Origin of the sequence: Winogradskyella echinorum, assembly GCF_014297365.1 — a bacterium.
Classification (GTDB): Bacteria; Bacteroidota; Bacteroidia; order Flavobacteriales; family Flavobacteriaceae; genus Winogradskyella; species Winogradskyella echinorum.
On the sequence record NZ_JACOQD010000005.1, the window covers coordinates 1 to 115,343 of the forward strand.

The following is a 115,343-nucleotide window of genomic DNA, read 5'->3' on the forward strand; positions in this document are numbered from 1 at the left end:
AATAAACCCTTACTAGTTATCTAGTAAGGGTTTTTTTTGTTATATATAGTAAAATTATTTTTACTAAAAAGAGTCAATTTTATTATCTTGAAGTTTCATCTGTAAATGATTTATGAAGATAAACAAAGAACTTGATCTAGCCTGGAATTTTGTAAACAACACTAATAGAAATATCTTCTTAACTGGTAAAGCAGGGACAGGTAAAACTACTTTTTTACATAAATTAAAAGTACAATCTCAAAAGCGAATAGTAGTAGTCGCACCAACTGGTGTTGCTGCCATCAATGCTAAAGGCGTTACAATTCATTCTTTTTTTCAATTGCCTTTTGGGCCTATTTTGCCTGATACTGATTTAAACGCTTCCAATGGATTTAATAGAAAATTTAGTAAAACAAAAATTAATATAATAAAATCGCTAGACCTGTTAGTAATTGATGAAATTAGTATGGTAAGAGCAGATTTGTTAGATGGAATAGATAGAACATTAAAACGTTTTAAAGATAGAAATCTACCTTTTGGAGGCGTTCAATTATTAATGATAGGAGACCTTCAACAACTTTCACCAGTTGTAAAAGATAGTGAATGGCAATTACTAAGTTCATTTTATACAAATGCATTTTTCTTTAGTAGTAATTCGTACCAAAATTCTAATCCAATTACTGTTGAGCTAAAACATATTTATAGGCAAGAAAATCCAACATTTATAAATATACTAAATGAGGTCAGAAACAATAAACTTAGTAAATTTTCTGCTGAAGAATTGAATAAAAGGTATCAACCGAACTTTGTTCCAAATAAAGAAGATGGTTATATATCTTTAACTACTCATAATCACAAGGCTATTCAAACAAATAATTTAGAACTAGAAAAACTTAAAGGACAATCTAAAACATATAATGCCGTAATAGATGGGAAATTCCCTGAACATTCTTTCCCAAATAAAGAAAAGTTAAAATTGAAGGTTGGAGCTCAAGTAATGTTTATTAAAAATGATATCTCACCCGATAAGCGCTATTTCAATGGAAAAATAGGTAAAGTTATTTTATTAGAGGAAGACGAAGTCGTGGTAAATTGCCCTGATGATGATTTTAATATTATTACGAAACCAGAAACTTGGGAGAATATAAAATATACTGTAGATTCAGATACCAAAGCAATTTCTGAAGATAAAATAGGTAGTTACACACAAATACCACTTCGTCTAGCGTGGTCTATTACGATCCATAAAAGCCAAGGGTTAACATTTGAAAAAGCTATAATTGATGCTGAATCTGCATTTGCTCATGGCCAAACTTATGTGGCGCTTAGTCGTTGTAAATCTCTTGAAGGATTAGTTTTAAAAAGTAAAATCACTCCAAATCAAATTATTAGTGATAGTACTGTTGTTTCTTTTAATGAAAATGCAGAAGCAAATCAACCTAATGATGATATTTTACAAAAATCTAAGCGTAAATTTCAATTAGATTTAATTTCAGAAATTTTTAATTTTTATAAGTTTTTATATCCAACAAATCGAATATTAGATATTTATTACAAAAACAGAGGTAGTGTTGAAGGAAATATAGAAATGCTTGTCGTAGCAATTAAGGATTCTGTTGCTAATTTGCTCAAGGTTGGTAATTCTTTTAATCATCAGTTAAATTCAATAGGAGAATCTTCGGATTTACCGGAGTCTAATAATATTTTACAAGAAAGGTTCGTTAAAGCCATTAATTATTTTATTACACAAACTAAAGAAAAAATAAAGGGGTCTTTGAATGATTTAAGCTTTACCACTGATAATAAAGCCATTGAAAAAGATTTAACTAAACAACTTGATGCTCTAGATGAATTATTAGCGGCGAAGCTACTATACTTTGAAGGTTTAAAAAATGGTTTTAGTGTAGAGCAGTTTTTAGAGTTAAGAGCAAAGTCTATTTTTATAACAAAGGATAAGCCAAAAACACAGCGTAAATCGGTTATTGATGGTACTACTAATGTTGAACTCTTTGAATTATTGAGAGAACTTAGAAATAAAATTGCCAAGCGAGAAGATTTAGTACACTTTCAAATATTTACCCAAAAATCTTTATATTCCATGTGTGAATTGCTACCAACTTCTAAACAAGAATTAAAAGCAGTTCACGGAATGGGCAAAACTCGTATTGAAAAATACGGAACTGAAATAATACAGGTAATTAAGAGCTATTGTGATGAAAATGACATCGAAGTTTCAAACCATAATGCAATTATTGAAGAATCTAAAACAAAACGACAAAAAGGGGACACAAAGAAAATATCTTTAGAATTATTTAAATCAGGAAAATCAATAGATCAAATAGCTATAGAAAGAGAGTTAAATACTAATACAATCTTTGGGCATTTAGCTAGTTTTATATCTTCAGGTGAAGTTAAAATTACCGACTTAATGTCTGAAGCAAACTATTTAGAATTGAAGAAAATTATTCCAACAAAAACTTTTGAAAACATATCAGATTTAAAACATCAAATTGATGATAAATATACATATGGTGAATTGAGATTGGTAATAAACGATCTCTCAAAAAAATAAAAAGGCTTCAGAATATTAGTTTGAAGCCTTTTTAATATATTAAAATGAGTTATCCTCTTATGAGTCCTCTAGAAATTACAATTTTCTGAATTTCAGAAGTTCCTTCGTAAATCTGAGTAATTTTAGCATCCCGCATTAAGCGCTCAACATGATACTCTTTTACAAATCCATTTCCTCCATGTATTTGAACTGCTTCTACAGTATGTTCCATAGCAACTTTACTAGCATATAGTTTGGCCATAGCACTAGACATATCATAATTGTTACCTTGATCTTTATCCCAAGCTGCTTTCATTACCAACATTCTTGCAGCTTCAATTTCAGTGTACATATCTGCTAATTTAAAAGCAATGGCTTGATGATTGCATATTTCGGTTCCGAAGGCTTTACGTTCTTTAGAATATTTTAATGCTAATTCATAAGCACCAGAGGCTATTCCTAGAGCTTGGGCAGCAATACCAATGCGTCCACCAGAAAGAGTTTTCATAGCGAATCTAAAGCCAAAACCGTCATCACCAATTCTATTTTCTTTAGGTACTTTTACATCATTAAATTGAAGTGTGTGCGTGTCGCTACCTCGTATACCTAATTTATCTTCCTTAGGGCCAATATCAAAACCAGGTGTTCCTTTTTCTACAATAAATGCATTAATGCCGTGAGATCCTTTATGCTTGTCAGTTTGAGCAATGACTAGGTATATTTCTGCTCGTCCACCATTAGTAATCCAGTTTTTTGTACCGTTCAAAATATAATGGTCTCCTTTATCAATGGCTGTAGTTTTTTGTGATGTTGCATCACTTCCTGCCTCAGGCTCACTCAAACAAAACGCACCAATACACTCACCAGTTGCCAGTTTTGTTAGATATTTTTCTTTCTGCTTTTCGTTTCCGTACGCTTCAAGACCATAACAAACCAGAGAGTTATTTACAGATACCATAACCGAAGCTGAAGCGTCAATTTTTGATAATTCTTCCATGATAAGTACATAAGAAATAGCATCCATACCACTTCCACCATATTTTGGGTCTACCATAATTCCCATAAAACCTAGGTCTCCCATTTTACGAACTAGTTCGTCTGGAAAGGTTTGAGCATTATCACGTTCAATAACACCTGGAAGTAATTCAGTTTGTGCAAAATCGCGAGCTGCATCGCGAATCATCATATGCTCTTCTGTTAAGTTAAAGTCCATAAAATTTTATAATTATTGATTTCTTAAAAAATTCATGCAAAGATAACTTTTTCTTGTGGTATTTTCAATAAGTAATGTTATTTTTACTAATATGATAATATCCACTTACAATGTTATTGCAGTAATGTCTGGTACCTCTTTAGATGGTATTGATATTGCTTACGTTACCTATGTTTATGATAATAATTGGAGTTTTAAAATTCATCAATCTAATACTATAAATTATTCAAACGATTGGAAATCCATTTTAAGTAATTTAGTAAATAAATCGATGGAAGAATTAAAATCTATTGATAACGATTATTCAACATATTTAGGACATGTAATTTTAAAATTCATTAATGAGCATAATATTAAAATAATTGATTTTATCGCTTCACATGGTCATACAGCACTGCACCAACCTGATGCTGGCTTAACATATCAAATAGGGAATCAACAAGTCATAGCTAATATTTTAAATGAAAAGGTTATCTGCGATTTTAGAGTTCAAGATGTTCAAAAAGGTGGTCAAGGTGCACCTTTAGTACCTATTGGAGATCGATTGTTATTTCATGAATATGATAGCTGCCTAAATTTAGGTGGCTTTGCCAATATTTCATTTGAAAGTAATTTTGAACGAATTGCCTTTGATATTTGCCCTGTTAATATTGTTTTAAATCATTTTGTTTCGAACTTAGGATTAGAATATGATGATAAAGGTCAATTAGCATCAAAAGGATCAATTAATGAAGAATTATTAAGACAGTTAAATATTTTAGAGTTTTATAAAGAATTACCACCAAAATCTTTAGGATTAGAATGGGTAGACGTAAATATTTTTCCTTTAATAAAATCTTTTAATCTTGATATTGAAGACGTTCTAAGAACTTTTATAGAGCATATTGCAATTCAAATTTCTATAACTTTAAATAATATTAAAGGGAAACAAGTATTAATAACAGGTGGTGGTGTTTATAATGATTTCCTTATTACTAGAATAAAGCATTTTTCGAACTCACATGTCGTTTTACCAGATAACGAAATAATAGAATTTAAAGAGGCCTTAATATTTGGTTTGCTTGGAGTATTGAGAGAAAGAGGTGAATATAACTGCCTTAAAAGTGTAACTGGAGCCAAAGAAAATCATTCGTCAGGAAAAATATTATTTCCAAATACTTAAAATTAATATTTAATTCACTTTATACGCATTAGAGTTTTTTATATTTGTTATCACTAACTAAATGATATAAATTGATAAAAGAATTACTGCAGAAGTACGAAAATAAATCTCCCGAAATTGTTTTTCATTGGAATGATTCAGAAACAGATGCTGAAGGCTGGACTGTAATAAATTCATTAAGAGGTGGAGCCGCTGGTGGAGGTACAAGAATGCGAAAAGGACTTGATAGAAATGAAGTTTTATCTCTTGCTAAAACTATGGAAGTAAAGTTTACAGTTTCTGGTCCTAAAATTGGTGGAGCAAAATCTGGAATTAATTTTGATCCACAAGATCCAAGAAAAAAAGGTGTATTAGAACGCTGGTATGCTGCGGTATCTCCTTTGCTTAAAAGCTATTATGGAACTGGTGGTGACTTAAATGTTGATGAGATACATGAAGTTATTCCAATAACGGAGGAGAGCGGAGTTTGGCATCCTCAAGAGGGTGTTTTTGAAGGACACTTTAAACCTACGCAGGCAGATAAAATAAATAGAATTGGTCAGCTTAGACATGGAGTAATTAAGGTTATTGAAAATCCTAAATATTCTCCAGATGTTACAAAAAAATATACTGTAGCCGATATGATTACAGGTTATGGTGTTGCCATTGCTGCTAAGCATTTTTACGATCTTAATGAAGATTCTATAAAAGGTAAGCGTGTTGTTGTACAAGGTTTTGGAAACGTTGGTGCAGCGGCAGCTTTTTATTTTGCACAAATGGGTGCAAAGGTTGTTGGTATTATAGATCGTGTTGGCGGTTTAATTAATGCTGAAGGCTTCTCTTTTAAAGAAATAACTGACTTATACCTTAATAAAAACGGGAATACACTGGTTGCAGAAAACTTAATATCGTTTAATGAGATTAATGAAAAAATATGGTCTTTGCAAACCGAAGTTTTTGCACCTTGCGCAGCATCTAGATTAATAACTCAAAATCAGATAGATCAAATGATTGATACTGGTTTAGAGGTTATTACATGTGGTGCAAATGTACCTTTTGCTGATAAAGAAATATTTTTTGGACCAATAATGGAGCACACTGATCAAAAAGTGAGTTTAATACCAGATTTTATTTCAAATTGTGGAATGGCAAGAGTTTTTGCCTATTTTATGGAGCGTAAAGTACAAATGACCGATGAAGCCATTTTCAAAGACACTTCAAAAGTTATTAGAAAGGCCTTAAAAGAAGTTCAAAAAAATAATCCAACAAAAATTGGTGTAAGCGAAACTGCTTTCGAAATTGCACTAAGACAACTAATATAAATATCCCTTAATATGGAAACAGTAATAATCCTAGTATTCGTTTTTGGCTATTTAGCCATTACATTAGAACATAACATTAAAATAGATAAACTAATTCCGGCTTTGGTAATGATGGCCATAAGTTGGGCATTGATTTCTTTAGGTATTGATGATTTTGGGCAGTGGTTCGATTCAGCAAAACATAGTTTAATGGATAATTTTGGTTTGCTTCCGCATGAAGAAAAAATGCATCTAATGGAAGAAACCTTATTACACCATTTAGGTAAAACAGCTGAAATTTTAGTGTTCTTATTAGGTGCAATGACAATTGTAGAAATCATTGATTATTTTGATGGTTTTTCAACTATTAAAAATGCGGTGAATTTCAATAGTAGAAAAAAACTATTATGGATGTTTTCTATACTAGCTTTTGTATTATCAGCTATCATAGATAACCTTACGGCAACAATTGTGCTAATATCTATTTTGCAAAAAATTGTTAAAGATAGAAGTATTAGAATTTGGTATGCTGGTTTAATAATAATTGCTGCCAATGCTGGTGGTGCATGGTCTCCAATTGGTGACGTGACAACAACAATGCTTTGGATTGGCGATAAAGTTTCAACAGGCAAATTATTTATGTATCTGTTTATCCCTTCATTATTATGTATGGTAGTACCAACGTTTATAGCTTCTTTGCTTCAGCCTTTTAAAGGAACTTTAGAATTGCAGTCAGATGACGACAAACCAAAAAACAAATTCAGTTCTACAATGTTATTTCTAGGATTGGGAGCTATAGTTTTTGTACCAATATTTAAAGTTATTACGCATCTACCACCTTATGTAGGTATGATGCTTTCATTGGGTGTTGTTGCAATTTTTGCTGAGATTTATAGTAATTCTAAATTTGCGATTTCTACTGTGACTTCAGACGAACATACTGATCATGCAAGCCATAGTCCAGTTCATTCTTCATTATCTAAAATAGAATTACCAAGTATATTATTCTTTTTAGGAATTTTAATGGCCGTAGCCGCTTTAGAATCTTTAGGTATTTTGTTTGGTTTTGCTGGTTCACTTCAAGAATCTATGCCAATGTTAGGAACAGAATTTCATCACGAAGGAGTGTCAGATTTAGTGGTATTATTATTGGGTGTTGGTTCTGCAGTTATAGATAATGTTCCATTAGTAGCGGCTAGTTTAGGTATGTTTTCAGAACCATTAGATAACGAACTTTGGCATTTTATTGCATATTCTGCAGGTACTGGTGGAAGTATGTTAATAATTGGTTCGGCCGCTGGTGTAGTAGCTATGGGAATGGAAAAAATAGATTTCTTTTGGTATTTAAAGAAAATATCATGGTTAGCATTCGTAGGCTTTATTGCGGGTGCAGCAGCATTTATGGTAACAAGAAGTATCTTTTAATATACTTAAGTAAAAAACTTAACGTTATAACAACAACAAATTAAAATTTTAAAAACTATAGTATGATATCATTAAGTACTATTCAAGATAGCGCAGAAGTGTTAACTGAGGGTGAGCAAGTAGAAAAAACACTTTCGATTATTGAATTAATTACAAGTGGTGGAACCGCCGGAATGGTTATTATCTTCATTCTATTTCTACTTCTTATTGTGGCTACATACATATATTTTGAGCGTATTTTCGCTATAAAAGCAGCTTCAAAGGTTGATTCTAATTTTATGAATCAGATTAAGGACCATGTTAGTAATGGTAAAATTGATTCTGCTCAAATGCTATGTGCGCAACAAAATTCACCTGTTTCTAGATTAATAGCAAAAGGTATAACTAGGATAGGTAAACCTTTAGAAGATATTAACTCTGCTATTGAAAATGCAGGTAGATTAGAGATTTATGGCTTAGAAAAAAACGTTAGTGTTTTAGCAACTATATCTGGTGTTGCTCCTATGATTGGTTTCTTAGGTACAGTAGTAGGTATGATACTCTCTATTTTCGAATTGGCTAATGCAGGCGGAACCATACAAATGGATGTGCTAGCAAGTGGTTTATATACAGCGATGACAACTACCGTTGGTGGTCTTGTTGTTGGTATTATAGCTTATGTTGCTTATAACCATATTGTTGTTAAGACTAACAAAGTTGTGCACTCAATGGAAGCCAATTCAGTTGAATTTTTAGATCATTTAAATGAACCTATCTAATTATGAATATTAGAGGACGAAATAAAGTAACACCAGAATTCAATTTCGCGTCAATGACCGATATTGTATTCTTGTTATTAATCTTTTTTATGATAGCATCTACCTTGGTTACAACAAATGCTATTGATATAATTTTACCTACCGCAAGCGGAAAAACGGAGAATAAAAAGACAACAGCTGTTAGTATTAAGGCTGACTTAACCTATTACATAGATCAAAAACGAGTTGGTGAAAGTGTATTAGAATCGCAATTAATTTCTGCCATGGCAACACAAGAATCTCCAACAATTGTATTGAGAGCTGAGAAATCAGTACCTGTTGAAAATGTGGTTAAGGTAATGGACATCGCAAATCGAAATAAATTCAAAGTTATTTTAGCTGTGAAACCAAACTAAACGGCATTGTTTTTGAAACTGTACTAACATAAGTATATTAAAGTGAGATATTTAGAGACCAAACACGAACGTAATTCTGCAAGAATCACCGCATTAATAGCACTGATTCTACTCTTACTTTTGTTTGTAGTAGGTCCTCAATATTTAGATCCACCCGAAGAATATGGTATTGCTGTTAATTTTGGAACTACTGATTTTGGAAGTGGTAATAAACCGTTAAGCGAACCAAGAAAAGCAGTTAAAGAAGAAGTTATAGAAGAATCTCAGCCAGAAGAAACAAAGGTAGAACCTACAGAAGCCACATCAAAAGCTGAAGAAGTTATTACACAAGAATCAGCAGAGTCTATTGCAATAAAAAAGCAAAAAGCGGCAGAAGCTAAAGCTAAGGCAGAAGCCGAACGAGCAGAACGTCTAAAAAGAGAAGCTGAAGAAAAAAAACGTAGAGAAGACGAAGAAAAAAGAAAAAAATTAGATGCTCTTATTGGTGGAGTAAAAGATGCTGAAGGTAAAGATGATGGAGGAGAAGGACCAGACGATATAGGTGGGAATAAAGGCCAAAGAGATGGCGACCCGTACGCACCTAGTTATTTTGGTGGCTCTGGACCTGGAAAAGGTGGAATAGGATATGGATTAGGCGGTAGAGGTAGACCATCAAAAAAAATATATAAGCAAGAATGCAACGAATATGGTTTAGTCGTTGTAAAAATTGAAGTTAATAGACAGGGTAAAGTAATAAAAGCTGAACCAGGAATTAGAGGTACAACTAATACACATCCATGTTTATTAGAACCTGCAAAGAAAATTGCTTTATCTCATAAATGGCCTGCTGATAATGATGCACCTGCGAGACAAGTAGGATTTGTTAGTATTAATTTTGATGTCGGTCAATAACTCATGAATTATCAAGATACAGTCAATTGGATGTTCCAACAACTGCCAATGTATCAGAATAAAGGTAAGTCTGCCTTTAAAAAGGATTTAACTAATACGCTGAAACTTTCTCAGCATCTAAGAGAACCACATACGCGATTTAAAACTATTCATGTTGCTGGCACAAATGGTAAAGGTTCTACGAGCCATATGTTGGCTTCCATACTTCAAGAAGCGGGTTATAAAGTAGGTTTATACACCTCTCCACATTTAAAGGATTTTAGAGAGCGCATACGAATTAACGGTAAAGTGGTTAGTAAACAATTTGTCATTGGTTTTATTAAACGTAATAAAGTGTTTTTAGTATCAAATAAATTGTCTTTTTTTGAAATGACCGTTGGTATGGCTTTCGATTATTTTGCAAAACGAAAGGTTGATATAGCTGTTATTGAGGTTGGTCTTGGCGGACGTTTAGATTCTACAAATATTATTACTCCAGAATTGTCTATAATAACTAATATAGGATTAGATCATACGCAGTTTTTAGGAGATACCTTGGATAAAATATCAGCGGAAAAAGCAGGAATTATTAAAGCAAATATTCCCGTAGTTATTGGTGAAACCCAGTCAGAAACTAAAGAGGTGTTTAAGACTAAGGCGAAGGAAACCGACTCTAAATTATACTTTGCAGATCAATTAATTAATGATGTCTTAGAAAGTGATTTAAAAGGATCTTATCAATTAAAAAATATAAAAACAGTAATTCAGTCTGTTAATGTGTTAAAACAATCTGACTTTAAAATTTCTGATTTTCAATTAAAACAAGGGCTTCTTTATGTTTCAAAAAACACCGGTTTAAAAGGGCGTTGGCAAGTCTTAAGTTTAGAACCAAAAATTGTATGCGATACTGCTCATAACAAAGAGGGTTTAACCTATGTAATGCAACAGTTGCAGTTTGAAACATTCAGTAAACTTCATATTGTTTTTGGGGTGGTTAATGATAAAGATTTAAACTCAATTATTAATTTGCTACCAAAAACGGCAACCTATTATTTTAGTAAACCAAATGTACAACGTGGTTTAGATGTTAAAATATTAAAAGCAACTTTTGCTGAAAATAATTTAATAGGTGAAGCTTATAATAGTGTAGAAGAGGCTTTAGATAATGCAAAAAAAGCTGCCAATAAGGAAGATTTAATTTATGTTGGAGGCAGCACTTTTGTTGTCGCAGAAGCTATTTAATTGGCATATTTGCTGTAATAAATTCGGTATAGGTTGTCAAGGCTAATTTTCCTCAATTTTATGTTATCTGTTGTTTTAATATGTTCTTTAGAAATTAATCTTTTTTTGAATTTATTGAGCGAATCAATTGGAGTTATATTTATTGTTGATACAGAAGCATCATCAATTTTATCTACTTTATAGACGTCAGAAATAACCATGTCTTCTTTAAAATTTGAAAGGTTAGATGTTATAAATTTGGTTCCGCTATAAAAGAGTAACGAATCTGAAGGATTTAATGATATATAGATTGTTTTGGCTTGTGGAATATAAATTGATTCATCTACGCCTTTTATCATCTTAAAGACAATTAAATCAGAATTAGTTTTGTTAGCTATTTGCACATTTGTATTGTTAGATACAGTTGTGTCGTTTGCTATGAGATTAAATGTTTTTGGAAAAGGGTTAGAAAAGGGTTGTACTTCTATTTCATTTGTTGAAACTTCGGTTTTTTTAGCCTTTTTAGTTATTCTTTTTAAGGAGTAATAAAACCGAATTCGGTTGTCGTAAGTAGTTCTCTTCTTTTTTGTGTCATAGTTTTCTGTTTGAAATGATTTTTCTTCGACATCAGACTTCTGAAGACTATTAAAAGCAACTGTAGAAAGAATAATTACAAAGGTTGTAATTCCTATTATAGAAATTAGGTCTTGATAACGTTTATAAGAAGATTTACTTGTACTTGGTTTTATTTCTGAAGCATACTTATAGGCATATTCTTTGGCGTTTTCAGCATTATTATCTATAACTAACTTAGTTGCAACATCATCTATTTGACTTTTTCTAAAAGCTACTTGGGCTTGAGAAACATATCTAAATAATGGGTCATTAGAGTAGTCATCAAACTGGTCACTAATAGTAGTTATACTATCATAAAGATTTATGAGTTTTTCTTTAAAGTGAGGTTCATATAGGTTAAGAATCTCGTAAAAAAGATAACTTTTTATGTACTTGATTTCTTCGTCAGGATTATTAATTTGATTTTGATTTAAGTACCTAACGCCATAATCAACTTTATTATGTAGTAAGCCAATGATATCTTTTTCGCAGTTTTTAGAAAATAAATCTGATTGACTAAGGATATTAAATAAGAGTTTTAATTCGTTTTTTTCAATTAACTGGTTTATTAAATTAGGAAGAATAGGCCTTATATATAATTCTAAAAAGAGTTTAAAACCACTTATGTAGTCTATATATTCTAAATTGAGTTCAATTTGGTTTTTTTTTAAAGCCTCAAATCTTTTAAATAGTATGTTTTTTAACCAAATGTTTTTTTCTATAGTTAGATGGTATGATCTGGACACTGAGTCTTCTATACCTCGAATAATGGATGTTTTATATTGCGTGTCTTGCTCGCTTAATTGATTAATGATTTCTTTTAATTTATATGGTGATAAATTAATGAATTCCTCAAAACCTAGATTAAGTTCATCTATATAGGAGTAATATTTCAATAGAGTTCTGTTTGTTACTAATATATTAAAATTGCTGAAAACCCATTAAAATATAGAAGCTTTTGTGGTCTAAAAAATGAAGGATTTTTGCAGTTGAAGAAATAATTAATTTTTTTATAAAAAATCTTTTGAGATTTTAAAAACTAGTCTATATTTGCAGTCCTAATAATTAGGGCGCGTAGCTCAGTTGGTTCAGAGCACTTGGTTTACACCCAAGGGGTCAGGGGTTCGAATCCCTTCGCGCCCACATCAATTAAAAATCCGATTTGAAATTTCAAATCGGATTTTTTTATTTTTAAAAATAGCCTAACTATAATATAGGCCCTTCTTATAATGTAAAATAAATGGTTTTATGTAGTAGTAGGTTTCATTGTTATATTAAATCTAAAATCCGCTCTAAAGCCATTCCTCGCGAACCTTTAATTAAAAGTGTAGCATTTGTAGGCTGAATTGCTTTTAATTCGACCTTTAATTCTTCAAAATTTCTAAAAGTCTTAGTTTTTGTTTGTGTTTTAGTATTATAGAAATTTTCACCAATGAAATATATATGGCTTTCAAAATTATTCTCAACAAAATTTATAATCGCTTGATGTTCAGTTTTTGCTTCACTACCCAATTCAAACATATCACCTAGAAACAGGTATTTTTTTTCAGCATCTAATTGTTTAAAATTCCTAAGTGCCGCCAACATACTTGTTGGGTTAGCATTATAAGCGTCGAGTATAATTTTATTAGACCCTTTTTCTATAATTTCAGAACGATTATTATCTGGCCTGTAATTTTCAATGGCCACTTTTATATTTTCTGGAGATACTTTAAAATGACTACCAATGGCAACGGCAACAGCAATATTATTATAATTGTAATCTCCTATAAGTTGACTATTAATTTCAACATTATTAAAATTTAATGTTACAAAAGGGTTTGCTTTTATAAATGTTATGTTATAGTCGTTATCTAAATTTTTACCAAAAGTGATAGTTTTAGAATAAGTACCGATTTGTCTTATTTGTTTGTCATCATCTGTATTGATAAATACCGTCTTATTGTTTTTTCTTAGAAAATCATATAACTCAGATTTTCCCTTAAGAATCCCTTCAATACTTCCAAAGCCTTCTAAATGTGCTTTACCAAAATTTGTAATTAAGCCATAGTCTGGTTGTGCTATTTTACTTAAAAATGCAATCTCATTTAAGTGGTTAGCTCCCATTTCTACAATTCCAAAATCTAAATCTTTAGTAAAATGTAAAAGGGTTAAAGGCACACCAATATGATTGTTTAAATTCCCTATTGTAGCTTTAACTTTATATTGAGAAGATAATACAGAGTAGATAAGCTCTTTTGTAGTTGTTTTTCCATTACTTCCTGTTAAAGAAATAATAGGAATACCTATGCTAATCCTATGGAATGTAGCTAATTGTTGCAGTGTTGTTAGGACATCTTCAACTAAAATACAATTCTCATTAATTATAGCACTTTTATCATCTACAACACAATATTTAGCTCCACCTTCAAATGCCTTTGATACAAATTTATTACCATCAAAATTTTCACCTTTTAATGCAAAGTGCATGCAGTCTTTCGGTAGTTTTCTTGTGTCCGTTGAAACCGAATAATTCTCTTTAAATTTTTTATATAATGATTCTATTTCCATAGGCTTAAAAATAAAAAAGTCCTGATAATTTTATCAGGACTTTTCTAAATATTATTTAACGTTAATTAATTACGCTTTTTTCCACCTTTTTGTGTCTTAGAACCTACTCTAGATACAGCACATCTAAATCCGATGTAGTCTGTAGCCATATCTTGTGGGAAATAACGACGTTGCGCTGGGTCAATCCAGTATGCTCTGTCTCTCCATGAGCCACCTTTAATTACTCTAACATCATCGTTAATTAAAGACGTTCTATTATTAGATTTATCGTATTCTCTAATCAATTTACCTTCTGCAGAATCTACTTCTACTTTATGCTTAGGTGAGTTATACATTTTACCTGTATTGTTCTTGTTTTTTTCACCTTCGTCAAAACTTTCTCTGTAATAACGTGAAGAACGTTTATCACCATCTCTAAAGTTTCTGTTATCACTTTGACTGAAGTTTGTTCTTAAATAAGTTTCTTCTTCGTCAATTGCAACTCTCGAAATTTCACCTGGTAAGTCTCTAGCAACGATTTTACCATTACTTAAAGTATCGTAAACGATTTCATCTACAGTTACAATTTTTACACTACCATCTTCATTAATTGCATTTTTAGTATAAACGTTACCTCTATAGTAGTTAAAATCATTAAACTCATCATCTACAATAGGTCTGTAAACATCAGCAACCCATTCTGCAACGTTACCAGCCATGTCATATAAACCGTAGTCATTTGGTTGGTAAGATTTAACTTCGGCAGTAATATCAGCGCCATCATCAGACCATCCTGCGATTCCACCGTAATCACCTTTACCTTGCTTAAAGTTAGCTAATTGATCTCCACGATTAACACGTTTGCCAGATCTTGTATATTGACCATCCCATGGGTATTTTTTACGACCTCTATATACATTATAGCTACGTAATTCACTCATTCCTAAAGCAGCATATTCCCATTCTGCTTCAGTTGGTAGTCTAAATTTTACAGGAATTAAACCTGTTTCTCTATTTGCATATTGATTAATAGGATTACCTTCAGCATCTGTTTGTTGTTTACGTTTTCCGCCAGATAATACTTCTTCATTTCCTCCATAAGTTTGAGTCGGAGCAGCAATATAAGTATCAGTACTAAATGTACTTTCAGCATTTACATCTGTATATTGAGCATCTCTTTTTATGTAACCAGCTTCTTGTAAAGCCATTTCAGCTACGCGGTCTGTTCTCCAGTTAGCATATTCTACAGCCTGTATCCAACTAACACCAACTACAGGATAATTTGCATAACCAGGGTGACGTAAGTAGTTTTCGGTCATCATTTCATTATAACCAAGTCTATTTCTCCATACCAAAGTATCAGGTAATGCTCCTTTATATATTAAGGTATAATTTGGGTCATCTGGTGGGTAAACATTTTTTAAATAATCTAAGTAGATTAAATAATTTAAGTTGGTTACCTCGCTTTCATCCATGTAAAAGGATTGTACATGCTGTTGATTTGGAGTATTGTTCCAATCGTGCATAGGGTCATCTTGTACTTTACCCATTGTAAACGTTCCACCTTCAATAAAAGCAGTTCCCGGAGGGGTTTCTTGCTCTTTAAATTGAGTATTGTACTGAAAACCACCTTTTTTGTCGTTGATTTTCCATCCTGTGGCACTGTCCACGTTGCCAGAATTAGAAGAACGCTTACAGCTAACTATTGAGGCGCAAAGCGTTATTGCTAATAAAAATTTTAGGTTTGAGACATTTTTCATATCCATAAGTTTAAGTAAGCTCGTTAAATTTTAGAGTCGCAATATAACAATTAAAGGTAAACTGACAACTTTTTTTTGTATTAAAATGCAAAAAAATGTGCATTTCATCCCTTTTTTTGAACATCACAACGGATTTTTGGCCAATTATCGGTGTATTTTGCACTTTAATAACGGACGTAAAAATAAATTATTGTTGTATTTTTGAAATAAAAATTGTTAACTCATAATAACCTACAGTTACAGGCGTTATTTTACTGTAATTTATATAATTTCAGGTTAGTGATATAATTATATAGATTCACTTGCAACAAAAATTCTAAATGAATTAATGAAAAATTGCTATTCTATTGCTTTTCTTCTTTTGTCCTTCGTCTGTTTTGGACAACAAAAACAGTTTAATATTAATTGGATTGATGTTAAATCACTTGAAACAGATAATGGTACAATAGAAATTCCTGCGTTTGATGCAGAGCATCTAAATTATGATGAGTCTAATGGATTAATGTATTATGCTCAATGGAAAACTAATGGAAATGTAATTGACGAAAACTCTGTGACCATATCTAATATAAGTTATGAAACAATTAGTGCTTCAGATTTAAAAGATCTAAACCCTAATTTTATACCCAAATCACCTAAATATAACATCTACAATACTAATGCTAGAGGAAACCGTTCTGGATATTTTGAAATTACTCCTATTATTAATGATAGAGGTTCTTATAAAAAGATAACATCGTTTACAATTCAGTATGATAAATTATTGAGCAGAAATACAAATAGTGCTAAAGATGCTAATGAGATTACAAATTCAGTATTAAGTACAGGAAACTGGTACCGTTTTTATATCGATAAGTCTGGGATATTTAAATTATCTAAGAGCTTTTTAAGTAGTTTAGGTGTTAACACAAATTCTGTGGATCCAAGAACTATTAAAATTTATGGTAATGGAGGAAGAATGTTACCTTATGCAAATTCTGCCAATTACCCTTTTGATGTAGTTGAAAATGCTATAAAGTTCGTTGGTGAAGAAGATGGAGATTTTAATAATAATGATTATATAATTTTTTACGGCGAAGGGCCAACAACTTATAGTGAAGAAAGTGAAACTAACATAAACTTATATACAGATAAAACATATTACTATGTAAATGTAAGTCCAGGAAACGGAAAGCGTATTCAGTCTATGCCAACGATAGATGCAGATGCAGATATACAAGTCAGTTCGTTTCAAGATTATCAGTTTTATGAAGTTGATGAAACAAACTTGGCTAAAATAGGCCGTCGATGGTTTGGAGATAATTTTGATATTGAGAATCAACGCGAATATGAATTCGATTTTCCAAATTTAGTAACTACTGAACCTGTAGATTTTAAAATTAGTGTTGGCGCTGTATCAGAAGCAACAACAAGTATGTCAATTACTATTAATGGTAATGCAGTTTCTAATTTAACTTTTGGTCAAATTTCTACATCTTTATTGGCTGCAGGCAATACTTATAATAGTTCTGTTAATATAAACTCCGATGCTATTTCTGTACTGTTAGAATATAATAATAATGGAAACCCTTCTAGTAAAGCCTACTTAGATTATATAAATATTGAGGCAACAAGAAATTTAATTTATGAAGGTGATCAGCTAACCTTTAAAAATAGAAGCGTAATTTCAACTCCAGGAATTGCTGAATATACATTAACAAATGCTTCAAATGTTAATGAAATATGGGATATTACAGATCGCTTTAATGTAACTAATGTCTTAAACGTAGATAACCAAAGCAGTTTTTCTTTTAAAGCTCAATCGGGTGAAGAGCGTTTGTATTTAGCTTTTTCTAATTCAAATACTTATCAGCCAAAAAAGGATTCTAGGTCATCGGTTGCTAATCAAAATTTAAAAGGCACAATCTTTACCAATGATCAAGGAGAGTTTCAGGATATAGATTACATCATTTTAGCACCGTCTCAATTTTTATCACAGGCAGAACGCTTAGCTCAGATAAATAGAGATTATAATAACTTAAACGTAAAAGTAGTCGATCTGCAAACAATATATAATGAATTTAGCACTGGAAGTCAAGACATAGCAGCACTGAGAAATTTTATAAAGTATGTTTACGATAATGCTAGTATACCAAGTAAACGGTTAAAATACCTATGCTTGTTTGGTGATGGTTCTTATGATTATAAAGATCGCTTACGTAATAATACAAATTTGGTACCTTCTTGGTATTCAATAAATAGTTTTAGTCTTACAAGTTCATTTGTCTCAGATGATTTTTATGCTATGCTAGATATTAATGAAGGTTCAATGAACAATGGCGATAGAATGGATATTGCAGTTGGTAGAATATTAGCAGAAGATGTTCAGCGTGCTAAAGAAATGGTAGATAAAATTAGTGCTTATTATCAGCCCGAAGCTTATGGAAGTTGGAGAAATAATATCTTGCTTATTTCAGATGATGTGGATGAAGAATGGGAGGAAACGTTACAAGTAACTACAGATGGTTTGGGCACTACGTTAGCTGTAGAAAAACCTTTTCTTAATTCAGTTAAAATTCATTCAGATGCGTTTGAGCAAGAGGCTTCTGCAGCAGGTGATAGATATCCAAAAGTAAATGAAGCAATTAAAGATGCTATTGAAGTTGGAGCCTTGGTTGTTAATTATTTTGGTCATGGTGGCGAGGAAGGCATTGCCAAAGAACGAATTTTTGACAAGTTCGATGCACAAGAAATAAATAATATCTGCAAATACAATCTGTTTATTACAGTGACTTGCGAATACACCAAATTCGATGATCCGCAAAGAGACACCGCTGGTGAGTTTACGTATTGGAATACAACAGGAGGAGCCATAAGTTTAATTACAACCACAAGACAAATATTTGTTAATGTTGGAAAAGACTTTAATACAGAGCTAGATGATTATCTATTTGCTTTTGGTTCTAATGAGTATCCCTCAATGGCAGAAGCCTTACGATTAACTAAAATCGATAATAATATTGCTGGTTCAACGCAAAAACGATTGGTGTTTTTTATTGGTGATCCTGCAATGAAATTATCAATAGCTCAACCTAATGTTAGACTTACTAGGGTCAATGATGTAGATATTACCCAACAAATAGACACACTAAAAGCTCTAAGCTATACCAAACTCGCAGGAGAAGTAGTAGATGCCAACGGAAATCTTTTGTCTAATTACACAGGTACGCTTACAGCAACCGTTTATGATAAAGATATAGAACGAGAAACCTTAGCTAATGATGGTACATACAACTGTACAGTTCCTTCTGGGCCAGGTAATCCATGTCCTCCAGCTAATAGAGTGCCAATAAAGTTAGAATTTACAACCTTAGGTGAAATTCTTTTTAGAGGACAAGCAAGTATTGAAAATGGTCAGTTTGAGTTTGATTTTATTGTACCAAGAGATATTGTTATTCCGGTTGGTAATGGTAAAATAAGTTTTTATGCCCAAACTAGCGATTCACAATCCAATCATGCTGGAGCAAATTTCGATGTTAAAATAGGTGGAATTAATGAAAATGCACCAGAAGATAATATTGGTCCTGTGATTAATTTATTTATGAATGACGAAAACTTTGTGTCTGGTGGTATTACAAACGAATCTCCTAATCTACTTGTAAAATTACAAGACGATAATGGTATAAATACAGCTAGTGGAATTGGACACGATATTACAGCAATAATTGATGGTGATGAAACCAATCCAATTGTATTAAATGATTATTACCAAGCTAATGTAGATGATTATACTAATGGTAAGGTAACTTATCCGTTTAGAGATTTAGAACCAGGATTACATACGTTAACGGTAAAAGCTTGGGATGTTTATAATAACTCGTCTACGGCCGAAATACAATTCGTAGTGTATGATAAGGACGAAGAATTGGTAATTAATAATGTTTTAAATTACCCAAACCCATTTGTAAACTACACGGAGTTTTGGTTTAATCACAATAGTGTAGAGCCTTTGGACGTTTCAGTACAGATATTTACAGTTTCTGGTAAATTAGTAAGAACCTTAAATGGACAAACATCTGGTGGAAGTAAAGCTGTAAGCTCATTATCTAAAGACATTATTTGGGATGGAAGAGATGATTTTGGTGATAAAATAGGAAAAGGAGTGTATGTCTATAAACTAAAAGTGAAATCTAACCGTTTAAATAAACAAGTTGAAAAAATTCAAAAACTTGTCATTCTTTAAAATGATATAAATTTTTTGTTTTTTAGTAAAAAGAAGAAGTTTAAAATCTCTTTTTAAATAATAAATTATATTTGCTAACGAATTAGTGCTAATTTATTAGTATTAATAACTAAAAATGAACATGAAGAAATACGCAATAACCCTTATCGCATTTGCAACCATTGGCCTAACTTTTGGGCAGGAAACAGTAGTAATACCTAAAGCTACAGATAGTAGAGTTATAACAACAGGAGTTCCGTTTATGTTAATTGCACCAGATGCTAGATCTGCAGCAATGGGAGATATGGGTGTCGCTACCTCAGTAGATGGTTTCTCTCAACAATGGAATCCGGCTAAATATGCATTTTCTGAAGCAAAATCTGGTGCAAGTCTTAGTTACACGCCATACTTAAGTAAGTTGGTGAATGATATTTCTATTGGCTACGTAACTTATTTTAATAGATTAAATGAATATAGTGCAGTATCTGCAAGTTTTAAATACTTCAGTTTAGGTGAGATTACATTAACACAAAGTGAAGACGATCCAGGTACTAATGTAAAACCTAATGAATTTACTGCAGATGTTGCATATTCGCTTCGTTTAGCGGATCAGTTTTCAATGGCTATTGCCATGCGTTATATGAGATCAGACCTTAGAATTCAACAATTACCAAATTCTAATGCACAAGCTGCAAGTACCTTTGGGGCAGATATTACAGGTTATTATCAAAGTGAAGAAGAAGCATACAACGATTTTAATGGAAGATGGAGAGCAGGTTTTGCTATTCAAAATTTAGGACCAAAATTTAAGTACGATGATGGAGGAAGAGAAAATTTTCAACCTACTACTTTGAGATTAGGAGCAGGTTTCGATTTCATTTTTGATGAGTACAGTAAGTTAGGCGTAACAGCTGAGGTAGCCAAATTATTAGTGCCAACACCTCCAATTTTAGGAGATGAATATGAATACACGGATAATAATGGAAATGGAGTCTATGACGAAGATGAAGATGATTTAGCAAGTGATCCTATCAATAGAGATGTTATAATAGATGGTCAAGATCCTGATGTAAGTTTTATAAGTGGAGTCTTTCAATCTTTTGGTGATGCGCCAGGTGGATTTAGAGAAGAGCTAAAAGAGTTTACGTGGGCTTTAGGTGCAGAATATACATATCAAGAAAATTTCGCTTTTAGGGCTGGTTATTTTAATGAGGCAGAAGAAAAAGGTGCGAGAAAGTTTTTCGCTCTTGGTGCAGGTTTCAAATACACAACAATTAATATTGATTTATCATATTTATTCTCTGCATCTAAGGTGCAAAGTCCGTTGGAAAATACATTACGTTTTTCACTAACTTTTAATTTTGGTGATGGCGAATATGATGAATATTAAAATATAGCTTTAACCAAGATTTGAAAACTATTGTTTTGTTAAAAGCAATAGTTTTTTTGTCTCAAATAGATACTAATTTATGGATGAAATTACTATTTCAACAACTTTACAAGTCTATGACAATATAAATGAGTTACCTAAGGATATTCAAAGCCTTATGGATTCTGCTATTGAGGCAAGGAACAATGCATACGCTCCCTATTCAAACTTTAATGTAGGTGCAGCATTACTGCTAGATAATGACGAAGTTGTTATTGGTAGTAATCAAGAAAATGCTTCATATCCTTCTGGTTTATGTGCAGAACGTACTGCAATCTATTATGCTGGAGCCAAGTATTCTAAAGCTAAAATTTTAAAAATGGCAATTTCGGCTTCTTCTCAAAATCAAGTAACAGATAAACCAATTCCACCATGCGGAGCATGCAGACAGTCAATTGCCGAATACGAGATTAAACAAGACCAGCCTATTGAAATTTATTTTATGGGAGCAAAAGGAAAAGTTGTGAAATCAAAATCCTTATCAAACTTACTGCCTTTACTTTTTGATAATTCAGTATTATAGGGATTTCGTTGCAATAAACTCAATAATTGCTTTATTTTTTACGATATACTCTTTCTTCATTATTTTCTAAAGTGTTATTTTTGTTATTAGCTTTGTCTCAATTTTAAATTGAGATTTATAAGTTTACTCTAAATAAAATTAAGTAGTGTTTTTAAATAACAAATAGATTAAATGCAAAAAATAACTAAAGAGGTTTACCTTAAGTGGTACGAGGACATGTTGTTCTGGCGTAAGTTTGAAGACAAACTTGCAGCAGTTTATATTCAGCAAAAAGTTAGAGGATTTCTTCACTTATACAATGGACAAGAAGCTGTTTTAGCTGGTGCATTGCATGCTATGGATTTAACTAAAGACAAAATGATAACAGCTTATCGTAATCATGTTCAGCCAATTGGTATGGGAGTAGATCCAAAACGCGTAATGGCAGAATTATATGGAAAAGCAACAGGTACTTCTCAAGGTCTTGGTGGTTCTATGCATATATTTTCTAAAGAGCATCGTTTTTATGGTGGGCATGGAATTGTTGGTGGTCAAATACCTTTAGGAGCTGGTATTGCCTTTGGTGATAAGTATCATGGTGTAGATGGTGTTACTATTTGTTGTTTTGGTGATGGTGCAGCAAGACAAGGATCTTTACACGAAACATTTAACCTTGCAATGCTTTGGAATTTACCAGTAGTATTCGTTTGTGAAAATAACGGTTATGCTATGGGAACAAGTGTAGAGCGTACAGCTAATCATACAGATATTTGGAAACTAGGTTTAGGGTATGAAATGCCATCTGGACCAGTTGATGGAATGAATCCTATTAAAGTTGCAGAAGCTTTTGATGAAGCAATTACACGTGCAAGAAAAGGTGGAGGACCATCATTCTTAGAAGTAAAGACGTATCGTTATAGAGGACACTCAATGTCTGATGCGCAACACTACAGAACAAAAGATGAAGTAGAAGAATACAAAAAAATAGACCCTATTACGCAAGTAAAGGATATTATTCTTGAAAAGAAATATGCTACAGAAGCAGATTTAAAAGCTATTGATAAAGCGGTTAAAGCTAGAGTTTCTGAATGCGAAAAATTTGCAGAAGAATCACCTTATCCAGATACAAATGTGATGTATGATGTAGTATATGAGCAAGAAGATTACCCATTTATAGACCACAAAATTAAATAAGCTATGGCAGAAGTAATTAATATGCCGCGTTTAAGCGATACAATGGAAGAAGGAACTGTAGCTTCCTGGTTAAAAAAAGTTGGCGACAAAGTTGAAGAAGGAGATATTTTAGCTGAAATAGAAACCGATAAAGCAACAATGGAATTCGAATCTTTTAACGAAGGAACATTGCTTCATATTGGTATTCAAGAAGGCGAAACAGCAAAAGTGGATACACTTTTGGCTATTATTGGTGAAGAAGGAGAGGATATTTCAGGTTTATTAAATGGAAGTGCTAAAGTTGAAAAATCAGACGCAATTCCCGAAGGGGAAGATGTAAACGCTGATGTTTCTGATGTGAATTTCGATTCTAAAGATGATTCTGATTCAGTGACTGAAGTCGAACTCCCAGAAGGTGTTGTAGTTGTAACAATGCCACGACTTAGTGATACTATGGAAGAAGGGACTGTTGCTACATGGTTAAAGAAAGTTGGAGAAGAAGTAGAAGAAGGTGATATTTTAGCTGAAATTGAAACTGATAAAGCAACAATGGAGTTTGAATCTTTTCAATCTGGTACATTATTACATATTGGTCTAGATGAAGGTGATACAGCAAAAGTTGACGCATTATTAGCTATAATTGGTCCAAAAGGAACTGATGTGTCTAATGTTGCTAAAAACTTTAAAGCTGCAGGTGGTGAGGCTAAAAAAGAAGCTGCTCCAGCTCCTAAAAAAGAAGCTCCAAAAACTGAGACTAAAAAAATAGAAACAAAGAAGGAAGCACCTAAGGTTTCGAATTCAACTTCTACATCAAACGGAAGAATTTTCGCATCACCTTTAGCTAAGAAAATGGCTGATGAAAAAGGAATCAACTTATCGCAAGTTAGTGGTTCTGGTGAAAACGGAAGAATTGTAAAGAAGGATATAGAAAATTATACTCCATCTTCTCAATCTGCTTCACATGGTAAGTTTGTCCCTTCTGGTCAAGAAGATTTTGATGAAGTGACAAATTCAAATATGCGTAAAGCAATTGCTAAGAACTTAGCAAAATCTAAATTTAGCGCACCGCATTATTATTTAAATGTAGAATTTGATATGGAAAACGCTATTGCTTTTAGAAAGCAATACAACTCTGTTCCAGATATTAAAATTTCATATAATGATATTGTAGTGAAGGCTTGTGCATTAGCACTAAAGCAACATCCACAAGTAAATTCGCAATGGTTTGATGATAGAATGCAATTAAATAATCACGTTCATATTGGTGTTGCAGTTGCAGTGCCAGACGGATTATTAGTGCCTGTGGTTAAATTTGCAAACGAACAAAGTTTACCTCAAATTGGTGCTGCTGTAAGAGAGTTTGCAGGTAAAGCAAGAAATAAAAAACTAGCTTTAGACGAGATGGAAGGAAGTACTTTTACGGTGTCTAATTTAGGTATGTTTGGTATCGATAGTTTTACGTCAATAATTAATCAACCGAATTCAGCAATTTTATCTGTTGGAAATATTGTTGAAAAACCAGTTGTTAAAGACGGTCAAATTGTTGTTGGAAATACAATGAAATTATGTTTAGCATGCGATCATAGAACTGTAGATGGTGCAACAGGTGCTCAATTCCTTCAAACTTTAAAAGGGTATATTGAGAATCCTGTAACAATGTTAGTATAATAATTCGACATTCTGAACTAGTTTTAGAATCCATAATAAATTATCCTGTTTCTCCCGATAACTATCGAGTTTGAAACAGGATTTTTTTATCTTTAAACTCAAAATTAAAGCGTTATGAAAAAAATACTTTCAGTAGTAATTATTGCATTTATATTATCTTGTTCTATAAAGCAAAAAGCGGCAGATGGAAAGCCTGGAGAAGATGGTGGAAAACAGTTAGTAGAAAAGCAAGAAGTAAACTTGCAATCTACAAACAGAACAATTGTAGAAGCCATAACTGAAGAAGCTATTAAAAAGAGTATGGAGTATTTAGCCTCAGACGAGTTAGGTGGTCGTGCGACAGGAAGTGAAGGTATTGAAAAAGCAGCAGTTTTTATTGAAGACTATTTTAAGGCAAATAATATTAAACCCTATTTTGAAACTTATCGAGATCACTTTGAATTTAAAAATAGAAGAAGTTCTAATCCAGATGAAGTTATAAAAGGATTTAATGTCATTGGTTTTATTGAGGGTAACGACCCAAAACTAAAAAATGAATTCATCATTTTAGGAGGTCATTACGATCATATTGGAATGGGAAAAGAAGTAAACGGAGATAAAATAGCCAATGGAGCAAACGATGATGCATCTGGTACAATTGCAGCAATGGAGTTTGGAAAGTATTTTGCTAAATCTAAAACAAACAAGCGAAGTATTTTAATAACGTTGTATTCTGCAGAAGAAATGGGATTAAAAGGATCTGGACATTTAGCTGAGCGTTTAAAATCTCAAGGTTTAGATGCTTACACTATGATTAATTTTGAAATGATTGGAGTGCCAAGAGCAGCTGATAAATCTATGGCATATATGAGTGGATATAAGCGTTCTAATTTTGCTGAAACCTTAAATAAATATGCAGGTAAAGAAGTTGTAGGTTTCTTTTCTAAAGCTAAGGAGATGAATTTATTTATGCGTTCAGATAATTTTCCATTTTATAAAGAGCTTAATATACCAGCGCATGCCATTTCAACTTTCGACTTTACAAATTTTGATTACTACCATCATGTAGATGATGAAGCAAGCCAAATGGATTATAAGCACATGGCAAATTTTATGAATAGTATGATTCCGGCATTAGAAGGAATGATGAATGCACCAACTAAAGAAGTGGTATTAAACGATGAGTAAAAATATAATTATTACTGGAACCAGTAGAGGAATTGGATTTGAGCTGGTTCATTTATTTGCCAATCAAGGTTATAATGTTTTAGCATTATCAAGAAATGCACAGCCTGTAAATAATCTTCATTTTGAGAATATAACTTCGTTAGCATTTGACTTATGTAAAAAAGAAGATTATGTAAAGGTTACTGATTTTATTAAAACAGAATGGCAACACGTAGATATTCTTATAAATAATGCAGGTACATTATTAAATAAACCATTTGCAGAAACCACTTTTCAAGATTTTGAGCAGGTTTATAGAACTAATGTATTTGGTGTTTCAGAAATGACAAGAATTGTTTTACCATTTATGAAACAAAACAGCCATGTAGTTACTGTTAGTAGCATGGGTGGTATTCAAGGGAGTATGAAGTTTCCAGGACTTTCTGCATACAGCTCAAGTAAAGGAGCAGTTATAACACTTACAGAATTGTTAGCCGAAGAATACAAAGAAACTGGTCCACAATTTAACGTGTTAGCATTAGGAGCAGTGCAGACGGAAATGTTGGCTGAGGCATTTCCAGATTATAAAGCACCAACAACGGCTATGGAAATGGCAACATATATATACGATTTTGCTCTTACAGGTAATAAATATTACAACGGTAAAGCGCTTCAGGTTTCTAATTCAACTCCTTAGATGTCTAAATATAAATGTGTAATTTTTGATTGTGATGGTGTCCTAGTAGATAGTGAACCTATAGGAAATCAAGTTATGGTTGAAATGGCTAATGAATTCGGAGCGAATATAAATCTAGACTATGCCTATAAAAATTTTAAGGGAAATTCAATTCAAAATTGTGTAGCTGAAATTTCTAATTTAGTAGATGCTGATGTTTCTTCAAATTTCATTGATGAATATAGAAAACGTTCGTATGAAAGGTTTAAAAATGAAATAAAACCAATTAAAGGTGTTAAAAATGTCATTGACAATTTAGATATACCTTTTTGTGTTGCATCAAGTGGACCAGAAACCAAAATAAAACTCAATTTAGAGCTTACAGGATTACTGCCTTATTTTAAAAACAACATATTTAGTTGTTACACTATTCAAAAATGGAAACCAGATCCGGCTGTATTTTTATGGGCTGCTGAGACTATGGGTTTCAATCCTGAAGAATGTTTAGTGATTGAAGATAGTCCAATTGGAGTTGAAGCAGGCATAAACGGAGGTTTTGATGTTTTCGGATTTACTGCTCACGATTATAAAAATGAATTAGTAAAAAAGACGAACACGGTTTTTAATAATATGGACTGTTTACTTAATCTCGTCCAAAATTGATTATGACTGAAAGTAAACTTTTAGATTATATCCCAAACGAAGCAATTCCTCAAATTGAGATGTTATTAACTACTGATAATTTAGTAGTTAAAATAAAAAACGAGCGTAAAACAAAGCATGGTGATTATAGACAGTTGCCTAGTGGAAACCATCAGATTACTATAAATTCTAATCTTAATCCGTATCGGTTTTTAATTACATTGATTCACGAAATTGCGCATTTTGAAGCTTATAATCTATATGGACGATTTATAAAACCACATGGAAAGGAATGGAAACAAACCTTTCAGCATTTAATGTTACCTTTTTTACGCCCAGAAATTTTCCCAATAGAATTGTTGCCTTTATTAGCAAAACATTTTAAAAACCCAAAAGCATCTAGCGATACAGATACGCAACTCGCCTTAGCCTTAAAGCGATTCGACGAAAGTAACGATAAGACCTTTGTTTTTGAAGTACCTTTGGGGCAAGCCTTTAAACTTTACAACGATAGAGTTTTTAAAAAAGGAAATAAACGAAGAAAACGCTTTGAATGTGTTGAGGTTAAAACGGGTAAACTATATTTATTCAACCCAAATGCTGAAGTAGAAATATTAGAAGAATGAAAAACAAAAATTATTACGCCATATTAATGGCAGGTGGAGTTGGCTCACGTTTTTGGCCAGTGAGTACGCAAGAATTTCCAAAGCAATTTCACGATATGTTGGGAACAGGTGATACATTGATTCAAAAGACATTTAATAGATTAGCGAATCTTATACCAGAGGAGAACATTTTTATATTAACAAATGAACGATATAATGACTTGGTTTTAGAGCAATTGCCTAATGTAACCAAACGCCAGGTTGTATTAGAACCAGCCATGCGAAATACGGCTCCTTGTATTTTATATGCATCATTAAAAATTAAGAAAGAGAACGAAGATGCTGTAATGATTGTAGCTCCAAGCGATCATTGGATAGAAGATGAACAATCATTTTCTAACAATGTGCAAACAGCTTTTGAGTATTGTGAGTCTAATGATGCGTTAATGACATTAGGTATTACACCAACCTTTCCAAATACGGGCTATGGTTATATAGAATATGATAAATCTTCAACTAAAGAGATAAAACCAGTTAATCAATTTAGAGAAAAGCCAGATTATGAAACGGCTAAATCATTTATTGACCAAGGAAATTTCTTATGGAATGCTGGTATTTTTATGTGGTGTGTTAAATCAGTGATTTCAGCCTTTAAAAGTAATCAACCTGAATTATTTGAATTATTTGAAAGTGGCTATAGTGCCTATAATACTGAGTTTGAAGATGATTTTATAAGAGATAATTATGCAAAGGCAGAAAACATTTCTGTGGACTATGCCTTAATGGAAAAAAGCGATAATGTGTTTGTGATTCCTGCTACTTTTGATTGGAATGATTTAGGAACCTGGGGAAGCTTATATGACAAACTTCCAAAAGATGGACACAATAATGCTATTTTAAATGCAAAATCTTTAGCCGAAAATGCCGAAGGAAATATTATTAGAGCTAATAAAGGTAAGCTCGTAGTTATAGATGGGCTTAACGATTATATTATTGTTGATAAAGATGACACTTTACTTATATACCCTAAAGGAAAAGAACAAAATATAAAACAAGTATTACAACGCGTTAAAAAGAAGTTTGGAGATAAATAATTATTAAGTTAGAGTGACTTAAGCAATTTATTTTTGTCTTATCTTGGTAGTGTAAAGTTAATTAGTACTAAATGGAAGAAAGTAAGTTCAATTTTTCAGAGGATGAAAATTCTCAAATGACCAATGAAATGAATAAGGAGAATGCTGTCAATGAAAAGAAGGAGGCAGTTAAAAAAGATGCCAAAGGGCTTTTTGCTAGTATTTCAAATTTTTTAAGCGAACTTTTAGATTTTAGAGACGATACAGATAGAGATGCTACCATAACTGCTATAAAGGCAGATATACCGTTTAAGGGAGCAACTGCATGGATTTTGGTTTGTTCTATTTTTGTGGCTTCCATTGGTCTAAATGCAAATTCCACGGCTGTGGTAATTGGAGCCATGTTAATTTCACCATTAATGGGTCCTATTTTAGGAGTAGGAATGTCAATTGCAATTAATGATATTGATACTTTAAAGAAATCTTTAATCAACTTAGCAACTATGATTGTGCTGAGTTTATTAACAGCCTTTTTGTTTTTTAAGTTCTTCCCCACAGGCGATACAGCAGCACCCGAAATATTAGCTCGTACTGCACCAGATGTAAGAGACGTGTTAATTGCCTTTTTTGGTGGTGCCGCGTTAATTATAGCACGTACCAAAAAAGGAACAATTGCTTCCGTAATTTTTGGTGTAGCAATTGCAACCGCATTAATGCCTCCATTATGTGCAGCAGGTTATGGATTAGCGCATAATTGGGATTTCTTTATTGGTGCTATGTATTTGTTTACTATCAATACTATTTTTATTGCTTTAGCTACATTCTTAGTATTAAAGGTTCTACGTTTCCCAATGTTGAAATATGCAAATTCTAAAAAACGTAAACGAATTGCTCAATTTGCGTCTTTAGTTGCAATTTTAGTGATGGCACCAGCTATTTGGACCTTTGTTAATTTTATTAGACAAAGTGGATTAGATGCTGACTATGATAGGTTTTTAAAAACTGAGATTCGCTCTAATAACGAATTATGGTTTCAAAATGCGATACCTCACTGGGAAGACAAAGAGATTATTCTATATTTTAATGGTGAAATAACAGATGCTACTGTGACTGATTTAAATAATGAGATTAAAAATTATGAAAAAATCAAAGATTTTAAACTTGTTATTAAAGGAAATAAATTTAGAAGTATAGATAAAATATCTGATGCCTACGATAGAGCTATTGCAGAATTAGATAAAAAAGATAATATTATTTCTGGTTTGCAAAAAGAAATTACCGAATTGCAAGAAAATATTTTGGGGCTTAATCAGCAAATTGAATCTCAAAACGCTTCAAAAAATAATGATATAGCTTTTTCTAGTTTAGCTAAAGATGCTAAAATAAGGTTCGATGATTTAGATTATTTTGGTTATGCAAAAATGTTAGAATCGAAAGATTTTATTAAAATAGACACATTAACCTTGGCTAATATTAAATGGAAAGGTACCGTTAGCGATAGTTTAGCTTTGGTGAAAGAAGGAGAATTATTGCAATGGTTAAAACAAGAATTGAAAACAGAAAAAATAAGTATTAAGAGAAACTAATTATTGATTCTCTTCCAAATACATTTTACGAACTTTCTTAAATAATTCTGAGGAATAAACAAAGTTGGTTACAGCTTCATTATCGGTTCTAAATATAGTTTCTTTAGAACCTTCCCATGCTTTTAAACCATCTTTTAAGAAAACAATTTTTTCTCCAATTTCCATTACAGAATTCATATCATGAGAGTTGATAACTGTTGTAATATTAAATTCGTCTGTAATTTCTTGAATTAAATTATCTATAACAATAGCTGTTTTTGGATCTAACCCAGAATTTGGCTCATCACAAAATAAGTATTTAGGATTGTTTACAATTGCTCTAGCAATGGCAACACGTTTTTGCATTCCTCCAGAAGCTTCACTAGGCATTTTTTTGTGAGCATTTTCAAGGTTAACGCGGTTTAAAACAACATTAACTCTATCTTCCATTTCACTTTTACTTTGCTTGGTAAACATGCGTAACGGAAACATCACATTTTCAGCAATAGTCATAGAATCAAATAAAGCACTGCCTTGAAATACCATTCCTATTTCTGCACGTAATTCTCGTTTCTCATCAGCACTTAAGGCACTAAAAATCTTTCCATCATAAGAAATAGACCCTTCTTCATATTCAAATAAACCTAATAAACATTTTAAAAAAACCGTTTTACCAGAACCACTTTGACCAATAATGAGATTCGTCTTTCCTTTTTCAAAAGAAGTTGTAATCCCTTTAAGAATATGGGCTTCACCAAACGATTTGTGTAAGTCTTTAACCTCTATCATTAGCCTAAGAGTAAACTGGTTAGTAAAAAGTTTAATAAAATAATAACCACACTAGTCCACACAAAAGAAGTCGTACTAGCCTTACCTACTTCTAAAGCGCCACCTTTCATAAAATAGCCATAAAAGGAAGGAATAGTTGCTAATATAAAAGCAAATACCATGGTCTTTATAAAAGCATAGGCCATATGAAATGGAATAAAGTCGTTTTGAACACCTTCTATATAATCTTCTAAAGTACCATAACCACCATATACACAAGCAGCTAAACCTCCTAGTATACCTAGGAACATAGCAATTGATATAATAAAAGGGTAAAGCGTTAGTGCAATAAATTTTGGAAACACTAGGTAATTAATGGCATTAATTCCCATAACTTCTAATGCGTCAATTTGCTCTGTAACACGCATGGTGCCAATACTCGATGTAATAAACGAGCCAACTTTACCTGCCATAATGATGGATATAAATGTTGGTGCGAATTCTAAAATTATGGATTGACGTGTTGCAAAACCAACTAGATATTTTGGAATGAGAGGATTATTGATATTTAAAGATGTTTGTATAGCAACAACGCCTCCAACAAAAAAGGCTATAAAAGCAACAATACCCAATGACCCAATGATAAGGTCATCAATATCTTTAAGGATTAAAGTTTTCATCACAGACCATTTAGTAGGCTTGCGAAAAATGTCTTTAATCATTATAAAGTAAGCGCCAATATTATGAAGGTACTTCATGTAAGAATTTCTTAATGCTAAAGTATAAAAAATGATTAGTTTAATAACGTTAATTTAAATTTAGATGTTTTAAAATCTGTATTTTTGAAATTGAATTGTAAGACAACTTAAGTAATGAAAAAAATAGTCGCATTAATCGTATTAATATTAGCATACTCATCTTGTGGTTCTCAGCAAAATGTTGTAGAAGAAAAAAATGTAGAGTATAAAACCGAAATACCATCTATTAAAACAAATTCTAAACCTAAGTTAGTTGTAGGTATAGTTGTAGATCAGATGCGCTATGATTACTTAACTCGTTTTGAGTCTAAATATGGAGAAGGCGGTTTTAAACGAATGATGAATGAAGGCTTTAATTGTAAAAACAATCATTTTAATTATGTGCCAACTTACACAGGTCCTGGACATGCATCAGTTTATACTGGTACTACACCAAAATATCATGGAATAATTTCTAACAATTGGTATGATAAAGAAACTAAAGAAACTGTGTATTGTGCTCAAGATGATTCAGTTGAATCTGTTGGTACTACTAGCAAAGCTGGTAAAATGTCACCAAACAGAATGTTAACCACAAGTTTTGCAGATGAAAACAGGTTATTTACTCAAATGAGAGGAAAAAGTATTGGAATTGCTATAAAAGATAGAGGTGCCATTTTACCAGCAGGTCATGCTGCCAACGCTGCTTATTGGTTTCATGGTATGGATGAAGGAGTTTGGATTACGAGTACGTTTTATAGAAACGATTTGCCACAATGGGTAAAAGATTTTAATAGTTCTGATATAGCAGAATCATATTTTAAAGTTTGGGATACATATATGCCAATTGAGACTTACATAGAAAGTGGTAATGATTTAAATAATTTTGAACGTGGTTTTAAAGGGAAAGAAAGCGCAACATTTCCGTATGATTTAGCAGCATTAAAATCGGAGAATAATGGTTTTGATATTCTTAAAGCGACAGCTTATGGAAATAGTTTAACTCTTGATTTTGCTTTAGCAGCCATAAAAGGTGAAGCTTTAGGCCAAGATAATGAAACCGATGTTTTAACAGTTAGTTTTTCTAGTACGGATTATGTAGGTCATAATTTTGGTGTAAATTCAAAAGAAATTGAAGATACTTATATACGATTAGACAAAGATTTAGAACGTCTTTTTAATTATTTAGATGCTAACGTCGGAGAAAATGAATATACCGTTTTTCTAACGGCAGATCATGGAGCTGTCGACGTGCCTGCATATTTGGAATCTGTTAAGATACCTGCAGGTTATTTAGATTATAATGATAGAAAAGAGCGATTTACTAACTTCCTAAAATCTAGTTATGGTACTAAGGATATTGTAGAAAATGTGAGTAACAATCAAATATTTTTTAATAAACTTAAGTTGAAAGAATTAGGTTTAAACATTCATGATGTAGAACAAGCATTGGTTGACGAACAAATTAATTATCCAAATATTGCTAAAGTCTATACAGCTACAGCGATGAATAGCACTAATTTTACTTCGGGTATTGAGGCTTTATTGCAAAATGGATTTAACCAAAAACGTTCTGGCGATGTTATTATAGTAGATGATATTGCGCATATTGCCTATAGTAGAACAGGTTCCACACATGGCAGTGGATTAAGCTATGATACGCATGTGCCTTTGTTATTTTTTGGCAAAGGAATTAAGCATGGTGAAACATTAGATAAAACAGTGATTCCAGATATTGCACCGACAATGTCTGCACTTTTAGGAATTAGTTTTCCTAATGGTACTACTGGTAAACCTTTAGGGTTTGTAATGGACTAACTTATTTTTTTTAAGATCCCTTTCCAGCGTAAATCTCTTATAAATTTACCTTCATTTTTGGAAACTAGAAATTCAGTTTTATTTAATTTAGCTTTAAAATAACCATTCATATAATCTCTAAATAACTTAAAGCTTCCTTTTTTATAAGCTAATTTTAAAGCAGAAATTAAAGTAATCCAAAAGCCATAACGCATTTTATACATAGCCTCTCCTTGTAAATATTTTGAAGCTTTGTTATAAGATTTTCCTGTGGGTTTTAGATGTTTAACGTGAAGCGTTTCATCTGTAAGTATTTGCCAGCCATGATATTTTGCTAAAAGCTCATCAACCGTATCCCAACCCATAGAAGGCTTTAATTGGCCGATTTGTTCAAAACATTCTTTTCTGTAAGCTTTCAAAGCTCCTCTAATATGATCTTTGTTGGTAAGGTTTTCTAAAACCCAATCATTGTTTTTTTCGATGAAACAAAATCCTGAAGCCATACCAAGCTTAGGATGAGCATTAAAATGATTTGCAATTTGTTCTAGGTAATTTTCTGGAAAAATGAGATCTGCGTCAAACTTGCATATGATGTCATAATCGCCATCCAAAGATGCGAAACCTTTATTAAAGGCATTAATGATTTTTGAACCAGGTAAATGAGCATCAGAAGATTTAGTATTTAAAACAGAAATCCAATTGTATTTAGAGGCATAAGTTTCTGCAAGTTGATGCGTGTTATCCGTTGAGTTATCATTAACCACAACTACTTTTTTGGGTAGCAATTTTTGCTTTACCAAAGACTCTAAGGTTTTGCCAATAAAGTCTTCTTCGTTGTGTGCAGGTATGATAATATAAAATTCCAAATTTTAATATCTAAATTCCAAAACCCAAAGCTAACGAAACCCATTTGGAATTTGATATTTAGTTTTTGAAATTTTTTACTCTTTCTGCATATACAATATAATATCTCGGTGTAAATTGTCTAAGTAATGGTCTAATACCAAACTTTTTTACAGGATTAGTCCATTTTTGTCTGTCCATTATTTGCCACCCGGTTTTTTCTAATAACCAATCGAGTTGCCAATCTTCAAACTCATGGTAATGTCTATCCCATTTATCTGTTTTGCTTCTGTAAGCTGAAGCAAACCATAATCGCATAGGAATACTTATAACTAGTTTTTCTGCTTTTATAGACTTTAAAACTTCATAAGGAGACAGGAGATGTTCAAAAATTTCGAAAGCCGTAATAACCTCAGCCGAAGAGTTTTTGATTGTAGAATGGTCTTCGTCTAAATCTTCTCCTGTTGTATTTTCAACAGAATACCCTTCAGAAATCATTATATCTGAAAATGGATTTTTAACTCCTAAATCTAAAATAGATTCGGTTGTACCTATATGCTTTCTTAAGAACTCTAAAGTATGCTTAAATCGCTTATTCGGAAAGGTTTTTTCGTACATGTTTATTTTCTAAGATGTAGAAAGTCTATTGGATTAATGCTGGTAAACTATAGCATTAATATTCATACCAGCTCCTACACTTGCAAAAATAATAATATCTCCTTTATTAATCTGTTGATTTTCTAACTCGCCTTTTAAAATCATGTCATATAACGTAGGTACTGTAGCTACACTAGAATTTCCAAGGGTGTTAATTGTCATTGGCATTACTCCATCTGGCATTTTCATGCCGTGTAGTTTGTAAAAACGTTTTACAATGGCTTCGTCCATTTTTTCGTTAGCCTGATGTATCAATATCTTTTTTACATCTTTAATTGAAACACCACTTTTTTCTAAGCAAGTTTTTAATGCTAATGGAACATTAGTTAATGCAAATTCGTAAATCTTACGACCATACATTTTTATATAACGACGTTTGTCTGTAATTTCAGGATGATTTGTTTCTCCGAAATAAATAAAATGTGCTTCATCTAAAGTGAAGGTTGCGGTTTCATGGGTTAGAATGCCACCTTCTTCATCAGTTTCTTCAATGATAACTGCGCCAGCACCATCGCTGTAAATCATAGAATCGCGATCGTGTTTATCAATGACACGAGATAAAGTTTCTGTGCCAATAACCAAACAGCGCTTTGCTAAGCCAGCAGTTATAAAAGCATTTGCTTGTATAACACCTTCTATCCAACCAGGACAGCCAAAAAGTAAATCGTATCCGACACATTTTGGATTCTCAATTTTTAATAAATGCTTAACTCGAGAAGCAATACTGGGTACTGTATCACTTTGTTCTGTATTATGTTTTACATCACCATAGTTGTGAGCAACTATGATATAATCAATACTTTCTTTATCAATCTTGGCATCTTCAATTGCTTTTTGAGCAGCAAAAAATGCAATATCAGAATTTAGTAATTCGTCTTTAATATAACGTCGTTCTTGTATGCCAGTTATGGCTTTAAATTTTTCTACTATAACTTCGTTAGTACTATTTATTGAAGATCCATCAGCATTTAAAAATTCATGATTATAAAAATCTTCATTTTTTTCAATAATACTTGGTATATAACTTCCTGTTCCTGTTATTCTAATCGCCATAGTTATTTTATATCAATTCTAGTATTGCTAAACTAATTAATAATATATAGTTTTTCTCTATTTATTGTTTTAAAAGCCTCATTTTTTGTGAATTCTTAAAAATCATTATCGAAAATTAAGAAAACAAAAAAAAAGTGTTCAAATAGAACACTTTTGTAAATTATCCGTTGAAATATTTAGGCATCAACATAATCTTCCATTGGTGCGCAACTACACATTAAATTTCGGTCGCCATAAGCATCATCTACACGTCTTACACTTGGCCAAAATTTATTATCTCTTACATAGTCTAACGGAAATGCTGCTGCTTCTCTAGTATATGGTAATAACCATTCATCAGAAGTTAACATTTCCATTGTGTGAGGCGCATTTTTTAATACATTGTTAGGTTCGTCTTTAGTTGCATCATCAATCTCTTTTCTAATAGAGATCATAGCATCACAAAAACGGTCCATTTCTGCCTTGTTTTCACTTTCAGTTGGCTCTATCATCATTGTTCCTGCAACTGGGAAAGATACTGTAGGTGCATGAAATCCGTAATCCATTAAACGTTTAGCTATATCAGTAACTTCAATACCATTGGCTTTAAAATCACGACAATCAATAATCATTTCATGTGCAGCTCTCCCGTTTTCTCCTGTGTATAATGTTGGGTAATAACCTTCTAAACGCTCTTTAATATAGTTAGCATTTAAAATAGCAGTTTTTGTAGCTTGTTTTAAACCTTTAGCTCCTAACATTTTAATATATCCATAAGATATAATACATGCTAAGGACGACCCAAATGGTGCCGCAGATATTGCTGTAATGGCTTGGTGTCCACCAGTTTTTACAATTGGGTTACCTGGTAAAAATGGTACCAATTGTTCTGCGACGCAAATTGGTCCAACGCCAGGTCCACCACCTCCATGAGGAATAGCAAAAGTTTTGTGTAAGTTAAGGTGGCAAACATCTGCACCAATATTTCCAGGATTTGTTAATCCAACTTGTGCATTCATGTTGGCACCATCCATATACACTTGCCCTCCATTATCGTGTATAATTTGAGTAATCTCTCTAATAGCAGATTCATATACTCCATGGGTAGAAGGATAGGTAACCATTAATGCAGATAAATTATCTTTATGTAGTTCTGCTTTTTCTCTTAAATCATCAACATCAATATTTCCATTTTCAGATGCTTTAGTAACTACTACTTTCATTCCAGCCATTACAGCACTTGCAGGATTTGTACCATGAGCAGAAGATGGAATTAAACAGATATTTCTGTGGTGATCTCCGCGAGATTCGTGATAAGCTTTTATAACCATAAGGCCAGCAAATTCACCTTGCGCACCAGAATTTGGTTGTAATGATGTAGCTGCAAAACCAGTAATTTCTGTTAACTGATTTTCTAAAGCGTTTAACATTAATTTGTATCCAATTGGTTGGTCTTCTGGAACAAATGGATGCATATTTCCCCAACTGCTCCAACTTAGTGGTAACATTTCTGCAGCAGCATTTAATTTCATGGTACAAGATCCTAACGAAATCATTGAATGATTTAATGCCAAATCTTTTCGTTCTAAACGTTTGATATAACGCATTAATTCAGTTTCAGAATGATAAGAATTAAAAACATCAAAGGTTAAAAAATCCGTTGTTCTTTTTAACTGTTCAGGAATGGTATCTTGTGTTGAAATAGATTCAATTTTTTTAGTTGAGCTACCTGTAGCTTTTTCAAAAATTGAAACAATTTCATTTAAGTCTGTAATGGTTGTTGTTTCGTTAATTGAAATAGTAACTGTATTGGTGTCTGGATAGTGAAAATTAACTTCACTTTTCTCGGCTTCGTATTTTACTTTTACGGCATCTGCTTTTATTTGAAGCGTATCAAAATAATGCGTATTAGTTTGCTCTAAACCTAGACTTTCAAGAGCATTAGCAAGAGTAGAAGTAGAGTTTTGTACTTTATTAGCAATAAATGAGAGACCTTTAGGACCATGATATACCGCATACATGCCAGCCATAACGGCTAGTAAAACTTGTGCTGTACAAATGTTAGAAGTTGCTTTGTCTCTTTTAATATGTTGCTCTCTTGTTTGTAAAGCCATACGTAAAGCTCTGTTGCCATTTGCATCTTTAGTAACACCAATTATACGGCCAGGCACATCGCGCTTATAAGCTTCTTTTGTGGCAAAATATGCAGCGTGTGGTCCACCATAACCCATCGGAATTCCAAAACGTTGTGTTGTACCAAGAACTACGTCTGCACCAAATTTTCCTGGTGCTTCTAAAGATACTAAGCTTAATATATCTGCTGCTACAGCAACTTTTATTCGAGATGCATTCGCTTTTTCAATAAAGCCTTTTATATCTGTTATTTGACCATTCTTACCAGGATATTGTAGTAATGCTCCAAAGAATTCTTCAGATAAATTAAATTCCGCCTCATTACCAATTACTAGTTCAATTCCAATAGGATTGGCTCTAGTTTCTAGCAGAGAAATTGTTTGAGGTAAAACTAAATCTGAAACAAAAAATTTATTAACTCCTGCTTTCTTTTGGTCTCGTTCTCTAACTGCAAATAATAAGCTCATTGCTTCTGCTGCTGCTGTACTTTCATCTAATAATGAAGCGTTAGCAATTTCCATACCTGTTAAATCAATAACCAAAGTTTGAAAATTTAATAAAGCTTCTAAACGTCCTTGTGCAATCTCTGCTTGGTATGGTGTATATGCAGTATACCAACCTGGATTTTCTAAAATATTACGCTGAATTACAGCAGGTAAATTAGATGGATGGTACCCTAAACCTATGTAAGATTTATAAACTTTATTAAGTTTTGAAAGCTCATAGATATGACTTAAATACTCTTGTTCGCTCATAGCTGTATCTAAATCTAAATCGTTTTTAAGCCTAATGTCATTAGGTACAGTTTCTGAAACTAATTGTTCTATACTAGTAACACCAATAGTGTTTAACATGGCTTTTTGTTCTTGAGAATTTGGGCCTATATGTCTAAGTGCAAAAGAGGTCGTATCCATTGAAAAAATGTAATTGATTTTTGTTTTGCAAAAATACGTATTTAGCCAAGCTTTTTAGTTAAGGAAAACTAAAGTTTTTAACCATAATAGATGGTTATTAACACATTGTGTATTTTTGTTTAATGGTGATTTTAAAAAGGATATTTAATTTCTATTTAAACAGTAGTATTCACGTAGCAATAGGTGTGTATGCCTTAACCTGGATAACCTTGCTGCAATTTGGGGTTGAATATGATAAAAACAGTCTTAATTTTGTGTTTTTTGCAACCATCACTGGCTATAATTTTGTAAAGTATTTTGGTATTGCAAAGTTTCATCATAGAAGTTTGGCGGGTTGGCTAAGGGCTATTCAAATATTTTCATTTTTAGCTTTTATAGCCTTATGTTATTATGCTTCTAAGTTAGAAGTTAATACACTCGTTTTAATAGCAATATTAGGATTGATTACCTTTTTATATGCAATTCCTTTATTGCCTAAAAAGTATTTTATAGATGATCATAAAAATTTAAGAGAAATTAGTGGTCTTAAAATTTATGTAATTGCTTTAGTATGGAGTTTTACAACAGTTATTCTACCATTAGTAAATAATGAAGTTTCTTTAGATTTTGATGTTGTAATTACAAGTGTTCAACGTTTTATTTATGTACTAGTTTTAATGTTTCCTTTTGAAATTAGGGATTTAAACTACGATAACTTAAAACTATCTACCATACCTCAAAAAATAGGAGTTAAAAAAACAAAAATTATTGGCGTTTTTTTGCTTATGATATTTATGATGTTAGAATTTTTTAAAGACGAATTAACGAGTAACGCAGTAATTGTAACATTAATAATAGTTTTTATAACACTATTATTTATAGTTTTTTCTAATAAAAATCAATCGAAGTATTATAGTGCCTTTTGGGTAGAAAGTTTGCCAATAATTTGGCTCGGAATATTACTTATGCTTAGCTAATTCTTGTTCAAATTCTTTTTGAATTTTTTCTTTTTCAATACGGTTTAAGCAATCAACTTCTGCTTTGTTTAAGGCATCCGTAAGTTTATTGTTGTTTTTAGAATAAGCTTTAGTGAATCGACACCACATTAAACGAATACCAAGCTTTATTCTTTCCCAGCCAGTAGACTCACCATATTGCCTTTTATCGCATATATGTTTTGCTTCTTCACAACTAATAAATAAAAACCTTTTTTTCATCTTAATTAAAACCAATTTTTTTCCATGCAATCTGCAAGAGCTGTTCGTGCTCTATGTATAATTACCCAAAGGTTAGACGCAGTGATATCTAATTCATTACAAATAGTTTCTGTATCATAACCCAAAATAGTTTTCATTTTAAAAACCTCTGCTTGTTTTTCAGGAAGCTTCCCAATACAATCATGTATAGCATCACCTAATTCTGAGTTTTCTAAGGTGTCTTCTGCTGTTTTATCAAATGGGTCTGCTACACGTTCCTCTAACCAATCTCCTTCAGCATCTGTATCGCTATTGTAGTTTATTCTAACTTCGGCTTTACCTTTATTAGAATTTATTTTACGATAATGGTCAATAATTTTTCGCTTTAAAATTGAAATTAACCACGTACGCTCACTAGCTTCTCCTTTAAAATTAGCCATGGATTTTAGTCCGGCTAAAAAGGTTTCAGATACTAAGTCTTGCGCAATCTCTCTACTACTAACACGAGTTATCGTATAGTTAAAGAGATAATCAGAATATAGTTTTATCCAATTATTAGGATCTAGTTGATGCTTAGGCATTTTTCAATTTCATTGCGAAATCAAAAATAACGTAAATTTTTATTATGCGAAACTATGTTTTGCTTTAGTTGATAGAAGTTTGTGTTGCAAAATACCTTTTTCTACAGATACAGCAGAACCATCAACAACACAAGTATTTAGATATTTTGCGTTTTCAAATTTTTTGGGAAGCATAAAGATTATATTTTTATTAATCTCAGTTAAAGCACCTTTATAAAGCTTCCATGGTTTGTGGTAGATTTTATATTGAAATGTTTTTGTGTTAGATCTTTTTACAAAAGCAATGTATCTATCTACTATAAATTCGTTTAATGAATTTTTAGTTAAAGCTTTGGTTGTTTTACTAGTTAAGGCTTTTATATCTATATTTTTATATGAATATTTTATACTTTTTTTACTCTGAGTAATTCTTTTATTGCGTTTTACATTTCTAAAGAAAAAAGGTTCGTTGTACAATGTATTAGCAATTAGAGCTATAATGGGTTTCGGAGCAAATTCTTTAATAAAAACAACACCTTTAGCTCCATTAATTTTTGATTTAGCATAAAACCGAAAATTAATTTGTCCAAATTTTTGATGAAAAGGAATTTTAAATCCAAAGAACTTCACTTTTGAAAACGTAAAAGCAACTACACTCATTAAAGCTTTGCCTTTATACAAATCTAATTCAGTGTTATTAGGTAAATAAGCTTCTAGGATCTTTTTGTCTACCTCAAAGGTTGAAATAATTAAATCCTCCCAATTACCTGTCATGAAGATGCTTTTATGATTGTTTGTTGCTGTTTTCATAATTAAGATTATTTAAATTATTCAAGATCCAAACGAAGTAAATAGCAATAGACATAGGAATTATTATTAATCCTAACCACCAAAAATCATTTAATTTTATTTCTATATGCCATCCAATTCCATATACAATAACAACTAGCCAGTAAATTAGTATTTGCTTTTTGTTATGGTTTTCGAATCTATTCCATAAAAATGTAATACCTATGGCGCTTAGTAGTTGAATTGCACCAAGAACAATTTGAGCATATAAACCAAATATTATTGTTAGGTACAGAACCAAAGTTATGATTAGGACGATTTTGTTGAATTTGTATAAATTTTTCATAATCTAAATGTTTTAAACTTTCAGAAAATATTGAAAGTTTGTTATAAAAAAATATAACCTACTTCATCAGTTTAAAAACAGACTTTGTTAACCAGTTTTGTTTTTGGTCTACGAGTTTGTTCATTAAGGTATCTAAGTCGTTTGTAATGGCCTTTAATGCTTTTGTTTGCTTAATCAGTTCTTTTGTTTTTTCTGTGCCATCATCTTTAATAGTTGAGACCTCCTCTAACACTTTAATGACCGGTTTTATTTCTCTTCGACTTCTTTCTTTTGCAACAATTTTTGCTAGTTCTTGAACATCTTTTTCGGTAGTAAAAAACTCTTTTCGTTCACCAGAAACTAAAACTTTGGTAACAATTCCCCAATCCATAAGTTGTCTTAAATTCATGCTCGTATTACCACGAGAGATTTTAAGATCTTCCATAATGTCTTCCATAGACAAAGGCTTGGTAGAAATAAAAAGCAATGCTTGTATTTGTGCCATGGCTTTGTTAATGCCCCAAAGTGACCCCAAACTTCCCCAAGTACTAATAAACTTTTCTTTTGCATCTAAGTATTCCATATAGCAAATATACAATAATTTTTAAACTTTCAATAATTATTGAAAGTTTATTTTATAAGGCAATTCATAATATGGTGCAATAAGATTAGAAATTATGATGGTATTGAGTTTTGTCATTCCGCACTTGATGCGGAATCTATTAATAATATAGATTCCTGTCTTCGCAGAATTGACAATCTGATTTCTATTTCAACAACCCAGCACGTCTAAGTAAAGCCTCAGGTTTTGGTTCTTGGCCTCTAAACTTTTTATATAAAGTCATTGGGTTTTCTGTACCACCTTGAGATAAGACATAAGTTTTAAACTTATCGGCAACCGTTTTATTAAAAATACCTTCTTCTTTAAAGTACTCAAAAGCATCAGCATCTAAAACTTCTGCCCATTTGTAACTGTAATAACCAGAAGAGTATCCACCCTGAAAAATATGAGCAAAAGAAGTACTCATGCAATTTTCGGCAACATCAGGATATAAGCTGGTATCTCCAAATGCTTTCACTTCATGGGCTTTTACGTTTTTAATATTTGAAGGATCTACACCATGCCAAGACATATCTAATAAGCCAAAACTTAGTTGACGCATAGTTTGCATGCCTTCTTGAAAGGTAGAAGAGGCTTTTATCTTTTCAATAAGTTCCATAGGAATAACTTCTCCAGTTTCGTAATGTGTAGCAAAGAGCTTAAGTGTTTCTTCTTCGTAACACCAGTTTTCTAAAATCTGACTTGGTAACTCAACAAAATCCCAATACACACTTGTGCCAGATAAACTCGGGTAGGTTGTATTGGCTAACATACCATGCAAAGCATGGCCAAACTCATGAAAGAGCGTAGTTACTTCATTAAACGTTAGTAATGACGGTTTGCTTTTTGTTGGTTTCGTAAAATTACAGACTATAGAAACATGTGGACGATGATTATGTCCATTTTTTACCATTTGCGGTTTGTAAGAGGTCATCCAAGCTCCATTACGTTTGCCTGCTCTTGGGAAAAAGTCTGCGTAGAAAATAGAAACTAAATGGCCATCTGCATCCGTTACTTTGTAGGTTAAAACATCTTCATGGTACTTATCTATACTATCAATTTCTTCAAATTGCAATCCGAATAATTTTTCTGCAACTATAAAAGCACCATTTATAACGTTTTCTAATTTAAAATAGGGTTTTAACTGTTCGTCATTTAAACTGAATAATTTTTGTTTTAGCTTTTCAGAATAATAACTTGAGTCCCACTTTTGTAATTGGTCTATGTTATCTAAATCTTTAGCAAAATTTTCAAGAGTTTTAAATTCTTCTTCAGCTGCTGGTTTTGCTTTTTCAAGTAATTCGTTTAAAAATGAGTTTACTTTTTCTGGCGTTTCTGCCATGCGCTCTTCTAAAACGAAGTGCGCATGTGTTTTGTAACCTAATAATTGAGCACGCTCAAAACGCAATTGCGCTATTTTTAAAACAATGTTTTGATTGTCTAAATCATCATTATTAAATCCTTTACTTCCAAAAGCTTTAGATAATTTTTCGCGTAACGCTCTATTGTCCGCATAAGTCATAAAAGGAATATAACTTGGGTAATCTAAGGTAATTAACCAACCATCTTTTCCTTTGCTTTCTGCTAACTGTTTCGCTGCTTCTTTTGCGCCATCTGGCAAACCTGCGAGATCAGATTCATTGGTAAGGTGCAATTCAAACTTGTTAGTTTCTGCTAAAATATGTTCTCCAAACTTTAGTTTTAGTTGGCTAGACTCCTTATCAATAGCTCTTAATCGTTCCTTTTTATCTTCAGACAAATTAGCTCCATTTCTAGAAAACCCTTTGTATTTTTTATCGAGAAGCGTTTCTTGTTCAGTAGTTAAGTTTAAGCTTGCTTTAGAATCGTAAACCGCTTTTACACGTTTAAATAAATCTTCATTCAACGTAATATCATTACTAAATTCTGATAATAGTGGTGATACTTCCTGTGCAATTTTCTGAATCTCATCATTGGTTTCAGCAGAATTTAGATTAAAGAAAATACTAGAGATACGGTCTAATTCTTCCCCAGAATAATCTAGTGCTTCAATGGTGTTTTCAAAATTTGGAGTATCAGTATTATTTACAATTTCATCAATTTCGGCTTTAGCTTTATCAATAGCTAATTTAAAAGCAGGTAGATAATCTTCTTCTTTTATTTCTGAAAAAGGTGCTGTATTGTATGATGTATTAAAGGGTTTATTTAAGATTGTCATTATTTCTTAATGTTTTGATAGTGAAAGTTATATCCGATATTAAATAGGTGAGGGCTGCTACAAAAATAAGAGGTCCTAATATAATAACTATTAGATTACCTGATGATGTTGGGTTTTCAATTACGGTAAAAAATACCCAAGACGAAGTAAAAAGTAAAAAAACACAAAGCGGATAAGTAAAAAGTTTTAGAATTAATTCTTTAAGCATTTACTTTAAATCTTTAGCAGAATCATAAACCTTAGCCTTTAAACCTTCTTTGTAGACCATAATTTTATCTAAAATACATTGGTCACTACTTCCTAAAATTTGAGCTGCTAAAATACCAGCATTCTTAGCACCGTTTAGAGCAACAGTTGCAACAGGTACTCCTCCTGGCATTTGTAAAATAGAAAGTATAGAATCCCAACCATCTATAGAATTAGAGGATTTTACGGGCACTCCAATAACTGGTAATGGAGATAAAGATGCTACCATGCCCGGTAAATGTGCAGCTCCACCAGCGCCAGCAATAATTACTTTAATACCTCTAGTATGGGCATTTTTACTGTAATCGAATAACTTTTCTGGAGTTCTGTGTGCTGATACAATATCAACCTCAATTTCTATATCAAAACCTTTTAAAATATCAATAGCGTCTTGCATTACTGGCAAATCGCTTTTACTTCCCATTATAACTCCTACTTTACTCATTATTTATTCGCTTATAACTTCTATTGTACGTTTAACTTTTTCTGCAATTTCTCTAGCTACTGCTATATCTTTATTCACAATAGTAACATGTCCCATTTTTCGGAAAGGTCTGGTTTGTTTCTTTCCATAAATATGAGGTGTCACGCCTTCCATTGCCATAATTTTTTCTATGTTTTTATAAAGGACGTTACCCGTATAATCTTCTGCACCAACTAAATTTACCATAACTCCAGCAACTTTACTTTCGGTATTACCAAGTGGTAATCCTAAGATGCATCTTAGTTGTTGTTCAAATTGCGAGGTGTAACTTGCTTCTATACTATAATGGCCAGAGTTATGAGGTCTTGGTGCAACTTCATTTACTAAAATTTCATCATCCTCTGTCTGAAACATTTCAACTGCTAATAAACCAACATGCTTAAATGCAGCAGCAGTTTTTAAAGCAACGAGCTCCGCTTTTTTTGCAATGGCATCTGGTATTCTAGCGGGACAAATAACATATTCAACTTGGTTTGCTTCTGGATGAAACTCCATCTCCACAACAGGATACGTTTTTAAATCACCTTTTTCATTTCTTGCAACTATTACTGCCAATTCATTTTTAAAAGGAATTAAATCTTCTGCAATACATTCTACATTCGGTAAATCTATTAAATCGGTGTAACGTCTTACCACTTTTACACCTGTACCATCATAACCAAATCTCGCACTTTTCCATACAAATGGATAGCTTAATCCACCATTGTCAACAGCATCTTGAATTTCTGATGGGTGCGCAAATCTCGAAAAATCTGCCGTTGGAATATTATGATCTCTATAAAATAATTTTTGAGTGGCTTTATTTTGAATAGTTCTCAAAGTCTTAGATGAAGGAAACACTTTTACACCTTCATCCTCGAGCGTTTCTAAAGCATCTACATTAACATTTTCAATTTCAAAAGTTAAGACATCTACTTGTTTTCCAAAGTTAACAACAGTATCATAATCTAGTAAATCGCCAACAGTAAATTCGTTGCAGGCTAAGCGCGATGGTGCTTCTGGGCTTGGGTCAATAACACAAGTGTAGATATCATATTTTCGAGTGTCGTATAACATCATCTTGCCAAGCTGACCACCACCAAGAATACCAAGTTTAAAATCTGAAGAGAAATAATTCATGTTCACTTTCCACAGAAGTGGAAATCTTTTAAAGATTCAACATTAATTTACTGCAAAAATACGTTATAAAATGCGAACTCTTATAAATTGAAATTCAAAAAAATCGGTATTCCACAATCTATTGATTATCTTTGCATTTCTAAAATAATAAGATAGTGATAAAGCTTCACGATTTATACTTTAAACCCTTCATTTCAGAACAAGAGATAGACCAAGCTGTGCAACAAATGGTAGATGCCATTTCTAATGATTTGGGTGATGAGATGCCTGTTTTTGTTGGTATTTTAAATGGCTCTTTTATGTTGGTTAGTGATTTTGTTAAAAAGTATCCTAAACCTTGTGAAGTTACTTTTATAAAATTAGCTTCTTATGAAGGTGTTAAGTCAACAGAAGATATTCAGCGACTTATTGGTTTAACCCAAGATCTTACAGGTAGAACAGTTGTTATTTTAGAAGATATCATAGATTCAGGTAAAACCCTTGAAGAGGTTCATCGTATTTTTAAAAATGAAAACGTTAAGGAACTCATTATTGCGACCTTGTTTTATAAGCCTGAAGCTTATGACAAAGATTTTAAACTTCATTACATAGGTATGGAAATTCCTAATAAATTTATTGTAGGCTATGGTTTAGACTACGATGGTTTAGGAAGAGACTTACCAGACGTATATCAATTAAAAACAACACAACACATGACTAATTTAGTGCTATTTGGTCCTCCAGGTGCTGGTAAAGGAACACAAGCTAACTATTTAAAAGAAAAATACGATTTAGTACACATTTCTACAGGAGATGTTTTTAGGTATAATATTAAAAATGAAACGGCTTTAGGCATGCTAGCTAAGTCTTTTATGGACAAAGGTGAGTTAGTGCCAGATCAGGTAACTATTGATATGCTTAATAAAGAGGTCGAAAAAAATGCCGGAGCTAACGGTTTTATTTTTGATGGTTTCCCTAGAACTAATGCACAAGCAAAGGCACTAGATGAATTAATGGATAGCAAAGATTCGCAAATTAATGCGATGGTTGCATTAGAAGTTGATGATGAGGTGTTAGTACAGCGTTTATTAGAACGCGGAAAAACTAGTGGTAGAGCGGATGATGCTGACGAAAGTATTATTAGAAATAGAATAAAAGAGTACTATTCTAAAACTGCTATTTTAAAAGATTACTATACGGATCAAAATAAATATTTTGGAGTTGATGGTGTAGGTAGTATTGAAGATATTACAGTTCGATTGAGTACTGTGATTGATAAACTGTAATTTGTCATTCCTGCGAAGGCAGGAATCTATTTTTCTTATTAATTAAAAAGATTCCCACTTTCGTGGGAAATGAATATGACTGAAGGAAATTTTGTCGATTACGTAAAAATGCACGTCTCTTCTGGTAACGGAGGAAAAGGATCTACACATTTAAATCGTGAAAAATATAATGCAAAAGGCGGACCAGATGGAGGTGATGGCGGTCGTGGTGGTCATGTTATTTTAAGAGGGAATTCTAATCTTTGGACTTTAATCCACTTAAAGTTTAAACGCCATATTAGGGCTGGCCATGGTGAACATGGAAGTTCTGGCAGAAGTACAGGTGCTGATGGATCTGATGAATATTTAGAAGTGCCATTAGGTACAGTTGTTAGAGATTCTGAAACTAACGACATCTTATTTGAAATTACTGAAGATGGTGAAGAAAAGATAGTAGCCGAAGGCGGAAAAGGTGGACGTGGTAACTGGCATTTTAAGAGTTCTATAAACCAAACTCCACGTTATGCGCAACCAGGTATTCCTTTAGAGGAGCGACATATTACACTTGAGTTAAAAATATTAGCAGATGTTGGTTTAGTAGGCTTTCCTAATGCCGGAAAATCAACACTTCTTTCAGTATTAACTTCAGCAAAACCCAAAATTGCAGATTACGAGTTTACCACGCTAAAACCTAATTTAGGCATTGTAGAATATCGCGATTATAAATCGTTTGTAATGGCTGATATTCCTGGAATTATTGAAGGTGCTGCAGAAGGGAAAGGCCTTGGTTATTACTTTTTAAGACATATAGAGCGAAACTCCATTTTGTTATTTTTAATTCCAGCTGATGCTAAAGATATTGTAGAACAATACGAAATCTTGTTAGACGAATTAAGACGTTACAATCCTGAGATGTTAGATAAAGAACGTTTTGTATGTATCTCAAAATCCGATATGTTAGATGACGAACTTAAATCTGAAATATCATCTATTTTAGATAAGGATTTAGATGCTAATTATATGTTTATTTCTTCAGTTGCTCAACAAGGGCTTACAGAATTAAAAGATAAGCTTTGGACGATGTTGAATGATTAAGTTATAAGCTTTAAAAGCTTATTTGTATCTTTAAACTAAAAAGCGATATGAAATTCCTCAAATTTTTATTGATAGCAGTTTTATTTACATCCTGTGGATCAACTTATGTTAACTACGACTACGAAAAATCTACGGATTTTACGCAATACAAAACCTACAATTATTTCGATGATATGGTAACTGGTTTAAGCAAGTTTGATAGTGTTCGTATCATAAGTACAATTGATTCTAAACTTTCTACAATGGGTCTTAATCGATCTAATACACCAGATTTTTATATCGATATACAAAGTAAAGAACTGATGAACCGAAACAGTCCTAATATAGGAGTTGGAGTAGGTGGAGGCGGAGGCAGAGGCTTTGGAGGCGTTTCCGTGGGAGTACCTTTAAATAGTAACAAATACTCAAGGGAAATTACTATTGATTTTGTAGATAAAAGCCAAAACGAAAAATTGTTTTGGCAAGCCGTAAGTGAGAGTACTTACAAAGGAAATGCTTCAGTTGAAAAACGTGAAGCCACTTTAGCTAAATTAGTTGAAAAAATATTTGCTGGTTATCCGCCGAAGAAGTAGTGTTGTCATTCCTGCGAAGGCAGGAATCCATTTTGGATTATAGATTCCTGCCTACGCAGGAATGAAAAAATAGACGTTAATCTCCTGTTAATCTTAGGGGTAATAATTGATTAGGGTTTTATATTTAGGAAACTAAAATCTTCAATCAAATGAAATCAAAAACGTTTTTAATTCTCGCAGTTGTACTCCTAAGTACATCAATATCTTTTTCACAATCCGAAATAAAACCACCAAAAGGTTATTCAAATGACATAGGAAATATGATTTCTATGCTCGATAATTTAAAACGTCGTGTTGAACGTCATGTCACAAATTTAGATCAAGAAGGCACTGATTTTCTATTAGATGAAAACGCTAATAGTCCTGGTGCTATAATATATCATTTGGCTGCCACAGAAGCCTACTATCAAGTTTATACTTTTGAAGGCAGAAGTTTTAATGCTGAAGAAAGAGCTAAATGGGAAATGGCTTTAAATCTTGGTGACGAAGCCAGAAAAGAATTTAAAAATAAACCTATAAAATTTTATATGGATATTTATGATGAAGTAAGAGCTAAGACCAAAAAACTTTTAAAGACCAAAGATGACGATTGGTTTAAAAAGAAAGTTGGTAATATGACTAACCATTGGGCTTGGTTTCATGTTATGGAGCATCAAGCCAATCATATGGGGCAATTGGCTTTAATTACAAAACGTATGTAACAAAAAAAGAGGCTTAATTAAGCCTCTTTTTTTGTTTATAAATTAATTTCTAATTCAATAATGCTTTATACTTATCCTTATAGCCAAAAAGAACAGCTATATTAAGAATTAGTAAAACAGCAGCTCCTCCAATTCCGCCAGGATCTAAAACTGCATGAAATAAGAAAGCATTAACGGAAATACTCATTAAAATAAGTGCTAATAATGCACCATATTTGTTAAAAATAAGTGCTAAACCAGCAACTATCTCAACAATACCTACAAGTATTAATGTCTTAGAACTTGATAGTGCTCCAAAGTAAGCCACAGCATCACCTGTGAGTTCTGGCATTGGCATAAAATCACCAAATTTGTTCACTCCAAAAACAAGTACAAAGATTCCAAGTAAAATTCTTAGAACCATAAAAACTTTTGAATTCATAATTTTAATATTTAGTTAGTTAGTAATTTCAATTTACAAAAATTTGTATTTATTGAGCTTTTGTCGTTATAATTTTATGTTACTAACAACAGGCTTTTAAGTCAATAAAACTTTGTATTTATCTCTATAACTAATTAATACAATTATGTTAAGTGCTAAAAGTATCGCAGTCCTAGCAATACCACTAGGATTTAAAACAACATGAAATAAAAATGCATTAACAGAAATACTCATTAAGATTAATGTTGCTAAAGCACCATACTTATTTAAAATTAATGCTAATCCAGAAACAATTAAAGTAATTCCTACTAGTGGCATAGCTTTAGCGTTCGACAAAGCGTTAAAATAATTTGCAGCTTCACCAGTAAGTTCTGTTAGCGGTAAAAAATCAGAGAATTTATTTATTCCAAAAACTATGCATAAGATGCCAAGCACAATTCTTAGATACATAAATACTATTGGACTCATTTATGAGTGAATAAAATTAGAAGTTGAAAAATACAATATTAATTATGATGTATTAGACGGTTTTAAAACTTTAACTAACAAATACAATTTATAATAACGTATTAGTCAACCCTTACTCTAATACCTTCGCTATGGCTACTAAACTCTGGTGCATACATAGATTGTATAGTGCTAATGCCATTACTCATATCTCCAGCATTATTAACTCTTATATCATACTCAAACACATAAACACCTTTTGGTAAATAGTCTATAAAGAAATTGGTTGCAGCATCTTTAGTACTTTCATAATAACCTAAACCATCTTGCCATTTGTAACTAGATAATACGTTTATTGGTTCAAAACCTGCAGCACGCATATCTTTAATATGTACAAATTCCATGTTTCTATCTGTTCTTAATTCTATTCTCACTCTTACTAAGTCACCAACATTAAGTTTAGTATCCGAAGTAATTTCTGAAATCTCTTCACCTTTATCTGTATTTGTTTTTAAGAAGAGTTTTTTGCTCAATTTCAATGGAGTCTCTGCTAAAGTGATTTTATCTAGGTCTTCAAAGTATTGCCAGTAAATACCGCCAAACCCTATAACATCTGAATTATTTTTAATTTCAACTTTTGATGATAAATTATTGAACTCATTTTTATCTAATTCGATTTTTTTATAATTTGATTTTACTTTATTCGTAGATAATTTATTAGTATTGGTTTTATAATTAATTGTTACTTGATTCTTGTTTTTAAATTGTTTTTCTTGCCCTAAAAGCAAAGCATATATAGCATCAGTTGTAGCTTTAGTTGTTTTCCAACTATTAGTTCTTTTTTTGGCAAGTAGCCATTTCTTTAATTCATATATACTACTTGAGTCTGAAGTTAGATTTACAAAGGTTTCAATTAATAAAGCATGAGTTTCAATTTGAGACTCATTCCAGTAAAATCCATTTATGTTTTCTTTCCAGTACATCCCCAAATCATTATTTTTTACAGCAGAAGCTTTTAAGTTTTTTATGATTTTTTGAGCGATTTTCTTGTTTTTAAAAGAATAACAAACATTAGCATATAATGCTTTTTCATAAAGTTTTAATGTCACCCAATTTGTATCGTATAACTCAATGAATTTATTTATTTTATTTAATTGATTTTCTTCTAAAGTTATTTTTTCGATGTAAAAACTCCTCGCATATAAGTAATGAATAATTTCACTATTGTTTATAGAATCCTCTTCGTTTAGAACTTTTTCTATTTTATTAAAATAGATATTATCTAAATAATTAACAGCTTTTATTATAAAACTATCTAAGTAATTGTTTTCTGCCCTAATTGCTCCAACTTTAATAAGGTGACCATAAGATGCAACGATATGTCTTGTAATAAATTGGTTGGGATTTCCGTCGCTAAACCATGAGAATGCTCCATTATTGTGTTGCAGTTCATCTAATTTTGAAATGAGTTGAAGTTCTTGATCTTCTAATTTTTCTGAATTGAGTAATGATTTTAATGACTCTGATTTTGCTATATTTTTTTGTTTTTTTTCTTCTAATAGTTCTAATAAATCATTTTTAAGCTTTGGGTTGTTTTCTAAAAGATACTTGCCCAAAGTGTTAGCGTAGAATTTTGAAAACGTTTGTTCTGCGCAGTCAAATGGATAATCAATAAGATATGGTAACGATTGAACTGCTGACCAAATAGGATTTGTGGTGTACTCTATTACTAATTTTTGGTTTTGTAATGTTTTTGAAGTATTTGATGCCAGTTTTTCTATGTTAAATTCCTTTTTAGTATTTGCATTAACAGCAATGGGTAGAGTTTCTGTAACCAATATTTTCTTTTTTAGAACTTCTAAAATCCCTTCTTCACCATCAGAAAAAGTGTCAGCCGAAGCAATAATTTTATATCTAATTCTGTCGACATTTTCAGGAATATCAATAAGCCAATCTACAATTTTTGTTTCATTGCTATTAATTATAAATGTTCTCTTTGAGTTAAGCTGTAATTCTGTATTTGTGTCCGCATCAAATAGTTGTAGATATGCGTAACCAGAAACAGTTTTATTGGCTTGAGAAGTTACTTTTGATACCAATTTAATTTTATCTCCTTCTCTTAAAAATCTTGGAAAATTGGGTGTAACAATTAAGTCTTTTGTTGTAGTTATTGCTAGGTTTAAGTAACCAAATTCACTATTCTTAGTGTGGGCTAATAGTTGAAGCTTCCATGTTGTTAGCGCTTCTGGTGCGTTAAAACTAAATTCAAATTCATTATTAGAATCTGTTGTGATATTTGGTAAAAAGAAAGCAGTCTCTTTAAGATCTTTACGTGTTTCAATGGCTTCAATAGCTTTTCCAGATAAAACAACAACAGTTGGTCCATCTTTTAAATCTTTAAGTTCGCTTCCATATTTTGAGGTTACAAGTACAACTCCATTTGCACCACGACTACCATATATAGCTGTAGCAGTAGCATCTTTTAAGACTGTAATTCCTGCTATGTCATTTGGGTTTAACTGTGCGTATGTTTTTTCATCAACAGGAATACCATCAATTACAAATAGTGTTTTTTTATTGTGTTGTGCGCTGGCAATACCTCTAATTATTATGTTCTTAGATTCAATATTCTCACTTTTTATAACTGTAACACCAGCAGCTTGACCAATTATTGCATCTAAAAAACTATTATTTGGAATAAAATAAGTTGATGAGGTTTTTACTGCAATACCCGAAAACGCTTTTTTCGTTGAGGTACCATAACCTACAACAACCACTTCATCTAAGTTACTATCGTCCTCTAGCGCAACATAAATAGATGAGTTACCATTATATGTAACCTCTGAAGATTCCATACCTACATAGCTAAAAACCAAAGTTTCCCCTTCATTAACATTTAAAGAATAATAACCATCAAAGTCAGTTTGTGCGCCTCTAGTTGTACCTTTTACAATCACTGATACACCAGGAAGTGGTAAGCCATCACTAGCAGTAATAACTGTGCCATTGACATTGCCTTTAGGTAATTTTTTTAAGTTTTGTTGAACTTTAAGTCGTTCTATATAACGTTTGTTAGTGTATTCAAAGTTTTTAAAATCTAAACCAAATGAATTGAGTTGAATATATCTGCTCTTAATTGCTGTATATTGATAAAAAACATGATTAGTACTCTTAAAGCGCATGTTAGATATTAGAACTTCTGGTCTAGAATTATAATAATTGTCGTAAGTTTCAAAATATAAATCCCAATCCTTGCTATATGTATAAGAATCTATGTCTTCATTATCAAAGAATGTGTCTAGAGAACTATCGTACATAGATGCTAAAACTTCAACATCTGTATTTTTATGGTCTATTTTGAATTTCCAGGTTTCTGTTTCGTTTGGTGTAAGTCGATTTCTAAAAGATAGTGTTTCAATATTAAACTGGTTATTATTAATTGAAATTGAATTTTCAAACGTTTCGTGGTAGATTTTTCCGTATCTATTTGTTCTAATCATAATTTGAATAGTACCAGATAAAATTCCTTTTTTTGGAATTTTAATAAATGGTTGCTCATCTATATTTATAACCTTATTATAAATCTCTTTTTTTCTATGATAGGCTCTTATAGTTACAAAAGTATTTTTGTAAACGGAATTTAATTTAAAGTTTATAAAATCTTTGGAATAGAATTTATCTAAAGTATATGTAAATAATTTTTCTTTATCGTATTGATCTTTATCTGTGTTTTTAAAATTAAAATGATTGCTTATTTCTTTTGTTTCATTTGTACCAACAACTCGAGCTTCTCCTTTTATTATATAACGCCCAGATTCCCAGTTTAAAGTATTAACTTTTAGCTCTTCTTTTATATTTACATTGAATTTGTTTGTGTAAACTAATTCATCCTCGTCAGACTTATAATCATCATTATTATACTTTAAATAAGAAAAATAAAAGTTAAATGTATCTTTTGGTATCATCTGATATTCTGGTATATTCCAAGATCGACTAAACAAAGCACGTCTATTTTTTGTTTTATAAATTGTAAATTCTCCTTCACAAGGTGTATAACCATCATTGAGGTTAAGAGCATTTAATGTAAATGTAGTTTCTTTTTGTGGCCCTCGATGGGCATCATTGTTAATTCTTAAATTGAGATTGTAATTACCAATATTTACTTCTTTGTTTTTGGTTTGGGTTTCTCCATTTATATCTGTAACAGAAACATTTATACTATAATTATGATAAAAATTGTGCTGTTTATTTAGGTCTTTTTTGCTGTAGTTTGTTGGAAATGTTATAATGAAATTTCCAGTTTCATCAGTTAATGTTTCCCCTGTAATATTTATTTTGTCATTTCCATAACCATAACGTTCTATCACATATTTAACTTTGGCATTTATAATTTTGGTTTTAAAAAATGATTTAGCTTCACCGCTGATAGATACTGAATCTCCAAGCTTATAATTTTTAGTTACAGGATTAAAAAGAACTTCAAAACGAGGTCTTTTATATTCTTCTACATAGAAGGTTTTTTCTGTATATTCAAAATCGTCATAGTTATCCCAAACTGGGTGATCCTCTTCTTCGTAATCATAATCTTCATCTACTTCAATATAAAATTCACCTGTCACAACATCTTTAGGTAAGGTATAACTCCCGTAGGCTGTACCAAAGTCGTTAACCTTTAATCTATATTCTTTTAAGTCATTTCCGTTAGCATCAGATAACACAACAGAGCAATATACATTAGTTAAAGCACTACTTTTTCCTTGTTTATTTTGGTATAAATAAACTTTAAAATTTACAGTTTGTCCTGGTCTATAGATCTGTCTATCTAAAATAACGTGAGAATAGATGTTCCAATCACTTTCGGGTACATTGCCATAAAGGCGAAGAGAATTAGTTATTAAAGTATCGTTCTTATAAGTTACTGTAGTAGTTAAGTTATATTGATTAGATTCATTCTGTAATTCGTAGGCAAAGCCATTAGTATTAGTTTTCTTTTTTATATGATATTTTAAATCTTTAGAGACAATATTAATTTTTGCTCCTTTAATTGGTTGACCTGTTTCTCTGTTTGTTACCTGAAACTCATGACTTGTTGGACCATCTTTATAATTGATAAAAAGGTTAGTTCTTGTTGTAGAATGGTAAGCAAAATTTTTCTTAGAAGTAATTTCTTTTGAGTTAGAAAGGACGATAATATAGTTGCCATTTTCTAACTTAGGAATTAATATTTCTGCGGTATGTTTTTTATAATCCTTCTTATCTATTAATTGGTAAGCTTGCGTTTTATGAGGCTTTATGTTTTTTATATATGAGAAAACGACAGAATCATTTTCATGAAAACCTTTTTTTATTTTTGAATGTGGTATTTTATAAGCTTTTAAATAAATTGAATCAGTATTGGTGTATTCCACTAAGGCTAGTGCAGGTTTGTTTGTTGTGGATACGGATTCAATTTGGAATTTTAAAAATTTACTATCTAAACTATTGTTCAATGCTACACACTTGGATGCACCTAAAGAATTAGGGTATTCTTTAATAGCTTTCTTACAAGTATTATATGCTAGTATTCTATACGGAATTGTATCATTTTTGTTAAAATAATTATTAGAAGTTTCGTACATATAATTAGCAGAATGGTAATACAATATACTTACATCTTCTATAGTCTTAAAGGCGTTGATTTGAGATTGAATAGCAGTTGATAACATATCTGAACTATCAATTTTTGTCATTGTTTTTAATGGATTTAGAAAGTAAATTCTGTTTTTATATGTGTCGAATAATGCTTGGAAATTTTCTTCTTTCAAATGAAATCTTTCTAAATCTTGATACAATTGTAAAGCGTTTAAATCTGAGGGAATGTCACTTTTTGGCAAATCCACTTTTATAAATTCTCGTGTATTTGCGCTAAAACTTGAAGCTTCTGAAGTATAATGCCTTAGATTTTGAGGCATCCAGTTTTTATTATAAAAGTTAATAGCATCATTAACAAACAAATCGTAAAGTGTAGGTCTATACTTTAAACTATTGGCTTCTCCTTCTATAATAGAAAAATAATCCTCAATATTAATTGTTTTTAACTCAGCAGTTTGTTTTAATGAGTTTTTAAAATGTAGTTCAATCTGATTGATATAGAATTCGCGATTCCAAGTGTGTATGTTATCAGTGTCAATACCCAGTTTTGGGTGTTGGTCAATTCTATATTTGTTTTTCTCATAAGAGCTTATAAGAAATTTTGCATATAGGTTTTCTAAAAAAGCTTGTGAAGGAAATGTGGTTTTTTCTATGATTTTTTCAAAGCGCTCTATAAGCTGGTTTTGGCTATCTTTTTTAACAAGCAAATCAAATTTAGTTTTATAAATAAAGCTTTTTACAATGTTAGGATGATTGTTAACTTTTAAGCTTTTTTTATAAATTTTGTCTGTAAGCTTTATTGCTTTTTCTAAATCTCCTTCTAATTCTTTAGCTTCAACTTGTTTCCAAAGTTTGTCAAAATTTTGAGCATTAATAGAACATATTACTAAGAAGAATACAATAAATAAGAGTTGAATTTTTTTCATGTTGGTTAGTTTAATAACGTAAAAGGACAACTAATTGTGTAATTCTACTACACATAATTAGTCATCCTAGTCTTTTTATAAGTAAACTATACTTTTTAATTAGTCAACCCTAACTCTAAGACCTTCACTATGGCTACTAAACTCTGGTGCGTACATAGATTGTATTGTGCTAATGCCATTACTCATATCACCAGCGTTGTTTACTCTTACATCATATTCAAACACATAAACACCTTTTGGTAAATAGTCTATAAAGAAATTGGTTGCAGCATCTTTAGTACTTTCATAATAACCTAAATCATCTTGCCATTTGTAACTAGATAATACATTTATTGGTTCAAAACCTGCAGCACGCATATCTTTAAGATGTACAAATTCCATGTTTCTATCTGTTCTTAATTCTATTCTCACTCTTACTAAGTCACCAACATTTAGTTTAGTATCCGAAGTAATTTCTGAAATCTCTTCACCTTTATCTGTATTTGTTTTTAAGAAGAGTTTTTTGCCCAATTTTAATGGAGTCTCTGCTGAAGTGATTTTATCTAAATCTTCAAAGTATTGCCAGTACATAGCTCCCCAAGCTATACCATCTCCTTTTTTAGTTATAGTAACATCGGCTTGTTCTTTTTTAATTTCAGATCCTGTCCAAGAAGTTTTGTAATAGCCAGTTCCAGCTTCTACTTTTATATCATCTAGTTTTTCAGGTGAAACAGTCTCGTTTCCAACTTTTACATCAATCATGTCTGTAACACTTAGCCAATCGCTACCTTGTAATAATAGAGCATAAACCGCTTCAGTGGTAGCTTTTGTGGTTTTCCATCGGTTGGTTTGCTTATTTTTTAGTAACCAAATTTTTAGATTGTCAATGTCATTGAGATTCTTTGCGTCGCTCTGAATGACAGTTCCTACTTCCGAAAATGCTTCAATTAATAAAGCTTGTGTTTCTATAGGTGCTTGGTACCAATACCATGAGTTGGTGTTGGCTTTCCAGTACATTCCTAATTCATCTGAAGAAATGCTATTCTCTTTTAGTGACTTTAAGATTTTTCCAGCAGTTTGATCGTCATCCATTCTGTGCATACTCAAAGCCATTAATCCTTTGGCATAAAGTGAACGTTTTAGCCAATACTTTTGAATCTGACTTTGGTAATAATCCATAATTTTTTGAACTTCATTCGAAGGCTTGTTTTCTGTATAAAAACTACGCACATACAAATAATGCAATTGCATATAAGACAAATGGTCTTTACTTAAATCTACATCTTTATTGTACTTTTTTAAGTCTTTATATTCTTGAACGAATTCACGATCTAAATAACCTAAAGCGCTATGAACCATAGCATTTTGGTCACTGAGGGAAGTCGAAGTGACATTAAGTTGTTTAAGGTGACCAAATCCTGCAATAATATGTTGTGTGATGTAACGATTTGCATAACCTCCATTAAACCAAGGCCAAGCACCAGAAGGTAATTGGTTTTGTTTTAGTTTACGTTTTGCTGACTGTAACTCGTTATACATTTTATTTAAATCGAATAATAATCCAATGCGTTTTTTCTGTTCTGTTTCAGATTGTGCGTCACGTAACCAAGGCGTTTCTTGAATTAATAACGATTTTAACTCTTGGTTTTTCTCTAAGTTGCTCAATAAAGCATCAGTCGATTTCCATTGATTAAAAACCGCTTCAATTTTTGGGTTCGATTTTACTATGTGTTGCGCTAATGCATTAGAATAGTAACGTGCAAAGGTTTGCTCATTACAATCGTAAGGATATTCCATTAAGTACGGCAACGCCTGAACTGCATACCAAGCCGGATTTGACGTCATTTCTAAAGTCAACTTGTGGTGTTTTAGTGTGGTCGAAGTCTGATTTTTCAACTTATCTAAAGTAAACGTCTTTGTTTCGTTAGAACGAATCCACATTGGCATCGTTTCCGTAACTAGCATCCTATTAGATAACACAGGTAATGCGTTTTGTTCTCCATCGCTAAAATCTCCTGCTTTTGCTATGATTTTATATTGAACCGCTTGAATACCTTCAGGGATTTCTAAATACCATGAAACTTCCGTATTACCTTTTGCTGAAACAGTGAAATTCCCTTCTAAATCACCATTAAAGTAGTACTTGTTCAATTGCTTTGTTATATCTTTTCCTGTGAAAGCATCTATTAATACTAATTGAGCAGCACCAGATAATTCGTTCTCTGTGAGATTTGAAATCTTAGTGCTGATTCTAATTTCATCTCCTTCGCGTAAAAATCGAGGTGCATTTGGTATTACCATCAACTCTTTTTGAGTCACAGTTTCTAATTGCGTTACTGCACTTTCTAAAGTTTTAGTGTGTGCTAATAATTGCAGTTTCCACTTAGTTAAAGCTTCTGGAGCTGTAAAGTTGAAACTAACATTGCCTTCTGCATCTGTTTGCAATTGTGGAAAAAAGAAGGCTGTTTCGTTTAGGTTTTTTCGGATTAGAACTTCTTCTTTCGCTGGAATATCATATTGAAACATATTTGATGTGCCAGTTTCTACTTTTTTATTCGGTTCAATTTTAGCCTTATCAGATAAGTTTAAAAGACCATTTGCGTCACCTTCCAAAGATCCTCCAGCAGGAGCTTCTTCTTCTAATTCCATAGAGTCTTCAACCATCATAGCAGCTTCAGGCGCACTGTTATTATACATTGCTGTTTTTCTAAATCTTCTTTGCATATAGTTATTCCCAAAATAAAACCCAAACCAATTCAATTGGTCATAACCTTGATGCGGATAACCTATAGGTGTATTAAAGTGATTAAATAATCTAAAACTAGTATTCCCAAAACTCTGTCTAGCATTTTTATTCACTCTAGCGTAATAGATAGGATTGTTAATTGGACTGAAATACCAGTTATGTCCTCTAAATTCATCTAAAGACGCATCGTACATGCTAGCTAAAAGTTCAGCAGAGACTTTATCTCCTTTAGGACCTTTAATTTTAAAACTCCAAGTTTCGTCTTGTCCTGGTTGTAACTTATCTCTAAAGGTTTTGGTCTCTATCTCTAAATCGGTTTTAGGATAAGGGACATTTACTCTAAAACTTCTCGAGGTATAATCGTTGAAGGCAGCAAAACTACAATGCACTTCAAAGCCTCCTAAATCGCCTTTTAATACAGGAATAACAATGGTTTGCTTAGAATCGTTAAGTGTTACTAACTGTGTTAAGATGATTTTGTGGTCTTTTTCTACTTCAACAGTTAAAGTTATATTTTTTGCAGCAGAACCAAGTGTTAACTTAGCAATGTCTCCTGTTTTATAACTGGCCTTGTCTAAAGAAGCTTCAAATAATTGGTGATCTGCAACGGTTTTATCTTTTTCACTAAATAAGGAAGTGAATTTTTCGTCTTTAACCTTTTGCCCAAACTTATCTTGGCTTTCTGCGACGATGATATATTTACCAGAATTCCATTTTTTTAACTTTTTTAAAGTGATGGTTTTCTCTTTTTCTGTATCAAAATTAGTACTAAAGACTTCATCTCCTTTTTCCCAATTGGCAAGTAAACCTTCGTTATTATATGGATCGTGAGGAAATAGCTTTTTAAATTCTTCCTTACTTAATACTTGATAATCTGGAGCATTCCAAGGTCTTGGTCTTAAAACCGTATTAGGAGCTTCTAACTTATAAATCTTTAGTGTTCCCTTAGCAGGCACAAACTCACCATTTAGGTTTTGTGATATTAAAGACAATTCGATTTCCTTTTTGGTTTTATCTATCAATTGTGGAGTTACCACTTGAAGCGTCATAGCATGATAACCTACGTTAACCGTTGTGGTTGTTGTCCTTGTTTCTCCATTAATATCTGTAATGTCTGCTGTTACTTCATAACTAAATACAGGAAGATTATCTTTAGAGACACTTTCGTCTGGTATGGCTTTAAATATCAACTCAAACTCACCTTTAGCGTTTGTTTTAGTTTCACCATATGTAATTTCTTGTGGTTCAGAATTAAAGTAAGGACGTCTCCAATAATACCAACTTGGGTATTGTACTTGGCGTTTTACACGGTACACTACTTTGGCATCTGTAATATTGCTGCCAGCAAAAGCAACAGCTATTCCGTTTACTGTAATACTGTCGTTAACTTTATAAGTTTCAGTAATAGGTTGAAATTCTGGTTTAAATTTTGGGCGCTTGTATTCTTCAACAGAAATATACGCGTAAGTAGAATTTCCACAGAACATATCTATAGTGTAATTACCCGTTAAGCCATCGTTTGGTAATATAAACTCTCCATGTACAGAACCAAATTCATTGGTTTTAAGAAGTAGTTCGTTTACCACTTCACCATTTACATTCTTCAATCTTATTTTGGTAGTTTCGTTTGCATTAACTTTCGTTTTTCCATCCTTAGATTTGGTGGCTATACCTTTAAAATAAACCGTTTGTCCTGGTCTGTATATACTGCGATCTGTAAAGAGGAAATTACCATATTGAGTGTCATTACTCTTCTGCTCGTCGTATCGTCTATTAAAATAATAATCTCCAAAGAAGGCGTTATCATTCTTATGGCTTATGGTGATTTTTACATTTCTATAGTAGTTTTTGTCCTTAGCAAATTGAAACTTACCATAACGGTCTGTAGTAAACTTTTTTGAAAAGGTTTTATTACGATTGTTTTTATAAGTCACATTTACCTTAGCATCAATAATAGGTTTTCCGTTATTTCTGTTAATTAATTGATAGTCATTATTTTTATTACCATTGCTCTCAATTAATGCCATATCAGTGACTTGAATAAGCGATGTAGCAAACGTGTTATTATGTAAGTCTGCCTTCACTAGATATAATCCATTCTCAAGATTAGGTAAGACAATCTCTGTGTTATGATTTTGAAAATCTAACTCTGTTTTTAAATTTGAAACAAATCTTTTATAGGTTTTAAGTTTATTTAAAAAACTTAAGCGCTCATCAGTTTTATAGATATCATTATATTTTTCTAATTGCTTTTGAGTGATTTTGTAAATATTAAAGTCAATTACAGTGAGGTTTTTATAATTTACTAAAACTCTTGAAGGAGTATTAATAGGAATAAATTCTTCGGTTTGAATATTAATACTTGGTAACTTTATTTGCTCTAGCAAGGCTAAACATTTTTTTCCTCCATAACTATCAGGAAATCTTGAAAATGCTAAGTCACAGAGCTCAACAGCTTCTTTAAGTTTCCAACGATACTTTTCATTTTCGTCTCCTTGTTTAGAATTGCTGTTGTAGCGATTACCTTGTTGTTGGTAAACTGTTGCAATTTCAAAATTGTATAGAGCAGCAAGTGGTGAAGTTTTTAAAGATTCAGCTTTTCCTTTTAAGGTGTTAAGCAATAAATCTTCTTTATTTTGAAATGTAGCATGCTGTGCTACAAATTTTAAACGTTCAATATCTACATCTACAAATGCTTTTGAAGCTTGGTCTTTACGATGAAATTTCAGTAAATTCTGATAAATTTTTAAAGCATGTAGCTGCAAGGACGTTGAGTCTTTAGAGGTTAAATCTACATTGATAAAACGTTCGCTATCGGCAATAAATTCCTCATTATCAATTAAGAATTTATAAGCAGGTTGCGTAATGCTATTTTCATCTGTTTTGTAGAATGCTAATGCATTATGGTTTAATAAATCGTATAAAGATGGGCGAAGCTCCTTAGAGTTTTCAGCTTCTGTAATAAGCATTTTATAATTACTCAAAGGCTCTAATTGTAATAGAATGCCATTTTCTAGAGAACGTTGATAATGGACATGGATTTCATTAAAAAGGGTTTCTAAATCCCATGTTCTAAAGTCAACATCATCTACTTTAGTTTCTGTTTTTGTTCTATTGTAAAATTTATATCTGTTTTGCTGGTAGTATTGCCAATACATGGTTGCCAGCATATTTTCTAGCAAATGTTTAGTAACAACTTCACTGGTTTCAATTTCGGCTTTAAAAAGATTAACAATATTTAATTGTGCATCCTCTTCTAGCGTAAGCATGTATTTGCTTTTGAAGAGTAAAGCTTTAACTTGTTGTTGTTTATCTTTTTTACTGATAGCAGATTTATAAATTTCCTCAACTAAATCCGAAGCACTTTTAGTCAATCCTTCGTTTTCAAGTTTAGTGACCGCTTTCCATTGACTTTCAAAGTCATTCTGAGCGTTAGAAAAAGAAGCAAAACAAATTAACATAAGTATGGTTATATAATTTTTCATCGTAATATTATTTTTTTCAAAATACATTCAAAAGGTATTCCAAAAACAGTAATAAATAGTGAACGCACTATTTGAATGAGTGAAGTTAAGCAATTTGTGAGTGAAACGGAACGTTATTAAATTAAGATTTTACGACTAAAACATTAATTGTATTTTTGCTTTAAATCAGTATTCTATGTATAAATTTCTTTGGATAGTATTAATATCTTCAATTTGTTTTTCTCAAGCTTCTAAAGAGAAAGCAGAAAGCTTTATTGCTCAAAAGAAATATACGAAAGCTCAAAATGAAATACAAACCTTCCTAGATTTAAATCCTGAAGACAAAGAGGCGATTGAATTGTTAGGTGATGCCTATGGTCACCAAAAAAAATGGGATGCTGCTATTGAGCAATACGAAAAGCTTAAAGATAAAGAGCCTAAAAATGCCAACTATCAATATAAATATGGTGGAGCTTTAGGGATGAAAGCATTAAGTGTTAGTAAAATTAAGGCTTTAGGAATCATTGGAGATGTGAAAAAGGCGTTTTTAAAAGCCGCAGAATTAGATCCAAATCATATAGATGCGCGTTGGGCTTTAGTTGAGCTGTATGTATCGTTACCAGGAATCGTAGGTGGTAGCAATTCTAAAGCATTAAAATATGCTAACGAATTGCAGAATCTGTCTAAGGTAGATGGTTACCTAGCTAAAGGCTATGTTTACGAATATGATGACGAACCCGAATTAGCAGAAAAGTATTATAAGCTCGCTATTAAAGTCGGTGGCTCAGTGACATGTTACGAAAAACTAACCACATTTTACGAAAAGCAAAATCAACCAGAAAAAGCTATTAGCAATTTAGAAGAAGGACAGAAGAAATTGCAACGCAATGCCATGCACTATCAAATTGGAAAAGTATGTGCAGATTATAATATTCAATTAAGTAAAGGAGAAAAATGTCTTAAAGCTTATTTGTCTAATCACTCTGCTAAGGATGGTGTGCCAAAAGAATGGGCTTATTACCGATTAGCACAGATTTATAAGCATAAAGGAAACAAAACTGAAGCTTTAAAATGGATAGATAAAGCTATTTTGGGACTTCCTAAGATTAAAGCCTTTAAAGACGAAAAAACAGCTATTTCTAAGCTGTAACCTAACATTATTCAATTTTATTTTTTAAAGTATCCCTTAATAGAGGGTATTAAATAATTGTTAAAATCTCAAAATTAATAGTAATACTATTATATTTGCAATCAAATATTTTTTTAATGATTAATTTACTTTCAAATTTAAAGATTCAAGTTCCTGATAAAATATACATTAAGGATCCTGAATCGTCGGATTTAGGCAAACGTATTATTGAGCACAGTATTCTATTAATAGACGAAATAGGCTTTGACGGTTTTACCTTTAAAAAATTGGGATTTAAGATTGGATCGAATGAAAGTTCTATTTATCGCTATTTTGAAAGTAAGCATAAACTGCTTTTATATCTTACTTCTTGGTATTGGGCTTGGATAGAATATCAAATGGTATTTGCTACTTTTAATATGGCTGATAAAAAAGAACAATTATTAAAAGCCATAGAAGTCGTAACTCGCACAATTAAACAAGATGTTACATTTAATCATATTGATGAGATTGTTTTGAATCGGATAATTATAAACGAAAATTCTAAATCATATCTCACTAAAGAAGTCGATAGTGAAAACAAAGAGGGCTATTTTGTTGTATACAAGCGCTTAGTTAAACGCTTAAGCGAAATGATTTCTAATAATAATCCAGACTATAAGTTTTCATTGACCTTAGCGAGTACAATTATAGATGGGTCTCTTCATCAGCACTATTTAACAAATCATTTTTCATCACTTACAAATTGTGATGCTAATGCAACACCAACAGATTTTTTTAAAGAATTGACTATTAAAATCATAACATAAAATGGCTAACAAAAAAATAGTGATGTCTCCTTGGCAAAGATTAGTAGGACTTTTAAAATTGGAAAAAAGGGATGTTTTGCAGGTTATCTATTATGCCATTTTTTCTGGTTTTTTGGCCCTAACATTACCATTAGGAATACAAGCAATAATTAATTTAATACAAGGAGCACAAGTAAGTACGTCTTGGGTTGTACTTGTTATACTTGTTACAGTAGGTGTGGCATTTGTTGGCATATTACAATTAATGCAAATGCGAATAATAGAAACTATTCAACAGCGAATTTTCACAAGAGCTTCGTTTGAGTTTACCTATCGTTTTCCTAAATTAAAAATGAACGAATTGCGTAACAACTATCCACCAGAATTGGCAAATAGATTCTTCGATACGCTAAATATTCAAAAAGGTTTAGCTAAGATTTTAGTAGATATACCAGCCGCAATTTTACAAATTGTTTTCGCATTAATTCTACTATCGTTTTATCATCCATTTTTTATAGCTTTTGGATTCTTACTGCTCATTCTTATTTATATCGTGTTCAAGTTTACGGCGAAAAAAGGTATGGAAACAAGTCTAAAGGAGTCTAAGCACAAGTATAAAGTAGCACATTGGATACAAGAAGTGGCTAGAGCAGTAGTGAGTTTTAAGTTATCTGGAAAAACAAGTTTGGCGTTAAATAAAAATGACGAATTAGTGAATGATTATTTAGTAGCAAGAGAAAGTCACTTTAGAATACTAGTAATTCAGTTTATACAAATGATTGGCTTTAAGGTATTTGTTACGGCTGGTCTTTTATTAATTGGTGGTTTATTAGTTTTAAATCAAGAAATGAATATTGGTCAGTTTGTAGCTGCTGAGATTATTATCTTATTGGTAATTGCTTCCGTTGAAAAACTGATTCTTGGTTTAGAATCCTTTTACGATGTACTGACTTCTTTGGAGAAAATGGGGCAAATTGTAGATAAAGAAATAGAAATGCAAGAAGGTGATAAACCAGAATTTAAAGATGATTTTAATATCGAATTAGATAAGGTTACTTATAATGTTCCGGATCGCGAAGCTCCAATTCTTAATAATATTTCATTGCGTATTAAGCCAAAGAGCCGTTTGCTGATAAAAGGTGAAAGTGGTTCTGGTAAATCGAGCTTATTACGTCTTATTGCAGGAGTATTAGAGCCAACAAAAGGTAAAGTCTTTGTAGATAAATTTAGATTAAGTAATATTAATTTAAATCATTATAGATCACAATTAGGTTTGTCTTTAGCGGACGAAACACCATTTGAAGGCACTATTAGAGAGAATATTACGTTTGGAAATTCTGAAATTTCAGATGAGCAATTAATGTGGGCAATAGAAAATGTAAAATTAGACCAGTTTGTAAAAGAAAGTCCACAAGGTTTAAACACCGTTTTATATCCAGAAGGCAAGCAAATCTCATTTACAATTGCGAAGAAAATTGTACTTGCAAGAGCAATAGTAAATATGCCTAAGATTTTAATTTTAGAAGATCCATTAGAGTATTTTGAGCCAAAAGAAGTCAATGAAATAATTGCTTTCTTAACTAATAATGCTAATCCTTGGGCATTGATTGTTGTAAGTATGAGTAACGATTGGTCGCCTAGTTGTACTCAAGTTGTAACGCTTAAAGAAGGTGAAATTATTTAAAGAAACGTACTATGTTAAATATATCAAATAATCAGCTTAATAAGTCTGTAGACATTACAACGACCAAATCCGGAAAACGAGTATTTCATGGCAGATATTACAAATATTTTAATCGGTTTTTAGCGGCATTTACAATCATTGGTTTTATTATTTTGTTTTTGCCTTGGACGCAGACGATAACTGGTAGAGGACAAGTAACTACATTAACACCAGATCAGCGACCACAAACTATTCAATCGCCAATTCCAGGTCGAATTGAAACATGGTTTGTACGCGAAGGTGATTTTGTTGCAAAAGGAGATACTATTATTAAAATCTCAGAAGTTAAAAGTGAGTATTTCGACCCTAACTTAGTTAAACGGACAGCGCAGCAACGCGATGCTAAAGCACAGTCGGTTGGCTCTTATGAGGAAAAGGTAAAAGCCCTAAATAGACAAATTAGTGCATTAACTAATGAGCGAAGTCTTAAGTTAGAGCAAGCAAAAAATAAACTATTGCAGTCTAAACTGAAAGTACAAAGTGATAGTATAGATTTTGAAGCAGCCAAGACCAATAAGCAAATTGCACAACGCCAATTTGATAGAACGGTTGCCTTGCAAGAAGAAGGATTTAAAGCGACAAGAGATGTAGAGGATAAGCGGTTGAAGCTTCAAGAGACAGAGGCCAAATTAATTTCTCAAGAAAATAAATTATTAGCAAGTAAAAACGACGTGCTTAATGCGCAATTCGAAATTTCTAGAGTAAATGCAGAGTATTCAGATAAAATATCAAAGGCACAAAGCGATAAATTTACGGCACAGTCGAGCCAATTTGATACGGAAGCTCAAGTTTCAAAATTAAATAGTGAGTATTCAAATTATAAAATGCGAAACGATCTAATGTTTGTTACAGCTCCATATGATGGTTATATTAACAAGGCAATTAGAGGTGGTGTTGGTCAGACATTTAAAGAAGGGGAAGCACTTGTTGGTATTATGCCGGCAAAAGTTGATTTAGCTGTCGAGACCTTTGTTGAGCCTATCGATTTACCATTATTACATATTGGAGAGAAAGTACGAGTACAGTTCGATGGTTGGCCTGCAATTGTTTTTCAAGGTTGGCCTAATGCATCTTACGGAACCTATGGTGCTAAGGTGGTAGCTGTAGAGAATTTTATTAGTGATAATGGAAAATTTAGAGTGCTTTTGGCGCCAGATGAAGAAGATTATAAATGGCCAAAAGATATAAGAGCAGGTTCTGGCGCATTTACTATGGCTTTGCTAGAAGATGTCCCAATTTGGTTTGAATTATGGAGAAAACTTAATGGGTTTCCGCCAAATTATTACCAGCCAAATGATGCTACAAAAACAAAAACTAAAAAGATTATTTAATGATGAAGCTAAAATTTGCCATTCTTATTTTTGGTTTCAGTTGTATAGGGTTTTCGCAGTCTAACGACTTGTCTAACGTACTTCGTTTTGATGAGTATTTGGCTTATGTAAAGAAATTTCATCCTATTGTTAAGCAAGCTCAATTAGTAATTGATGAAAGTCAGGCAAAACTTTTAAAATCTCGTGGTGCTTTTGATCCTAAAATAGAAGTCGATCATGACAGGAAGAAGTTTAAAAGCACAGAATATTTTGATAGACTTAACGGAACGTTTAAAATTCCAACATGGTACGGAGTTGAGTTAAAGGCAACCTTCGAAGAAAATACAGGAGACTTTTTAAATCCTGAAGCTTTTGTGCCAGAAGATGGATTGTACAGTGCAGGTATTGCTATGTCTTTAGGTCAAGGTTTAGTAATTAATAATAGAATGGCAGCCTTAAAACAAGCTAAACTGTATAGAGAACAAGCCAAAGCAGATCGTGATATTTATGTAAATAATATTTTATTTGATGCCTCTTTAGTATATTTTAATTGGTTAAAAGCTTATAACGAACTCAAATTATTTCAAGACATTTTAGTAAATGCAGAACAACGTTTTGCAGGTGTAAAAAAGGGAGTCGAAGTTGGTGAAAATGCTCAAATCGATGAAACTGAAGCACGAATTGCCGTTAATAATAGAAAACTGAGGTTAGAGCAATCGAAAGTAAATTTAATAAAGGCGGCTTTAGAGTTGTCTAATTATTTATGGCTAGAGAATAATGTACCAGTAGAATTGCAACCAAACATTATTCCAGATGTAAATACAGAACCTATAGTTGATTCCGCTTTCAATATCAATCAATTGAGAAGTGATGAAGTGCTATTAGATGCACACCCTAAACTATTGTCGTTAGGTTATAAACTTGAGGGTTTAGAGGTTGATGCCAAATTAAAGGCAAATAAATTATTGCCTAAAATTGACGTACAATACAATTTTTTATCTCAAACACCAGATATTGCGAGGACATTTAATACTGCGGCATATAAAGGTGGATTTAATTTAAGTTTCCCCATATTTTTAAGAAAAGAACGAGGTGATTTGAAATTAGCAAGACTAAAAAAGCAAGACACAGAGTTTGAAATAGATGCAACACGTGTTAGCCTTAATAATAAGATTAATGCCCTAAAGCAAGAGCTAGAATCTTATGTAGTTCAAAATGAAATTACAACGCAAATGGTATTAGATTACGAACGTATGTTGCAGGCAGAAGAACGTAAATTTGAATTAGGTGAAAGTTCTTTATTCTTAGTTAACTCGCGTGAGTCTAAATTAATAGATGGTCAATTAAAGGCTATAGAAATTGAGAATAAGTTTTTTAGCACTAAGGCGAAGTTGTTTAATAGTTTAGCTGTAAATCCTGAATTATAAATAGTATTTTTACGCTAATTATTTAAGGATTTTATGAACGTACATTTTATTGCTATTGGAGGTGCAGCAATGCACAATTTAGCCATAGCACTTCACAATAAAGGATATATAGTAACAGGAAGCGACGATACTATTTTTGATCCTTCTAAATCGAGATTAGATGCTAAAGGCTTATTACCAGAATCTTTTGGTTGGTATCCTGAGAAAATTACATCAGATTTAGATGCTATTGTTTTAGGTATGCATGCTAAAGCTGATAATCCTGAATTGCTAAAAGCCCAAGAACTTGGTCTTAAAATCTACAGTTATCCTGAATTTTTATACGAGCAATCCAAAAATAAAACACGTGTGGTTATTGGAGGCAGTCATGGAAAAACAACGATTACGTCCATGATATTACATGTAATGCATTATCACGATAGAGATGTAGACTTTATGGTTGGCGCACAGCTTGAAGGTTTTGATGTGATGGTTAAACTCACAGAAGACAATGACTTTATGGTGTTGGAAGGTGATGAATATTTGAGTTCACCAATAGATAGACGACCAAAATTTCATTTGTATAAACCTAATATTGCTTTGTTAAGTGGTATTGCTTGGGATCATATTAATGTGTTTCCAACCTATGAAAATTACGTGGAGCAGTTTAGCATTTTTGTAGATTCTATTGTTACAGGAGGAAGCATTAATTATAACGAAGAAGATGAAGAAGTTAAGCGTGTCGTAGAAGCATCGGAAAACCAAATACGTAAGATTGCATATCGCACTCCAGAATATACAGTTGAAGATGGTGAAACACTTTTAGAAACTCCAGAAGGTCCAATGCCAATTGAAGTATTCGGAGCTCACAACTTAAATAACTTAGCTGGAGCCAAATGGATTTGCCAGCACATGGGTATTGATGAAGACGATTTCTACGAAGCCATTTCTACCTTTAAAGGAGCAAGCAAACGTTTAGAGAAAATCGCTGAGTCTAATAACAGCATCGCTTACAAAGATTTTGCACACTCACCAAGTAAAGTAGAAGCGACAACCAAAGCTTTAAAGGAACAATATAGCGATAGAACGTTAGTCGCTTGTTTAGAATTACATACGTATAGTAGTCTTAATGCCGAATTTCTAAAAGAATATAAAGGTGCTTTAGATGCTGCAGATGTTGCTGTGGTTTTTTACTCACCACATGCTGTAGAAATTAAAAAACTAGAAGAAGTTACAGAACAGCAAATTGCCAATGCCTTTGAGCGCGATGATTTAATCATCTACACCAATCCAGATGATTTTAAAAACTTCTTATTCTCTCAGAGTTTTGAAAATAAATCTTTACTCTTGATGAGTTCTGGTAATTATGGTGGTTTAGATTTTGATGAGGTGACAAAACTGTTTTAAAGATTTGTCATCCTGAACTTGTTTCAGGATCTCATTTTTACATGGACTTTTTATATATAGTAACAAAAAGTTAATATTTTATACTTATATGTTATAAACCATCAAGTATGAAGTTCAATCGTCGTTTTTATGATTCAGATATAAGCTTCAAGTCAATTTCAAAAAAGAAACTTGTTTTGTCAATTTTACTTGGCTTGGTTTCTGCTATTTTTATATATAGTTTTTTTTATGTGTTAAGGGAAGCTATAAGGCTTATGTCTTTAGGATTAGATTATCTACCAAAAATAATTTCTGAAGGTGATCGTAACTTATACAATCTTTTTTGTGCAGCTATTTCTTTTATTTTTGGAAATTCAATTGCTATTAGTTCTCTATTTAGTCGACCACAAAACACATTATCAAGAAGAAATGTTAAAAGAGGAAGAATATTAAATGATCAAATATTTTTAGGGTTTAATTTTATGTATTGGTTTACAAAAATTTGGATTCTGGTTTCTATATTTTCTATGGGATTTATGGATTTACCATACTTGTCATATCTCTTTTTACCTTCAATTTTATTAATTATAGTATTGTATTTAGAATCATGGAAAACATTGATTCTTATTATGAGAAAAAATAGATGGAAAATACAAGTAGTTCACTTACTTGCTTTTGTAATTCTAACTTTCACCCTTAGTAGAATCGATATTGTAGATTATAAATCAATCGATAAGTCGTTGTTAAATAACTCATTAATCATTGATATTCCCTCTAGTTTATACAAAAATGACAACTATAAATCTTATAACTTTAATAACCTTGTTTTTAAGATGGAGGTTGTATCCAATGATACGGTTGGTCTCTATAATTATGCAAATCAAACGATAGAGTTATATGAAGTGTATGGCTATATTAGAGAATGGAAAACAGAACTCTATTTCGGTGAGAAATCAAAATTTTCACCAAAATTAAGGGCGAATAAGGATTTACCTATTAAATATATAAAGCAATTTGAATTAGAGCTCTTAGAGTTAAATCAACGTAATGTTATATATGAAATATCTAATGATGATGAGCTGACTTCTAGGTTTTATAATAATCAATTAATGCATAGGATTTCACCCTCTTTAAAAGATGAGCTTCCGGGAACAGCTAGGCCACCTATGCCTCCTCCCATTGAAGATTTTGAATTAGATAAAGAACTCAAGTTTATGGATACACTGAGGGTGCATATTTCTAGTAAGGTAGAAATTGGTGGTCTTGTAGTGCCATTAAAAATGCTTTCAAAAAAGCTAAAAAATCATATTAACAAGTCAACCATTATTGAATACATTTATACTGAAAATGTAACCTATCAGGACTATATCAATGTTTTGTCAGCGCATAAAAAGGCAGTTTGGGAATTAAGAGCTACTGAAAATTTTGATGAAATAGATTCATTGATTCGTCGAAATCAATTTAGTAGAGATGAGAAACTAAATAATGAAAGAGATAGAATAAAAGAAAAGTATCCATTGTATATTACAGAAAGATTTGAGTAAGTCCTTGTAATTATGATGGTTTGGATTTTGATGAAGTGAAAAGATCGTTTTAAGATAGTTAACATATTAGTTTAAGCAATGATTTTCTAATAAAGAAATGCCTCGTTTTTGCCCTAATTCAGAAAGTTTTTTCCAATTAACACATGCCAATTCTAAACTACCTGTTTCATAATATATAGCAGCTATGTTATAGAGTGCATCAATATTCACTGAGTCAAGATTGTAGCTTTTTGTAAAGAAGTTTATTGCTTTTTCAAAATCATTTTTTTGATATGCTTTTAGCCCTTTATTAAAGAATTTTTTTGCATCTCGAATATCATAAATGTCATCTCCATATATTTCATCAAGCTTTTTATAAGAATTTGTAAAAAAGACTATTGTAATTCCACGGAAAGTTTTTGTTTTTTCATCTCGAAATACAAAAGGAAGTTTTATAGTTTCTAGGTCTTTGAATCTTTCTAAATTCCAAAGGCTAAATGATTCATTCAAAACGGAAATTACTCGCTTAATTTTTGTTGAATCGTTAGTGTCGGAAGTATAAATTGAAGATTCTATTTTTTTGTTTTTAATATCAATTATAATAGTTCCTTTTGCTTTAAAGTTACTGTGCTTTTCCTTAAAGGCATTATTTAATTGAAGTGTTAAGCTAGATTTCAACGTTGGTGTATAATATGGCTTTGCTACTTGATCTGTACTACCATTTTGTTGATTCTTAAATTCTTCAAATTTATTTTGTTCTCTAATAAAATAGAACCGCTTTATTTTATCGTCTTCGAGGTTATCAATATTTTCAGTAATTATTAATGTGTCGTTTTTAATTTTTTCGATAAAGTAACCTGCGAATTCTGAAGTTTTAATATAATTATCATTTAAAGAAAAGTTAATACATGAATTTTCTTTTTTGAATAATGGGTTATTGTTGGTGCAAAGCTGATTTTTTTTAATAAGAAAATTTACATAAGAAGAGTCCTTATAGAATCTATCGATCAAACTACTACTGTCTTTCATTTCAATTTTGAACTTAACCCAATCTCCATTTAACTCGTTAATATTAATTTCTTGTGAATAGCTTTTTAAAGTAATTAATATTACTAGCAGATAAATAATTCTTCTCATTATTTTAAAAACTTCCAATGGTGTTAATGCAATATGTTTAATGATAAATCTAAAGATAAGTAAGTTCGCTAAAATTTTCTAAATATCAAACCTACTCATTCTCAACCTTATCAATCATCTGCTTAAAAAGATCTAGCAAGAAAATAAGTTTCCCAGCGTCTCCTGCCGCTAAAAATTTTTGGTTTTCAACTTTAACACCATACCAATCTTGTCGGTTAATTTCGTTAAGAATCCATTTTATTTCTAAATTGGCTATGGATGTTTTTGAGATGTCTATTTCTACTTCCCAACCTGGAGTGGCCAAATTGGTAATTTGTATCACTTCATTTTTTTCCCAATCGCCATCGCAATTTTCCTTAAACCAATTTTGTATCCAGTCTAAAATTTCCATTTGTGTTTAGTATTTAAAAGTATGTCTGGTTGAGTCCTTCGACTGCGCTCAGCAGAACTATCGAGAACCATTTTAGTTTTAAAGCTGTTCTCGATACATTTATTAATTCTTCGTTTCACCACCGAATCAATAAACACTCGAACTGACGTGATAGCTTAGATTTAGTGATTCCTAAATCTTAGAAACAAAATCCGCAAACACTGCCTTATGCTTTTCCAAATCCATATCTGGCGACAATGCCACACGTGCAATATAATCTTTATCGCCTTCTTTTGTGGTGCCTTGTGTTGAGGTTGCAGGTATGGTCCAATAACAGCCTTTTAACTGACCGTAACTAACACAGTATTTACTTTCGTTAGGGATTTCGGTAATCATTAAATTGATTAATCGATGATTTAATGCACGTTTGTAGGTTTCTTTTTCTTCAGGAGTGTTTCCTTTGGTTGGAAGGTCTAATGAAAACACAGAAGGAGTAAAACCTTGTGCTGCCAATTCCTCCGAAACGAAATTGATTTTCGCTTCTGGTAAGGTGTCTTGAATAAAGTTTACAAACTCACGTGTGTTTTTATACGCATCCGCAATTCTTTGATTCATAGATGGTAATTGCTTTGACAAAATCTCATATTGAAGTGCAGTCGCCTCATTATCGCAAAGCGTAAGATGTAAGTCTATTTTGTTCATTATGGCATCTACTTTTGCATTTCCAACGACATAACCTGCTGTACATTTTCCACCACTAGGAAACTTAGAACCACTCGCATATGAAATGGCCCTCATAGTCGATAAAATTTCACCTTCTCCTAAAAACTGCACATTAGGACAAAAGGTTTGGTCTAATATAAACACAGGATCTACCGCAATGCTACCAGATGCCGTTTTACGCTCTAGGCTCAAGGCTTCTTTCAATTTTTGAAGATCAGGAACTTCTACTCTTGGATTAGTTGGTATTTCAGCAATGATGTAAGGAATAGCATCGTCTTGAGCAATTTTATTTAATACAGTATGGAGACTTTGCACCATGTCATTATCACCATCAACAGGTAAATCGACTACTTCTACGTTTGCTAAGCATGCAGCAACACGTCTGGCTTGGTCATTGGTGCCACCATAGCAATTTGGTGGTACTACAAATTTAATTGGTTTGCCTTTATGATTTTCTAATGAATAGTCAATTAAACCCATCATAATGGCATACTGAATTGATAAACCACTAGAACCAACTAATGGTTGAGATGTTGTGCCATTAATGTTTTTTATTAAGCTTAATACAGCTGCTTTATTTGTTTCGATATCGCTATTTTGAACCTTAATTGACGTATGCTCTGTTAACGCTTTTAAGGCTACCAAACAATTAGAAGGAGTCATAGCAATAGTTTCTCGACGTCTCACATGTTGAATATCTGAAATATAAGCGTCGTTTTGCTCACCATTAACAATTAAGATACTACCCAAATGTGCGTGAAGATGTATATGAAAGTCAATATTGGCATTACTTTCAATATGTGAAATATCGTTTTGCTGTGAAATATAAATAGTACTGCCATTAAATTCTAAAATGGCAGTTGGGCTATCAACTTTAACCAAATCAAAATTATAACCATATACCTTCTTGATGATATCTGCATCGAAAAATTGAGGTAATTCTTCTGAGTATAGAATTTGTGTTTTTTTGTTTTCTAATAAGTTGCTTCGTAAAATAGATAAGATAGGTGCCGTTTGTGACCCAAAACTAATCACTTGCTCTGGTTTAAAACCATGCAAATTGGCAATGGCCCATTCTAAAATACAAGATAATGGGTGTCCTAAACGAATATAATCGTATGCGGTTGGTAATTCACCTAATGCTTCTGAATTAAAATTGTCTTCTTTAAATAAGATTTCAAACTCATCCAAAAACTGTGTTTTGGCTAATTTTTCATTGTAAATATCTAAACGATGCGTAGTTAGGTTCAACCAATCTATTGGCATGTTTTCTAATACGGCTTTTGTGTATTTAAGGATGTTATGATTTTGCATGAATCTGTCTTACTAATAGTGTGTAAAGATACATTAGTTAGGTTTTTGTTGAAAATCTTACAAGACGTTTTATTATATATAATTTAATGGAAATTGATATAGAAATTTTTAGAGGAAATGGTTAATTTCTACAAGCACATTCATGATGCTCATTGAGGTATGCAATAGTTTCTAAGCATAGTTCTTTTAACACTTGAATATTAATATCAGATAGTTTTTTAACGTAAATACATGCTTTACCCATTTTAAATTTACCCAAATCTTCTAGTAAACGATTGCTTTTATCTGTGTTAGAAAATATGTAAAGTGAAAACTGTGCTTTACGAGGTGAGAAACCTAATAGTGGGGCATCACCTTCGTGTCCACTCTTGTATTTGTAGTGATAGCGTCCAAAACCTATAATTGTTGGTCCCCACATTCTTGGTTCAAAACCCGACCATTCTCGCATTAAATCAATTAATTGATAACTATCCACTTTCTTTTGTTCATTATCAACATAAGACTCTATAAAATCATTTACGCTTACTTCAGTTTCGGTTGTTTTATTCTTTGCCATATGAGATAGTTAAGATTTTAAATGCTTCTTGAAAAAAGCAATAGTGCGTTCCCAAGATAAATTGGCGGCTTCTTTATCGTAACGTGGAGTTGTGTTATTATGAAAGCCATGATTGACTTCTGGATAAATATAAGCCTGATGTTCAATATTGTTTTCTTTGAGTATTTTTTCAAAAGCTGGCCAACCTGCATTAACTCTAGTGTCGAGTTCCCCGTATTGGAGTAGAAGAGGAGCTTTTATTTTTACTGCATCTTCGGCTTCTGGTTGTCTTCCGTAATAAGGAACTGCTGCACCTAAGTCTGGTAGACGAACTGCCATCATGTTAGAAATCCAACCACCAAAACAAAAGCCAACTACACCAACGTTACCATCACAATTTTTGTGATTTTTAAGATAATTGTACGCGGCAATAAAATCTTCGAGCATTTCATTTCTATCGCGCTTTTTTTGCATGGTTCTACCATCATCATCATTTCCAGGGTAACCTCCTAATGGACTTAAAGCATCTGGTGCTAAAGAAATAAAATTTTCTTTTGCTGTGCGTCTTCCTACATCTTCTATATAAGGATTAAGGCCTCTATTTTCATGAACTACAATAACGCCAGGTAATTTTTCTTTGTTATCCTTTGGTTGCGATAACAAACCTTTTATAGTACCTCCTCCTTTTGGAGATTCATAAGTAATATAATCTGAATCTAATGTTGGATCGTTAGGTTTAACTAATAAAGTGTCTACATAATTTGGGGACATAAAACTCAATAATGAAGATACTGTTAAACCACCAATAGCATATAACCCTAATTTTTCTACAAATTGTTTTCTATTGAGTTTGTTATGGGCATAATCGTCGTATAGATCAAAAACTTCTTGATTGATGTCTTCTTTTTTTAAATCTTTCATGATGTTGTATTTTGATAGAAATCAGAGTAATAAGATACGAATTTTAAAAGACCTTATCTAAAAACTGTTTTATACTCTCTTGATTTGCCCTCAGTAACTCCTCGCGAGCTAACCTTTTATCCTTTGGGTTTTTGTCTTGTGATAATTTAAACTTGCCTTCCCATTCAGTTATAGAAATTTCGAACATTTCAATATAATTAAGGTTAGCATCCAATCTTGGGTTATTAGATTCTAAAACATAGTTGTGGTCTGGTGCTTCTAAAAACTCAGTCATTGTAATTAGAGATTGTTTTAGAGCAGCCTTGCTTTCAATGGCTTTTACCTTTCCTTTTAAGTGAACTTTAATATAATTCCAAGTTGGCAATTGGGTTGTAGAATAAACCGTTGGAGATATATAGCACTGTGGACCTCCAAATAAGATAGTGACATCGTTATTGTTTTTTAATAACTCTGTTTGCGGATTGTAAATATCTATGTGTCCTATAAGTTTTTCATCTTCATATATCAAAGGCAAATGAGTTACTAAGGGAAGCTTATCTTTTACAGAAATTACGGTTGCTAATGGGTAGGTTTTTATAACTTCAATTATGTGATTGATGTCATTGTCTTGATGATGTTTTGGTGGGTAATTCATGCAAATGTATACTGATTATTTACTAACGTTTAAAAAATTTCTTTGATTAGTGATTCATCAATAGAAAATTATAAATGGTAGCTGAGCGTAGTCGAAGCTAGACTCCAAACTGTCTAAAGTGATGATCTAAATGCTTGTATTGCATTTGTCCCCATTGTTGTTTTGTAAAATACCCAAATGCAGGATGTGGTTTCCACTCGTCTCTTTCTTTATGAGAATAGGTTTCGTCAATTAAGGCTTTTAGTGTTGCTACTTCTGTATTAAAATCTTTGTCTTCTTTTGTTTTTAAAAACTTTGCCGTAGGTAGTCCTTTGCCCCATTTTTTATCATTGTATAATGATTTTTTAAAGAATAATTTAGCAAACCAGTTAGGTTTCATGCCATAATCATTTTTTCCTAAAATAATATTAAAAGGTCCTTGGCAATGCCATGTCATTTGGCCAACATTCATTTTTCCCCAATTGGCTTGAGAGTTTTCGTTTAGATTTTCAATACGCTTTTTTATTTCGTTATAAGCGTTTTCTTCAAAAATAGATTTCATTTTATTGATTTTTAATTGACGCTTAAATTTACAATTTTTATCTTTAGTGCATGGTAGATAAACCAACTTCATTTTCTATAAAAAACTGGTCCCAAGACGATCAACCTAGAGAGAAATTAAGAGACAAAGGCAGAGCTGCCTTAAGCGATGCAGAACTAATTGCAATTTTAATAGGTTCTGGTAACAGAGACGAGAGTGCAGTAGCTTTATGCAAGCGTATTTTTGCAAGTGTAGATAATAACTTAAATGCCTTAGGTAAACTATCTATTAAGCAATTAATGGCTTTTAAAGGAATTGGAGAAGCAAAGGCAATTACTATTGCAGCTGCATTAGAATTAGGAAGGAGAAGGCGTGTTGAAGAGGCACTACAATTAGAGAAAATTGAATCGAGCCGATCTGTTTTCAATCTTATGCAACCAATTTTAGGCGATTTACCTCACGAAGAGTTTTGGATTTTATATCTCAATAATTCAAACAAAGTCATACACAAAAGCCAATTAAGTAAAGGCGGAATTACAGGAACTTTAGTAGATGTGCGTTTGGTGCTTAAAAATGCTTTAGAAGTTGGTGCAACGGCTTTAATACTTTGTCATAATCATCCATCAGGTACATTAAAACCAAGCCAAGCAGATAGAGATATTACTAAGAAACTAAAAGCAGCTGCAGAAAGTTTAGATATAAAAGTACTAGACCATCTTATTGTAACAGAGAAAGCGTATTTTAGTTTTGCAGATGACAACCTTCTATGAAGGTGATGTTCTATTTTCAATTTATAAATTTCAAAAAAAATCAAATACAGAATCAATATTGGAATTTTAATTATTGCCATTGGAATTTGTTATTTTTAATCTTTGGAACCTCCTTCGTTTATGCTATTAGTTTATACTCATAAAATTACACCACGATTAACCTACACGTTTAAACATATTTGTAAACGCATTTTAGGTTTAGAGGTTAGTTTTACGTCTAAGATTGAAGATTTTATTGCGCATGATAGCCTTAAAATGTCTTATACAAAGCAACCGTTGAGTAATGAGCTGTTTGTGAGAAGTAATGAATTATTGTTTGAAGTTGGTTTATCAGATATAGATATTAGCGTTCAACAATGGGACAATACCAAAGGTTTTTTTGCAACAGGTGAACGCAGTGATTTACCTTTCGATATTTTTGCAGCATCTTTTTATTTATTAAGCCGTTATGAAGAGTACTTGCCACATGTCAATGATGATTTTGGTAGGTTTATGGCTGCAGAAAGTTTAGCTTATAATCACCGATTTTTAAATCAACCAGTTATAGATATTTGGGCATATAAACTTAAAGATGTTTTACAAAAGCGTTTTCCAGATTTTACGTTTAATGAACGTCAATATAAAATACAGCCAGTAATCGATGTACCAATGGCTTACTATTTTAGACAAAAAGGATTGCTTAGAACTATTGGAGGAGCGCTAAATGATGTTAGACGTTTTAAATTAAGACAACTTTACCAACGTTTTTCAGTCTTAATGGGTTTTGAGCGAGATCCTTACGATACCTTTAAATGGATTATAACAAAGCAAAAACAGTGCAATTTTAAATTTATGGTATTGTTTTTAATAGGTGATTACTCCACCTATGATAAAAACATAAACACCAATAAAAAACAGTTTGTGTCATTAATAAAATCGGTTGCAGATTATTGCGATGTTGGTATTAAAGCATCGTATTTTGCACTAGAGGATATTTCTATTTTAAAAAAGGAGAAACTAAAAATGGAGGCGATTACAAATACCGATTTAAAGGCTGTGCGCCATTCGTTTTCAAAATTAAATTTACCAGAATCTTATAGGAATTTAGTTGAATTAGAGATTAATCAAGATTTTACAATGGGTTATATAGATACATTGGGTTTTAGAGCAGGTACCTGTACACCATTTCAGTTTTACGATCTTGATTACGAAGTGCAAACTCCACTGCAAATAAATCCATATCATTGTTTAGACTTTGCCCTTTTAAAATATCAATCTCAATTAGATAAAACCGAGCATTTGCAAAAACTTATAAGCGAAATAAAAGCCGTTAACGGAACCTTTACTCCTGTGTTTCATAATTACACATTTAGTAACTCAAACAAATGGATAGGCTTTAGACCACTTTTTAATTTAATTCTAGAATCCACAGAATGAGTCAACATATAAAACATGTATTTTTCGATTTAGACCATACCTTATGGGACTTTGATAAAAATTCTGGATTAACTTTTGAAAAGATTTTTAAACTCAATAATATTGATATTAAGCTCAATGACTTTTTACCTGTTTATGAACCTATAAATCTAAATTATTGGAAATTATACAGAGAAGAAAAAGTGACTAAATCAGCGTTACGATACGGAAGACTAAAAGAGGCATTCGATGAAATTGGAGTGCGTGTTGAAGATCAGTTAATAAACCTGTTGTCTGTAGCTTATATTGAGCATTTAACGTCATTTAATTATTTGTTTGATAATACTGTTGAAGTATTAAATTACCTCAATAATAAGTATCAATTGCATATTATTACTAATGGATTTGAAGAAGCACAAGAGCGAAAATTAAAGACGTCTAACATTTGGGATTATTTTAAAACAATTACAAACTCTGAAATGGTTGGAGTAAAAAAACCTAACCCTAAGATATTTAACTTTGCTTTAAATATGGCTAATGCAAAGGTTGAAGAAAGTATAATGATTGGTGATAGCCTTGAAGCAGATATTGAAGGCGCTCATAATATAGGCATGGATACGATACATTTTGATTATAAAGATCAATATAATAGTCATAATTTTAAAAGAATCACTAATTTAAAGGCCCTAGAAAAACATCTATAAATAATCTAGATATGCTAAAAAAAATAGTTTTCTCAGTTTCATTTGTTCTCATAAGTGTTTGTGGAGCAGCTCAAAAAGATATTAATAACTACAAGTACATTATTGTACCTAAGACATTCGATTTTTTAAAGAGTGAAGATCAATACCAATTAAACTCTTTAACCAAATTTTTATTTAACAAATATGGTTATGAAGCTTATTTTGCGGGTGATGATTTGCCTGATGATTTAAAAAAAGATAGATGTCTAGCTTTAACCTCAGAGGTTTTAAAACCAAAAGGAGGATTGTTTAAAACAAAGCTAGAGATTGTACTTAATGACTGTTATGGTACAGCTGTTATGACCTCTCAAGTTGGTGAATCGCGATTAAAAGAATTTGATAAAGCCTATAATCAGGCATTAAGAAATGCTTTTGAGACCTATAAAAAATTAGACTACAAATATGTGTCTAATCAAGAGGTTTCTGTTGAAACAAAAGTTGCAGAAAACATAAAAGAGAAAAGCGATATTGATACTAAAGAGAAAGAATCTTTAAGCGAAAAAGCTGAAATAATAACTGTAACTGAAAACAAGTCTAATGATCTTGAAAGTAAAGAAAATCATTCAATAATGTATTATGCTCAAGCGATAGAGAATGGTTTTCAATTGGTAGATTCTCAACCCAAAATTGTTATGATTTTGTTGGAAACAACAGCTGAAAATATATTTATTGTAAAAGGCAAAAATGCTATTGTATATAAAGAAGATGGGTTTTGGTATTTCTCAGAAAATAATGGAAAACTAAAGGAAAAGAAATTAATGAATATTAAGTTCTAACTGGATAGGTGTTTGATTAGTAGCGTGTTTCGGGCAAATTCAATAAGCTAAAACAAATGCCAAAAAAATCTAAATGAATCTTCTTAACATTCACTTTCCAAAGCAATTAGTTATACAAATTATTGTGTGTTTTACTTTATTTCAAAAACCTAATTCTTTCTTCGTTATCAGGATCCGATAAAAAGTACCACAATTGATAATTATTTTTTAGTTTATAAATTTCTAAATTTTTAGTTGTTTGGGTATCATCAAAAGTTAGCTTGATTTTTTTTGTATCGTATTGTTCAATAATTTCCCACTTTCCAAACGAAATACCACTGTTGATTTCTCCTTCAAATAAATTTTGGAGATTATTTATTTCGAATTGATTATCAGAATTTAAGCTCAAAACAATACTATCATTTTTAATTCCAGATAGGAATTTATATGAAAACTTATCCATTTTCCACTTTCCAACAATATTATTTGATTTTACTTCTACATTTTTTCTTTGAATATTTACATCAATTGGTCCCGTAAAATGACAAGATGCAAATCCTAGAATTAATATTGAAAACATCCAATACGGTCTTTTCATTTCAAGTTATGAGTTTAAATGTGCGTTACACGCAATAATTAATATCCATATTTTTCTTTCCAAAGAGATTTTAAATAATTGCGCTGAGATTGTTCTCTGGCGTTATTTCCTGGATCATAAAGTTTTGTGTTTACTATTTCGTCTGGTAAGAACTCTTGCTCGGCAAAGTTGTTTTCATAACTATGAGAGTATTTATATTTGTCACCATAACCAAGTTCTTTCATTAATTTTGTGGGCGCGTTTCTAATAGATAATGGCACAGATAAATCACCAGTTTCCTTAACTAAGTATTGCGCTTTATTTATTGCTTCATAAGCAGCGTTACTTTTTGGAGAACTTGCTAAATAAGTAGCACATTGGCTAAGAATAATTCGAGATTCTGGATTTCCAATTACAGAAACTGCCTGAAACGTATTATTAGCTATAACCAATGCCGTTGGGTTAGCATTGCCAATATCTTCGCTAGCCAAAATAAGTAAACGCCTAGCAATAAACTTTACATCTTCACCGCCTTCAATCATGCGTGCTAAATAATAAACTGCTGCATTAGGATCACTACCACGAATCGATTTTATAAATGCCGAAATAATATCGTAATGCTGTTCGCCAGTTTTATCGTAACGTGCTGCTTTACTTTGCACTTGTTTAGTGACCAATTCGTTAGTGATGATAATAGGTTCAGTTTCAAACGAAGTAACTAGTAATTCAAAAATATTCAAAAGTTTTCTAGCATCTCCACCAGAAAAACGCAATAGAGCTTCAGTTTCCTTTAATTCAATTTTTAGTTTAGAAATGATATTGTCTTCCTTCATTGCACGTTGTAATAAAGCTTCTAAATCAGCTTTACTAAATGCATTTAAAGTATAAACTTGGCAACGAGAGAGTAGCGCAGAAATTACTTCGAAACTTGGATTTTCGGTAGTAGCACCAATTAAAGTAACCCAACCTTTTTCTACTGCTTCTAATAATGAATCTTGTTGCGATTTACTAAAGCGGTGAATCTCATCAATAAATAAAATCGGATTTTTTGTGGTAAACATTCCACCACTTTTTTTCGCTTTATCTATTACCTCTCTAATATCTTTAACTCCCGAGTTAATAGCACTGAGCTTAAAAAAAGGACGTTCAGATTCGTTAGCAATAATATTTGCTAAGGTCGTTTTGCCGATACCTGGCGGTCCCCAAAGTATCAGCGAAGGAATTACTCCACTTTTTATTTGCTGATACAACATGCCTTCCTTGCCTACTAAATGTTGTTGGCTTAGGTAATCGTTTAATGTTTTTGGACGTAATCGTTCAGCTAATGGAATATTCATATTTCAAAATTACAAAATGAGACTGAGAGTTTTAAGGATTACGAAACACTTCTGACAATATTTCATACAATTAACTTTTGGTTATAAATTTGACGTAAACAATAGCATGTCTACACAGCAATTTAAATATTCTAATAGTGTCATTCTTTACCCTTTGATGCTCTTATTTTTAGAATGGTTGGTTTTTTGGTACCAAGTCCGTGTAGATTATGGTATTAAAGCATTTGGTATTAGACCTCAAAAACTAGAAGGGCTTTTAGGAATTTTTACAAGTCCTTTTTTGCATGGAGATATCAATCACCTTTACAATAATTCTATTCCCCTTTTTGTTTTGTCTTTGGCCTTGTTTTATTTCTACAAAAAGATTGCATGGAAGGTTATTTTATATGGTATTCTTTTATCAGGATTTTTAACGTGGTTAATAGGAAGTGGTGGAAATCATATAGGAGCTAGTGGATTAATCTATGTACTGGTTAGCTTTATTTTTTTTAAAGGCATTTTTGCAAAATACTACAGGCTTATTGCGTTATCACTTATGGTTATTTTTTTATACGGTAGCATGATTTGGTATGTGTTTCCTATAAAATCAGGAATGTCTTGGGAAGGTCATTTAGGTGGGTTAATTACAGGATTAGTGTTTGCTCTAATCTTTAGAAGGCATGTAGCCAAGCCAGAAATTTACAAATGGGAACAACCAGATTATAATGAAGATGATGATCCATTTATGAGACATTTTGATGAAAATGGTAACTTTATTGAATTTCAGCCAGAAGAGGATATTGAACTAGAAATTGATTCTGAACTTGAAAATAATTCAAATTCAAACATTAATTACATTTTTAAGAAAAACGAAGATTAGTTTTATAATTATAGATTTAGACTGCATACTGAAGACTAAAAAATTGACCACTAAGAACGTTGCCTAACAGCTTCATACAAAAAGGCACCGCAAGCTACAGAAACGTTTAAAGATTCGATGTCTCCTAAAATAGGAAGCTTCGCTTGGTCATCAACAACTTTTAAAACCGAAGGGTTAATGCCTCTACCTTCAGAGCCCATAATTATAGCACAAGGTTCTTTAAAAGATACATCATATACATAATTATCAGCTTTTTCGGTTGCTGCAATTACTCTTATACCTGAGGATTGCATATGGAAAACGGCATCTTTTATATGGTCTACTTTACAAATTGGCATCTTAAAAATGGCTCCAGCACTAGTTTTAATTGTATCTCCATTAATTGGTGCGCCACCTTTTTTCTGTATGATAATACCATTGACTCCAGTGCATTCCGCAGTACGTACAATGGCGCCAAAATTTCTAACATCACTCAATTGATCTAGTAGAAGAAATAAAGGAGTTTTGCCAGATTCAATAACTTGCATAACTAAATCATCAATATTATGAAAAGCGATAGGCGAAATTTGAGCCACAGCACCTTGATGATTCCCACGCGTTAATCGGTTTAATTTTTCAACAGGAACATAAGATGAATTAATACTTTCTGCTCTAAGTAAATGTTCTAATTCTTTATACAATTCACCGTGAAGTCCTTTCTGCATAAAAACCTTATCTATGGTTTCACCAGATTTAATAGCTTCGATAATCGCTCTAATACCAAAAACTGTAGTTTCATTTTTCATGAAGCAAAGGTATATATAAAGAATTCTTTAATAAAACAGAATTAAGAAAGAAATTTAGCGTTTAGTATAAAAAAATCTCCAACGATAATATATAATCGTTGGAGATTCTATTAGAATAGTTATAGACTAACTACTAATAATTACAAATTTAATTTTGATCACCAGAACTAAGATTTGGATTAGCATTAATTTCCGCTTGCGGGATTTTAAATATCCAATCATCATTAATTGAAGGTCTATCTACTTGATATGCTCCTTGATAAAGAACTTCAGAAGCTCCAGAACCTCCATCGGCTGCATGGTCAATACCTTCGTCCCAACGGATCTTGTCTGTATAACCAAAGCCTTCTCCCCAAAGCTCAAGTCGTCTTTGAAATTTAATATGATCCATTAAAGACTGCTGAGTGTTAAAGATTGTTACATCATAAGCGCTATCGCGTTCTTCTCCTAATGGTCTCAGTGCATCTTGAGCGCCAGTTATATCATTCAACATAGCTCTAGCTTCTGCTTCAATTAGATGCATTTCAGAAGTTCTCATGTAGATAACATCATCAGGATCAATAGTACCAGGATTTGCATTTTTCAATTTAAAATGCATATATGGATGTGTATTGTGCCCTGATACTAAACCATATTCAGCTTTAATAGCTGCAATAGCATCATCAAATTCTTCTTCTGTAGTATATAAAGGATTTGTGTTGTTAGCCCAACCACCTTCACCATTCGCTGCCGATGTATTGGAGTTCGGTGCATCTGGTAAAAAGGCTTTTCCTCTATAATCTGTTGCAGGAATAGCATCCACTAATCTTCGGTCTGCAATCTTTGGGTTATTTCGTATTTGGCTTCCGTTAAACGTGTTGCTAGCCAAATAAAAATAAGAACGGAAGAATGTTGTTTCGGCCTCTATTACATGGCTACCCCAAATAACTTCAGATAACGTATTAGTGTTTAAACCAGACAACCAATCAGTCTCATCCATAAGAGGAAATCCGTCTCTTGCTGCTACAGCTGATGTTGCAGCAGTTGACCAATCGCCTTTAGATAATGCCCAACGTGCTTTAAGACCATGGGCTACATTGATATTTAATTGCGATTTTGCTGCAGCTCCACTTCCAGTTCTGCCACTACCATTTTCAAAAGCAGCAATTGCATCATCTAAATCCGACCCTATTTGATCATAAATAACTTGCACTGTAGATCTTGGTTCACTTGTAAAAGGCGACTCCGAAGAAAATAATAATGGTACTCCTGGATCTGTTGAAGGGTTACCAATTAGATAACCTCGACCATAGTGTTGTACTAAAGATAAATACGCGTAAGCTCTATAAGTATAAGCTTGTCCCAAAATCTCATTTAGTGCAGCAGTTTCGGTAAATCCACTATCTGCAATACCGTTTATTAATAAATTTGCATGCAAAATAATATTGTAACGGTGATACCATAAAAGCTCACTAGTAAGCGATGTCTGTATAGTATGTTCATTCCACTGCATTGCGCTTCTCCAAGATAAATTATTTGCATTCGCCGAGTGGATAAGGTATCCTGCTAAATTATCTCCTAATGGTTTCCAGTAATGATTATTCGCTCTGGCAGTATTACCACCTGGAAAAATAGTTTGCGATTGCGAATATAAACCTCTATGAACTCCATTAAGCACGAGTTGCATGTTCTCTACACTCGCTAAAGCATCTGCAGCAGATATTGCATCGGTAGGTGTTCTTTCAAGATACTCATCTTGACACGAATTGACTGATACTAATAAGAGTATCAGGGTTATAAATTTAAATTTATTTAACATAACTAATTTTTTTTAAAATGAAAGATTCAATCCTAATGAAACAATTTTTGGTGCAAGGAAGTTATTACCTTGTCCTAATCCGGCTAAATTACCCTGAGGGTCTAAACCATCTCTTTTACTCTTAAATATAAGATTTTCACCAGTTATATTGACGGCTAAATTATCTAAACCAATATGGTCAGTGATTTTATCACCAAATCTATAGCTTAGACTAACATTCCTTAAATTCCAATATGAAGCATCAGTTAAAAATCTATCAGATTGTGTTTGTACTAATGCAACATTTCCGTTTTCTAACCTAGGAACATCGGTAATATCTCCAGGCTGTCTCCAGGCGTTTAATGCATCTGGATGCATTGATCTACCATAAGTACCACTATGCATCATACCTGCATAAGCATTATCTAATGCACTACCACCTATACCATAAGTTATTAAGAAATCGAAAGTAAAGTTTTTATAATTTACTGTGCTAGCAACAGAACCTATAAAATCTGGTACTGAAGACTCTTCTGTATATGCTCTTTCTGTATCTGTCCAATCATTAGTAGTAAGATGTTCGCCAGTTGTTGCATCTAAGACAGGTACACTCTCGTTATCGTCATTAAATTCATACATGTAATAAAGTTGATCACCTGTATCAGGATCTACACCAGCTGTTCTATATAAAAAGAAATCAAAAGCAGATCTTCCTTCAGCCCAACGTTTACTACCGTTTATAAATGGATCAGGAAGGCTAGTAATTTCATTTTTTAAAGTTGACCCTAATAAGGTTAAATCCCATTTAAAATCACTTTCATTAAAAAGATGAGCTGTAATTCCGAATTCCCAACCAGAATTTCTTAAATCTCCCGCATTAACAGGTACAACGTTTAAACCATTACTTGGTGCAATTGGTAAGTTGTATAATAAGTCAGTAGAGTTTCTTTGGTAATATTCTATAGAGCCATCTATGAAATTATCAAATAATCCAAACTCTAATGCTACATCAAAACTTTCTGATGTTTCCCATAATAAATCAGCATTTCCAATATCCGTAAACAAAATAGCTGGTTCAGCAGCATTGGATGTAATGTTGAATCGTGCTTGAGATAAATAACTATCGTTTAATTGATCATTACCAATTTCACCATAAGAAGCTCTAATTTTTAATTGATCTATCCAAGAGATGTTTTGCATAAATTCTTCTTGATCTATACGCCATGATGCTCCAATTGCATAAAATGTTCCCCATCTTACATCTGTTTGGAAAACCGAAGAACCATCAGTTCTTACAGAAGCGTTTAAATAATACTTGTTATCATAATTATATAGTGCTCTAAAAAAGTAACTTTCTAAAGCTCTATCGAAGGTAGCACCATCGAGATCTACTATATTAGAAAAATTTGCAAATTCGTAAATACCACTTGCTGCTTGTATAGTAGCAAGACCGTCTAAATCATTAATTTTAGTTTCATAACTTTCGTGACCAGCAGTTACGTCTATGTTATGGTTATTTCCAAAACTCTTGATATAACTAAGTGTTTGAGTAAAGGTTTCTGTATCACGTCTTGCACGTCTTTGATCTAATCTACCTACAGGTTGTGCATCACCAATTACAGGATTTTCATATTCACTAGAGAAGAAGTCAGTCATGTCTCTACCATAATTCAATCTAAAGTTTAGGCCTTCCAAAATATTAAGTTCACCGAACATTCTAAATCCATACGTGTTGTTTTCATTAAGTTCGCGATTTAATCTTAATTCTTGGATGGCATGTCGTCCTTGATTAACAGGTCTAGAGCCAATATTATACTCAGCAAATCCTTCTCCATTATCCCAAACGCGGTTTCCCACCTCGTCTCTAACAATGTTTCCGTTTAAATCGTTTACAAATACTGGGTAAATTGAACCAATTCCTTGAGCGAAACTAAAAGGATTCACTATACTACCAGAACCTGCTGAACTAGGTGCGTTTGCATTGGTCAAAGCCATATTAATACTTCCACCAATTTTAATGCGATTACTAACTTGAAATTCACCATTTAATCTAGCGGTTAAACGATCAAAATCAGAAGTAATAACATAACTTTCTTCATCCAAATAAGATACTGAGAAAAACACTGAGTGCTTCTCGCCACCAGCAGATACGTTAACATTGTAATTGTTTCTCGTGCCAGTTCGTTCTAATTCGTCGAACCAATTTAAACTTTTATAAATGACATCTGCATTTGGATTAAGGCGCCCATCTGTACCAACGATTTGGTCATTAGGAACATTAAAAGGGTTATATCCTAATTGGTTATAAATATTATCACTTGCAAACTGAGGATCTCCACCTCCTGCGCTTGAGTTTCTAAGTGCCTCCCACATTAACTCATAGTACTGACCAGGTGATACTGCGTCATAAAGAGGACGTCCACGTGATACAAATCCTGATGATGCACCTGCCGTAACTTTCATTTCATTTTTCTTACCTGTTTTTGTGGTAATTATAACAACTCCATTTGCAGCTCTAGATCCGTACAATGATGTTGAAGCAGCATCCTTAAGGATTGTAAATGAAGCAATATCTTCTTGGTTAAGCGTGTTGATTGGTGCATTATACTGCACGCCATCTACAATGTATAGTGGAGTAGTAGAGCCGTTTAAAGTTCCAACACCTCTAATAACGATTCCTGGCGAATCACCAGGTCCAGCAGGTGATGTAAATTGAATACCTGTTGCTCTACCTTCTATACCTTCAATTGGTGAAGTTACATTTCTAGTTTCTAATTGTTTTGCACCAACGACACTGGCGGATCCCGTAAAAGCTTCTTTCGTTGTAGTACCATACGCAACTACTACAACTTCGTCTAGTAAGGATGTGTCTTCTTCCATAGTGAAATTATAAGTACTAGAGTTTCCGACAGTTATTTCTTGAGTTTTTAAACCTAAATAACTTACAACAATTACACTACCAACACTGGCATTTATAGAATATTTACCATCAAGGTCAGTTTGTGTTCCTGTTTGTGTCCCCTTAATCAATACACTAACACCAGGTATGGGAAGTCCCGATGCATCCGTTATTGTACCCGAAATCGCTTTTTCTTGAGCAAACGATAGCTGTACAAAACAGGCTAAAAAGAGCGTTAAAATTACTTTGAATTTTGTTTTCATACTTTAAATTAATTTTGAGTTAGTCTTAAATTATTTTAGGGATTTAACCTAAAATTAACGTTAAAGCTAATGAATAATATTTGATATAAAAACTCTTTTTATGAAAGATGTGTTTTTTTTGGTGTGAAAAATTACGATTTTGATATTTTGAGACATCCATTTTTAACAATACTACATTTTATTCTTGTTTCAGGATCTTTTTTATCCTACAAAAAATAGAATTAGAAATGGAGTGTGATTATATAAAAAATGTAGATTTCTGTTAAAGAAAAGTAAATTTTAGAATTAAAAAGTAGCAGTCAAACTCACATGGACTTTAGAGTCTGATAATTTAAATTGTCTGTTTTCTGTTTTTCCGCTCGAATAGTTTAATCTAAATAATCCAGAATTGGTTAATAGACCAAGTCCAAAACCAAACCCAAAAAGTTTTTCTTTTGTATCTGTTATTTGGTTTTCAAAATATGCACCATCTATAACCGAATGTACATAAATACTATTGCTAAGTCGGTAACGATATTCTGTATTGATGACTCCGTAAAGATTAGCAACTAAACTATTTTCTTCAAAGCCTCTAATGGAATTTATTCCACCAAACCGAAAGAGCTCATTGTCTAGATAATTATCAGAAGTTAAAATAGCACCATTGAATCTAGTGTAAATACTGTTCTTATTATTAAGATTAAATATTTTATAAGTATCTAAATTAAAAATACTTTGAGATTGGTCTCCTAGGTTATTTTCTCTATCACCTAAACCGCTATATAAATTAAACCAAAAATTAATAGGGAATAAAGGGTCGTAAAATTGTGACTTAGAATAGTTGTAATTTAATGTATAGTAATTAGTGGTATAATCGTTTAAAATATCAGTATCGTTTTCTAAGAGGTTGGTCGATTTAGTTGAGGTAATTCCAATTCCTACTTTATGTTGTGCATTAATCTGATAGTTTATTCTTGCATTTTGATTAGCATTTAAAAAGGTAGAATCTTTTCTAAAAATCTTTAGTCCAACTTGTAGTCCTACAGGTGAACCAAATAGATAAGGTAAATCTGCATCCACTTTAAAGGTTTGTTGATCAATCTCATCGCTTTTGTAAAAAAGGTTTAAACTTTCTCCAAAATTGAGATTATTAATTAACCTTAAATCTAAATAACCATCAAATTCAATTTTATTGGTGTTTTCGTTAGTACCAAAACCAAGAAAACCATCAAAGTTATTGGTTTTAGTTTTTTCTACATATAAATATAGTGTTGTAGAGTCTTGAGTAAAAAGTACTTCTGGATCTTTTATTTTACTGGCAAATCTAATGTCATCTAATAGCTCAACTTTTTCTTTAATAGCATTAAGATTAAAAGATTTTCCGGTCTTTAATTTTAGAAAACGTTTTACATAAGACTTTGGGAACTTTTCATAGCCTTTAACAATAATTTTATCAATCCTTCTTTTTTGATTGTTTTTAACATTTAAATCTGCTGTAATCAAATTAGAATTTACTTTAGAAATATTTACAAGCTGTAAAGTTGAAAACGGATCGCCTTGCTCAGCAATTTTAGAGTTTAAGGTATTTAGTGAACTTTCAAGTTGACTAATATCTAATTCAAAATATGAATCATTATTATAATGATTAATAAAATCTAATAAGTCCTCATTAAAATTTGAATCATAATAAACACGAATTGAGTTTATTTTTTTTCCAAGAATTAATTGGGCATTAAAAAGCGTGTCATTTTGTTTGGTGATATTCTTAATAGTTGCATCAATATAACCTTGCCTGGTGAGTTTGTCTTTAAAATTGTATAATTCAGCTTCTAGAGTTTTATAATTATCAAAGTACTTTAAATACCCTATAGAATCGATAATAGAAGTTTCATTATTGTTATCACCAACTACTTTTAAGTTTAAATTCTGACCGTTTAGTTGATTCGAAAACATCAACATAAAAGTGAAAAAAAATAAATAAAAAGGTTTAAGCATCTTTAATATAAACTTAATTCTAGATTCATAAATTTGAAACGTTAATGACTCAGTAGTATTGTACTGTAAAAATAGACCATTATATATAGGAGTAAAATGAAACTTAATATTTCTTTAAAAAATAAATTCCCAAGTGTTTGAATTATAAATATATATTTCTACCTTTGCAGCCCTCAAAAGTGAGGGTTAATAAAATTTTATATAGAAATATATGCCAACAATTTCACAATTAGTACGAAAAGGAAGAGCCAAAATAACCAAGAAGAGTAAATCGGCTGCTTTAGATTCGTGTCCTCAGAGACGTGGTGTATGTACTCGTGTTTATACAACGACACCTAAAAAACCTAACTCAGCAATGCGTAAGGTAGCAAGGGTTCGTTTAACAAACGGAAACGAAGTAAATGCATACATTGGTGGAGAGGGTCACAATTTACAAGAGCACTCGATAGTATTGGTTAGAGGTGGAAGGGTAAAAGATTTGCCAGGTGTTAGATATCACATCGTTCGTGGTGCATTAGATACAGCAGGTGTTGCTGGTCGCACACAACGTAGATCTAAGTATGGTGCAAAACGCCCTAAAAAGTAATTTAAAACTTTAAGAAGAAGACATGAGAAAAAGAGCAGCAAAAAAGAGACCGCTTTTACCAGATCCTAAATTTAACGATCAGTTAGTAACACGTTTTGTTAACATGATGATGTGGGATGGTAAAAAGTCTGTAGCTTTTAAAGTATTCTACGATGCAATTGATATTGTTGAGGAGAAAAAGAATGACGAAGAAAAAACAGCTTTAGAAGTTTGGAAGGATGCTTTATCTAATGTGATGCCTCACGTAGAAGTACGTAGTCGTCGTGTTGGTGGTGCAACATTCCAAATTCCAATGCAAATTCGTCCAGACCGTAAAGTTTCAACTGCGATGAAATGGTTAATTAGCTATTCTCGTAAAAGAAACGAAAAATCTATGGCGCAACGTTTAGCTGCAGAAGTATTAGCTGCTGCAAAAGAAGAAGGTGCTGCCGTTAAGAAAAGAGTTGATACTCACAAAATGGCTGAAGCAAACAAAGCATTCTCTCACTTTAGATTTTAATAAGAAATGGCAAGAGATTTAAAATTCACAAGAAATATAGGTATTGCAGCTCACATTGATGCTGGAAAAACCACTACAACAGAACGTATTCTTTATTATACGGGTGTTTCTCACAAAATTGGTGAAGTGCATGATGGTGCTGCAACAATGGACTGGATGGAGCAAGAGCAAGAAAGAGGTATTACAATTACTTCTGCTGCTACAACTTGTACATGGCAATTCCCGATTGAAAACGGTGAGCCTACACCAGAGACTAAAGGATATCATTTTAATATTATTGATACTCCTGGTCACGTTGATTTTACGGTTGAGGTAAATCGTTCATTACGTGTATTAGATGGTCTAGTATTCTTGTTTAGTGCAGTTGATGGTGTTGAGCCACAATCTGAAACTAACTGGAGACTAGCAGACAACTATAAAGTTCCAAGAATTGGTTTCGTTAATAAAATGGACCGTCAAGGATCTAACTTTTTAGGTGTTTGTCAACAAGTAAAAGATATGTTAAAATCTAATGCTGTACCAATCGTATTAAACATTGGTGACGAGATAGATTTTAAAGGTATTATAGATTTAGTAAAAAACAGAGCTATTGTTTGGCACGATGAAACACAAGGGGCGACTTTTGATGTTATTGAAATTCCAGATGAGCTTAAAGCTGAAGCTAAAAAATATAGAGCTTTATTAATAGAAGAGGTAGCAAGTTACGATGAGAACTTACTAGAGAAGTTTATGGAAGACGAAGATTCTATTACAGAAGAAGAAGTGCACGCTGCACTTAGAGCTGCTGTAATGGATATGGCAATCATTCCTATGATTTGTGGTTCTGCTTTCAAAAATAAAGGTGTACAATTCTTATTAGATGCGGTATGTCGTTATTTACCTTCTCCTATAGATAAAGAGGGTATTGTTGGAGTTAATCCAGATACTGAAGAGGAAGAAATTCGTAAGCCAGATGTAAAGGAGCCGTTCGCTGCTTTAGCATTTAAAATTGCTACAGATCCTTTTGTAGGACGTTTAGCATTCTTTAGAGCATATTCTGGTCGTTTAGATGCTGGTTCATATGTTTTAAATAACCGTTCAGGTAAAAAAGAACGTATATCACGTATCTATCAAATGCATGCTAATAAGCAAAATGCAATTGATTTTATAGAAGCTGGAGATATTGGTGCTGCTGTTGGATTTAAATCTATCAAAACAGGAGATACATTAACAGCAGAAAAGCATCCTATTGTTTTAGAATCTATGGACTTCCCTGATCCGGTAATTGGTATCGCAGTGGAGCCTAAGACTAAAGCAGATGTAGATAAATTAGGTATGGGCTTAGCTAAATTAGCTGAAGAAGATCCAACATTTACTGTACGTTCAGACGAAGCTTCAGGTCAGACAATTATTTCTGGTATGGGTGAGTTACACTTAGATGTAATTGTAGATCGTTTAAAGCGTGAATTTAAAGTTGAGGTTAATCAAGGTCAACCGCAAGTGGAATACAAAGAAGCTATAACACAAGCTGCTGATCATAGAGAGGTTTACAAGAAGCAATCTGGTGGTCGTGGTAAATTTGCCGATATTGTATTTACAGTAGAGCCAGCTGAAGAAGGAAAAGTAGGATTAGAATTTATTTCTGAAATTAAAGGTGGTAACGTTCCTAAAGAATTTATCCCTTCAATTGAAAAAGGATTCAAAATGGCGATGATTAATGGTCCTTTAGCAGGTTACGAAGTAGATGCTATGAAAGTGACACTTAAAGATGGATCTTACCACGATGTAGATTCGGATCAGTTATCTTTCGAATTAGCTGCTAAATTAGGATTTAAAAATGCTGCAAAAGCTGCAAAAGCTGTGATAATGGAGCCAATCATGAAACTTGAGGTAATTACACCTGAAGAAAACATGGGTGATATTGTTGGAGATTTAAATAGAAGAAGAGGTCAAGTAAGTGACATGGGTGACAGAGCTGGTGCAAAAACTGTAAAAGCTACTGTTCCATTATCAGAAATGTTTGGTTATGTAACAACATTGAGAACGTTATCTTCTGGTAGAGCAACATCAACAATGGAATTTTCACACTATGCTGAAACTCCTTCTAATATATCTGAAGAAGTTATTAAAGCAGCTAAAGGAGTTGAATCGTAAATCTTAAGAAAATGAGTCAAAAAATCAGAATAAAATTAAAGTCTTACGATCACAACTTGGTAGATAAATCTGCTGATAAGATTGTAAAAACAGTAAAAAGTACAGGTGCAGTTGTAACAGGGCCAATTCCTTTACCAACACACAAGAAAATTTTCACTGTATTACGTTCACCACACGTAAATAAGAAGTCTAGAGAACAATTTCAATTAAGCTCTTACAAGAGATTATTAGATATCTACTCTTCATCTTCTAAAACAATTGACGCTTTAATGAAACTTGAATTACCAAGTGGAGTTGAAGTAGAAATTAAGGTGTAAGTAAGAAAGAACATGTCCCACCGATGCGGTCGAGGGAAAAACGGTAAAAAATACAATTCAAGGCTGAAACGTATTTTCGGCCTTGAATTTTAAATAACAAATAGTAATAATTAATAAATAATAAATATGTCTGGGTTAATTGGAAAAAAAATCGGTATGACCAGCATTTTCGATGAAAATGGAAAGAATATTCCATGTACAGTAATCGAAGCTGGACCATGTATCGTTACCCAAGTCAGAACTGAAGAAGTGGATGGTTATTCAGCCCTTCAATTAGGTTTCGATGACGCGACAGAAAAAAGCGCTACTAAAGCTGACATTGGTCATGCTAAAAAAGCGGGTACTTCTGTAAAACGCAAAGTTGTTGAATTCAAAGGTTTTGATGCGGAGTACAAATTAGGTGATGCTATTACAGTAGAACAATTTACTGAAGGAGAATTTGTGGATATCGCAGGTACTTCTAAGGGTAAAGGTTTTCAAGGTGTAGTTAAACGTCATGGTTTTGGTGGTGTAGGTCAAGCGACACACGGTCAGCATAACCGTTTAAGAGCTCCAGGTTCTATTGGTGCAGCTTCTTATCCTGCGAGAGTATTCAAAGGAATGAAGATGGCCGGAAGAATGGGTGGCGAAACAGTAAAAGTTCAAAATTTAAGAGTTTATAAAGTAGTTCCAGAAAAGAACTTACTTGTTGTTAAAGGATGTGTTCCTGGTCACAAAAATTCTTATGTAATTATTGAGAAGTAATGAAAGTAGCAGTTTTAGATATAAACGGAAAAGATACGGGTAGAAAAGCAGAGCTTTCTAAAGACGTATTCGCTATAGAGCCTAATAATCATGCTGTTTACTTGGATGTTAAGCAATATTTAGCAAATCAAAGACAAGGAACGCATAAGGCAAAAGAAAGAGCAGAAATTGCTGGAAGTACACGTAAGATTAAGAAGCAAAAAGGAACAGGTACTGCGCGTGCAGGTTCTATTAAGTCTGGTGTATTTAAAGGTGGTGGTCGTATGTTTGGTCCAAGACCAAGAAATTACGGTTTTAAATTAAACAAAAACGTAAAACGATTAGCACGTAAATCTGCATTAAGTATTAAGGCAAATGATAAGTCAATTTTAGTAATGGAAGACTTCAATTTTGATACTCCAAAAACTAAAAACTTTATCAATGTTTTAAAGGCTTTAGAGGTAGAAAACAAAAAATCTCTTATAGTGTTGGGTGGGTCAAATAATAATGTATATTTGTCATCACGCAATTTTAAAGGGTCTGAAGTTGTAACTGCTTCAGAATTAAGTACTTATAAAATTATGAATGCTAATAAAGTTATTCTAATTGAAAGTGCTTTAGAAGGAATTGAATCGAATTTAAGTAAATAGAACAGATGAGTATCTTAATAAAACCTATAATCACAGAAAAAGCAACCATGCAAAGTGAGTTGTTAAATGCATATGCATTTGAAGTGAATACAAAGGCGAACAAGGTAGAAATCAAAAAAGCAGTTGAAGCTGCTTATGGAGTTTCTGTTGAAAAAGTTCGTACGATAAATGTCCGTCCAGATCGTAAGACCAAGTTTACAAAAACTGGTGTTCAACATGGTAAAACAAATGCTGTTAAAAAAGCAATTGTACAACTGGCGGAAGGTGAAACAATAGATTTATACACTAACATGTAATTTTAGACATTAATGTCAGTAAGAAAATTAAAACCGATCACATCAGCTCAGCGATTTAGAGTAGTAAATGGATTTGACGCCATCACTACTGATAAGCCGGAGAAAAGCTTGCTTGCTCCGAAAAAAAGATCTGGTGGTAGAAACAGTCAAGGAAAAATGACTATGCGCCATTTAGGTGGAGGTCATAAGAAGAAGTATCGTATTATTGATTTTAAACGTAACAAAACTGGAATTCCAGCAGAGGTTAAAACAATCGAGTACGATCCAAACAGAACAGCATTTATTGCTTTACTTAATTACCAAGATGGTGAAAAACGTTATGTTATCGCTCAGAATGGATTACAAGTAGGGCAAAAGATTGTATCTGGTGAAACAGGTGTTGCTCCAGAAATTGGTAATGCAATGCCATTAAGTGAAATACCTTTAGGTACAATTATTTCTTGTATAGAGTTACGTCCTGGTCAAGGTGCTGTTATGGCGCGTAGTGCAGGTGCATTTGCTCAATTAATGGCAAGAGATGGTAAATTTGCTACAGTGAAATTACCTTCTGGTGAAACCAGATTGGTGTTAGTAACATGTATGGCTACAATAGGTGTTATTTCTAACTCAGATCATCAATTATTGGTATCTGGTAAAGCTGGTAGAAGCAGATGGTTAGGAAGACGTCCAAGAGTAAGACCAGTAGTAATGAATCCAGTTGATCACCCAATGGGAGGTGGTGAAGGAAAATCTGCTGGTGGTCACCCACGTAATAGAAACGGTATTCCTGCTAAAGGTTATAGAACACGTTCTAAGACAAAAGCGAGTAATAAGTATATTGTAGAACGTAGAAAGAAATAATTAAGATAGTATGGCACGTTCATTAAAAAAAGGACCTTATATCCACTATAAATTAGAAAAGAAAGTTGCAGAAAATGTAGCTTCAAACAAAAAGACGGTTATCAAAACTTGGTCTAGAGCATCAATGATTTCGCCAGATTTCGTTGGTCAGACTATAGCAGTTCATAATGGTCGTCAATTTGTTCCAGTTTATGTTACTGAGAATATGGTAGGTCACAAATTAGGAGAATTTTCACCAACAAGATCTTTTAGAGGTCATGCAGGTGCTAAGAATAAAGGTAAAAAATAAGAATCATGGGAAGTCGTAAAAAACAAATGGCGGAAGCTATTAAGGCTGAAAAGAAGCAGGTTGCTTTTGCTAAGCTAAATAACTGTCCTACATCACCAAGAAAAATGCGTTTAGTTGCGGATTTAGTAAGAGGTGAGAAGGCTGAGAAAGCTCTTCAGATTCTTAGATTTAGCCAAAAAGAAGCGTCTCGTCGTTTAGAGAAATTGGTTATGTCTGCAATTGCAAACTGGCAAGCTAAAAACGAAGATGCTGATGTTGAAGAAGCAAAGCTTTACATTAAAGAGATTAGAGTAGATGGTGGATCTATGTTAAAGAGATTACGCCCTGCACCTCAAGGTAGAGCACATAGAATTAGAAAGAGATCTAACCACGTAACAGTTGTGGTAGATGCATTAAATAAAACACAAAGCTAAGACAGAGATATGGGACAGAAAACAAATCCAATCGGAAATCGCTTAGGAATTATCAGAGGATGGGAATCTAACTGGTACGGAGGAAACGATTATGGTGATAAACTTGCCGAAGACGATAAGATTAGAAAGTATATTCATGCTCGTCTATCTAAAGCTAGTGTAAGTAGAGTAATTATTGAGCGTACGCTTAAACTTGTAACCGTTACTATCACTACTGCTAGACCTGGTATTATTATCGGTAAAGGTGGTCAAGAGGTAGATAAGTTAAAAGAAGAGCTTAAAAAGATTACTGGTAAAGAAGTTCAATTGAACATCTTTGAAATTAAAAGACCTGAACTAGATGCACATTTAGTTGGAGCAAGTGTTGCTCGTCAAATTGAAAGCCGAATTTCATATAGACGTGCAATTAAAATGGCTATTGCTGCAGCTATGCGTATGAATGCTGAAGGAATCAAAATTCAGATTAGTGGTCGTTTGAATGGTGCTGAAATGGCACGTTCTGAGCACTATAAAGAAGGACGTATTCCTTTATCTACTTTTAGAGCTGATATTGATTATGCTCTAGTTGAAGCGCATACTACTTATGGTAGATTGGGCATCAAGGTTTGGATTATGAAAGGCGAAGTATATGGAAAAAGAGAACTTTCTCCATTAGTTGGTCTATCTAAACAAAAAGGTAAAGGTGGACGTGGTGGAAACAAGAACCAATCTCGTCGTAGAAAGTAATTTTTTAAAGAAAAGAAAAAATGTTACAGCCTAAAAGAACAAAATTTCGTAAGCAGCAAAAAGGACGTATGAAAGGTAATGCAGGAAGAGGTCATTTGTTATCAAATGGTACTTTCGGTATTAAATCTTTAGAGTCAACTTTTATAACTGCACGTCAAATAGAAGCAGCACGTATTGCCGCTACTCGTTACATGAAAAGAGAAGGATCGTTATGGATTAAAATATTTCCAGACAAGCCTATTACAAAGAAACCTCTTGAAGTACGTATGGGTAAAGGAAAAGGTGGTGTTGAGTATTGGGCAGCAGTTGTAAAACCAGGACGTATGTTATTTGAAATAAGTGGTGTGCCATTAGACGTAGCTCAAGAAGCATTACGTTTAGCAGCGCAAAAACTTCCGGTGAAAACTAAGTTTATCATAGCTAGAGATTACGAAGCTTAATAAAAAGATATTATGAAGCAATCAGAAATTAAACAGCTTTCAACAGCTGAGTTACAAGAGAAACTTAGTGAGACAAAAAAGAGTTATACAGACCTAAAAATGGCTCACGCTATATCTCCTTTAGATAACCCAATTCAGTTACGTATTGCACGTCGTACAGTAGCTAGAGTGGCAACAGAATTAACTAATAGAGAAGTACAATAATTGTATTCTGCTGAAAGATGGAAAAAAGAAACTTAAGAAAAGAACGTATAGGGATAGTAACTAGTAACAAAATGGAGAAATCTATTGTTGTTTCAGAAGTTAAAAAAGTTAAACACCCTATGTATGGTAAATTCGTGTTAAAGACTAAGAAATATGTCGCACACGATGAGACAAATGACTGCAACGAAGGTGATACAGTAAAGATCATGGAAACACGACCTTTAAGTAAATCTAAATGTTGGAGATTAGTAGAAATAATTGAAAGAGCGAAGTAATTATGGTACAACAAGAATCAAGATTAAAAGTAGCTGATAACACTGGTGCAAAGGAAGTATTAACTATCCGTGTATTAGGTGGAACAAAGAGAAGATACGCTTCTGTAGGTGATAAAATTGTAGTATCTGTTAAAGATGCAACACCAAACGGAAATATCAAAAAAGGTGCTGTTTCTACAGCAGTTGTTGTGCGTACTGCTAAAGAAGTTAGACGTCCAGATGGATCTTATATTAGATTTGACGATAACGCATGTGTACTTTTAAATCCAACAGGAGAAATGAGAGGAACGCGTGTTTTTGGACCTGTAGCTAGAGAACTTCGTGATAAACAATTCATGAAAATTGTATCATTAGCACCAGAAGTGCTTTAATTGATAAATAAGATGACAAAGCTTAAAATAAAATCAGGAGATACGGTACAAGTAATTGCTGGAGACCATAAAGGATCAGAAGGTAAAGTGCTTAAAGTATTAATAGATAAGAACAAAGCCATCGTAGAAGGTGTTAACATGGTTAAGAAACATACGAAGCCAAGTGCACAAAACCCTCAAGGTGGTATTGTAGAGAAAGAAGCATCAATTCATATCTCTAACTTATCGTTGTTAACCTCAAAAGGTGAAGCAACAAGAGTTGGTTATAGAATGGATGGAGATAACAAAGTAAGATTTTCTAAAAAATCTAATGAAGTAATTTAATTATGGCTTACGTTGCAAGATTAAAACAAGAGTATAAGGATAAAGTTATTCCTGCTCTTACGGAAGAATTTGGATATAAAAATGTAATGCAAGTTCCTAAACTTACTAAGATAGTAATATCTAAAGGTGTTGGTGCAGCTGTTGCGGACAAGAAATTAATTGATCACGCAGTAGAAGAGCTTACAAAAATATCTGGACAGAAAGCTATACAAACTATGTCTAAGAAAGATGTTGCATCTTTTAAGTTACGTAAAGGGATGCCGATTGGTGCCAAAGTAACATTAAGAGGTGAGCAAATGTATGAGTTCTTAGATCGTTTAGTAACTTCAGCTTTACCACGAGTTAGAGATTTCAACGGAATTAAAGCTACAGGTTTTGATGGTCGTGGAAATTATAACTTAGGTGTTGTAGAACAAATTATTTTCCCAGAAATTGATATTGATAAGATCAATAAAATATCTGGTATGGATATCACATTTGTGACTTCTGCTGATACTGATAAGGAAGCAAAGTCATTATTAACAGAACTAGGATTACCATTTAAAAAGAATTAATTATGGCTAAAGAATCAATGAAAGCTCGTGAGGTGAAGCGTGCAAAAACGGTAGCTAAATATGCAGAAAAAAGAAAGGCTTTAAAAGAAGCTGGAGATTATGATGCATTACAAAAATTACCTAAAAATGCATCACCAATACGTATGCACAACCGTTGTAAACTTACCGGAAGACCAAAAGGTTATATGAGACAATTTGGTATTTCTCGTGTAATGTTTAGAGAAATGGCTAACAAAGGGTTAATTCCTGGTGTTAAAAAAGCAAGTTGGTAAATAAGGAAGCGAATTAGCTTCTGTACTATTAACAATATAATTATTGTATAATCGGAATTTAGGTTCGAGAAGTTCGAAAACCATTTTCCAAAATTTAAAACTATGTACACAGATCCAATCGCGGATTATTTAACGCGAGTTAGAAATGCAGTAAAAGCCAACCATAGAGTGGTTGAAATACCTGCATCTAACTTAAAAAAAGAGTTAACTAAAATATTGTTCGATCAGGGCTATATTTTAAGTTACAAGTTTGATGACAAGTCTACAGCTCAAGGCTCAATTAAAATAGCTTTGAAATACAACAAAGAGACTAAAGAGTCTGTTATCAAAAAAATTCAAAGAATCAGTAAACCAGGTTTACGTAAATATGCTGGTGCTAACGAAATGCCAAGAATCTTAAACGGTTTAGGTATTGCAATTGTTTCTACATCTCACGGAGTGATGACAGGTAAACAAGCGCAAAGAGAAAACGTTGGTGGCGAAGTATTATGTTACGTATACTAAAAACAGGAAATTATGTCAAGAATAGGTAAAAACCCAATAACAGTTCCTGAAGGTGTAACACTTGAGATTAAGGATAACATGATTACCGCTAAAGGTAAATTAGGTGAATTAACTCAAGAGTATTCAGATATTACTATAAAATTAGAAGACGGTACTATAACATTAGAACGTGCTTCAGATAAGAAAGATCAAAGAGCAAAACATGGTCTTTACAGAGCATTAATTGCCAATATGATAGAAGGTGTTTCTAAAGGCTGGACCAAAGAACTAGAATTAGTTGGTGTAGGTTATAGAGCATCTAATCAAGGACAAAAATTAGATTTAGCCGTAGGATTCTCTCACAACATTGTTTTGGATATTGCTCCAGAAGTAAAAGTTGAGACAATTTCTGAGAAAGGTAAAAATCCAATAGTTAAATTAACGTCTTTCGACAAACAATTAGTTGGTCAAGTTGCTGCGAAGATTCGTGGTTTCCGTAAGCCAGAACCTTACAAAGGAAAAGGTATTAAGTTTGTTGGTGAAGAAATTAGAAGAAAAGCAGGTAAATCAGCTTAATAATTAAGTTATGGCATTGACAAAGAACGAAAGAAGAATAAGAATAAAAAGCAGAATCCGTAAGGTGGTATCTGGTACTGAAGCAAGACCAAGATTAGCTGTTTTTAGAAGTAATAAAGAAATTTATGCTCAAGTCGTAGATGATGTAACTGGTAAAACTTTAGCTGCTGCATCCTCAAGAGATAAAGACATTGCAAAGTCAAAAGGTAACAAAACCGAAGTTGCGGCTTTAGTTGGTAAATCTGTGGCTGAAAAAGCTATGAAAGCTGGTATTGAAACTATTGCTTTTGATAGAGGTGGTTATTTATATCACGGAAGAGTAAAATCATTAGCAGAAGGTGCTAGAGAAGCAGGACTTAAATTTTAAGACATTATGTATCAAAAATATAAAAACGCAGAATTAGTAAAACCAGGCGGATTAGATTTAAAAGACCGTTTAGTAGGTGTACAGCGTGTAACTAAAGTAACAAAAGGTGGTAGAGCATTTGGTTTTTCTGCTATTGTTGTTGTAGGTGACGAAGCAGGAGTTGTAGGACAAGGTTTAGGTAAATCTAAAGATGTTGCCACTGCAATTGCTAAAGCTGTTGAAGATGCTAAGAAAAACTTAGTAAGAATTCCTATTATAAAAGGAACATTACCACATGAGCAAAAAGGAAAGTTTGGTGGAGCTAGAGTTAACATAATCCCAGCTGCACCTGGTACAGGAGTTATTGCTGGTGGTGCTGTTAGAACAGTACTTGAAGCAGTAGGTGTACATGATGTATTATCTAAGTCTCAAGGATCATCTAACCCTCATAACGTAGTAAAGGCAACTTTTGATGCTTTATTGCAATTAAGAGATGCTAAGTCTGTAGCTAAAGAACGTGGTATTTCTCTTGAAAAAGTATTTAACGGATAATCAAGGACAAGATGGCAAAGATTAAAGTAAAGAAAGTAAAAAGCGCAATCAATCGTACTAAAAGACAAAAGTTAACATTATTAGCTTTAGGTTTAAAAAAGATTGGTCAAGTTGTAGAGCACGATGCCACACCAAATATTCTTGGTATGGTGAAGAAAGTTGAACACTTAGTTTCTGTAGAAGAAGCTTAAAAATATACACTTAACAATGGATTTAAGTAATTTAAAACCTGCAGAAGGTTCAGTAAAAAATCAAGGAAAGCGTGTTGGACGTGGTCAAGGATCTGGTAAAGGTGGTACTGCGACAAGAGGACACAAAGGTGCTAAGTCACGTTCAGGTTATTCTAAGAAATTAGGATTTGAAGGTGGACAAATGCCTTTACAAAGACGTGTACCTAAATTTGGATTTACTAACATTAATAGAGTAGAGTATCAAGGTATAAACTTGGACACTTTACAACAGTTAGTGGATGAAAAGAAAATTAAGGATACTGTAGATTTTGAAACGTTTTTATCATTAGGTAAAGCTGGAAAAAATGATCTAGTTAAAATCTTAGGTAGAGGTGAATTAAAAGCTAAATTAACAGTAACTGCTCATAAATTTACTGCTACAGCAAAAGCTGCTATTGAAGCTGCTGGTGGTGAAGCTGTAACTTTATAAGATATCAAGGATGAAGATAATAGAAACATTAAAAAACGTCTGGAAAATCACTGAACTTAAGGATAGAATTATTCTAACCTTAGGATTATTATTAGTGTATCGTTTTGGTGCTCAGGTTGTATTACCTGGTATCAATATAGATGCATTAGGTGCTTTACAAGATGGGACTCAAGGAGGATTATTAGGTTTATTAAACGCTTTTACTGGTGGTGCTTTTGCGAATGCCTCTGTATTTGCATTAGGTATTATGCCTTATATTTCTGCTTCTATTGTTGTTCAATTAATGGGTATTGCGATTCCTTATTTGCAAAAGCTTCAAAAAGAAGGTGCTAGTGGTCAAAAGAAAATTACGCAAATTACACGTTGGTTAACGATTGGTATTTGTTTAGTACAAGCACCAGGATATTTGGCTAGTGTACCTGCATTATCAGGAACGTCATCTATGAGCGCTATGTTAGTGCCAGGTTTTAGTGAAAATATCTTTTACTTTTCATCAGTAGTTATTTTAGTTACAGGTTGTGTATTTGCAATGTGGCTAGGAGAAAAAATTACAGATAAAGGTATTGGTAATGGTATTTCATTATTAATTATGGTTGGTATTATTGCTACTTTACCTTCATCATTTATTCAAAATGCAGCATCTAGAACAGCTGGGAATGGTGGATTTATGATGATCTTAATAGAATTGGTAATTTGGTTCTTAATCATATTAGCATCAGTATTCTTAGTTATGGCCGTGCGTAAAATTGCTGTTCAGTATGCAAGAAGAACTGCATCTGGAGGTTATGAGAAGAATGTTTTTGGATCGCGTCAGTTTTTACCATTAAAGCTTAATGCTTCTGGTGTAATGCCAATTATATTTGCACAAGCTATTATGTTTGTACCAGGATTAATTGGTGGATCTTCTTTCATGAAGGATTCTGCAGCTGGTCAATGGATGGTAACTAATTTTCAAGATATATTCGGTTTTTGGTACAATTTAGTATTTGCTTTATTAATTATAATATTTACGTATTTCTATACGGCAATTACGGTACCTACTAATAAAATGGCAGATGATTTAAAACGTAGTGGTGGATTTATTCCAGGAATACGTCCAGGATCTGAAACCTCTGAATATTTAGATAAAATTATGTCACAAATTACCTTACCAGGTTCTATTTTCTTAGCATTGGTTGCAATTTTCCCTGCATTTATTGTTAAGTTAATGAATGTGCAACAAGGTTGGGCTTTATTCTTTGGCGGTACATCACTATTAATTATGGTTGGTGTAGCTATTGATACAATGCAGCAGATTAATTCTTATTTGTTAAATAAGCATTATGATGGTTTGATGAAAACGGGTAAGAATAGAAAAGCAGTGGCGCAATAAGAAAAACAGGTTTAGATCTCAATCTCAAAATTTAGGCAAGGTATTTGCTAGCTGAAGATTGAATACTAAAAATATATTATGGCAAAACAAGCAGCAATAGAACAAGACGGAACAATTATAGAAGCATTATCAAATGCTATGTTTCGTGTAGAATTAGAAAATGGTCATATAGTGACTGCACATATCTCTGGTAAAATGCGTATGCATTATATTAAATTATTACCGGGTGATAAGGTGAAATTAGAAATGAGTCCTTACGATTTAACAAAGGCTCGCATAACTTATAGATACTAATATGATGAAACCGAAAGGTTCCGTCTTACTATAGTAGTAATAAACAAAACAAGATGAAAGTAAGAGCATCAGTAAAGAAAAGAAGCGCAGACTGTAAACTTGTGCGCAGAAAAGGTAGACTTTACGTCATTAACAAAAAGAATCCTAGATTCAAACAAAGACAAGGGTAATTATGGCAAGAATTGCAGGTGTAGACATACCAAAAAACAAAAGAGGAGTAATCTCTTTAACTTATATCTACGGAGTAGGTAGAAGTAGAGCAAAAGAAATTTTAGCTGCTGCTAAAGTTGATGAGAGCACAAAAGTACAAGATTGGACTGACGACGAAATCGGAGCGATTCGTGAAGCTGTTGGTACATTTAAAATCGAAGGTGAATTACGTTCTGAAACGCAAATGAACATTAAGCGATTAATGGATATTGGATGTTACAGAGGTATTCGTCATAGAGCAGGTCTTCCTTTAAGAGGACAACGTACTAAGAACAACTCTCGTACAAGAAAAGGTAGAAGAAAAACGGTTGCTAACAAGAAAAAAGTAACTAAATAATAAATAGTCTTTAGTCTTTAGACGTTGGAAAGAATCTGTTTGAAATTTAACGGTTTAGGATTCTAGCGACTATTAACTAATACTAAAAACTAAAAGTAAACATGGCAAAGTCAAGTACTAAAAAAAGAAAAGTAATTGTTGATGCAATAGGAGAAGCTCATATAACGGCATCTTTTAACAACATCATCGTATCTTTAACAAATAAAAAAGGTGATGTAATTTCATGGTCATCAGCTGGTAAAATGGGCTTTAGAGGTTCTAAAAAGAATACTCCTTATGCTGCTCAATTAGCTGCTGAAGATGCTTCAGCTGTTGCAAAAGAAGCTGGATTAAAGAAAGTAAAAGTATATGTAAAAGGTCCAGGTAATGGTAGAGAATCTGCGATTAGGTCTATACACAATGCTGGTATTGAAGTTTCAGAAATCATTGATGTTACACCACAACCTCACAATGGTTGTCGCCCACCAAAAAGACGTAGAGTATAATTTATATATCTAATGAGTTAATATCAACTATTTTATATGGTTGATATTAATTTTTTATATGTAAATTTGCAAACTGAAAAAAATAATTAACAAGTATCAACGAGAGGTTAACAGTTATAAAAGGATAAGATTAAGACCTTAATTTTATAATCACTCTCAAAACAAATTTAAAATGGCAAGATATACTGGTCCTAAAACAAAAATCGCTCGTAAATTCGGACAAGCGATCTTCGGAGATGATAAAGCCTTCGAAAAAAGAAATTACCCTCCTGGACAGCACGGAGCTAACAAGAGAAGAGGTAAAAAATCTGAATATGCTATCCAATTAATGGAAAAGCAAAAAGCTAAATACACTTACGGTGTTTTAGAAAAGCAATTTAGAAACATGTTTAAAAGAGCAACTGCTGCTCAGGGTATTACTGGTGAAGTATTACTTCAATTATGTGAATCGCGTTTAGATAATGTGGTTTTCAGAATGGGTATTGCTCCAACACGTAGTGGTGCTAGACAGTTAGTATCTCACAGACACATTACAGTAAATGGTCAAAAGGTAAATGTACCTTCTTACCAATTAAAAGCTGGTGATGTAGTTGGTGTTAGAGAAAAATCTAAATCATTAGAAGCTATTCAAAATTCATTAGCTAATTCTAGTAATGTTTACGAATGGATTACTTGGAATAACGATACAATGGAAGGAACATATGTTTCTGTACCTGCGAGAATTCAAATTCCAGAACAAATCAACGAGCAATTCATCGTTGAACTTTACTCTAAATAATAATTAATCATATTGGTATTTGGCCAAAGGATTTATTAGTGGTCTTCAAACTTATAAATCGCGCAACCAAATAACAATTAAAACGAAGACAATATGGCAATATTAAATTTTCAGAAACCAGATAAAGTAATCATGATTGATTCTACTGATTTCGAAGGTAAATTCGAATTCAGACCTTTAGAACCAGGATACGGATTAACAGTAGGTAATGCATTACGTAGAGTATTATTATCTTCTTTAGAAGGTTTTGCAATCACTTCAGTTAGAATAGAAGGTGTAGATCATGAGTTTTCTACAATTTCTGGTGTAGTTGAAGATGTTACTGAAATGATTTTGAACTTAAAGCAAGTTAACTTTAAGCGTCAAATTGATGAAGTAGATAACGAAACAGTTACTATTTCTATTTCAGGACAAGATCAAATTACTGCTGGTGATTTTCAGAAGTTTATTTCTGGTTTCCAAGTATTAAATACAGATTTAGTTATTTGTAACTTAGATCCTAAAGTAAACATCAACATGGAACTTACTATCGAAAAAGGTAGAGGATATGTTCCTGCTGAAGAAAACAAAAAAGCGTCTGCACCAATCGGAACAATTTTTACAGATTCTATTTACACTCCAATAAAGAATGTAAAATATAGTATTGAAAACTTCCGTGTAGAGCAAAAAACGGATTACGAAAAATTAGTGTTCGAAATTCAAACTGATGGATCAATCAATCCAAAAGATGCTTTAACTGAAGCCGCTAAAATATTAATTCACCACTTCATGTTATTCTCTGATGAGCGTATCACTTTAGAAGCTGATGAAATTGCACAGACCGAAACGTATGATGAAGAATCACTTCACATGAGACAACTATTGAAAACTAAATTAGTTGATATGGACCTTTCTGTACGTGCACTTAACTGTTTAAAAGCTGCAGAAGTAGATACTTTAGGTGATTTAGTATCATTCAACAAAAATGATTTAATGAAATTCAGAAACTTTGGTAAGAAATCTTTAACTGAACTAGAAGAACTGGTAAATGTAAAAGGTCTTAACTTCGGAATGGATTTAAGTAAATATAAATTAGATAAAGACTAATTAGTTTGTCATTTCTGCGAAAGCAGGAATCTCATTCTAATTATAAAATTAATTATTAATCATATTTTGCTCCTCAAAAAAGAGTTTGGTAGCAAGATGATAAAACAAATGTCATGAGACACGGAAAAAAATTCAACCACTTAGGAAGACAAACAGCACATAGAAAAGCTATGTTAGCTAATATGGCTTGTTCATTAATTGAGCATAAGCGTATTAATACAACAGTTGCTAAAGCAAAAGCTTTAAAGCAGTTTGTAGAACCAATGATTACAAAATCAAAGACAGATACAACGCACAACAGACGTATTGTAATGGCTAAACTAAGACAAAAAGATGCTGTTGCAGAATTGTTTAGAGATGTAGCTGCTAAGATTGGTGATCGTCCAGGAGGATACACACGTATCATCAAATTAGGAAACAGACTTGGTGATAACGCTGATATGGCAATGATTGAGTTGGTTGACTATAATGAGCTTTACACTGCTGGTAAGCCAGAAAAGAAAACTCGTAGAAGTAGAAGAGGTGGCAAGAAAGCTACTACAACTCCACCAGTGGAGTCAAAAGCTACTAACGAAGAAGAATAAAAATGTTAATAAGCATTAATAAATATCAAGGATAAACTATTTCAGTTTATCCTTTTTTTTTGGAATTTTGTAAAACCTTTTTAAACACTATAAATGAAATACAAACAAAGAAAAAAAGCACTTATTCTTTTGGCTGATGGAACCATTTTCTATGGTAAGTCTATTGGCAAAGAAGGTTCTGCTTTTGGTGAAGTATGTTTTAATACTGGTACAACAGGCTATCAAGAAATTTTTACGGACCCTTCATATTACGGTCAGTTAATGGTAACCACTAATGCGCATATTGGAAACTATGGCACTAAAGAAGATGAAAATGAATCTAACACTGTTAAAATAGCCGGTTTAATTTGTAAAAATTTTAGCTTCGAATATTCAAGGCCAGCTGGTGATGCTTCATTAGAAGATTATTTTGAAAAGCATAATACGTTAGCCATTTCAGATGTAGATACGAGAGCATTGGTTAGTTATATCAGAGATAATGGTGCAATGAATGCTGTAATTTCGACAGAAGTAGATAATATAGAAAGTTTAAAGAAGCAACTGGCTGAAGTTCCCTCAATGAAAGGTTTAGAATTAGCATCTAAAGTTTCAACCAAGGAACCGTACTATTTTGGTGATGAAAACGCCACCTATAAAATAGCAGCATTAGATATAGGAATTAAAAAGAACATTCTTAGAAACTTAGCAAAGCGCGATGCTTACATTAAAGTTTTTCCATATAATTCTAAGTTTGAAGATTTAGAAGCTTTTAATCCAGATGGTTACTTCTTGTCTAATGGACCTGGAGATCCAGAACCTTTGGTTGAAGCACAGGCTGTAGCAAAGGAAATTATAGCTAAGAATAAACCTTTGTTTGGTATCTGTTTAGGGCATCAAGTGATTGCTTTAGCAAACGGAATTTCTACTTATAAAATGCATAATGGTCATAGAGGTATTAACCATCCTGTAAAGAATTTATTGACAGGTAAAGGTGAAATTACATCACAAAATCATGGTTTTGCGATTAACAGAGAAGAAACGGAAGCTAATGCTAATGTAGAAATTACACATGTACATCTTAATGACAATACAGTTGCAGGCATTAAGATAAAAGACAAAAATTGTTTCTCAGTTCAATATCACCCAGAAGCAAGTCCTGGACCAAATGATTCGGTCTATTTATTTGACCAGTTTATAGAGAATATAAAGAATAACTAAATACAGAAAACGCAATAAAACTCAAGTTTTATTGCGTTTTTTTAATTACGAAAACATTATAGTAAGGATTAGTCATAAATATAATTATTGTACTGTTTGAAACTATAGATTTTCGTAATTTTGACTAACCAGTACGGTTAGTCACGCTGAACGTAGCCGAAGTGCTTTTCACTATTAAAGCTTTTTGGTCAAAGATTTATAAATAACTTAAAAAAATAACAATGAGCATTATAATTAATGTACACGCAAGACAAATTTTAGACTCTAGAGGAAATCCAACTGTAGAAGTAGATGTTACTACAGAAAATGGTATAATGGGAAGAGCAGCCGTACCTTCTGGTGCTTCTACCGGAGAACACGAAGCTGTAGAGTTAAGAGATGGTGGAGACACTTACATGGGTAAAGGAGTTTTAAAAGCTGTTGAAAATGTTAATGCTATAATAGCTCAAGAATTACTTGGTGTTTCTGTGTTTGAGCAGAATGCTATCGATCAAATGATGATAGAATTAGATGGTACAGCAAACAAATCTAAGTTAGGTGCAAATGCCATTTTAGGAGTGTCTTTAGCATGTGCTAAAGCTGCAGCCAATGAATTAGGTATGCCTTTATACAGATATGTTGGTGGAGTTTCTGCTAATACACTGCCTGTACCAATGATGAATATCATAAATGGTGGTTCTCATAGTGATGCACCAATTGCATTTCAAGAATTTATGATCATGCCAGTAAAAGCGAAAGACTTTACGCACGCTATGCAAATGGGTACAGAGATTTTCCATAACCTTAAAAAAGTGCTACACGATAGAAACTTGAGTACAGCTGTAGGTGATGAAGGTGGTTTTGCTCCGAATTTAGCAGGAGGAACTGAAGATGCATTAGATACTATTGGTAAAGCCGTTTCTAACGCAGGTTATACGTTAGGTGATGATGTTATGATAGCTTTAGATTGTGCTGCTGCAGAATTTTACAAAGATGGAAAATACGATTACACTATTTTTGAAGGAGACTCTGGCAAAGTGCGTACAAGTAAAGAACAGGCAGATTATTTAGCTGAATTGGCATCTAAATACCCTATCATTTCTATTGAAGATGGTATGGACGAGAACGATTGGGAAGGTTGGAAATATTTAACTGAACAAATCGGTGATAAAGTACAATTAGTTGGTGACGATTTATTTGTAACTAATGTAGAACGTTTAGGAAGAGGTATTTCTGAAGGTATTGCAAACTCAATTTTAATTAAAGTAAACCAGATAGGTACGTTAACTGAAACGATTGCAGCTGTAAACATGGCGCATAATGCTGGTTATACATCTGTAATGTCTCACAGATCTGGTGAAACAGAAGATAATACTATTGCAGATTTAGCTGTGGCATTAAATACAGGGCAAATAAAAACAGGTTCTGCTTCGCGTAGTGATCGTATGGCAAAATACAACCAATTATTGCGTATAGAAGAAGAATTAGGTGATGTAGCTTATTTTCCCAAAGAGAATGCCTTTAAGGTGAAATAAAATACTTCAACTAAAATTTTAAAAGCGATTACTTGTTTAAAGTAATCGCTTTTGTTTTATATAGAAAATAGCAATATTACAATTGTTAAAACGATTATAAATACACTTTCGAAATCGTTTGATATTTCGTAAATTTACAATCCTTAAAAACTAAAAAATTATATATAAACATGTCAGATAAAGCTATCTTAGAAATTAATGGTGAAAAATACGAGTTTCCGGTTATAACTGGTACAGAAAATGAAGTTGCAATTGATATTAAAGCTTTACGTGGCTCAACTAAAGGTGTAATAACACTCGATCCTGGTTATAAAAATACCGGAAGTTGCGAAAGTGCAATTACTTTTTTAGATGGTGAAAAAGGAATATTAAGATATAGAGGTTATTCTATAGAAGAACTTGCAGAAAAGGCAGATTTTTTGGAAGTAGCTTATTTATTAATATTTGGTGAGCTTCCTACACAAGAGCAATTAGACAAATTTCATGCAGATATAAAATCGCATTCGGTTGTAGATGATGATATCAAAAAGATTTTAGATGCATTCCCAAAATCTGCTCATCCAATGGGAGTTTTGGCATCTTTAACTAGCGCGTTAACTGCTTTTAACCCTACCTCGGTAAATGTAGATTCTGAAGAAGAAATGTATAATGCCATCGTTAGAATCTTAGGTAAGTTTCCAATTTTAGTAGCTTGGACCATGCGCAAAAAGCATGGTATGCCATTAGATTATGGTAGCTCATCTTTAGGTTACGTTGAGAACATTTTACAAATGATGTTTAAAAACCCTACAAGTGATTATGAGCAGAACCCAATTTTAATTAACGCATTAGACAAATTATTAATTTTACATGCAGATCACGAACAAAATTGTTCTACATCAACTGTAAGAATCACTGGTTCGTCTCACGCAGGTTTATTCGTTTCCCTTGCCGCAGGTATTTCTGCACTTTGGGGTCCATTGCATGGAGGAGCCAATCAAGCTGTATTAGAAATGCTTGAGGCTATTAAAGAAGATGGTGGTGATACTAAAAAATATATGGCTAAAGCCAAAGATAAGAATGATCCATTCCGTTTAATGGGCTTTGGTCATCGTGTTTATAAAAACTTTGATCCAAGAGCTAAGATTATAAAAGTTGCTGCAAATGAAGTACTAAGTGATTTAGGTGTTGAAGATCCTATTTTAGATATTGCAAGAGGATTAGAAAAAGAAGCTTTAGAAGATCCTTATTTTGTAGATAGAAAATTATATCCAAATGTAGATTTCTACTCTGGCATCATTTATAGAGCGATGGGTATTCCTGTAGAAATGTTTACAGTAATGTTTGCATTAGGACGTTTACCAGGCTGGATTGCACAATGGAG

At 32.5% G+C, this 115,343-nt stretch carries 107 protein-coding genes and 1 tRNA gene (1 of these 108 running past the window's edge); 73 read left to right on the forward strand and 35 right to left on the reverse strand.

The annotated features are described in order from the left end of the window. Window positions 1–112 precede the first annotated feature (112 nt). On the forward strand, window positions 113–2,551 hold the full coding sequence (locus tag H8K90_RS14250; protein ID WP_186846673.1) for a helix-turn-helix domain-containing protein: 2,439 nt from the start codon (window positions 113–115) through the stop codon (window positions 2,549–2,551). Between the two features lie 49 nt (window positions 2,552–2,600). On the opposite strand, the gene H8K90_RS14255 is transcribed toward H8K90_RS14250, so the two are convergent. Beyond that, window positions 2,601–3,743, reverse strand: coding sequence for an acyl-CoA dehydrogenase (locus H8K90_RS14255; RefSeq protein WP_186846674.1), 1,143 nt, complete (start codon window positions 3,741–3,743; stop codon window positions 2,601–2,603). Between the two features lie 91 nt (window positions 3,744–3,834). Between H8K90_RS14255 and H8K90_RS14260 the strand changes: the two genes are divergently transcribed. The 7 genes from H8K90_RS14260 (at window position 3,835) to H8K90_RS14290 (ending at window position 10,875) form a co-directional block, all read left to right on the forward strand. Continuing rightward, complete coding sequence (locus H8K90_RS14260) at window positions 3,835–4,905, forward strand: anhydro-N-acetylmuramic acid kinase (protein ID WP_186846675.1); 1,071 nt, start codon at window positions 3,835–3,837, stop codon at window positions 4,903–4,905. Between the two features lie 74 nt (window positions 4,906–4,979). After that, on the forward strand, window positions 4,980–6,206 hold the full coding sequence (locus tag H8K90_RS14265; RefSeq protein WP_186846820.1) for a Glu/Leu/Phe/Val dehydrogenase dimerization domain-containing protein: 1,227 nt from the start codon (window positions 4,980–4,982) through the stop codon (window positions 6,204–6,206). A gap of 12 nt (window positions 6,207–6,218) precedes the next feature. Continuing rightward, complete coding sequence (gene nhaD / locus H8K90_RS14270; RefSeq protein WP_186846676.1) at window positions 6,219–7,610, forward strand: sodium:proton antiporter NhaD; 1,392 nt, start codon at window positions 6,219–6,221, stop codon at window positions 7,608–7,610. Between the two features lie 62 nt (window positions 7,611–7,672). Further along, complete coding sequence (locus H8K90_RS14275) at window positions 7,673–8,368, forward strand: MotA/TolQ/ExbB proton channel family protein (RefSeq protein WP_186846677.1); 696 nt, start codon at window positions 7,673–7,675, stop codon at window positions 8,366–8,368. Between the two features lie 2 nt (window positions 8,369–8,370). Next, window positions 8,371–8,763 carry an ExbD/TolR family protein gene (locus tag H8K90_RS14280; RefSeq protein ID WP_186846678.1) on the forward strand — a complete coding sequence of 131 codons (393 nt, stop codon included), beginning with the start codon at window positions 8,371–8,373 and terminating at the stop codon, window positions 8,761–8,763. A gap of 42 nt (window positions 8,764–8,805) precedes the next feature. Beyond that, on the forward strand, window positions 8,806–9,654 hold the full coding sequence (locus H8K90_RS14285; RefSeq protein WP_186846679.1) for an energy transducer TonB: 849 nt from the start codon (window positions 8,806–8,808) through the stop codon (window positions 9,652–9,654). A gap of 3 nt (window positions 9,655–9,657) precedes the next feature. Continuing rightward, complete coding sequence (locus tag H8K90_RS14290; protein ID WP_186846680.1) at window positions 9,658–10,875, forward strand: bifunctional folylpolyglutamate synthase/dihydrofolate synthase; 1,218 nt, start codon at window positions 9,658–9,660, stop codon at window positions 10,873–10,875. On the opposite strand, the gene H8K90_RS14295 is transcribed toward H8K90_RS14290, so the two are convergent. Beyond that, complete coding sequence (locus tag H8K90_RS14295; protein WP_186846681.1) at window positions 10,872–12,365, reverse strand: hypothetical protein; 1,494 nt, start codon at window positions 12,363–12,365, stop codon at window positions 10,872–10,874. The genes H8K90_RS14290 and H8K90_RS14295 overlap by 4 nt on opposite strands. Before the next feature lie 172 nt (window positions 12,366–12,537). Between H8K90_RS14295 and H8K90_RS14300 the strand changes: the two genes are divergently transcribed. Beyond that, window positions 12,538–12,612: transfer RNA gene (locus H8K90_RS14300), tRNA-Val, on the forward strand. A gap of 126 nt (window positions 12,613–12,738) precedes the next feature. On the opposite strand, the gene H8K90_RS14305 is transcribed toward H8K90_RS14300, so the two are convergent. Both H8K90_RS14305 and gldJ read right to left on the reverse strand, forming a co-directional pair. After that, window positions 12,739–14,019 (reverse strand): UDP-N-acetylmuramoyl-tripeptide--D-alanyl-D-alanine ligase, encoded by a 1,281-nt coding sequence (locus H8K90_RS14305; protein ID WP_186846682.1) that lies wholly within the window; start codon window positions 14,017–14,019, stop codon window positions 12,739–12,741. Between the two features lie 65 nt (window positions 14,020–14,084). Continuing rightward, on the reverse strand, window positions 14,085–15,764 hold the full coding sequence (gene gldJ, locus H8K90_RS14310) for a gliding motility lipoprotein GldJ (RefSeq protein WP_186846683.1): 1,680 nt from the start codon (window positions 15,762–15,764) through the stop codon (window positions 14,085–14,087). 322 nt (window positions 15,765–16,086) lie between these two features. Here gldJ and porU point away from each other — a divergent pair, with 322 nt between their 5' ends. From porU to H8K90_RS14365, 11 genes are all read left to right on the forward strand, one after another. Further along, a complete protein-coding gene (gene porU / locus H8K90_RS14315; protein WP_186846684.1) occupies window positions 16,087–19,980 on the forward strand; it encodes a type IX secretion system sortase PorU in 3,894 nt (1,297 codons plus the stop codon). 121 nt (window positions 19,981–20,101) lie between these two features. Further along, window positions 20,102–21,349, forward strand: a complete 1,248-nt coding sequence (gene porV / locus H8K90_RS14320; protein WP_186846685.1) for a type IX secretion system outer membrane channel protein PorV — start codon at window positions 20,102–20,104, stop codon at window positions 21,347–21,349. A 79-nt stretch (window positions 21,350–21,428) separates the two neighbouring features. Beyond that, entirely contained in the window at window positions 21,429–21,911 is a 483-nt protein-coding gene (gene cdd / locus H8K90_RS14325; protein WP_186846686.1) for a cytidine deaminase, read from the forward strand. Between the two features lie 171 nt (window positions 21,912–22,082). Further along, on the forward strand, window positions 22,083–23,084 hold the full coding sequence (pdhA, locus tag H8K90_RS14330; protein WP_186846687.1) for a pyruvate dehydrogenase (acetyl-transferring) E1 component subunit alpha: 1,002 nt from the start codon (window positions 22,083–22,085) through the stop codon (window positions 23,082–23,084). Between the two features lie 3 nt (window positions 23,085–23,087). Next, window positions 23,088–24,731 carry a pyruvate dehydrogenase complex dihydrolipoamide acetyltransferase gene (locus H8K90_RS14335; RefSeq protein ID WP_186846688.1) on the forward strand — a complete coding sequence of 548 codons (1,644 nt, stop codon included), beginning with the start codon at window positions 23,088–23,090 and terminating at the stop codon, window positions 24,729–24,731. 114 nt (window positions 24,732–24,845) lie between these two features. Next, a complete protein-coding gene (locus tag H8K90_RS14340; protein ID WP_186846689.1) occupies window positions 24,846–25,898 on the forward strand; it encodes a M28 family metallopeptidase in 1,053 nt (350 codons plus the stop codon). Then, a complete protein-coding gene (locus tag H8K90_RS14345) occupies window positions 25,891–26,574 on the forward strand; it encodes an SDR family NAD(P)-dependent oxidoreductase (RefSeq protein WP_186846690.1) in 684 nt (227 codons plus the stop codon). Before H8K90_RS14340 ends, H8K90_RS14345 begins: the two co-directional genes overlap by 8 nt. Next, window positions 26,575–27,216, forward strand: a complete 642-nt coding sequence (locus H8K90_RS14350; RefSeq protein WP_186846691.1) for an HAD family hydrolase — start codon at window positions 26,575–26,577, stop codon at window positions 27,214–27,216. A gap of 2 nt (window positions 27,217–27,218) precedes the next feature. Next, window positions 27,219–27,821: a SprT-like domain-containing protein gene (locus H8K90_RS14355; RefSeq protein ID WP_186846692.1), complete on the forward strand. Its 603-nt coding sequence runs from the start codon at window positions 27,219–27,221 to the stop codon at window positions 27,819–27,821. Beyond that, window positions 27,818–28,894, forward strand: coding sequence for a mannose-1-phosphate guanylyltransferase (locus tag H8K90_RS14360; protein ID WP_186846693.1), 1,077 nt, complete (start codon window positions 27,818–27,820; stop codon window positions 28,892–28,894). Before H8K90_RS14355 ends, H8K90_RS14360 begins: the two co-directional genes overlap by 4 nt. A gap of 71 nt (window positions 28,895–28,965) precedes the next feature. Then, window positions 28,966–30,459, forward strand: a complete 1,494-nt coding sequence (locus tag H8K90_RS14365) for a DUF389 domain-containing protein (RefSeq protein ID WP_186846694.1) — start codon at window positions 28,966–28,968, stop codon at window positions 30,457–30,459. Here H8K90_RS14365 and H8K90_RS14370 read toward each other — a convergent pair whose 3' ends face one another. Together H8K90_RS14370 and H8K90_RS14375 are read right to left on the reverse strand one after the other, a co-directional pair. Beyond that, window positions 30,460–31,227, reverse strand: a complete 768-nt coding sequence (locus tag H8K90_RS14370) for an ABC transporter ATP-binding protein (RefSeq protein ID WP_186846695.1) — start codon at window positions 31,225–31,227, stop codon at window positions 30,460–30,462. Beyond that, window positions 31,227–31,964 (reverse strand): MlaE family ABC transporter permease, encoded by a 738-nt coding sequence (locus H8K90_RS14375; protein ID WP_186846696.1) that lies wholly within the window; start codon window positions 31,962–31,964, stop codon window positions 31,227–31,229. Before H8K90_RS14375 ends, H8K90_RS14370 begins: the two co-directional genes overlap by 1 nt. Before the next feature lie 114 nt (window positions 31,965–32,078). Between H8K90_RS14375 and pafA the strand changes: the two genes are divergently transcribed. Then, window positions 32,079–33,761 carry an alkaline phosphatase PafA gene (pafA, locus tag H8K90_RS14380; RefSeq protein ID WP_186846697.1) on the forward strand — a complete coding sequence of 561 codons (1,683 nt, stop codon included), beginning with the start codon at window positions 32,079–32,081 and terminating at the stop codon, window positions 33,759–33,761. On the opposite strand, the gene H8K90_RS14385 is transcribed toward pafA, so the two are convergent. The 4 genes from H8K90_RS14385 to gcvP all read right to left on the reverse strand — a co-directional run bounded on the left by H8K90_RS14385 (window position 33,758) and on the right by gcvP (window position 39,319). Further along, entirely contained in the window at window positions 33,758–34,606 is an 849-nt protein-coding gene (locus tag H8K90_RS14385) for a glycosyltransferase family 2 protein (protein ID WP_186846698.1), read from the reverse strand. The two genes, pafA and H8K90_RS14385, sit on opposite strands and share 4 nt — an antisense overlap. A gap of 58 nt (window positions 34,607–34,664) precedes the next feature. Further along, window positions 34,665–35,201: a class I SAM-dependent methyltransferase gene (locus tag H8K90_RS14390; RefSeq protein ID WP_186846699.1), complete on the reverse strand. Its 537-nt coding sequence runs from the start codon at window positions 35,199–35,201 to the stop codon at window positions 34,665–34,667. 33 nt (window positions 35,202–35,234) lie between these two features. Continuing rightward, window positions 35,235–36,293: a 3-oxoacyl-ACP synthase III family protein gene (locus tag H8K90_RS14395; protein WP_186846700.1), complete on the reverse strand. Its 1,059-nt coding sequence runs from the start codon at window positions 36,291–36,293 to the stop codon at window positions 35,235–35,237. Window positions 36,294–36,469: 176 nt separating this feature from the next. After that, window positions 36,470–39,319, reverse strand: a complete 2,850-nt coding sequence (gene gcvP, locus H8K90_RS14400; RefSeq protein WP_186846701.1) for an aminomethyl-transferring glycine dehydrogenase — start codon at window positions 39,317–39,319, stop codon at window positions 36,470–36,472. Between the two features lie 122 nt (window positions 39,320–39,441). Between gcvP and H8K90_RS14405 the strand changes: the two genes are divergently transcribed. Then, on the forward strand, window positions 39,442–40,275 hold the full coding sequence (locus H8K90_RS14405; protein ID WP_186846702.1) for a UbiA prenyltransferase family protein: 834 nt from the start codon (window positions 39,442–39,444) through the stop codon (window positions 40,273–40,275). Here H8K90_RS14405 and H8K90_RS14410 read toward each other — a convergent pair. The 8 genes from H8K90_RS14410 to H8K90_RS14445 all read right to left on the reverse strand — a co-directional run bounded on the left by H8K90_RS14410 (window position 40,258) and on the right by H8K90_RS14445 (window position 46,815). Further along, window positions 40,258–40,515 carry a hypothetical protein gene (locus H8K90_RS14410; protein ID WP_186846703.1) on the reverse strand — a complete coding sequence of 86 codons (258 nt, stop codon included), beginning with the start codon at window positions 40,513–40,515 and terminating at the stop codon, window positions 40,258–40,260. The genes H8K90_RS14405 and H8K90_RS14410 overlap by 18 nt on opposite strands. A gap of 5 nt (window positions 40,516–40,520) precedes the next feature. Further along, window positions 40,521–41,075, reverse strand: coding sequence for a sigma-70 family RNA polymerase sigma factor (locus H8K90_RS14415; protein ID WP_186846704.1), 555 nt, complete (start codon window positions 41,073–41,075; stop codon window positions 40,521–40,523). Between the two features lie 42 nt (window positions 41,076–41,117). Then, window positions 41,118–41,864: a DUF2071 domain-containing protein gene (locus H8K90_RS14420; protein WP_186846705.1), complete on the reverse strand. Its 747-nt coding sequence runs from the start codon at window positions 41,862–41,864 to the stop codon at window positions 41,118–41,120. Continuing rightward, the gene (locus H8K90_RS14425) at window positions 41,839–42,189 is read right to left on the reverse strand and encodes a hypothetical protein (RefSeq protein ID WP_186846706.1); all 351 of its coding nucleotides are present in this window, start codon (window positions 42,187–42,189) and stop codon (window positions 41,839–41,841) included. Before H8K90_RS14425 ends, H8K90_RS14420 begins: the two co-directional genes overlap by 26 nt. Window positions 42,190–42,247: 58 nt before the next feature. Next, window positions 42,248–42,751 (reverse strand): GbsR/MarR family transcriptional regulator, encoded by a 504-nt coding sequence (locus H8K90_RS14430; RefSeq protein WP_186846707.1) that lies wholly within the window; start codon window positions 42,749–42,751, stop codon window positions 42,248–42,250. A gap of 184 nt (window positions 42,752–42,935) precedes the next feature. After that, complete coding sequence (locus H8K90_RS14435; protein WP_186846708.1) at window positions 42,936–44,966, reverse strand: M3 family metallopeptidase; 2,031 nt, start codon at window positions 44,964–44,966, stop codon at window positions 42,936–42,938. A gap of 208 nt (window positions 44,967–45,174) precedes the next feature. After that, window positions 45,175–45,657, reverse strand: coding sequence for a 5-(carboxyamino)imidazole ribonucleotide mutase (gene purE / locus H8K90_RS14440; protein ID WP_186846709.1), 483 nt, complete (start codon window positions 45,655–45,657; stop codon window positions 45,175–45,177). A 3-nt stretch (window positions 45,658–45,660) separates the two neighbouring features. After that, entirely contained in the window at window positions 45,661–46,815 is a 1,155-nt protein-coding gene (locus tag H8K90_RS14445; RefSeq protein WP_186846710.1) for a 5-(carboxyamino)imidazole ribonucleotide synthase, read from the reverse strand. A gap of 155 nt (window positions 46,816–46,970) precedes the next feature. Between H8K90_RS14445 and H8K90_RS14450 the strand changes: the two genes are divergently transcribed. The 4 genes from H8K90_RS14450 (at window position 46,971) to H8K90_RS14465 (ending at window position 50,427) form a co-directional block, all read left to right on the forward strand. Beyond that, window positions 46,971–48,080 carry an adenylate kinase gene (locus tag H8K90_RS14450; protein WP_186846711.1) on the forward strand — a complete coding sequence of 370 codons (1,110 nt, stop codon included), beginning with the start codon at window positions 46,971–46,973 and terminating at the stop codon, window positions 48,078–48,080. Window positions 48,081–48,155: 75 nt separating this feature from the next. After that, complete coding sequence (gene obgE / locus H8K90_RS14455; RefSeq protein WP_186846821.1) at window positions 48,156–49,154, forward strand: GTPase ObgE; 999 nt, start codon at window positions 48,156–48,158, stop codon at window positions 49,152–49,154. Between the two features lie 47 nt (window positions 49,155–49,201). Then, window positions 49,202–49,726: a DUF4136 domain-containing protein gene (locus H8K90_RS14460; RefSeq protein WP_186846712.1), complete on the forward strand. Its 525-nt coding sequence runs from the start codon at window positions 49,202–49,204 to the stop codon at window positions 49,724–49,726. A 149-nt stretch (window positions 49,727–49,875) separates the two neighbouring features. Continuing rightward, entirely contained in the window at window positions 49,876–50,427 is a 552-nt protein-coding gene (locus H8K90_RS14465; protein ID WP_186846713.1) for a mycothiol transferase, read from the forward strand. A gap of 49 nt (window positions 50,428–50,476) precedes the next feature. Here the strand turns inward: H8K90_RS14465 and H8K90_RS14470 are convergent, their stop codons facing one another. The 4 genes from H8K90_RS14470 to H8K90_RS14485 all read right to left on the reverse strand — a co-directional run bounded on the left by H8K90_RS14470 (window position 50,477) and on the right by H8K90_RS14485 (window position 64,062). Further along, entirely contained in the window at window positions 50,477–50,848 is a 372-nt protein-coding gene (locus H8K90_RS14470) for a DoxX family membrane protein (RefSeq protein WP_186846714.1), read from the reverse strand. 96 nt (window positions 50,849–50,944) lie between these two features. After that, on the reverse strand, window positions 50,945–51,316 hold the full coding sequence (locus H8K90_RS14475; RefSeq protein WP_186846715.1) for a DoxX family membrane protein: 372 nt from the start codon (window positions 51,314–51,316) through the stop codon (window positions 50,945–50,947). A gap of 101 nt (window positions 51,317–51,417) precedes the next feature. Beyond that, on the reverse strand, window positions 51,418–57,852 hold the full coding sequence (locus H8K90_RS14480; RefSeq protein ID WP_186846716.1) for an alpha-2-macroglobulin family protein: 6,435 nt from the start codon (window positions 57,850–57,852) through the stop codon (window positions 51,418–51,420). A 99-nt stretch (window positions 57,853–57,951) separates the two neighbouring features. Then, entirely contained in the window at window positions 57,952–64,062 is a 6,111-nt protein-coding gene (locus H8K90_RS14485) for an alpha-2-macroglobulin family protein (RefSeq protein ID WP_186846717.1), read from the reverse strand. Window positions 64,063–64,237: 175 nt separating this feature from the next. Here H8K90_RS14485 and H8K90_RS14490 point away from each other — a divergent pair, with 175 nt between their 5' ends. The 7 genes from H8K90_RS14490 (at window position 64,238) to H8K90_RS14520 (ending at window position 73,327) form a co-directional block, all read left to right on the forward strand. Next, entirely contained in the window at window positions 64,238–65,191 is a 954-nt protein-coding gene (locus H8K90_RS14490; RefSeq protein ID WP_186846718.1) for a tetratricopeptide repeat protein, read from the forward strand. Between the two features lie 116 nt (window positions 65,192–65,307). After that, entirely contained in the window at window positions 65,308–65,979 is a 672-nt protein-coding gene (locus H8K90_RS14495; RefSeq protein ID WP_186846719.1) for a TetR/AcrR family transcriptional regulator, read from the forward strand. A 1-nt stretch (window position 65,980) separates the two neighbouring features. After that, the gene (locus H8K90_RS14500; protein WP_186846720.1) at window positions 65,981–67,642 is read left to right on the forward strand and encodes a peptidase domain-containing ABC transporter; all 1,662 of its coding nucleotides are present in this window, start codon (window positions 65,981–65,983) and stop codon (window positions 67,640–67,642) included. A gap of 11 nt (window positions 67,643–67,653) precedes the next feature. Then, entirely contained in the window at window positions 67,654–69,012 is a 1,359-nt protein-coding gene (locus H8K90_RS14505; protein WP_186846721.1) for an HlyD family secretion protein, read from the forward strand. Beyond that, complete coding sequence (locus H8K90_RS14510; protein ID WP_315970285.1) at window positions 69,012–70,418, forward strand: TolC family protein; 1,407 nt, start codon at window positions 69,012–69,014, stop codon at window positions 70,416–70,418. The genes H8K90_RS14505 and H8K90_RS14510 overlap by 1 nt, the downstream gene beginning before the upstream one ends. A gap of 33 nt (window positions 70,419–70,451) precedes the next feature. Further along, window positions 70,452–71,804: a UDP-N-acetylmuramate--L-alanine ligase gene (locus H8K90_RS14515; protein ID WP_186846722.1), complete on the forward strand. Its 1,353-nt coding sequence runs from the start codon at window positions 70,452–70,454 to the stop codon at window positions 71,802–71,804. A gap of 107 nt (window positions 71,805–71,911) precedes the next feature. Then, entirely contained in the window at window positions 71,912–73,327 is a 1,416-nt protein-coding gene (locus H8K90_RS14520) for a hypothetical protein (protein ID WP_186846723.1), read from the forward strand. Between the two features lie 66 nt (window positions 73,328–73,393). Here H8K90_RS14520 and H8K90_RS14525 read toward each other — a convergent pair whose 3' ends face one another. From H8K90_RS14525 to H8K90_RS14555, 7 genes are all read right to left on the reverse strand, one after another. Beyond that, on the reverse strand, window positions 73,394–74,443 hold the full coding sequence (locus H8K90_RS14525; RefSeq protein WP_186846724.1) for a tetratricopeptide repeat protein: 1,050 nt from the start codon (window positions 74,441–74,443) through the stop codon (window positions 73,394–73,396). Window positions 74,444–74,534: 91 nt separating this feature from the next. Beyond that, window positions 74,535–74,834, reverse strand: coding sequence for an immunity 53 family protein (locus tag H8K90_RS14530; RefSeq protein ID WP_186846725.1), 300 nt, complete (start codon window positions 74,832–74,834; stop codon window positions 74,535–74,537). A gap of 171 nt (window positions 74,835–75,005) precedes the next feature. Then, window positions 75,006–76,850 (reverse strand): PLP-dependent aminotransferase family protein, encoded by a 1,845-nt coding sequence (locus tag H8K90_RS14535; protein ID WP_186846726.1) that lies wholly within the window; start codon window positions 76,848–76,850, stop codon window positions 75,006–75,008. Between the two features lie 121 nt (window positions 76,851–76,971). Next, window positions 76,972–77,406 (reverse strand): DUF1801 domain-containing protein, encoded by a 435-nt coding sequence (locus H8K90_RS14540; RefSeq protein ID WP_186846727.1) that lies wholly within the window; start codon window positions 77,404–77,406, stop codon window positions 76,972–76,974. A gap of 9 nt (window positions 77,407–77,415) precedes the next feature. Then, window positions 77,416–78,306, reverse strand: a complete 891-nt coding sequence (locus H8K90_RS14545; RefSeq protein WP_186846728.1) for a dienelactone hydrolase family protein — start codon at window positions 78,304–78,306, stop codon at window positions 77,416–77,418. A gap of 43 nt (window positions 78,307–78,349) precedes the next feature. After that, the gene (locus H8K90_RS14550; RefSeq protein ID WP_186846729.1) at window positions 78,350–78,940 is read right to left on the reverse strand and encodes an FMN-binding negative transcriptional regulator; all 591 of its coding nucleotides are present in this window, start codon (window positions 78,938–78,940) and stop codon (window positions 78,350–78,352) included. A gap of 97 nt (window positions 78,941–79,037) precedes the next feature. Further along, window positions 79,038–79,481, reverse strand: coding sequence for a DUF1569 domain-containing protein (locus tag H8K90_RS14555; RefSeq protein ID WP_186846730.1), 444 nt, complete (start codon window positions 79,479–79,481; stop codon window positions 79,038–79,040). Between the two features lie 50 nt (window positions 79,482–79,531). Here H8K90_RS14555 and radC point away from each other — a divergent pair, with 50 nt between their 5' ends. The 4 genes from radC to H8K90_RS14575 all read left to right on the forward strand — a co-directional run bounded on the left by radC (window position 79,532) and on the right by H8K90_RS14575 (window position 83,144). Next, a complete protein-coding gene (gene radC / locus H8K90_RS14560; protein WP_186846731.1) occupies window positions 79,532–80,230 on the forward strand; it encodes a RadC family protein in 699 nt (232 codons plus the stop codon). 120 nt (window positions 80,231–80,350) lie between these two features. Further along, entirely contained in the window at window positions 80,351–81,646 is a 1,296-nt protein-coding gene (locus tag H8K90_RS14565; protein ID WP_186846732.1) for a polysaccharide deacetylase family protein, read from the forward strand. Then, window positions 81,643–82,329, forward strand: coding sequence for a YjjG family noncanonical pyrimidine nucleotidase (locus tag H8K90_RS14570; RefSeq protein WP_186846733.1), 687 nt, complete (start codon window positions 81,643–81,645; stop codon window positions 82,327–82,329). Before H8K90_RS14565 ends, H8K90_RS14570 begins: the two co-directional genes overlap by 4 nt. A gap of 11 nt (window positions 82,330–82,340) precedes the next feature. Beyond that, window positions 82,341–83,144 carry an LSm family protein gene (locus H8K90_RS14575; RefSeq protein WP_186846734.1) on the forward strand — a complete coding sequence of 268 codons (804 nt, stop codon included), beginning with the start codon at window positions 82,341–82,343 and terminating at the stop codon, window positions 83,142–83,144. Window positions 83,145–83,280: 136 nt separating this feature from the next. Here the strand turns inward: H8K90_RS14575 and H8K90_RS14580 are convergent, their stop codons facing one another. Both H8K90_RS14580 and H8K90_RS14585 read right to left on the reverse strand, forming a co-directional pair. Then, complete coding sequence (locus H8K90_RS14580; protein WP_186846735.1) at window positions 83,281–83,721, reverse strand: hypothetical protein; 441 nt, start codon at window positions 83,719–83,721, stop codon at window positions 83,281–83,283. Between the two features lie 38 nt (window positions 83,722–83,759). After that, window positions 83,760–85,037, reverse strand: a complete 1,278-nt coding sequence (locus H8K90_RS14585; RefSeq protein ID WP_186846736.1) for a replication-associated recombination protein A — start codon at window positions 85,035–85,037, stop codon at window positions 83,760–83,762. 106 nt (window positions 85,038–85,143) lie between these two features. On the opposite strand from H8K90_RS14585, the gene H8K90_RS14590 reads away from it, so the two are divergent. Then, complete coding sequence (locus H8K90_RS14590) at window positions 85,144–85,896, forward strand: rhomboid family intramembrane serine protease (RefSeq protein WP_186846737.1); 753 nt, start codon at window positions 85,144–85,146, stop codon at window positions 85,894–85,896. Between the two features lie 50 nt (window positions 85,897–85,946). Here H8K90_RS14590 and rlmB read toward each other — a convergent pair whose 3' ends face one another. The 4 genes from rlmB to H8K90_RS14610 all read right to left on the reverse strand — a co-directional run bounded on the left by rlmB (window position 85,947) and on the right by H8K90_RS14610 (window position 93,552). Next, a complete protein-coding gene (gene rlmB / locus H8K90_RS14595; protein WP_186846738.1) occupies window positions 85,947–86,681 on the reverse strand; it encodes a 23S rRNA (guanosine(2251)-2'-O)-methyltransferase RlmB in 735 nt (244 codons plus the stop codon). Between the two features lie 148 nt (window positions 86,682–86,829). Next, window positions 86,830–88,479: a RagB/SusD family nutrient uptake outer membrane protein gene (locus H8K90_RS14600; RefSeq protein WP_186846739.1), complete on the reverse strand. Its 1,650-nt coding sequence runs from the start codon at window positions 88,477–88,479 to the stop codon at window positions 86,830–86,832. A 12-nt stretch (window positions 88,480–88,491) separates the two neighbouring features. Beyond that, complete coding sequence (locus tag H8K90_RS14605; protein ID WP_186846740.1) at window positions 88,492–91,620, reverse strand: SusC/RagA family TonB-linked outer membrane protein; 3,129 nt, start codon at window positions 91,618–91,620, stop codon at window positions 88,492–88,494. Window positions 91,621–91,905: 285 nt separating this feature from the next. After that, window positions 91,906–93,552 carry a POTRA domain-containing protein gene (locus H8K90_RS14610; protein ID WP_186846741.1) on the reverse strand — a complete coding sequence of 549 codons (1,647 nt, stop codon included), beginning with the start codon at window positions 93,550–93,552 and terminating at the stop codon, window positions 91,906–91,908. Between the two features lie 253 nt (window positions 93,553–93,805). Between H8K90_RS14610 and rpsL the strand changes: the two genes are divergently transcribed. From rpsL to H8K90_RS14785, 35 genes are all read left to right on the forward strand, one after another. Next, window positions 93,806–94,180, forward strand: a complete 375-nt coding sequence (rpsL, locus tag H8K90_RS14615; protein ID WP_008269190.1) for a 30S ribosomal protein S12 — start codon at window positions 93,806–93,808, stop codon at window positions 94,178–94,180. A 22-nt stretch (window positions 94,181–94,202) separates the two neighbouring features. Further along, complete coding sequence (rpsG, locus tag H8K90_RS14620; RefSeq protein WP_186846742.1) at window positions 94,203–94,679, forward strand: 30S ribosomal protein S7; 477 nt, start codon at window positions 94,203–94,205, stop codon at window positions 94,677–94,679. Between the two features lie 6 nt (window positions 94,680–94,685). After that, window positions 94,686–96,812 (forward strand): elongation factor G, encoded by a 2,127-nt coding sequence (gene fusA / locus H8K90_RS14625; protein ID WP_186846743.1) that lies wholly within the window; start codon window positions 94,686–94,688, stop codon window positions 96,810–96,812. 11 nt (window positions 96,813–96,823) lie between these two features. Beyond that, complete coding sequence (rpsJ, locus tag H8K90_RS14630) at window positions 96,824–97,129, forward strand: 30S ribosomal protein S10 (protein ID WP_007650482.1); 306 nt, start codon at window positions 96,824–96,826, stop codon at window positions 97,127–97,129. A gap of 126 nt (window positions 97,130–97,255) precedes the next feature. Beyond that, window positions 97,256–97,873 (forward strand): 50S ribosomal protein L3, encoded by a 618-nt coding sequence (gene rplC, locus H8K90_RS14635; RefSeq protein ID WP_186846744.1) that lies wholly within the window; start codon window positions 97,256–97,258, stop codon window positions 97,871–97,873. Further along, entirely contained in the window at window positions 97,873–98,502 is a 630-nt protein-coding gene (gene rplD / locus H8K90_RS14640) for a 50S ribosomal protein L4 (RefSeq protein ID WP_186846745.1), read from the forward strand. Before rplC ends, rplD begins: the two co-directional genes overlap by 1 nt. A gap of 5 nt (window positions 98,503–98,507) precedes the next feature. Next, the gene (gene rplW / locus H8K90_RS14645; protein ID WP_110475995.1) at window positions 98,508–98,798 is read left to right on the forward strand and encodes a 50S ribosomal protein L23; all 291 of its coding nucleotides are present in this window, start codon (window positions 98,508–98,510) and stop codon (window positions 98,796–98,798) included. A gap of 12 nt (window positions 98,799–98,810) precedes the next feature. Further along, window positions 98,811–99,638, forward strand: a complete 828-nt coding sequence (rplB, locus tag H8K90_RS14650; RefSeq protein ID WP_186846746.1) for a 50S ribosomal protein L2 — start codon at window positions 98,811–98,813, stop codon at window positions 99,636–99,638. 10 nt (window positions 99,639–99,648) lie between these two features. Continuing rightward, on the forward strand, window positions 99,649–99,927 hold the full coding sequence (rpsS, locus tag H8K90_RS14655) for a 30S ribosomal protein S19 (protein WP_008269180.1): 279 nt from the start codon (window positions 99,649–99,651) through the stop codon (window positions 99,925–99,927). Between the two features lie 5 nt (window positions 99,928–99,932). Continuing rightward, window positions 99,933–100,340, forward strand: a complete 408-nt coding sequence (gene rplV, locus H8K90_RS14660; RefSeq protein WP_008269178.1) for a 50S ribosomal protein L22 — start codon at window positions 99,933–99,935, stop codon at window positions 100,338–100,340. 9 nt (window positions 100,341–100,349) lie between these two features. After that, window positions 100,350–101,066, forward strand: coding sequence for a 30S ribosomal protein S3 (rpsC, locus tag H8K90_RS14665; protein WP_186846747.1), 717 nt, complete (start codon window positions 100,350–100,352; stop codon window positions 101,064–101,066). A 20-nt stretch (window positions 101,067–101,086) separates the two neighbouring features. Continuing rightward, on the forward strand, window positions 101,087–101,506 hold the full coding sequence (rplP, locus tag H8K90_RS14670; protein WP_008269176.1) for a 50S ribosomal protein L16: 420 nt from the start codon (window positions 101,087–101,089) through the stop codon (window positions 101,504–101,506). Window positions 101,507–101,518: 12 nt separating this feature from the next. After that, window positions 101,519–101,710 (forward strand): 50S ribosomal protein L29, encoded by a 192-nt coding sequence (rpmC, locus tag H8K90_RS14675; RefSeq protein WP_186846748.1) that lies wholly within the window; start codon window positions 101,519–101,521, stop codon window positions 101,708–101,710. A gap of 17 nt (window positions 101,711–101,727) precedes the next feature. Beyond that, the gene (gene rpsQ / locus H8K90_RS14680; RefSeq protein ID WP_040756784.1) at window positions 101,728–101,985 is read left to right on the forward strand and encodes a 30S ribosomal protein S17; all 258 of its coding nucleotides are present in this window, start codon (window positions 101,728–101,730) and stop codon (window positions 101,983–101,985) included. A 2-nt stretch (window positions 101,986–101,987) separates the two neighbouring features. Beyond that, complete coding sequence (rplN, locus tag H8K90_RS14685) at window positions 101,988–102,356, forward strand: 50S ribosomal protein L14 (RefSeq protein WP_155089961.1); 369 nt, start codon at window positions 101,988–101,990, stop codon at window positions 102,354–102,356. Between the two features lie 12 nt (window positions 102,357–102,368). Next, the gene (gene rplX / locus H8K90_RS14690; protein ID WP_186846749.1) at window positions 102,369–102,680 is read left to right on the forward strand and encodes a 50S ribosomal protein L24; all 312 of its coding nucleotides are present in this window, start codon (window positions 102,369–102,371) and stop codon (window positions 102,678–102,680) included. Between the two features lie 2 nt (window positions 102,681–102,682). Beyond that, window positions 102,683–103,234 (forward strand): 50S ribosomal protein L5, encoded by a 552-nt coding sequence (gene rplE, locus H8K90_RS14695; RefSeq protein ID WP_186846750.1) that lies wholly within the window; start codon window positions 102,683–102,685, stop codon window positions 103,232–103,234. 2 nt (window positions 103,235–103,236) lie between these two features. Next, entirely contained in the window at window positions 103,237–103,506 is a 270-nt protein-coding gene (gene rpsN, locus H8K90_RS14700; RefSeq protein ID WP_008269170.1) for a 30S ribosomal protein S14, read from the forward strand. Between the two features lie 102 nt (window positions 103,507–103,608). Next, window positions 103,609–104,010, forward strand: coding sequence for a 30S ribosomal protein S8 (gene rpsH / locus H8K90_RS14705; RefSeq protein ID WP_186846751.1), 402 nt, complete (start codon window positions 103,609–103,611; stop codon window positions 104,008–104,010). Window positions 104,011–104,022: 12 nt separating this feature from the next. Continuing rightward, window positions 104,023–104,565: a 50S ribosomal protein L6 gene (rplF, locus tag H8K90_RS14710; RefSeq protein WP_186846752.1), complete on the forward strand. Its 543-nt coding sequence runs from the start codon at window positions 104,023–104,025 to the stop codon at window positions 104,563–104,565. A 10-nt stretch (window positions 104,566–104,575) separates the two neighbouring features. Next, the gene (rplR, locus tag H8K90_RS14715) at window positions 104,576–104,932 is read left to right on the forward strand and encodes a 50S ribosomal protein L18 (RefSeq protein ID WP_186846753.1); all 357 of its coding nucleotides are present in this window, start codon (window positions 104,576–104,578) and stop codon (window positions 104,930–104,932) included. Window positions 104,933–104,938: 6 nt separating this feature from the next. Then, on the forward strand, window positions 104,939–105,463 hold the full coding sequence (gene rpsE, locus H8K90_RS14720; RefSeq protein WP_186846754.1) for a 30S ribosomal protein S5: 525 nt from the start codon (window positions 104,939–104,941) through the stop codon (window positions 105,461–105,463). A gap of 11 nt (window positions 105,464–105,474) precedes the next feature. Beyond that, complete coding sequence (gene rpmD, locus H8K90_RS14725) at window positions 105,475–105,654, forward strand: 50S ribosomal protein L30 (protein ID WP_008269164.1); 180 nt, start codon at window positions 105,475–105,477, stop codon at window positions 105,652–105,654. Between the two features lie 16 nt (window positions 105,655–105,670). Next, window positions 105,671–106,123 carry a 50S ribosomal protein L15 gene (gene rplO / locus H8K90_RS14730; RefSeq protein ID WP_186846755.1) on the forward strand — a complete coding sequence of 151 codons (453 nt, stop codon included), beginning with the start codon at window positions 105,671–105,673 and terminating at the stop codon, window positions 106,121–106,123. Window positions 106,124–106,133: 10 nt separating this feature from the next. Next, a complete protein-coding gene (gene secY / locus H8K90_RS14735) occupies window positions 106,134–107,495 on the forward strand; it encodes a preprotein translocase subunit SecY (protein WP_186846756.1) in 1,362 nt (453 codons plus the stop codon). A gap of 78 nt (window positions 107,496–107,573) precedes the next feature. Beyond that, window positions 107,574–107,789 carry a translation initiation factor IF-1 gene (gene infA / locus H8K90_RS14740; RefSeq protein WP_007094967.1) on the forward strand — a complete coding sequence of 72 codons (216 nt, stop codon included), beginning with the start codon at window positions 107,574–107,576 and terminating at the stop codon, window positions 107,787–107,789. A gap of 53 nt (window positions 107,790–107,842) precedes the next feature. Next, window positions 107,843–107,959 carry a type B 50S ribosomal protein L36 gene (gene ykgO, locus H8K90_RS14745; RefSeq protein WP_008269159.1) on the forward strand — a complete coding sequence of 39 codons (117 nt, stop codon included), beginning with the start codon at window positions 107,843–107,845 and terminating at the stop codon, window positions 107,957–107,959. Window positions 107,960–107,961: 2 nt separating this feature from the next. After that, window positions 107,962–108,336, forward strand: coding sequence for a 30S ribosomal protein S13 (gene rpsM / locus H8K90_RS14750; RefSeq protein WP_186846757.1), 375 nt, complete (start codon window positions 107,962–107,964; stop codon window positions 108,334–108,336). Window positions 108,337–108,437: 101 nt separating this feature from the next. Then, window positions 108,438–108,821, forward strand: a complete 384-nt coding sequence (rpsK, locus tag H8K90_RS14755) for a 30S ribosomal protein S11 (RefSeq protein WP_186846758.1) — start codon at window positions 108,438–108,440, stop codon at window positions 108,819–108,821. Window positions 108,822–108,993: 172 nt separating this feature from the next. Continuing rightward, complete coding sequence (rpsD, locus tag H8K90_RS14760) at window positions 108,994–109,599, forward strand: 30S ribosomal protein S4 (RefSeq protein WP_186846759.1); 606 nt, start codon at window positions 108,994–108,996, stop codon at window positions 109,597–109,599. A gap of 93 nt (window positions 109,600–109,692) precedes the next feature. Next, window positions 109,693–110,685 (forward strand): DNA-directed RNA polymerase subunit alpha, encoded by a 993-nt coding sequence (locus H8K90_RS14765; RefSeq protein ID WP_186846760.1) that lies wholly within the window; start codon window positions 109,693–109,695, stop codon window positions 110,683–110,685. 113 nt (window positions 110,686–110,798) lie between these two features. Beyond that, complete coding sequence (gene rplQ, locus H8K90_RS14770; protein ID WP_186846761.1) at window positions 110,799–111,269, forward strand: 50S ribosomal protein L17; 471 nt, start codon at window positions 110,799–110,801, stop codon at window positions 111,267–111,269. A 93-nt stretch (window positions 111,270–111,362) separates the two neighbouring features. Further along, entirely contained in the window at window positions 111,363–112,466 is a 1,104-nt protein-coding gene (carA, locus tag H8K90_RS14775; RefSeq protein WP_186846762.1) for a glutamine-hydrolyzing carbamoyl-phosphate synthase small subunit, read from the forward strand. Window positions 112,467–112,687: 221 nt separating this feature from the next. Continuing rightward, window positions 112,688–113,980 (forward strand): phosphopyruvate hydratase, encoded by a 1,293-nt coding sequence (gene eno / locus H8K90_RS14780; protein WP_186846763.1) that lies wholly within the window; start codon window positions 112,688–112,690, stop codon window positions 113,978–113,980. A gap of 170 nt (window positions 113,981–114,150) precedes the next feature. Next, window positions 114,151–115,343, forward strand: the 5' portion of a protein-coding gene (locus H8K90_RS14785) for a citrate synthase (protein WP_186846764.1). The gene runs 94 nt beyond the window's last position; 1,193 of the gene's 1,287 nt are visible here — the first part of the coding sequence; its start codon is at window positions 114,151–114,153; its stop codon lies beyond the right edge, outside the window.

Bases quoted from the DNA above. Each gene is read 5' to 3' on its own strand.
- H8K90_RS14250 (WP_186846673.1), top strand. From the start codon at position 113: ATGAAGATAAACAAAGAACTTGATCTAGCCTGGAATTTTGTAAACAAC.
- H8K90_RS14255 (WP_186846674.1), bottom strand. From the start codon at position 3,743: ATGGACTTTAACTTAACAGAAGAGCATATGATGATTCGCGATGCAGCT.
- H8K90_RS14260 (WP_186846675.1), top strand. From the start codon at position 3,835: ATGATAATATCCACTTACAATGTTATTGCAGTAATGTCTGGTACCTCT.
- nhaD (WP_186846676.1), top strand. From the start codon at position 6,219: ATGGAAACAGTAATAATCCTAGTATTCGTTTTTGGCTATTTAGCCATT.
- H8K90_RS14275 (WP_186846677.1), top strand. From the start codon at position 7,673: ATGATATCATTAAGTACTATTCAAGATAGCGCAGAAGTGTTAACTGAG.
- H8K90_RS14280 (WP_186846678.1), top strand. From the start codon at position 8,371: ATGAATATTAGAGGACGAAATAAAGTAACACCAGAATTCAATTTCGCG.
- H8K90_RS14290 (WP_186846680.1), top strand. From the start codon at position 9,658: ATGAATTATCAAGATACAGTCAATTGGATGTTCCAACAACTGCCAATG.
- H8K90_RS14305 (WP_186846682.1), bottom strand. From the start codon at position 14,019: ATGGAAATAGAATCATTATATAAAAAATTTAAAGAGAATTATTCGGTT.
- gldJ (WP_186846683.1), bottom strand. From the start codon at position 15,764: ATGGATATGAAAAATGTCTCAAACCTAAAATTTTTATTAGCAATAACG.
- porU (WP_186846684.1), top strand. From the start codon at position 16,087: ATGAAAAATTGCTATTCTATTGCTTTTCTTCTTTTGTCCTTCGTCTGT.
- porV (WP_186846685.1), top strand. From the start codon at position 20,102: ATGAAGAAATACGCAATAACCCTTATCGCATTTGCAACCATTGGCCTA.
- cdd (WP_186846686.1), top strand. From the start codon at position 21,429: ATGGATGAAATTACTATTTCAACAACTTTACAAGTCTATGACAATATA.
- pdhA (WP_186846687.1), top strand. From the start codon at position 22,083: ATGCAAAAAATAACTAAAGAGGTTTACCTTAAGTGGTACGAGGACATG.
- H8K90_RS14335 (WP_186846688.1), top strand. From the start codon at position 23,088: ATGGCAGAAGTAATTAATATGCCGCGTTTAAGCGATACAATGGAAGAA.
- H8K90_RS14340 (WP_186846689.1), top strand. From the start codon at position 24,846: ATGAAAAAAATACTTTCAGTAGTAATTATTGCATTTATATTATCTTGT.
- H8K90_RS14345 (WP_186846690.1), top strand. From the start codon at position 25,891: ATGAGTAAAAATATAATTATTACTGGAACCAGTAGAGGAATTGGATTT.
- H8K90_RS14350 (WP_186846691.1), top strand. From the start codon at position 26,575: ATGTCTAAATATAAATGTGTAATTTTTGATTGTGATGGTGTCCTAGTA.
- H8K90_RS14355 (WP_186846692.1), top strand. From the start codon at position 27,219: ATGACTGAAAGTAAACTTTTAGATTATATCCCAAACGAAGCAATTCCT.
- H8K90_RS14360 (WP_186846693.1), top strand. From the start codon at position 27,818: ATGAAAAACAAAAATTATTACGCCATATTAATGGCAGGTGGAGTTGGC.
- H8K90_RS14365 (WP_186846694.1), top strand. From the start codon at position 28,966: ATGGAAGAAAGTAAGTTCAATTTTTCAGAGGATGAAAATTCTCAAATG.
- H8K90_RS14370 (WP_186846695.1), bottom strand. From the start codon at position 31,227: ATGATAGAGGTTAAAGACTTACACAAATCGTTTGGTGAAGCCCATATT.
- H8K90_RS14375 (WP_186846696.1), bottom strand. From the start codon at position 31,964: ATGAAGTACCTTCATAATATTGGCGCTTACTTTATAATGATTAAAGAC.
- pafA (WP_186846697.1), top strand. From the start codon at position 32,079: ATGAAAAAAATAGTCGCATTAATCGTATTAATATTAGCATACTCATCT.
- H8K90_RS14390 (WP_186846699.1), bottom strand. From the start codon at position 35,201: ATGTACGAAAAAACCTTTCCGAATAAGCGATTTAAGCATACTTTAGAG.
- H8K90_RS14395 (WP_186846700.1), bottom strand. From the start codon at position 36,293: ATGGCGATTAGAATAACAGGAACAGGAAGTTATATACCAAGTATTATT.
- gcvP (WP_186846701.1), bottom strand. From the start codon at position 39,319: ATGGATACGACCTCTTTTGCACTTAGACATATAGGCCCAAATTCTCAA.
- H8K90_RS14405 (WP_186846702.1), top strand. From the start codon at position 39,442: ATGGTGATTTTAAAAAGGATATTTAATTTCTATTTAAACAGTAGTATT.
- H8K90_RS14410 (WP_186846703.1), bottom strand. From the start codon at position 40,515: ATGAAAAAAAGGTTTTTATTTATTAGTTGTGAAGAAGCAAAACATATA.
- H8K90_RS14415 (WP_186846704.1), bottom strand. From the start codon at position 41,075: ATGCCTAAGCATCAACTAGATCCTAATAATTGGATAAAACTATATTCT.
- H8K90_RS14420 (WP_186846705.1), bottom strand. From the start codon at position 41,864: ATGAAAACAGCAACAAACAATCATAAAAGCATCTTCATGACAGGTAAT.
- H8K90_RS14425 (WP_186846706.1), bottom strand. From the start codon at position 42,189: ATGAAAAATTTATACAAATTCAACAAAATCGTCCTAATCATAACTTTG.
- H8K90_RS14430 (WP_186846707.1), bottom strand. From the start codon at position 42,751: ATGGAATACTTAGATGCAAAAGAAAAGTTTATTAGTACTTGGGGAAGT.
- H8K90_RS14435 (WP_186846708.1), bottom strand. From the start codon at position 44,966: ATGACAATCTTAAATAAACCCTTTAATACATCATACAATACAGCACCT.
- purE (WP_186846709.1), bottom strand. From the start codon at position 45,657: ATGAGTAAAGTAGGAGTTATAATGGGAAGTAAAAGCGATTTGCCAGTA.
- H8K90_RS14445 (WP_186846710.1), bottom strand. From the start codon at position 46,815: ATGAATTATTTCTCTTCAGATTTTAAACTTGGTATTCTTGGTGGTGGT.
- obgE (WP_186846821.1), top strand. From the start codon at position 48,156: ATGACTGAAGGAAATTTTGTCGATTACGTAAAAATGCACGTCTCTTCT.
- H8K90_RS14460 (WP_186846712.1), top strand. From the start codon at position 49,202: ATGAAATTCCTCAAATTTTTATTGATAGCAGTTTTATTTACATCCTGT.
- H8K90_RS14465 (WP_186846713.1), top strand. From the start codon at position 49,876: ATGAAATCAAAAACGTTTTTAATTCTCGCAGTTGTACTCCTAAGTACA.
- H8K90_RS14470 (WP_186846714.1), bottom strand. From the start codon at position 50,848: ATGAATTCAAAAGTTTTTATGGTTCTAAGAATTTTACTTGGAATCTTT.
- H8K90_RS14475 (WP_186846715.1), bottom strand. From the start codon at position 51,316: ATGAGTCCAATAGTATTTATGTATCTAAGAATTGTGCTTGGCATCTTA.
- H8K90_RS14480 (WP_186846716.1), bottom strand. From the start codon at position 57,852: ATGAAAAAAATTCAACTCTTATTTATTGTATTCTTCTTAGTAATATGT.
- H8K90_RS14485 (WP_186846717.1), bottom strand. From the start codon at position 64,062: ATGAAAAATTATATAACCATACTTATGTTAATTTGTTTTGCTTCTTTT.
- H8K90_RS14490 (WP_186846718.1), top strand. From the start codon at position 64,238: ATGTATAAATTTCTTTGGATAGTATTAATATCTTCAATTTGTTTTTCT.
- H8K90_RS14495 (WP_186846719.1), top strand. From the start codon at position 65,308: ATGATTAATTTACTTTCAAATTTAAAGATTCAAGTTCCTGATAAAATA.
- H8K90_RS14500 (WP_186846720.1), top strand. From the start codon at position 65,981: ATGGCTAACAAAAAAATAGTGATGTCTCCTTGGCAAAGATTAGTAGGA.
- H8K90_RS14505 (WP_186846721.1), top strand. From the start codon at position 67,654: ATGTTAAATATATCAAATAATCAGCTTAATAAGTCTGTAGACATTACA.
- H8K90_RS14510 (WP_315970285.1), top strand. From the start codon at position 69,012: ATGATGAAGCTAAAATTTGCCATTCTTATTTTTGGTTTCAGTTGTATA.
- H8K90_RS14515 (WP_186846722.1), top strand. From the start codon at position 70,452: ATGAACGTACATTTTATTGCTATTGGAGGTGCAGCAATGCACAATTTA.
- H8K90_RS14520 (WP_186846723.1), top strand. From the start codon at position 71,912: ATGAAGTTCAATCGTCGTTTTTATGATTCAGATATAAGCTTCAAGTCA.
- H8K90_RS14525 (WP_186846724.1), bottom strand. From the start codon at position 74,443: ATGAGAAGAATTATTTATCTGCTAGTAATATTAATTACTTTAAAAAGC.
- H8K90_RS14530 (WP_186846725.1), bottom strand. From the start codon at position 74,834: ATGGAAATTTTAGACTGGATACAAAATTGGTTTAAGGAAAATTGCGAT.
- H8K90_RS14535 (WP_186846726.1), bottom strand. From the start codon at position 76,850: ATGCAAAATCATAACATCCTTAAATACACAAAAGCCGTATTAGAAAAC.
- H8K90_RS14540 (WP_186846727.1), bottom strand. From the start codon at position 77,406: ATGGCAAAGAATAAAACAACCGAAACTGAAGTAAGCGTAAATGATTTT.
- H8K90_RS14545 (WP_186846728.1), bottom strand. From the start codon at position 78,306: ATGAAAGATTTAAAAAAAGAAGACATCAATCAAGAAGTTTTTGATCTA.
- H8K90_RS14550 (WP_186846729.1), bottom strand. From the start codon at position 78,940: ATGAATTACCCACCAAAACATCATCAAGACAATGACATCAATCACATA.
- H8K90_RS14555 (WP_186846730.1), bottom strand. From the start codon at position 79,481: ATGAAATCTATTTTTGAAGAAAACGCTTATAACGAAATAAAAAAGCGT.
- radC (WP_186846731.1), top strand. From the start codon at position 79,532: ATGGTAGATAAACCAACTTCATTTTCTATAAAAAACTGGTCCCAAGAC.
- H8K90_RS14565 (WP_186846732.1), top strand. From the start codon at position 80,351: ATGCTATTAGTTTATACTCATAAAATTACACCACGATTAACCTACACG.
- H8K90_RS14570 (WP_186846733.1), top strand. From the start codon at position 81,643: ATGAGTCAACATATAAAACATGTATTTTTCGATTTAGACCATACCTTA.
- H8K90_RS14575 (WP_186846734.1), top strand. From the start codon at position 82,341: ATGCTAAAAAAAATAGTTTTCTCAGTTTCATTTGTTCTCATAAGTGTT.
- H8K90_RS14580 (WP_186846735.1), bottom strand. From the start codon at position 83,721: ATGAAAAGACCGTATTGGATGTTTTCAATATTAATTCTAGGATTTGCA.
- H8K90_RS14585 (WP_186846736.1), bottom strand. From the start codon at position 85,037: ATGAATATTCCATTAGCTGAACGATTACGTCCAAAAACATTAAACGAT.
- H8K90_RS14590 (WP_186846737.1), top strand. From the start codon at position 85,144: ATGTCTACACAGCAATTTAAATATTCTAATAGTGTCATTCTTTACCCT.
- rlmB (WP_186846738.1), bottom strand. From the start codon at position 86,681: ATGAAAAATGAAACTACAGTTTTTGGTATTAGAGCGATTATCGAAGCT.
- H8K90_RS14600 (WP_186846739.1), bottom strand. From the start codon at position 88,479: ATGTTAAATAAATTTAAATTTATAACCCTGATACTCTTATTAGTATCA.
- H8K90_RS14605 (WP_186846740.1), bottom strand. From the start codon at position 91,620: ATGAAAACAAAATTCAAAGTAATTTTAACGCTCTTTTTAGCCTGTTTT.
- H8K90_RS14610 (WP_186846741.1), bottom strand. From the start codon at position 93,552: ATGTTTTCGAATCAACTAAACGGTCAGAATTTAAACTTAAAAGTAGTT.
- rpsL (WP_008269190.1), top strand. From the start codon at position 93,806: ATGCCAACAATTTCACAATTAGTACGAAAAGGAAGAGCCAAAATAACC.
- rpsG (WP_186846742.1), top strand. From the start codon at position 94,203: ATGAGAAAAAGAGCAGCAAAAAAGAGACCGCTTTTACCAGATCCTAAA.
- fusA (WP_186846743.1), top strand. From the start codon at position 94,686: ATGGCAAGAGATTTAAAATTCACAAGAAATATAGGTATTGCAGCTCAC.
- rpsJ (WP_007650482.1), top strand. From the start codon at position 96,824: ATGAGTCAAAAAATCAGAATAAAATTAAAGTCTTACGATCACAACTTG.
- rplC (WP_186846744.1), top strand. From the start codon at position 97,256: ATGTCTGGGTTAATTGGAAAAAAAATCGGTATGACCAGCATTTTCGAT.
- rplD (WP_186846745.1), top strand. From the start codon at position 97,873: ATGAAAGTAGCAGTTTTAGATATAAACGGAAAAGATACGGGTAGAAAA.
- rplW (WP_110475995.1), top strand. From the start codon at position 98,508: ATGAGTATCTTAATAAAACCTATAATCACAGAAAAAGCAACCATGCAA.
- rplB (WP_186846746.1), top strand. From the start codon at position 98,811: ATGTCAGTAAGAAAATTAAAACCGATCACATCAGCTCAGCGATTTAGA.
- rpsS (WP_008269180.1), top strand. From the start codon at position 99,649: ATGGCACGTTCATTAAAAAAAGGACCTTATATCCACTATAAATTAGAA.
- rplV (WP_008269178.1), top strand. From the start codon at position 99,933: ATGGGAAGTCGTAAAAAACAAATGGCGGAAGCTATTAAGGCTGAAAAG.
- rpsC (WP_186846747.1), top strand. From the start codon at position 100,350: ATGGGACAGAAAACAAATCCAATCGGAAATCGCTTAGGAATTATCAGA.
- rplP (WP_008269176.1), top strand. From the start codon at position 101,087: ATGTTACAGCCTAAAAGAACAAAATTTCGTAAGCAGCAAAAAGGACGT.
- rpmC (WP_186846748.1), top strand. From the start codon at position 101,519: ATGAAGCAATCAGAAATTAAACAGCTTTCAACAGCTGAGTTACAAGAG.
- rpsQ (WP_040756784.1), top strand. From the start codon at position 101,728: ATGGAAAAAAGAAACTTAAGAAAAGAACGTATAGGGATAGTAACTAGT.
- rplN (WP_155089961.1), top strand. From the start codon at position 101,988: ATGGTACAACAAGAATCAAGATTAAAAGTAGCTGATAACACTGGTGCA.
- rplX (WP_186846749.1), top strand. From the start codon at position 102,369: ATGACAAAGCTTAAAATAAAATCAGGAGATACGGTACAAGTAATTGCT.
- rplE (WP_186846750.1), top strand. From the start codon at position 102,683: ATGGCTTACGTTGCAAGATTAAAACAAGAGTATAAGGATAAAGTTATT.
- rpsN (WP_008269170.1), top strand. From the start codon at position 103,237: ATGGCTAAAGAATCAATGAAAGCTCGTGAGGTGAAGCGTGCAAAAACG.
- rpsH (WP_186846751.1), top strand. From the start codon at position 103,609: ATGTACACAGATCCAATCGCGGATTATTTAACGCGAGTTAGAAATGCA.
- rplF (WP_186846752.1), top strand. From the start codon at position 104,023: ATGTCAAGAATAGGTAAAAACCCAATAACAGTTCCTGAAGGTGTAACA.
- rplR (WP_186846753.1), top strand. From the start codon at position 104,576: ATGGCATTGACAAAGAACGAAAGAAGAATAAGAATAAAAAGCAGAATC.
- rpsE (WP_186846754.1), top strand. From the start codon at position 104,939: ATGTATCAAAAATATAAAAACGCAGAATTAGTAAAACCAGGCGGATTA.
- rpmD (WP_008269164.1), top strand. From the start codon at position 105,475: ATGGCAAAGATTAAAGTAAAGAAAGTAAAAAGCGCAATCAATCGTACT.
- rplO (WP_186846755.1), top strand. From the start codon at position 105,671: ATGGATTTAAGTAATTTAAAACCTGCAGAAGGTTCAGTAAAAAATCAA.
- secY (WP_186846756.1), top strand. From the start codon at position 106,134: ATGAAGATAATAGAAACATTAAAAAACGTCTGGAAAATCACTGAACTT.
- infA (WP_007094967.1), top strand. From the start codon at position 107,574: ATGGCAAAACAAGCAGCAATAGAACAAGACGGAACAATTATAGAAGCA.
- ykgO (WP_008269159.1), top strand. From the start codon at position 107,843: ATGAAAGTAAGAGCATCAGTAAAGAAAAGAAGCGCAGACTGTAAACTT.
- rpsM (WP_186846757.1), top strand. From the start codon at position 107,962: ATGGCAAGAATTGCAGGTGTAGACATACCAAAAAACAAAAGAGGAGTA.
- rpsK (WP_186846758.1), top strand. From the start codon at position 108,438: ATGGCAAAGTCAAGTACTAAAAAAAGAAAAGTAATTGTTGATGCAATA.
- rpsD (WP_186846759.1), top strand. From the start codon at position 108,994: ATGGCAAGATATACTGGTCCTAAAACAAAAATCGCTCGTAAATTCGGA.
- H8K90_RS14765 (WP_186846760.1), top strand. From the start codon at position 109,693: ATGGCAATATTAAATTTTCAGAAACCAGATAAAGTAATCATGATTGAT.
- rplQ (WP_186846761.1), top strand. From the start codon at position 110,799: ATGAGACACGGAAAAAAATTCAACCACTTAGGAAGACAAACAGCACAT.
- carA (WP_186846762.1), top strand. From the start codon at position 111,363: ATGAAATACAAACAAAGAAAAAAAGCACTTATTCTTTTGGCTGATGGA.
- eno (WP_186846763.1), top strand. From the start codon at position 112,688: ATGAGCATTATAATTAATGTACACGCAAGACAAATTTTAGACTCTAGA.